The 115,343-nt window shown below is 44.6% G+C and carries 88 protein-coding genes and 3 pseudogenes (1 of these 91 only partly in view); 45 read left to right on the forward strand and 46 right to left on the reverse strand.

What is annotated here, in order from left to right; genetic code table 11:
- The 4 genes from R3P39_RS01360 to R3P39_RS01375 form a co-directional block, all read left to right on the forward strand.
- Window positions 1–985, forward strand: the 3' portion of a protein-coding gene (locus R3P39_RS01360; RefSeq protein WP_336565216.1) for a TonB-dependent receptor. The gene continues 1,415 nt to the left of window position 1, outside the view; the window shows 985 of its 2,400 coding nt (coding positions 1,416–2,400); its start codon lies off the left edge, out of view; its stop codon occupies window positions 983–985.
- 16 nt (window positions 986–1,001) lie between these two features.
- A complete protein-coding gene (locus tag R3P39_RS01365) occupies window positions 1,002–1,970 on the forward strand; it encodes a carbohydrate kinase family protein (protein WP_336565217.1) in 969 nt (322 codons plus the stop codon).
- Window positions 1,971–2,424: 454 nt separating this feature from the next.
- Entirely contained in the window at window positions 2,425–4,533 is a 2,109-nt protein-coding gene (locus R3P39_RS01370) for a TonB-dependent siderophore receptor (protein WP_336565218.1), read from the forward strand.
- A gap of 113 nt (window positions 4,534–4,646) precedes the next feature.
- Window positions 4,647–5,813, forward strand: coding sequence for a DUF1624 domain-containing protein (locus R3P39_RS01375; protein WP_336565219.1), 1,167 nt, complete (start codon window positions 4,647–4,649; stop codon window positions 5,811–5,813).
- Between the two features lie 182 nt (window positions 5,814–5,995).
- Here R3P39_RS01375 and R3P39_RS01380 read toward each other — a convergent pair.
- Window positions 5,996–6,208 (reverse strand): annotated as a pseudogene (locus R3P39_RS01380) (integrase core domain-containing protein); the annotation flags it as partial.
- A gap of 203 nt (window positions 6,209–6,411) precedes the next feature.
- Window positions 6,412–6,783, reverse strand: a complete 372-nt coding sequence (locus R3P39_RS01385) for a winged helix-turn-helix transcriptional regulator (RefSeq protein WP_336565220.1) — start codon at window positions 6,781–6,783, stop codon at window positions 6,412–6,414.
- A 119-nt stretch (window positions 6,784–6,902) separates the two neighbouring features.
- Here R3P39_RS01385 and R3P39_RS01390 point away from each other — a divergent pair, with 119 nt between their 5' ends.
- Genes R3P39_RS01390 through R3P39_RS01420 form a run of 7 tightly spaced genes read left to right on the forward strand, consistent with a single transcriptional unit; the run spans window position 6,903 to window position 11,847 of the window.
- A complete protein-coding gene (locus R3P39_RS01390; protein WP_336565221.1) occupies window positions 6,903–7,484 on the forward strand; it encodes an NAD(P)H-dependent oxidoreductase in 582 nt (193 codons plus the stop codon).
- Window positions 7,485–7,493: 9 nt separating this feature from the next.
- Complete coding sequence (locus R3P39_RS01395; protein WP_336565222.1) at window positions 7,494–8,036, forward strand: peroxiredoxin-like family protein; 543 nt, start codon at window positions 7,494–7,496, stop codon at window positions 8,034–8,036.
- An 8-nt stretch (window positions 8,037–8,044) separates the two neighbouring features.
- A complete protein-coding gene (locus R3P39_RS01400; RefSeq protein WP_336565223.1) occupies window positions 8,045–8,407 on the forward strand; it encodes a hypothetical protein in 363 nt (120 codons plus the stop codon).
- 2 nt (window positions 8,408–8,409) lie between these two features.
- A complete protein-coding gene (locus R3P39_RS01405) occupies window positions 8,410–9,051 on the forward strand; it encodes a DsbA family oxidoreductase (protein ID WP_336565224.1) in 642 nt (213 codons plus the stop codon).
- A gap of 12 nt (window positions 9,052–9,063) precedes the next feature.
- On the forward strand, window positions 9,064–9,618 hold the full coding sequence (locus R3P39_RS01410) for a carboxymuconolactone decarboxylase family protein (RefSeq protein WP_336565225.1): 555 nt from the start codon (window positions 9,064–9,066) through the stop codon (window positions 9,616–9,618).
- Window position 9,619: 1 nt separating this feature from the next.
- Window positions 9,620–10,825 (forward strand): low temperature requirement protein A, encoded by a 1,206-nt coding sequence (locus R3P39_RS01415; RefSeq protein ID WP_336565226.1) that lies wholly within the window; start codon window positions 9,620–9,622, stop codon window positions 10,823–10,825.
- Window positions 10,826–10,869: 44 nt separating this feature from the next.
- On the forward strand, window positions 10,870–11,847 hold the full coding sequence (locus R3P39_RS01420) for an ion transporter (protein ID WP_336565227.1): 978 nt from the start codon (window positions 10,870–10,872) through the stop codon (window positions 11,845–11,847).
- A gap of 1 nt (window position 11,848) precedes the next feature.
- Here the strand turns inward: R3P39_RS01420 and R3P39_RS01425 are convergent, their stop codons facing one another.
- Complete coding sequence (locus tag R3P39_RS01425) at window positions 11,849–13,606, reverse strand: sensor domain-containing diguanylate cyclase (protein ID WP_336565228.1); 1,758 nt, start codon at window positions 13,604–13,606, stop codon at window positions 11,849–11,851.
- Window positions 13,607–13,978: 372 nt separating this feature from the next.
- On the opposite strand from R3P39_RS01425, the gene R3P39_RS01430 reads away from it, so the two are divergent.
- Window positions 13,979–14,848 (forward strand): DMT family transporter, encoded by an 870-nt coding sequence (locus R3P39_RS01430; RefSeq protein WP_336565229.1) that lies wholly within the window; start codon window positions 13,979–13,981, stop codon window positions 14,846–14,848.
- Here R3P39_RS01430 and R3P39_RS01435 read toward each other — a convergent pair.
- The 3 genes from R3P39_RS01435 to R3P39_RS01445 form a co-directional block, all read right to left on the reverse strand.
- Complete coding sequence (locus R3P39_RS01435; protein WP_336565230.1) at window positions 14,845–15,279, reverse strand: GNAT family N-acetyltransferase; 435 nt, start codon at window positions 15,277–15,279, stop codon at window positions 14,845–14,847. The genes R3P39_RS01430 and R3P39_RS01435 overlap by 4 nt on opposite strands.
- Entirely contained in the window at window positions 15,276–16,304 is a 1,029-nt protein-coding gene (locus R3P39_RS01440; protein ID WP_336565231.1) for a S66 family peptidase, read from the reverse strand. Before R3P39_RS01440 ends, R3P39_RS01435 begins: the two co-directional genes overlap by 4 nt.
- A 63-nt stretch (window positions 16,305–16,367) precedes the next feature.
- Window positions 16,368–17,000, reverse strand: coding sequence for a hypothetical protein (locus R3P39_RS01445; protein ID WP_336565232.1), 633 nt, complete (start codon window positions 16,998–17,000; stop codon window positions 16,368–16,370).
- Between the two features lie 276 nt (window positions 17,001–17,276).
- Between R3P39_RS01445 and R3P39_RS01450 the strand changes: the two genes are divergently transcribed.
- The gene (locus tag R3P39_RS01450; protein ID WP_336565233.1) at window positions 17,277–17,891 is read left to right on the forward strand and encodes a hypothetical protein; all 615 of its coding nucleotides are present in this window, start codon (window positions 17,277–17,279) and stop codon (window positions 17,889–17,891) included.
- On the opposite strand, the gene R3P39_RS01455 is transcribed toward R3P39_RS01450, so the two are convergent.
- The 3 genes from R3P39_RS01455 to R3P39_RS01465 are packed head-to-tail and all read right to left on the reverse strand — an operon-like array spanning window position 17,886 to window position 20,520.
- Window positions 17,886–18,512 carry a LysE family translocator gene (locus R3P39_RS01455; protein WP_336565234.1) on the reverse strand — a complete coding sequence of 209 codons (627 nt, stop codon included), beginning with the start codon at window positions 18,510–18,512 and terminating at the stop codon, window positions 17,886–17,888. The genes R3P39_RS01450 and R3P39_RS01455 overlap by 6 nt on opposite strands.
- A 50-nt stretch (window positions 18,513–18,562) precedes the next feature.
- Window positions 18,563–20,203, reverse strand: a complete 1,641-nt coding sequence (locus tag R3P39_RS01460) for a PepSY-associated TM helix domain-containing protein (protein WP_336565235.1) — start codon at window positions 20,201–20,203, stop codon at window positions 18,563–18,565.
- On the reverse strand, window positions 20,200–20,520 hold the full coding sequence (locus R3P39_RS01465) for a hypothetical protein (protein ID WP_336565236.1): 321 nt from the start codon (window positions 20,518–20,520) through the stop codon (window positions 20,200–20,202). Before R3P39_RS01465 ends, R3P39_RS01460 begins: the two co-directional genes overlap by 4 nt.
- A gap of 487 nt (window positions 20,521–21,007) precedes the next feature.
- Between R3P39_RS01465 and R3P39_RS01470 the strand changes: the two genes are divergently transcribed.
- Window positions 21,008–21,757, forward strand: coding sequence for a substrate-binding periplasmic protein (locus R3P39_RS01470; protein WP_336565237.1), 750 nt, complete (start codon window positions 21,008–21,010; stop codon window positions 21,755–21,757).
- Window positions 21,758–21,863: 106 nt separating this feature from the next.
- On the forward strand, window positions 21,864–24,002 hold the full coding sequence (locus tag R3P39_RS01475; RefSeq protein WP_336565238.1) for a DUF6351 family protein: 2,139 nt from the start codon (window positions 21,864–21,866) through the stop codon (window positions 24,000–24,002).
- Window positions 24,003–24,526: 524 nt separating this feature from the next.
- Here the strand turns inward: R3P39_RS01475 and R3P39_RS01480 are convergent.
- Window positions 24,527–25,435, reverse strand: a complete 909-nt coding sequence (locus R3P39_RS01480; RefSeq protein WP_336565239.1) for a LysR family transcriptional regulator — start codon at window positions 25,433–25,435, stop codon at window positions 24,527–24,529.
- Between the two features lie 100 nt (window positions 25,436–25,535).
- Here R3P39_RS01480 and R3P39_RS01485 point away from each other — a divergent pair, with 100 nt between their 5' ends.
- Complete coding sequence (locus R3P39_RS01485) at window positions 25,536–26,261, forward strand: CPBP family intramembrane glutamic endopeptidase (protein ID WP_336565240.1); 726 nt, start codon at window positions 25,536–25,538, stop codon at window positions 26,259–26,261.
- A gap of 568 nt (window positions 26,262–26,829) precedes the next feature.
- Here the strand turns inward: R3P39_RS01485 and R3P39_RS01490 are convergent.
- The 7 genes and pseudogenes from R3P39_RS01490 to R3P39_RS01520 all read right to left on the reverse strand — a co-directional run bounded on the left by R3P39_RS01490 (window position 26,830) and on the right by R3P39_RS01520 (window position 47,320).
- Window positions 26,830–42,102 carry an Ig-like domain-containing protein gene (locus R3P39_RS01490; RefSeq protein WP_336565241.1) on the reverse strand — a complete coding sequence of 5,091 codons (15,273 nt, stop codon included), beginning with the start codon at window positions 42,100–42,102 and terminating at the stop codon, window positions 26,830–26,832.
- Window positions 42,103–42,315: 213 nt separating this feature from the next.
- Window positions 42,316–42,921 (reverse strand): phage tail protein, encoded by a 606-nt coding sequence (locus R3P39_RS01495; RefSeq protein ID WP_336565242.1) that lies wholly within the window; start codon window positions 42,919–42,921, stop codon window positions 42,316–42,318.
- Between the two features lie 135 nt (window positions 42,922–43,056).
- Entirely contained in the window at window positions 43,057–43,560 is a 504-nt protein-coding gene (locus tag R3P39_RS01500; protein WP_336565243.1) for a hypothetical protein, read from the reverse strand.
- A gap of 157 nt (window positions 43,561–43,717) precedes the next feature.
- Window positions 43,718–44,662 carry a formyltransferase family protein gene (locus R3P39_RS01505; RefSeq protein ID WP_336565244.1) on the reverse strand — a complete coding sequence of 315 codons (945 nt, stop codon included), beginning with the start codon at window positions 44,660–44,662 and terminating at the stop codon, window positions 43,718–43,720.
- The gene (locus R3P39_RS01510; protein ID WP_336565245.1) at window positions 44,659–45,912 is read right to left on the reverse strand and encodes a hypothetical protein; all 1,254 of its coding nucleotides are present in this window, start codon (window positions 45,910–45,912) and stop codon (window positions 44,659–44,661) included. The genes R3P39_RS01505 and R3P39_RS01510 overlap by 4 nt, the downstream gene beginning before the upstream one ends.
- 375 nt (window positions 45,913–46,287) lie before the next feature.
- Window positions 46,288–46,953 (reverse strand): annotated as a pseudogene (locus R3P39_RS01515) (phytanoyl-CoA dioxygenase family protein).
- On the reverse strand, window positions 46,877–47,320 hold the full coding sequence (locus tag R3P39_RS01520; RefSeq protein WP_336565246.1) for a hypothetical protein: 444 nt from the start codon (window positions 47,318–47,320) through the stop codon (window positions 46,877–46,879). Before R3P39_RS01520 ends, R3P39_RS01515 begins: the two are co-directional and overlap by 77 nt.
- A 388-nt stretch (window positions 47,321–47,708) precedes the next feature.
- On the opposite strand from R3P39_RS01520, the gene R3P39_RS01525 reads away from it, so the two are divergent.
- The 3 genes from R3P39_RS01525 to R3P39_RS01535 are packed head-to-tail and all read left to right on the forward strand — an operon-like array spanning window position 47,709 to window position 52,692.
- On the forward strand, window positions 47,709–51,575 hold the full coding sequence (locus R3P39_RS01525; protein ID WP_336565247.1) for a TOMM system kinase/cyclase fusion protein: 3,867 nt from the start codon (window positions 47,709–47,711) through the stop codon (window positions 51,573–51,575).
- Window positions 51,565–52,221 (forward strand): hypothetical protein, encoded by a 657-nt coding sequence (locus R3P39_RS01530; RefSeq protein WP_336565248.1) that lies wholly within the window; start codon window positions 51,565–51,567, stop codon window positions 52,219–52,221. Before R3P39_RS01525 ends, R3P39_RS01530 begins: the two co-directional genes overlap by 11 nt.
- Before the next feature lie 9 nt (window positions 52,222–52,230).
- Window positions 52,231–52,692: a hypothetical protein gene (locus tag R3P39_RS01535; RefSeq protein ID WP_336565249.1), complete on the forward strand. Its 462-nt coding sequence runs from the start codon at window positions 52,231–52,233 to the stop codon at window positions 52,690–52,692.
- A 267-nt stretch (window positions 52,693–52,959) separates the two neighbouring features.
- Here R3P39_RS01535 and R3P39_RS01540 read toward each other — a convergent pair whose 3' ends face one another.
- The 7 genes from R3P39_RS01540 to R3P39_RS01570 all read right to left on the reverse strand — a co-directional run bounded on the left by R3P39_RS01540 (window position 52,960) and on the right by R3P39_RS01570 (window position 63,230).
- The gene (locus tag R3P39_RS01540; RefSeq protein ID WP_336565250.1) at window positions 52,960–55,137 is read right to left on the reverse strand and encodes an OsmC domain/YcaO domain-containing protein; all 2,178 of its coding nucleotides are present in this window, start codon (window positions 55,135–55,137) and stop codon (window positions 52,960–52,962) included.
- A gap of 180 nt (window positions 55,138–55,317) precedes the next feature.
- Entirely contained in the window at window positions 55,318–55,965 is a 648-nt protein-coding gene (locus R3P39_RS01545; RefSeq protein ID WP_336565251.1) for a hypothetical protein, read from the reverse strand.
- 146 nt (window positions 55,966–56,111) lie between these two features.
- Window positions 56,112–59,228, reverse strand: a complete 3,117-nt coding sequence (locus R3P39_RS01550; RefSeq protein WP_336565252.1) for an efflux RND transporter permease subunit — start codon at window positions 59,226–59,228, stop codon at window positions 56,112–56,114.
- Between the two features lie 10 nt (window positions 59,229–59,238).
- Window positions 59,239–60,969, reverse strand: a complete 1,731-nt coding sequence (locus R3P39_RS01555) for an efflux RND transporter periplasmic adaptor subunit (protein WP_336565253.1) — start codon at window positions 60,967–60,969, stop codon at window positions 59,239–59,241.
- Window positions 60,962–62,278: a TolC family protein gene (locus R3P39_RS01560; RefSeq protein ID WP_336565254.1), complete on the reverse strand. Its 1,317-nt coding sequence runs from the start codon at window positions 62,276–62,278 to the stop codon at window positions 60,962–60,964. The genes R3P39_RS01555 and R3P39_RS01560 overlap by 8 nt, the downstream gene beginning before the upstream one ends.
- Window positions 62,278–62,751 carry a DUF411 domain-containing protein gene (locus R3P39_RS01565; protein ID WP_336565255.1) on the reverse strand — a complete coding sequence of 158 codons (474 nt, stop codon included), beginning with the start codon at window positions 62,749–62,751 and terminating at the stop codon, window positions 62,278–62,280. Before R3P39_RS01565 ends, R3P39_RS01560 begins: the two co-directional genes overlap by 1 nt.
- A 119-nt stretch (window positions 62,752–62,870) precedes the next feature.
- Window positions 62,871–63,230: a hypothetical protein gene (locus tag R3P39_RS01570; protein ID WP_336565256.1), complete on the reverse strand. Its 360-nt coding sequence runs from the start codon at window positions 63,228–63,230 to the stop codon at window positions 62,871–62,873.
- A gap of 146 nt (window positions 63,231–63,376) precedes the next feature.
- On the opposite strand from R3P39_RS01570, the gene R3P39_RS01575 reads away from it, so the two are divergent.
- The 8 genes from R3P39_RS01575 to cspE all read left to right on the forward strand — a co-directional run bounded on the left by R3P39_RS01575 (window position 63,377) and on the right by cspE (window position 71,938).
- Entirely contained in the window at window positions 63,377–63,979 is a 603-nt protein-coding gene (locus R3P39_RS01575; protein WP_336565257.1) for a hypothetical protein, read from the forward strand.
- A gap of 284 nt (window positions 63,980–64,263) precedes the next feature.
- The gene (locus R3P39_RS01580; protein ID WP_336565258.1) at window positions 64,264–65,634 is read left to right on the forward strand and encodes a HAMP domain-containing sensor histidine kinase; all 1,371 of its coding nucleotides are present in this window, start codon (window positions 64,264–64,266) and stop codon (window positions 65,632–65,634) included.
- Window positions 65,631–66,134 (forward strand): hypothetical protein, encoded by a 504-nt coding sequence (locus R3P39_RS01585; protein WP_336565259.1) that lies wholly within the window; start codon window positions 65,631–65,633, stop codon window positions 66,132–66,134. Before R3P39_RS01580 ends, R3P39_RS01585 begins: the two co-directional genes overlap by 4 nt.
- A 13-nt stretch (window positions 66,135–66,147) precedes the next feature.
- Complete coding sequence (locus tag R3P39_RS01590) at window positions 66,148–67,476, forward strand: sigma-54-dependent transcriptional regulator (RefSeq protein WP_336565260.1); 1,329 nt, start codon at window positions 66,148–66,150, stop codon at window positions 67,474–67,476.
- A gap of 139 nt (window positions 67,477–67,615) precedes the next feature.
- Window positions 67,616–69,568, forward strand: a complete 1,953-nt coding sequence (locus R3P39_RS01595; protein WP_336565261.1) for a methyl-accepting chemotaxis protein — start codon at window positions 67,616–67,618, stop codon at window positions 69,566–69,568.
- Between the two features lie 136 nt (window positions 69,569–69,704).
- Entirely contained in the window at window positions 69,705–70,499 is a 795-nt protein-coding gene (locus R3P39_RS01600; RefSeq protein WP_336565262.1) for a substrate-binding periplasmic protein, read from the forward strand.
- A 33-nt stretch (window positions 70,500–70,532) separates the two neighbouring features.
- On the forward strand, window positions 70,533–71,402 hold the full coding sequence (locus R3P39_RS01605) for an MBL fold metallo-hydrolase (RefSeq protein WP_336565263.1): 870 nt from the start codon (window positions 70,533–70,535) through the stop codon (window positions 71,400–71,402).
- A gap of 323 nt (window positions 71,403–71,725) precedes the next feature.
- Window positions 71,726–71,938 (forward strand): transcription antiterminator/RNA stability regulator CspE, encoded by a 213-nt coding sequence (gene cspE, locus R3P39_RS01610; RefSeq protein ID WP_336565264.1) that lies wholly within the window; start codon window positions 71,726–71,728, stop codon window positions 71,936–71,938.
- 62 nt (window positions 71,939–72,000) lie between these two features.
- Here cspE and R3P39_RS01615 read toward each other — a convergent pair whose 3' ends face one another.
- From R3P39_RS01615 to R3P39_RS01630, 4 genes are all read right to left on the reverse strand, one after another.
- Complete coding sequence (locus tag R3P39_RS01615; protein WP_336565265.1) at window positions 72,001–72,462, reverse strand: pyridoxamine 5'-phosphate oxidase family protein; 462 nt, start codon at window positions 72,460–72,462, stop codon at window positions 72,001–72,003.
- Between the two features lie 8 nt (window positions 72,463–72,470).
- On the reverse strand, window positions 72,471–73,013 hold the full coding sequence (locus R3P39_RS01620) for a type 1 glutamine amidotransferase domain-containing protein (protein WP_336565266.1): 543 nt from the start codon (window positions 73,011–73,013) through the stop codon (window positions 72,471–72,473).
- Between the two features lie 195 nt (window positions 73,014–73,208).
- Window positions 73,209–75,206 carry an alpha-amylase gene (locus R3P39_RS01625; protein ID WP_336565267.1) on the reverse strand — a complete coding sequence of 666 codons (1,998 nt, stop codon included), beginning with the start codon at window positions 75,204–75,206 and terminating at the stop codon, window positions 73,209–73,211.
- A gap of 86 nt (window positions 75,207–75,292) precedes the next feature.
- A complete protein-coding gene (locus tag R3P39_RS01630; RefSeq protein ID WP_336565268.1) occupies window positions 75,293–76,048 on the reverse strand; it encodes a substrate-binding periplasmic protein in 756 nt (251 codons plus the stop codon).
- 224 nt (window positions 76,049–76,272) lie between these two features.
- On the opposite strand from R3P39_RS01630, the gene R3P39_RS01635 reads away from it, so the two are divergent.
- Window positions 76,273–78,879, forward strand: a complete 2,607-nt coding sequence (locus tag R3P39_RS01635; protein WP_336565269.1) for an ExeM/NucH family extracellular endonuclease — start codon at window positions 76,273–76,275, stop codon at window positions 78,877–78,879.
- Here the strand turns inward: R3P39_RS01635 and R3P39_RS01640 are convergent.
- Together R3P39_RS01640 and R3P39_RS01645 are read right to left on the reverse strand one after the other, a co-directional pair.
- A complete protein-coding gene (locus R3P39_RS01640) occupies window positions 78,876–79,430 on the reverse strand; it encodes a GNAT family N-acetyltransferase (protein ID WP_336565270.1) in 555 nt (184 codons plus the stop codon). The genes R3P39_RS01635 and R3P39_RS01640 overlap by 4 nt on opposite strands.
- A gap of 5 nt (window positions 79,431–79,435) precedes the next feature.
- A complete protein-coding gene (locus R3P39_RS01645) occupies window positions 79,436–80,605 on the reverse strand; it encodes an MFS transporter (RefSeq protein WP_442962075.1) in 1,170 nt (389 codons plus the stop codon).
- Window positions 80,606–80,703: 98 nt separating this feature from the next.
- Between R3P39_RS01645 and R3P39_RS01650 the strand changes: the two genes are divergently transcribed.
- From R3P39_RS01650 to R3P39_RS01660, 3 genes are all read left to right on the forward strand, one after another.
- Window positions 80,704–81,585, forward strand: coding sequence for a LysR family transcriptional regulator (locus R3P39_RS01650; protein ID WP_336565272.1), 882 nt, complete (start codon window positions 80,704–80,706; stop codon window positions 81,583–81,585).
- 417 nt (window positions 81,586–82,002) lie between these two features.
- Window positions 82,003–83,145 carry a S8 family serine peptidase gene (locus R3P39_RS01655; RefSeq protein ID WP_336565273.1) on the forward strand — a complete coding sequence of 381 codons (1,143 nt, stop codon included), beginning with the start codon at window positions 82,003–82,005 and terminating at the stop codon, window positions 83,143–83,145.
- A 289-nt stretch (window positions 83,146–83,434) separates the two neighbouring features.
- Window positions 83,435–84,109 (forward strand): DUF4386 family protein, encoded by a 675-nt coding sequence (locus tag R3P39_RS01660; RefSeq protein WP_336565274.1) that lies wholly within the window; start codon window positions 83,435–83,437, stop codon window positions 84,107–84,109.
- An 11-nt stretch (window positions 84,110–84,120) separates the two neighbouring features.
- Here the strand turns inward: R3P39_RS01660 and R3P39_RS01665 are convergent, their stop codons facing one another.
- Window positions 84,121–84,456 carry a hypothetical protein gene (locus R3P39_RS01665; protein WP_336565275.1) on the reverse strand — a complete coding sequence of 112 codons (336 nt, stop codon included), beginning with the start codon at window positions 84,454–84,456 and terminating at the stop codon, window positions 84,121–84,123.
- A gap of 5 nt (window positions 84,457–84,461) precedes the next feature.
- Window positions 84,462–86,849, reverse strand: coding sequence for a heavy metal translocating P-type ATPase (locus tag R3P39_RS01670; protein ID WP_336565276.1), 2,388 nt, complete (start codon window positions 86,847–86,849; stop codon window positions 84,462–84,464).
- Window positions 86,850–87,712: 863 nt separating this feature from the next.
- Between R3P39_RS01670 and R3P39_RS01675 the strand changes: the two genes are divergently transcribed.
- The 5 genes from R3P39_RS01675 to R3P39_RS01695 all read left to right on the forward strand — a co-directional run bounded on the left by R3P39_RS01675 (window position 87,713) and on the right by R3P39_RS01695 (window position 94,867).
- The gene (locus R3P39_RS01675; protein WP_336565277.1) at window positions 87,713–89,581 is read left to right on the forward strand and encodes a S8 family peptidase; all 1,869 of its coding nucleotides are present in this window, start codon (window positions 87,713–87,715) and stop codon (window positions 89,579–89,581) included.
- A 91-nt stretch (window positions 89,582–89,672) separates the two neighbouring features.
- Entirely contained in the window at window positions 89,673–90,515 is an 843-nt protein-coding gene (locus tag R3P39_RS01680) for a helix-turn-helix transcriptional regulator (RefSeq protein ID WP_336565278.1), read from the forward strand.
- Window positions 90,516–90,580: 65 nt separating this feature from the next.
- Complete coding sequence (locus R3P39_RS01685) at window positions 90,581–92,680, forward strand: TonB-dependent siderophore receptor (RefSeq protein ID WP_336565279.1); 2,100 nt, start codon at window positions 90,581–90,583, stop codon at window positions 92,678–92,680.
- A gap of 251 nt (window positions 92,681–92,931) precedes the next feature.
- Entirely contained in the window at window positions 92,932–94,071 is a 1,140-nt protein-coding gene (locus R3P39_RS01690) for a PepSY-associated TM helix domain-containing protein (protein WP_336565280.1), read from the forward strand.
- 79 nt (window positions 94,072–94,150) lie between these two features.
- Entirely contained in the window at window positions 94,151–94,867 is a 717-nt protein-coding gene (locus R3P39_RS01695; protein ID WP_336565281.1) for an aspartate/glutamate racemase family protein, read from the forward strand.
- Window positions 94,868–94,933: 66 nt separating this feature from the next.
- Here the strand turns inward: R3P39_RS01695 and R3P39_RS01700 are convergent, their stop codons facing one another.
- Window positions 94,934–95,365 (reverse strand): hypothetical protein, encoded by a 432-nt coding sequence (locus R3P39_RS01700; RefSeq protein ID WP_336565282.1) that lies wholly within the window; start codon window positions 95,363–95,365, stop codon window positions 94,934–94,936.
- A gap of 193 nt (window positions 95,366–95,558) precedes the next feature.
- Here R3P39_RS01700 and R3P39_RS01705 point away from each other — a divergent pair, with 193 nt between their 5' ends.
- Genes R3P39_RS01705 through R3P39_RS01715 form a run of 3 tightly spaced genes read left to right on the forward strand, consistent with a single transcriptional unit; the run spans window position 95,559 to window position 96,404 of the window.
- Window positions 95,559–95,786, forward strand: a complete 228-nt coding sequence (locus R3P39_RS01705) for a DUF4177 domain-containing protein (RefSeq protein ID WP_336565283.1) — start codon at window positions 95,559–95,561, stop codon at window positions 95,784–95,786.
- Window positions 95,779–96,003, forward strand: a complete 225-nt coding sequence (gene yidD, locus R3P39_RS01710; protein ID WP_336565284.1) for a membrane protein insertion efficiency factor YidD — start codon at window positions 95,779–95,781, stop codon at window positions 96,001–96,003. Before R3P39_RS01705 ends, yidD begins: the two co-directional genes overlap by 8 nt.
- 8 nt (window positions 96,004–96,011) lie before the next feature.
- A complete protein-coding gene (locus R3P39_RS01715) occupies window positions 96,012–96,404 on the forward strand; it encodes a TM2 domain-containing protein (RefSeq protein ID WP_336565285.1) in 393 nt (130 codons plus the stop codon).
- A 53-nt stretch (window positions 96,405–96,457) separates the two neighbouring features.
- Here R3P39_RS01715 and R3P39_RS01720 read toward each other — a convergent pair whose 3' ends face one another.
- Window positions 96,458–97,612: an iron-containing alcohol dehydrogenase gene (locus R3P39_RS01720; RefSeq protein WP_336565286.1), complete on the reverse strand. Its 1,155-nt coding sequence runs from the start codon at window positions 97,610–97,612 to the stop codon at window positions 96,458–96,460.
- Between the two features lie 168 nt (window positions 97,613–97,780).
- On the opposite strand from R3P39_RS01720, the gene R3P39_RS01725 reads away from it, so the two are divergent.
- Window positions 97,781–98,680: a LysR family transcriptional regulator gene (locus R3P39_RS01725; RefSeq protein ID WP_336565287.1), complete on the forward strand. Its 900-nt coding sequence runs from the start codon at window positions 97,781–97,783 to the stop codon at window positions 98,678–98,680.
- A 54-nt stretch (window positions 98,681–98,734) separates the two neighbouring features.
- Here the strand turns inward: R3P39_RS01725 and R3P39_RS01730 are convergent, their stop codons facing one another.
- The 4 genes from R3P39_RS01730 to R3P39_RS01745 are packed head-to-tail and all read right to left on the reverse strand — an operon-like array spanning window position 98,735 to window position 105,679.
- A complete protein-coding gene (locus R3P39_RS01730; protein WP_336565288.1) occupies window positions 98,735–99,895 on the reverse strand; it encodes a cytochrome-c peroxidase in 1,161 nt (386 codons plus the stop codon).
- An 8-nt stretch (window positions 99,896–99,903) separates the two neighbouring features.
- The gene (locus tag R3P39_RS01735) at window positions 99,904–100,140 is read right to left on the reverse strand and encodes a hypothetical protein (protein WP_336565289.1); all 237 of its coding nucleotides are present in this window, start codon (window positions 100,138–100,140) and stop codon (window positions 99,904–99,906) included.
- Between the two features lie 6 nt (window positions 100,141–100,146).
- Complete coding sequence (locus tag R3P39_RS01740) at window positions 100,147–102,840, reverse strand: TonB-dependent receptor plug domain-containing protein (protein WP_336565290.1); 2,694 nt, start codon at window positions 102,838–102,840, stop codon at window positions 100,147–100,149.
- Window positions 102,841–102,877: 37 nt separating this feature from the next.
- A complete protein-coding gene (locus R3P39_RS01745; RefSeq protein ID WP_336565291.1) occupies window positions 102,878–105,679 on the reverse strand; it encodes a cadherin-like domain-containing protein in 2,802 nt (933 codons plus the stop codon).
- Between the two features lie 186 nt (window positions 105,680–105,865).
- On the opposite strand from R3P39_RS01745, the gene R3P39_RS01750 reads away from it, so the two are divergent.
- Window positions 105,866–106,051 (forward strand): hypothetical protein, encoded by a 186-nt coding sequence (locus R3P39_RS01750; RefSeq protein WP_336565292.1) that lies wholly within the window; start codon window positions 105,866–105,868, stop codon window positions 106,049–106,051.
- 293 nt (window positions 106,052–106,344) lie between these two features.
- Here the strand turns inward: R3P39_RS01750 and R3P39_RS01755 are convergent, their stop codons facing one another.
- A complete protein-coding gene (locus tag R3P39_RS01755) occupies window positions 106,345–106,965 on the reverse strand; it encodes a hypothetical protein (RefSeq protein ID WP_336565293.1) in 621 nt (206 codons plus the stop codon).
- A 169-nt stretch (window positions 106,966–107,134) separates the two neighbouring features.
- A pseudogene (locus R3P39_RS01760) lies at window positions 107,135–107,398 on the reverse strand (helix-turn-helix domain-containing protein); the annotation flags it as partial.
- A 207-nt stretch (window positions 107,399–107,605) separates the two neighbouring features.
- On the opposite strand from R3P39_RS01760, the gene R3P39_RS01765 reads away from it, so the two are divergent.
- Genes R3P39_RS01765 through R3P39_RS01775 form a run of 3 tightly spaced genes read left to right on the forward strand, consistent with a single transcriptional unit; the run spans window position 107,606 to window position 109,577 of the window.
- Entirely contained in the window at window positions 107,606–108,466 is an 861-nt protein-coding gene (locus R3P39_RS01765; protein WP_336565294.1) for an alpha/beta fold hydrolase, read from the forward strand.
- 2 nt (window positions 108,467–108,468) lie between these two features.
- Window positions 108,469–109,092 (forward strand): TetR/AcrR family transcriptional regulator, encoded by a 624-nt coding sequence (locus tag R3P39_RS01770; RefSeq protein ID WP_336565295.1) that lies wholly within the window; start codon window positions 108,469–108,471, stop codon window positions 109,090–109,092.
- Window positions 109,089–109,577 (forward strand): GNAT family N-acetyltransferase, encoded by a 489-nt coding sequence (locus R3P39_RS01775; RefSeq protein ID WP_336565296.1) that lies wholly within the window; start codon window positions 109,089–109,091, stop codon window positions 109,575–109,577. Before R3P39_RS01770 ends, R3P39_RS01775 begins: the two co-directional genes overlap by 4 nt.
- A 17-nt stretch (window positions 109,578–109,594) precedes the next feature.
- On the opposite strand, the gene R3P39_RS01780 is transcribed toward R3P39_RS01775, so the two are convergent.
- The 4 genes from R3P39_RS01780 to R3P39_RS01795 all read right to left on the reverse strand — a co-directional run bounded on the left by R3P39_RS01780 (window position 109,595) and on the right by R3P39_RS01795 (window position 113,153).
- A complete protein-coding gene (locus R3P39_RS01780) occupies window positions 109,595–110,047 on the reverse strand; it encodes a GNAT family N-acetyltransferase (protein ID WP_336565297.1) in 453 nt (150 codons plus the stop codon).
- Window positions 110,048–110,138: 91 nt separating this feature from the next.
- Window positions 110,139–111,506, reverse strand: coding sequence for a hypothetical protein (locus R3P39_RS01785; RefSeq protein ID WP_336565298.1), 1,368 nt, complete (start codon window positions 111,504–111,506; stop codon window positions 110,139–110,141).
- Window positions 111,507–111,776: 270 nt separating this feature from the next.
- Complete coding sequence (locus R3P39_RS01790; protein ID WP_336565299.1) at window positions 111,777–112,421, reverse strand: DsbA family oxidoreductase; 645 nt, start codon at window positions 112,419–112,421, stop codon at window positions 111,777–111,779.
- Between the two features lie 135 nt (window positions 112,422–112,556).
- Entirely contained in the window at window positions 112,557–113,153 is a 597-nt protein-coding gene (locus R3P39_RS01795; protein ID WP_336565300.1) for an NAD(P)H-dependent oxidoreductase, read from the reverse strand.
- Between the two features lie 144 nt (window positions 113,154–113,297).
- Here R3P39_RS01795 and R3P39_RS01800 point away from each other — a divergent pair, with 144 nt between their 5' ends.
- Window positions 113,298–113,669, forward strand: a complete 372-nt coding sequence (locus tag R3P39_RS01800; protein WP_336565301.1) for a winged helix-turn-helix transcriptional regulator — start codon at window positions 113,298–113,300, stop codon at window positions 113,667–113,669.
- A 119-nt stretch (window positions 113,670–113,788) separates the two neighbouring features.
- On the opposite strand, the gene R3P39_RS01805 is transcribed toward R3P39_RS01800, so the two are convergent.
- Window positions 113,789–114,730, reverse strand: a complete 942-nt coding sequence (locus R3P39_RS01805; RefSeq protein ID WP_336565302.1) for a phosphotransferase family protein — start codon at window positions 114,728–114,730, stop codon at window positions 113,789–113,791.
- 105 nt (window positions 114,731–114,835) lie between these two features.
- Window positions 114,836–114,994: a YqaE/Pmp3 family membrane protein gene (locus R3P39_RS01810; RefSeq protein ID WP_336565303.1), complete on the reverse strand. Its 159-nt coding sequence runs from the start codon at window positions 114,992–114,994 to the stop codon at window positions 114,836–114,838.
- Window positions 114,995–115,343: the final 349 nt, after the last annotated feature.

Consider the following 115,343-nt stretch of genomic DNA (forward strand, 5'->3'; position numbering starts at 1 on the left):
AAATTGTTGCCAACGTAATTACGACACTGAGTATCAAACTCAAGCCCCATATTTAGCCCTGAACACTAAACTCGGTAATGTTTCAATTGATGCCAGTGTGCGCCATGACTCTGGCGAAGCGACTGGCACGTATGCCGGAGCGACCACAGCAACCGTCGATATCAATGGCGATGGCGTGATCTCAAAGCCCGAAGAGCAAGTTGCCGGAATTGACTTAGCTAACCCCAATCCGGTGAATTATGATTGGAGTTACAGCAGCTACTCTGTTGGTGCCAACTACCAAATGAATAATCAGCGAGCCATTTTTGCTCGGGTAAGTGAAGGAGGCAGAGCCAACGCAGACCGCTTATTGTTTGGCAAAATTAACGCTGACGGCAGTGTTGCCAAAGAAGATGCAGTCGACAAAGTAACGCAACTTGAATTTGGTATTAAACAAAAATTTGAGCAGGGCCGCGTATTTGCCACGGCATTTTACGCTGAGACCGAAGAGCAAAACTTTGAGGCCACCAGTCAAACCTTCTTTGACCGCAAATACGAGGCACAAGGGATAGAGCTTGAAGGGGTCTATTATCTTGGTTCGTTTGACTTACGCGGTGGCTTTACCTGGACAGACGCCGAAATTGCCGCTGATGCACTAGCGCCAGAACTGGTTGGCAACACCCCTAGACGCCAAGCTGACTTTATTTACTCGTTAATGGCAAAATACAATTTCGCTAATGGCGCTGCCGGCGTCACTATGATTGGTACCACGGATGCTTACGCGCAAGATAACAATGATCTTAAATTTGACGGCTACACCCAGGTTAATGCCTTTGTAAGTTACGACCTCTCCGACAACTTTAATGTCGCATTGAATGTCAATAATCTCTTTGACACCGAAGGCTTAACGGAAGCAGAAGAAGGCAGTATACCGGCAAATAGCATTATCCGAGCGCGCAGCATTAACGGCCGCACGACATCACTGACGTTAAAATACACTTTTTAAATAGAGGCTGGCACTGATGCAATTAACCAGTTTTGGTGAAATGTTAATGGATCTCCTGCCTACCACACAGGGTGCCCTACTGCCAGTGGCGGGTGGGGCTCCGGCAAACGTGGCAGTAGGATTTGCAAAGCTGGGCGGCCAGGCCGCTTTTATCGGAGGCTTTGCCGAAGATGCTTTTGCCCATCAGCTTAAAACCACGCTGCAAAGCTATGATGTAAATACCTCGTGGTGCGTAACCGTCCCAGGCACAAAAACCGCGCTTGCGATAGTGCAACTGGATGCTCAGGGCGAGCGCAGCTTTTCTTTTTATCGTGACAACACGGCTGATATTGCCCTGGATTACGCACAGCTTAAACAGCTGCAATGGCCAACAGCGGGCCTGTTTCATTTTTGCTCGAACACGTTAACCTCAGAAAAAGCGTTTGCAACCACCCAAGCCTTGGTGGCAGCTGCCGCCAAACAGCAACAGTTGGTGTCATTCGATGTAAATCTACGCCTTAACTTATGGCCCGATCAGAGCCTAGTATCTCAGCGCGTAGAAGCCTGTTTTGCTTTGCTTGATATTATTAAGCTCAGTGTTGAGGAGCTAGACTATTTAGCTGACGCTCAAGGGGTAACTCCAGACGACTATTCAGCTTGGTTATTACAGCAAGGTATACAAGTGATAGTGTTGAGCGATGGCCCAAGACCAAGCAAAGTTATCACGAACAATGATTGTATGTCTGTTACTCCACCGCAGATCCAAGCCATAGACACCACAGGAGCAGGTGACAGCTTAATATCCGCTTTTTTGTTTTACCTCAGCCGTAGCGATATTGATAAAAAACGGTTGTCACAACACCCTAGTGTCCTTCGTCAGGCATTGGTATTTGCCCTCCATTGCGGCGCTTATACTTGTTTAGATAAGGGCGTTATGCCGCAATTGCCTACGCTTGCGGCGTTACAACAACAGTTCCCTTCCTTCGACCCTAACTTGGGCAAGTGATCGTATGCGGGGAAGGAATATCCCGCTTTTTTCTAAGCAAAAAAAAGGCCGCAGCGGGCGGCCAATGCATCATGGGTAAAACAATAGAAGGGATGTAAGTGTGAAAACAAGGCCATTTTAACCCAGAGACTGTAAATTAAAATCACATTATAAAGACTGTTAGCATCGATAAAAGCGAACAATAATAAACGGGCCGCCGCAGAGTAAGTGTTCAATGCTGATGTCAACATTTACCAATCGCTAGCCACTTACATAACTGCCTTACTCTGGTAATCGTAACGCTAAGGAAGTATTCGACACTCACTGCTAAGCACCATTTATGACCCCAAAGCAAATGAGATCTTTTCGACCAATGACACAAAAAAAGCGTCAACTGACAATGGATCAAGTAACCGGTGCCAGAATAGATATGTTATAGTGTAACAAATCAAAACTCCCTGAAATAGAGATATCTGTGAACAATAAAATACTCTTCTCACTCCTTTTCGTAGCCAATGGCACTGTGGCGCAAGAAGCGATTAAATCGAACTCAGCCGAAGACATAGAACACATTGAAATTAAACGTGTATGGCAACCTTACCGAGGCAATGTGCCTTTAGTGCAAACTCCTCAAGCAGTCGATACGATAAGCTCAGACGTACTGGACAGTGAAAGCATTACGCGTTTTATGGCAGCTCTTGAGCTTTCGCCGAGTATTGTCAGGCAAAATAACTCTGGCGGTATGTTTGATAGCTTTGCCATCCGTGGTTTCTCCGGCGATGAAAATAATCCATCAGGCTACCTTGTCAATGGCTTTAATTCTCGCGGCTATAACGGCAATAGAAGTACCGCCAATATCGCCAGCATTGAAGTCATGAAAGGCCCAGGCTCTGCGCTTTATGGCCAAGGCGAGCCCGGTGGTACCATAAATATCATTACCAAAAAGCCGCAATTCGACGAGCAAGGGTATATTCAGGCGACACTGGGGAACTACAGTAAAAAACAGTTTGAATTTGATTACACAAAGGCAATGAATAAAGAGGCTGCATATCGACTTAATGGTTCATATGAAGACTCAGACACACACAGAGATCATGTCTTTGTCGAAAGCTTGCATTTATCGCCGTCGGTATTGTGGAATATATCAGCGGACACCAGTCTAAGTTATGAAATGGAAGTGTTAGATCAGAAAAAGCCCCTAGATAGAGGCGTCTATGTTCTCAATAATGACTTTGATGGTGTTGAAGCGAACGCTTTTTACGGTGATATTCGTGATGGTGCTCACCAAGTTGAAGCACTTGGCCATCAGTTAGTATTAAATCATAAGCTCAATGACGATTGGCACATACTTACTGGATTTGCTTATCGAGACTCTTCTTTTAAAGGAGTATCTTCTGATACTGAGTTATCTGCCGGTAGGCAACTGCTGTTTACAAATGAGAACCTGCTTTCTCGGCAACGACGTGCCCGCGATTATCAAGCACTGGATGTCTCTGCACGCTTTGAATTAAGTGGTGAAGTTGAGCTCGGTAACGTTAAGCACAACATACTTATTGGTGTTGATCATTATAACTTTGATCTTGATACTAATTACAAAGTATGGCGCACAGCATGGGGTTCTGGTGATACCACTTACACTATTGACCCTAATAACCCAGACTACAGCCAAGCCCAACCTGAGCCGCTACAAAAAACACTGACCGCAGAAAATCAAAAAGGCTTAGGTGTTTATGCTCAAAACTTGATCGAACTGACTGATAACACAAAAGTTTTAGTGGGTGCTCGAGTGGATAAATTTGAGCAAGATATTCTCAACCTCCGTAGTAATGAAGCACAAAGCCAAGATCAAACTGAGTTTACACCTCGCTTAGGGTTTATTTATAACACCAGCGATAAGGTTAACCTGTACACCAGTTACGCCGAAGGATTTCGACCAAATCCAGGCCTCGATTCTAATCGTAATGCGTTTGCACCAGAAGAAACAAAATCATTTGAAATTGGCGCTAAATGGCAAGGTATCGCGAGTCGTTTCTCAGGTAGCATTGCACTTTTTGATGCCCAAAAAACCAATATGCTGACTGCTGAGCCGGATTCAGGTTTATCAGCAACTTTAGGGGAGGTAGAAAGCCAAGGTATTGAATTGCAATTAACGACTGAGCTGACAGCAGATACGGTACTGGCGTTTGCTTATGCTTATACCGATGCAAAAACAGCCAATGATGTGGTTAATGCAGATTGGGGCGTGCCAATCCCCAAAGGCTCTCGTTTGATCAATATTGCCGATCATATTGGCCATGTTTCACTCAAGCATTACACCACCTTTATAGGCAAAGAGTCTTATTTTGGGGCAACCGTGAATTATGTCGGTGATCGCTTAGGCGAAACCACTGACGCCAACTTCATTTTGCCATCATATACACTCGTTAATTTGTCAGCTTCAGTTGAATTAAATGACCAGGTAAGCGTAAAACTGGACATCAACAACCTGTTTGATAGGGCTTATTTTGAAAACTCCTATCACAAACTGTGGACCATGCCAGGATCGCCGACAACCTACAGCGCCAGTGTGAAGTATCAGTTTTAAGCCAGAATGGAGTATAAAGTCATAATTTATTCTGGGTAATCTGATTGTCGAGAGTAACAGTCTGAGTAATTTTACTTGGACTGTTTTTCGTTTTGAATACGAGAAAGAGTGTAATGAAAAACCTTCAAAACAGTAAAACGCGGTTGCCTTCAATCGACATACTGCGTGGCTTGGTGATGTTATTTATGTTAGTGGATCATGTGAGAGAACGGTTTTTCTTACATGTACCTGTGCTTGATCCGATGGACATTCATACCACCAGTCAAGATCTGTATTTTACCCGTTTAAGTGCTCACTTTTGTGCGCCCATTTTTGTCTTTTTGACCGGTTTATCGGCTTGGTTATATGAAAACCCCGCAAACGGCGCAAGACGTTCCGTCCAGTCATTTCTGTTAAAGCGTGGCTTATTTTTAATTTTACTTGAAATGACTCTGGTTAATTTTTCTTGGTTTGGTACGTATCAAACTCTTTACTTACAAGTGATTTGGGCCATTGGCGTCAGTATGGTGGTATTAGCACTGCTGGTCGCTTTACCCCGCAGTGTGATTGCCATCTTGGGTGTCAGTATTGTGGTTGGCCATAATATGTTGTCGCCCATCGAGTTTGCAGCGAATGAAGTAGGCTATAGCGTTTGGACGGTTCTGCATGATCGAGGTTACTTAGTCGCTGACGCCTTAATTAACGTCAAAGCGTCTTATCCGGTTCTACCTTGGATTGGCGTTATCTTGTGCGGCTATGCAGTAGGACCTTTATTCGCAAGCTCAATATCTTCGCAGCAACGCAAAACCATTTTGTTGCAAAGCGGAGCAGCGCTTTTAGTCGGGTTACTTGTTTTAAGAGGATTAAATCTTTACGGAGAAACGCTGCCATGGTCTCAACAGGCAACAGTACTTCTGACTGTGATGGACTTTTTCAACTTCACTAAGTATCCACCGTCTCTTGACTTTATTTTACTAACATTGGGTGTAGGTGCATTGGTATTAGCGTTTTTAGAAACTCATGGGGGTAGAGTATTAGAACCCGTTCGAATATTAGGGTCAGCGCCAATGTTTTTCTACATTACCCACCTACACGCATTACTTGTCTTGAGCATAGTAGCGCAGTGGTTATTTGGAACCAACCTACATTATGGCAGCAGTCAAACTGCATATTTTGGCTTTTACCATGTCTGGCAAGTGTGGCTTTTTGCCCTCTGTTTGAGCGTGCTTTTATACCCAGTATGTAAATGGTTTGCAGGTTATAAACGCCGCACGTCAGCGCGATGGGTTAAGTACTTTTAAACATTAATGCTCCTTATTCTATTTGACCCACGTACAGTGGCAAACTAAGTTTTGCCACTGTACGGCTTTGATAGCTTTACTCAAACAGGTGCCTTAGTTTGACGATTTGGGTACATTCAATGTGAATTTCCACTGTAACCCCCCATTTTAAGCAATAGTTATTGGTAGAATTAGTTAGCCGGTTACGTTAAATATTTGGGTAGGATCTCGTCAATGGCCGTATTTGGTCTTTCGTTGTTGTAAATCCAAAGCTAATCAGTAGCAAGTTTCTGTGCCTGCTCAACGCTAACGAACATGTGTAAATCCAGCCATTCATGACGAGCTGTTCGGTTAAAACGTTCAGTATAAGCATTCTGAGCTGGCTTACCAGGCTGGATATGTAGCAGCGTTATTTTCTACTTTTAATAGAGTAGAAACTGGATTAACAAATGTGGCTTTCTTCATTCAAAAGTCACAGTGCCCGTCTGTTATAGCAGAACAAGTAGCTATGCTATATAAAGGCTTAACTGTTAACTATAGCTTTCCTAAAACAATACAAAGTGCCGTTTTATGGCTTCAATCACTCAAAGTGAATATCAACAAAGAACGAGTCAACGAGTTACTTTGAGTTTAACTCTATCCCATGAGCCTCTGACCATTGCCGCAAATCTTCTAAAATTGAAAGTGCTGATTTTCCAAAGTCAGTAAGTTCATACGTAACAGCTATGGGTCTATCGCTTATAACTTTTCTAATTACCAGACCTTCGTCTTCAAGCTCCTTGAGACGCTGATCAACCATTTTTTTTGTTGCGCCACCAAGCATTCGAGTCAAATCATTAAATCGAACTGGCTCATCTTTTAAATGATAAATGATTGATCCTTTCCATTTTCCGCCGATTAAACGCATGCCTTTTTCAATTGCACAAGGTTCCATACATGCGTTATAAACTTTTTTTCTTCCCTTACTATCTGTTTCTATTGAACTTTCCATAATAATTCACTTATTTACTCTAGGTTACTAAAAGTATACTAATTGATTGTTGTTAAAAGGTACCTAGAATATACCACAAGTAACCGTTCAAAATAAATTTAAATTTTGGAGAAACACAGATGAGCAACATTTTAATTATCAATGGTCACCAATATTACCCTTTTTCTGAAGGTAAGCTTAACAGTACCTTAGTAGATAAAGCTGCAAGCTTATTGAACGCAAAAGGTCACAATACACGCATAGTAACAATGTCTGAAACGATAGATGTTGAAAAAGAGCTAGAGAACCATCAATGGGCGGATTTCGTTATTTTCCAATCGCCAATTAATTGGATGGGGGTTACTTGGTCTTTTAAAAAGTATATGGATGAAGTGTATACGGCAGGCATGGGAGGTGCGTTATGTGTTGGTGACGGCCGAACAGCAGAAGCGCCTAAAAAGAATTATGGTATGGGCGGTACGTTAACCAATACTAAATACATGATGTCATTGACTTTCAATGCTCCAGAAGAGTCATTTAATGACGAAAATGAGTTCTTTGATGGCAAATCTGTTGATGATCTTCTGTTCCCTATGCATATGAACTTCAAATTCTTTGGTATGAAACCAATGGAAACATTTGCGTGTTTTGATGTGATGAAAAATGCCGATGTTGAAAATGACTTAAAACGTTTTGAAGCGCACATTAACAAACATTTTTAAGGAACAGTCATGAGTATTGAATACACGAACAAGTTACACCCAGGTGCCGATTTTCCAGCTATTAAGGCAAAGTTACTAAACGGTGATATTAAAACGCTATCAACACCCGAAAATGGGTTGGATTGGAAAATGGTCGTTGTATATAGAGGGCAACACTGCCCCCTTTGTACACGGTACCTGAATGAGCTGGAGAAAGTAAAAGGTTTACTTGCTGATACCGGCGTAGATTTGATTGCCGTTTCAGGCGACAGCAAAGAACAGTTAGAAAGTCATATTGATAGGCTCGATGCTAGTTTTCCAATTGCCTATGGCCTTACTGTTGAACAAATGGAAGAGCTTGGCTTGTATATATCAGATCCAAGATCATCTGAAGAAACGGATCATCCATTTGCTGAGCCGGGGCTGTTTATTGTTAATGATGAGGGAAAAGTTCATGTAGCAGATATTTCTAACAACCCATTTGTTAGACCAGAATTTCAGTCATTAATTAGTGGCTTAGGCTGGATACGAAACCCTGCTAACAACTATCCTATTCGTGGTATGCGTAAATAGGAGCTGCAATGAGCAAAATTGTTTTGACTGCTGTTATTTCAGTCCTAATGTTTGGCAGTGCGTTTGCAGAAGACACGAAAGTCGAGCCAGCACACATCGCATCTCCAAATCAATATGAGCTGCTACTTGAGAACGAGGCAGTTACCGTACTCAAGATGATACTCAAACCGGGTGAACAGGATAATTGGCACAAACACAATGCTGAGACTGTTTATTTTGAAAAAGGTGGCAAGGCGACAATAACGACAAGTGAAAAAGACATGACTTTGGAGATCCCAGATGGCTATGTGATGTGGCATGACCAATGGGAGCACCAAGTTAAAAATGTTGGTGAAACAACAATCACTGCAATTATTGTTGAAAAGAAATAATGATGTCAGAGACACAACTTAACATTGATATCATTTCTGATGTGGTTTGTCCTTGGTGTGTCATTGGCTATGGCCGCTTAAAAGCGGCATTAGCCAATGTTGACACTAAATTCGACGTTAATATTGTCTGGCATCCCTTCGAGCTAAACCCCAGTATGCCAAAAGAAGGTGAAAACCTAAGACAGCATTTGTCGAAAAAGTACGGTACTACATTAGAGGACAGCATTCGGGCCAGAGCTATGTTGACCGAAGAAGGCAAAAAAGTTGGCTTCAAGTTTAACTACTTTGACGAAATGAAAATGCTTAACACGCATCAATGTCATCAACTGCTTCACTGGGCGAAAGAAAGTGATTTGCAAACCCCATTAGCAGAGGCATTTTTTGAGCATTTCTTTAGTAATAGAGGCACTTTCACAGAGCCAGAACTTATCCAAGTGGTGGAAAAGGTAGGACTAAACGTCACTCAAGCAACGTCTATTTTGGTTAACGACTTATACAGTGAAGAAGTGAAGTTAATTGAAGAGCACTGGCATCAAAAGGGTATACATGGCGTACCATTATTTATTTTTAATGGCGAGCAAGCCCTATCAGGTGCACAAGAGGTAACAACTTTCGAACGTGTACTCAATCAATATTTAAAATAGAGACAACTTATTATGTTTACTTATTATGAACCAGACACTGCTCCAGAAGAGTCGAAACCACTGATGGAGCAATCTTTAGCAGGTTTTGGCATGCTGCCAAACCTCCACAAAATTTTAGCTGAAGCGCCAGCAACTTATAAAGCGTACAACCAAACCTTTACAAGCTTCATGAAAGAAACAACGTTTAGCCCAGTTGAGCAACAAGTTGTTTTTATGACGTCAAATTATGAGAATAATTGCCACTATTGTGTTCCGGGCCATACATGGATGATGAAGTCATCTAAAATGCCAGATGATGTTATCGAAGCTTTGAGAAATGGCACTAATCTGCCAGACGCAAAACTTCAAGCGCTTCATGATTTCACAAAAGCCTTATTAGACAACCGAGGTCATATTGGTGACGATAAGTTAAATGAGTTTTTGAATGCGGGATATACTAAGCGCCAAGCTTTGGAAGTATTAACCGGGCTGGCAGCAAAACTAATCTCAAACTTCACAAACGCATTAACACACACAGAAGTGGACGATGCAATGAAGCCTTATGCTTGGGAAAAGCCGGAGAAGTAGTATGTCACTAGAAAACCATCCAATGTGGCGATTGCCAAAGCACCATTTAGATCATGAAGATGCCCATGACCATGTGCATTGGGTCGAGTTATTTTATGATCTGATCCATGTGGTCATTATTTTCTTACTTGGAAACTTTTTAAGCGACCACTTAAGTGTGGATGGTTTTCTAGCGTTTGCGGGACTATTTATCGCTGTATGGTTTGCATGGGCAGACTCTAGCGTTTTTAACTCACTCTATGTCAGCACAGACGTAAAACACCGACTCATTATGTCTTGCCAAATTGTAACCGCAATGGTTATGGCAGCGTCAATTCCTCATGTTTTAGATAAGGGCTGGATGTATTTTGCCCTTGCCTACGCAGCGAATAGAATGATCACCGCCTATTTGTACCATAGAACGAATAGGCTTGGTGTTGAAGCAACCGTGCTTTCACGAACAGTCAGCCGCAACTTCTTTGTTCTTGCTATCGTATTCGCAATAAGTGCTTTTCTACCTAAACCGTATAACTTTGCGGTATTTGCACTTGCCATACTTTCGATCCAACTTCTGTATATGCTGCCCAAAATTGGCGTTTTAGACTGTAAGCGCTTTTTACCTCGATTAGGGCATATGTCTGAGAGGTTTGCTTTATTACTCCTCATCGTTGTTGGTGAAGGATTCTTTAAGCTAGTGATCACTCTATCCGAAAAGGGCGTGTATAAAGTCACTCCAGAAGTACTGTTTAACTTTATGTTTGGGGGTATAGCGGTATTTATTCAATGCTGGATTTATTTCGACTTTGTAGGCAATGGAAAGCCTAAAAATCAAGAAAAATGGACACTCGTTAACTGGTGGTTAGCGCATTTATTCCTAATGCTATCTGCTGTGATGGTGGGTGTTGCACTGGCAGGTGAAGTAAAAGTAGGATTTTGGGACCCATATCCGCTCAAATATGGTGCTATAGGTTGTATTGGCCTTGCCTCATATTTACTGTGTCTACTTTGGATTCAATTCAATATCGAAGAACGCATTGCTCATCGATTCGCTACCGCAAAAGTACGTATGTTTGGTGTTGTTTTGGCTTTAGCAACATTATTGGTCTTGCCCTATGTGCCAGCTTTAATAGGTAATCTTTTATGGGGGGCGGCGTTAATTTCTCAAATAGCCATTCCAGTAACAAGAGCCTATCTTACCTTTTCCAAAGAAGAACAAGATAAAGCTTAAAAATTACGCACTAACAGTTAATTCAATAATTAGCGGAAAAATTGATGGGCAAGAAACTAACAACAAGAAAGCATGTATACGATATTCTTGAACACGGATTCGAAGGTTCGAGAGCTAGTCGATTATTTAGCGGCTTTATCGTAGTACTTATCATTTTAAATGTAAGTGCCATCATTCTTGAGTCTTATCAACCAATAGCCGAAATGTACCATCAAGAATTTCTCTTGTTTAACAGCTTTTCTGTTGTTGTGTTTACGCTAGAGTATTTCGCGAGAGTCTGGGTTTCAGTTGAATCACCGCATAGTGATAGTTCTTCGCCAATAAAATCAAGAATTAGATATTCATTAAGCCCTGTTTCACTTATAGACTTGTTAGCAATAGCACCTTTTTACTTATCATTCATATTTACCATAGATTTAAGATATCTGCGCATGCTAAGAATGCTTAGGCTACTGAAACTAACACACTATTTCAAAGGCCTACGATTATTCATGGACGTCTTGAGAAAGGAATTACCCAGTATAGGCGCTGCAATTATAATCATGAGTGTTTTAGTTATAATGTCAGCCAGTATTATGTATGGCGTTGAACACGAGGCCCAACCTGATGTGTTTGATAGTATCCCTAGCGCCATTTGGTGGTCAGTGGTAACCATGACGACTGTTGGTTACGGCGATGTGACGCCTGTAACTTTTTTAGGTAAATTCATATCTATTTTTATCATGTTGTTAGGTGTTGGTATTGTCGCGTTGCCTGCTGCAATGCTTGCGGCCAAGTTCGGTGATGAGTTGAGAATGCGCAAGCAACTACTAGAACGCGAAATAGCAACCGCTCTTCAGGACGGTGTAATAATTTCAGAAGAGCAAACTGCTATTAAAAAGTTGTCTGAATCAATGGGGATATCTTCTCAAGAACTTGAGCATGTAATATTAACTTATACTAGGAATACTCCTCCATCAGTGACCTGTAATAACTGTGGTAAAGAAGTATTAGTCAGTGCTCGAATAATGGACATGAACTGAATTAGCTATGGAAAGCTTGCCTAACGCAGTTCCTTCCATCCGATTTAGCTTTATATAGTGCTTCATCGGCAAGTTTTACAACGGTTTCAATTGTTATGCCTTCACTTAGTTCAGAAATACCAAAGGAACTTGTCACTGCAGGTAAAAACTCTAACCCTGAATCTCTTGATTCAACTTCAATTGAATTGCGTATGCGTTCAGCTAAATTGATCGCATCCGCCAGAATAGTATCAGTAAGTAATATTGCGAACTCCTCACCACCAAAACGAGCACAGACGTCCGTTTCTCTAATCAAGCTTTTAAGTAAGCTTGCAATAAATTGTAGTACTTTATCGCCAACTTGATGGCCGTAATTGTCATTGACCGACTTAAAATGATCAATATCCATTAAGATCAAAGCTGCTTTTCTTTCATACCTAATACACCGCGACATTTCACTTGCTAGACGTTCATCAAAACAACGTCTATTCATTATTCCTGTTAGTCCATCCGTATTGGCTTGCTTGTGCAGTTCATGATTTGCTTGTTCTAACTCTTTGGTGACAGTCGATATAAAATGCATTAAACGCTTCAGAACTCTTGTACTCTCCTGCAGCTTTCTATTTTCTATGTGATTTGTATTATTATTTTGTTGTAATACATTCCCTTCCCTAATCGCCAAAGCAACGAGCTCTGCATTCAACACATTCGTTTTACTCACCGCATTTGAAAATTCACCTAAAGTGAAAAAACCCGCTGTTGGGGCTAAATCCTGAAAGGGACTCAACTCTTGCTTCACTTCTTTTTGTAGAAAAAGTCTTCGACAACCACAGGAAAACAGATAAATAGCTTCAGGGTGAAAGCTTCCCAAACGCTCAATTGCTACGTTTACAGCGTTTAATATTGAGTTTAGATCGCCATATCCAAAGCGAACTTTTGCACCCTCAGCAACATTTGAGGTGAACTTTATAGCGCCATCGTCTCCGAATGCAATTGGAACTTTAGCAAGAAAGTTTTGCTCTTGTTTGATAATGAGTGGAAACCCTACTAATTCATCAACGCATCCATTTTCAATTCGCCCAATATAGTGTTGATAAAGGTCTGCTGCATTTTGATTATCAATTTCTAAAATAGAGTTGCGATCTGTCTTAGTTACCACCATTTCTTTTCCGAACGGTTGCCAACCTAAGATATTTTCCACCTTTAAGCTTACTCCCTCGCCGCATATTGCGACTGCTAAGAAAGCTGACGAGGAAACGAAATCGTTATGTAAAACCAATGTTTTAACAAGTTTCAAATGATCACCAGCCCCTCCACCGACAATGGGTACATCATCTACTTCTGAGGCAAATCCAGATAAAAAATCTTCACTTACTAAGCTATGTGTCGTTCCCAATAAAATAGTGGCTTTAACTTCTTTTCCACATTTGCGCTTTACGTTCCTACCGAGCAGTTTTCCAGAAAGCACCTCTTTGTGAGGAGCACATTCTAGATGGAAAGAGAAAACCTTCGCTTCATTAAATACGGTTATTGAAATTATCGAACCGCTATCAAGCTTGTCACCATTTATAATTTCTCCGATCGTTGTGCATCCTATTACATCAATAACGGGTATTACTTTTCGCAAACAGCTTGATACTTCAAGCATAAATTCATCGTCTACATAGGAAGTATAGAATTGAGCCAATACAGCACTGGCATTTTCGAATTTATAATCGATGCGCTCTAACTGTGAATGTAGGTCCTCTACATTGTCAAACTTAAATACAAAGTGCTTCATAGCTATGTGTTTTCGGTTAGAAAAGTTTATGTTGCTTAAAGTTTAGACAACCCAGTGAAATTCTCTAACAAAACAGATTTATAGATACAAACAAAGTCAACTGAGTTCTGTTGAAAGTAAACACGCCTATTTAAAGCTATGCAATTTAGAAAGTAATCATTAGCTGAGCTAGGGATTAAAGAATAAGAGCTTTTCATTAAGTTGAAGCTAATGGCTAGCAATAACCCCTATTTAACGATACAGCAAGAGCTGCCAAAACAACTCCAAGTTAGAGGGATAGTGCGTTTTTTGGCGAATGTGCGCTACAGTAGTGAATTAAAGCGATTCATATTACACTAGCGCCACTTCGGCAACTAATTAATAAATCGACTTATGCCATTACTTTGGATAGTTACCGCCTTATGGGCATTTTCATTTTCTCTGATTGGGGTTTATCTTGCGGGCCAGGTAGACACTTGGTTTAGTGCGCTGTCACGCACTGTGTTGGCGGCATTGGTGTTTGTGCCATTTCTTAAGCCTAGGCAAATCAACGCGCAATTGGCACTAAAACTGATGGCCATTGGCGCGATACAAATTGGTCTAATGTACAGCTTTTATTACCATTCATTTTTATATCTAAGCGTTCCCGAAGTCCTGCTGTTTACGGTGATGACGCCGGTGTATATTACCCTGATCAACGACCTGCTTGAGCGCAAAACCAACTACCACTTTTTGTTTTCAGCTTTACTTGCCATTGTCGGTGCCATTACCATGCGCTACACCGAGCTCACCAGTGATTACCTGTTTGGTTTGCTGTTAGTGCAAGGGGCAAACCTGTGCTTTGCCCTTGGTCAAGTAGGCTATAAAAAGCTCAGTGAGCAGCAAACGCTGGTGCATCATCAAAGCTTTGGCTATTTCTTTATTGGTGCCTCGGTTGTCTTAGGCTTAGGCTTTATGCTGTTCGGCAACGCCCAACAATTACCCTCCACTGAGTTGCAATGGGGCATTGTTATCTACCTTGGTTTAGTGGCCTCTGGAATTGGCTATTTTGTTTGGAATCTGGGCCTAACGCGAGTCTCTGTAGGTGAGCTGGCGGTGATGAACAATGCCTTAATTCCCGCGGGGATCATGGTCAACTTGCTGATTTGGAATCGCGAAGCGGATCTGCTACGCCTTGGCGCTGGCAGCCTGATTATCTTTTGCGCGCTCATTTACAGTCAGCGCAGTGCAAAACTCAACTCAGCAAACAAGGGCGCGATTTAAAGCGCCTTGTAGAAGTGAATTTTATAATCGAGCGGGGTTGTTACGGGCTCACACTTCACTATGTGATAACCATGGCTTATGAGCATCAACAGCATGGTGTTAAATTGGTTGCGAGACTTCACACGGATAGCAGCAAAACCTTGCTGCCGGCACCACTGCTCTTGTTTTAACAATAATTGCTTCGCAATACCATGACCACGGTATTGCGGAATAACTGCCCCCAACCAACTATAGAATTCCTGATCATCAAGTGCATAGCCAAGTTTGTAGCCCACAGGTTGCTCCCCAGCATACGCCACCAGCAACAAATGCGGTTTGCCCGTTAACCTTTGTGCTATCTGAGCTCGCTGTCGCGGCTGGCTGAACTCTGGAATTTGCAGCTCTACCTGCAACAAATCATCAATGCCTGCGGGTTTAATCTCTATTTTCATCGCAACTCCTGCTCAATAACAAAATGAGCACCATAATTTACCCGAGCTAAAGCGCCATTGATTAAGGTTAAATTGGGGGCTTGATGGCCGATATCGACATCGTAAATTACCGGCAAATTGAACCCTGCAAAGGCTTTTTGTAAGGCATCAATATGAGTCCAGTCGCTGTCCTCGGCTACGGTTACTGGGTTGCGGCCTATTAATAATCCCGACAGCTGCGAAAACCAACCTCGTAACTTAAGACTTTGCAATGCACGGTAATACGCCGGCGGTGACAGCTCTGCGTTTTCTAAGTACAAAATAATGTCCTGCTGCGGATACAGCTTGGCAAATGCTTCAAGATCAAAGTACTCCGTGCCAGCGAGCAACATATGAATATCCAAACAGCCGCCTAATAACCTTCCTGAAAACGCCCCTTCTGGTGCCTTGGAGTTTAATACCCGCCACTGAGTGGGCTCACTGAGGTTAAATCCAGTATTGGGGTGGGCAGCAAAATCTAACGACTGCGGCTCAAAAGAGGATGAAGGATACTGCCTAAAACCGCCGCCAGGCGCAGTGCCTAAATGGCTAAACAGTGACGTAGTAAGGGGATCGGTTTGTTTGTCTGTGAGTTGCATCAGGTTGGTTGCGTGAACACTCGCCCAGCCCAATTTACAAGTCAATGCCGTTAATAGCGTGCTGACATCCGAAAAGCCTATTAACCACTTTGGCCTTGCCTGCTGTAGACGCTGCCAATCCAATAAAGGCAATATATCCATCGCCACAGCTCCGCCCCAAGGCGGCATAATGGCATCGACCTGGTCATCTAACAGCAGCTGCATAAGCTCATTTGCTCTGTCATCAGCACTGGCACTGACATAATGGTGATTCTCACGCAGACACTGCCCTTGCAACACTTCAAACCCTTGGCTGTGTAAATAGGCTAAGGCATTATCTAAACGTGCATGCATGGCTTGGGGCACGCCTGCAGAAAAGGCACTCACCGCTATTTTACTGCCCAGTTGCAAAGGGCTAGGATACTTCATGGCTAAACCTAAAACGCATAACAAAGCTTTATGCTACACCAGTGCAAAGTAAAATACATCGGATTATGAAATGGCCACCACAGGAGTGTCGGAATCAAAGCCAACATCAGTAAATAAGCTGTCTATTTCCAGCTCCATCTCTTTACGGTTTAAATCCAATGACTTTAATGTACTGCCCCCTAATAAGGCTTCTTGGCCGCGCTCTAAACGCGCATGAAGACTAGCAATAACACTGCGGATGCGCTGTTTATCTTGTTGCTCTATGCCTTTTTGCTGCTCAGTGTGACGGTCGAGCTGAGCTAACATCTCCAGCCGCTGCGCCAGCTCTTTGTAACTCAAAAAGTCCAGATTTAAACTGCTAAATAACTGCAATTGCGCCTGATCTTTTGCCGTTGCTTTAGGCTGTAATGGTTGAGTCATAATCTCGGCAACTAACGCCCGCAACTGCTCAATGGCCTTAGCTCTGTCGCGAGAAAAAGCACTGAGGTCTAGGTTGGTTGCTAATGGTTCTTGTGGCACCGATGCACTCATCTGATTTGCCGGTAACTGTGCTGTTGTAGCATGGGTTTGCTTAGCCGATAAGACACCCTGATAGTGACTTTGAAAACCACTGGGTTGGGTGTTTTCTTGCGTTTCACTGGCCTGCAATGAGGCGTTTGACGCAGTAACAAAATGGGATAAAAACTGTGTTTGCATGACCAACCTATTGCAACAATAAAACACAGTAGCACTGCAAGCATTATTCCACGTAAACCTTTAAGCAAAACTGCCGATAATTTAACCAAACCCTGCGCCTAAACGCCTTTTTGTCAGCTAAAACGGCAAGGCTTAGCCTTTGCCGCATCAGTAGCGGGGCAGTTTTTAGCCGCACTGCAATGTCACGGCAACCATGGTTACTGCCACACTTGCGTTTAGTTATTTGGTACAAAGTTTGCTGTGTAAAAATCAACCTAATAATGGATGTGCTTCACCATGAGACTAACAAAGGAAGAGTTGCAATTCATTCACACCACATTGAGTGCCAAAGAGTCGCCGCACTTTGCCGAGCTTGCAACCCATGCACCACTGCAGCAGCAACTTAGCAATGAGATACGCAGCTTACTCAATGGTATGGCCGACAGTGCTCAATTTAGCTTAGTAGCCAGAGGCGGCAGAGAAGAAGTCGAGTTTCCAATCAAAAACCTGAGCACCATCATTGATATACTGCAAAGCAACCTCGCCGCACCGAACATTGTCGACGCCAACCACCAGGGTTTACCCAGAAGCTGGCGTACTTGCCCCCAAACACCGGTACTTACGCGGCTAAGCGCGAATCTTATGCCCTTTCCCTTAGTATCCATTTCTCAAACTGGGGGGCTTATCAATACGTTTCCCTATTTAGCCGCACCATTGCAACAGCGCCTTTGTAAGCGCCTTGCTAAGCTGTACCTAGGTAACATGCCCCCGTTACTGCTCAGTATCAATGCCCTGGTCCTGAGTGGCCGGCATCAGTTGGCTATTTCATTCAATTTAAACGCCGCCGACAGCGAAACCTTAAAGGCTTTTATTCTCCATCATTATGTGGCTGGTAAGGGGATAAACCTATAAACCGAGCGCTTCATAAACTACACGAATGGCCAATAGTATAAAGGCAACACCAAGCAACTTGTCGATACCTGAGCGCTTAGCGGTGAGATCAAATTTATCGCGGGCTGTGGCACTAATAACCGACACCACAAAATACCACATGGCATCAATCGTCAGTACCGTCACGCACATAATAAGACCGACTGAGAGTGTCATTTTCTCAGGTTCGATAAACTGCGAAAACAGCGCGACAAAAAAGATCGCCAGCTTGGGGTTTAAAAAGGCAATGGCAAAGCCGTCTTTTGCAGCCTGCCAGTAACTGGTGGTCGCCAAATCGTTCACGACCTGCAAACCTTGGCTTTGACTGCGCAGTATTTTGATGCCCATCCATGCCAAATAAGCCGCCCCACCATAGACGAGAACTTGGTATAACAGTGGTGATTGCTGAATTAACCCAGATAACCCCAACAGCGCCAGACAAGCGTAAATGCCAACCCCAAAACCATGAGATAAGCTGGCAACAATCCCGTGTTTCGCGCTTTGAAATAGGCTATAGCGTAATACCACAGCCAGACTTGGTCCTGGCGACATTGCCCCCATTGCGCAAATAGCCGCTAAGCTTAGCCATGCAGTTAGTTCCATAATAATTCCATGCAAAATAACAAAGTCATAGGATAGCAAATTTTGCTACCCTAACGCAGCTCTTGGCTCTCAGCTGGGTGTATGCCGTTGCTATAAGAGGTTTGTTCAGACAACGCCTTTGACTGGCTAAGCGCCCAAATGCTACCGCTTTTACTAGCGTTGTGCTTAGTCTTGTTGGCCAAACGCCAAAAAACCACTGCAATCACCCCAGCAACAAGCTCCAGCGCCCAGGTCGCAGCCGAGTTAGCTGGCCAAATTGCCAGGTTAGGTAACCAGTAAGCCAGCAAGGAAGTCAGTGGCAACGAGATACATAACACAGCTATTAAGCGCTGAACGTACACAGCGGTGCGCGACAGCTCAAACCGCAATGCCGCCAAAAGAACAGCAAAGAGACAAAGATAATATAACCACATATACGCTAGGTTGACATTCAATGACGTGAGCGCAAACCACTTTGTAACAGCAAACGCCATTGCAACTCCAAGCAGTGAGCCCAAGGCTACGCCAATGGTAAGCTTGGCCATCACACGTGGAGCACGGGACTGCTCAGCCGCATTTGATTTGTGGCGTTTTTGCAACCACAGTAAATTTCCGGTGTAGAACAGCACAGCCCCTAAAATACCCATAATAAAGTAACCAAAACGCCCAAGCTCGCCGCCAAAGCTACCAAAATGCAGTCCGAATAAGGTGGTGACCACCCTCCCCCAAACTCCCTGATCGCCATTCATTATGCTGCTGCTCGACACTTCAAAGGTATAAGGGTGCATAAACAAAAAGTCTGTTTTGGGGCCCCGCATTAAGTGCTGCTCACTCACTAACTGAATTGACGCCCGGGGCGAGCTGCTATTTAAACCACTGAGGCTGATTTGCTTAACCTGATGCTCTGGCGCGTATTCGTTGGCTTTAGCAATAAGTGTAGTGATACTGGGCAACGCTTGACTGTTGAAAGTTGTTTCAGAGGCAACCGGGCGTGGAAACAAGGGTTTATCACCGTATATTTTTCCTAGGCCATCGTACAGCACATCATGAAAAGCAAACACTATTACGGTAATGGCAATGATAATATGAAATGGCAAACTGGCAATACCGATTAGATTGTGCGTATCAAGCCAAAAACGCTTGCTGTCTTTATCTTTCCTTAAAGCTAAAAAGTGCTTTGCTAGAGTCGGCAATAAAAAGATAAGCCCAGACAGCAACGCCAAAAAGTACAAGATGGCGGCCACACCAAGCACATACACACCGGCTTGTTCGTGACCCACCTCTCCTGCTATCCCGGCGCTACGATGAAGATAATCGACCAGCGCAGACAGTTCATTTTTACTACTGGTATGAGCCACCAGCTCGCCATTACTATCGAGGCTTGCATGCCAAAGCTGGTCGTCTAGGCGCAGTCCTCGAGGGCTCCCTTGCTGATACCAGGTGACCGGAGAGGTGTTTTCGGTCAAACTCAAGGTGATTTGTTTGCTCGATTCAGGGTGGCCAGAAAAGACTTGCTGTAGTAACTCATCGTACTGGTTTATTTCTACTTGAGGTAAGTGCTGTGTCGGTGGCGTTGACCATTCATCAATCACTCCGGCATACATGGTGATGGCACCGGCGAAAAAGCCAATAAACAGTAATAACCCGGTGGTGATCCCAGTCCAGGTATGAATTGTTTGATAGGTGCGTAACACATCGGCGCGTATCTTCATAAGCCCCCCTGAACCATATACAGAGCGGCATAAGCTATAATGTTTGCGCCACCTAGCCAAATAAATGCTTGTTTTGCGGTTGGAAATAGATAAACCAAGCTCAATATCAGCAACCAAATGGGGGTGATCATCCACATCAGAAACTGACTACGCCAGAGTAATCGTTCAGCGCTAATTTGTTGCTGCAAACCGTCGCTGCCAATCCAAGCAAATAAGCCAACTAAGGCAAAACTTAACGCCAGTCCAAGCACCCCACCCGCGACGGATTTCCCCCACCAGTGCGGCTTTATAGTGTGTTTTTTTGATAAGGCACTCATGAGGACTTGTTAAATAACCATAAAATTGTAAAAGGGATCAGCGCAGTAAATAACATGACCGCCAGTAACCAGCTGAAAACCACAGCGGCACCGACAAACATGTCAATGGCGATAAGCAAAGCAAGCAAAGATAGTCCAGCGCTTACAAGTCGCCACGACTTGGCTATTGGAGAGTTAAGGAGACGTTGATGTTTCGTACTGAGGTATAACAGCAAGATGGCTGTTAACAGGGTGAATAAGAAGACAGTGCCAAGCACAGCAAACTCCATTTTACGAGCGGTTAAAAATAACTGGTTACAGGATTATAACCTTTGTGTCATATACAGCAACAGCAAAACAAAAATATATGAGAATCATTTTTATTACATAACCTTGAGAGTCGGGCTTGATGAAGCACTCTCTGTTTGTGTGTCTTACCGTTACTGAGTATTTGCACTTTTGCCATTCTCTTCTTAAGCTTTTAGAAGTGACTATAAGGCTTGGCTTCATGTTAAGAGTACTGTTTCTACTTAGTTTTTTTTGCTGCTTTTCCACGCAAGCAAATACCGATAAGCGTATTGTGAATATCTGCTTTGAACGCTGGTGGCCATACAGCTTCACCAACGACTCAGGCTTCGCTGCCGGTATTGAGGTGGAGATAATTCGCCATGCCCTGCGTGGCAGCGGCTTTCGCGCCACTTTTCATGAGCTTCCCTACCGCAGGTGCCTAGCGGGCGTAAGACAAAGAGTATTTGATTTCACCTTATATGTTGATAGCTCAGATGGCTTACCAATTGTTGACGTCTCTTTCACCACGTGGAAACTGGCTCTAGCGGTAAAACAAGGTCAGTTCACGAATTATGCAGAACTCCTCAAGCTACCTGCGCCAAAAATCATGATCTCTGATGAATACACTTACCCCGACGCAGTAAATCAGCGCTTAGGCGCCATCAATGCCGCCATTATTAAACGCTCTTACTATGAACAAAACCATGCCGATGGCAGCAGATTTTTCTCTGTGTTGCAAAGTAACCGCGTCGATGCCGTGCTTGTAGATAAAGTCTGGGCCATGGAAATCATTCGCCACCACAAGCTGCCCGTTTACCTGTTGCCTCAAACATTCCATTTTGAACAGCAATACATGGGCTACCATAAAGAGAATCAAGCTCTGGCAACGCAGATTGAAACCTTACTCAAGCAAGTTTCAAAAGAAACCATTAACCGCCTTGAAATTAAGTATTTAGGTAGTACGCCATAGCCCTCTAACCCTCACACAATAGTTTAATTATTATCTAACAACCCCATAACCACCATTCAACACTGTGCAGCTACACTTATAAATGAAGTGGTTGTTAGGGGGTTTTATGATCTTAAAAAGAGGGCTAATAGTAGCTTTGATCACTGCGCTTAGCTGCAGTGCGTGGTGGCTGTGGTATAGCATGAAACGCTATGAGCATATTGCTACGGTGGTAAGCGCTCCACCAGCCAAAGCACAATTTAGGTTAGGTTTTTACCCTCATATTGCACAAGTTGAACGCCCCAGCGATCCCTTTCCTTTTCCCATTGCTGTAGGAGGCTTTGGCCCTGATACCAACCTCTACTCTGGCCCCAATCAATATCCATTTTACTGTATGACTATGGATTCAGGATTAGGCCAGCCTAGCGTGGATAATCAGCAGCAATATGGCGTGCCTGTTTATAAGGCCGGGCAGCTGGCCGGATACAGTAAAGACTGTATGATCCCTACGCGAATTAATTACTATGCCATTAATAACAATGATCAAGTAGAAGCACTAACCGACATCGATTCCCCTTTTCAGCATCCAGTGTTGCTGCGGGTTGAACAAGGCACTATTAATCGCTTTATTTACACCATTGTGATGCCCATAACGGCAGTCGAAGTCGGTGATAGGTTGGCAAAATCACAATGGAACCAGCGCCTTATTTATCAATTTAATGGTGGCTCAGGTATTGGTTACCGCCAAGGTCGGCAGCGCGCAAGCCGAGTGATAGAGCGCCAGCTAGAGCAGCTTAAGCTAGGGTATGCGGTGATCAGTTCCAGCGGTAATAAAACCAGCTATACCTACAACATGCTGTTGGCAGAAGATACCGCCAGAAGAGTAAAAAAACAATTTACCAGCCTCTATGGTGAGCCTCTTTATACGGTTGGTGTTGGCGGCTCAGGAGGCGGGTTGGCGCAATACTTAATTGCGCAAAACAGCGAGGGCATTTTGGATGGCTTAATTCCGCTTTATAGCTACCCAGATATGATCACCCAAACCACCTATGCATTGGATTGCGACTTACTTAATAACTACTTTACCTTTAGAGCAGACGACAAAAAAGCGTGGCGAGATTGGCAGCGACGCCGCCATATTGAAGGCATGAATGCCCTCAATGACTTTCCACAAAAAGGCGGTTTTTTACAGCCCCTTAACCAGCTCATGGCAGGCTTCGTGCCTTCTTTTCCTGATGGCAGTAGTGAATGCATTAATGGCTACTTTGGGCTTTCGGCCTTTATTAATAACCCTAGGCAAGGATTTTTGCGGCCGTTATTCAGTGAGCAACTGAATGCCACAACACATTGGAGCTACTGGCAAGATATGCAGCATATTCTGGGCACCGATGAGCATGGCTTAGGTCTGAGTACCTGGGATAATGTTGGCGTACAATATGGTTTAGAGGCACTGAAAGCCAACGACATCAGCTTAGCTGAGTTTATCGACATCAATCAAAAAGTGGGGGCATGGAAACCGCAATCACACATGCGCCAAGAGCAAATAGCCTTACCACTGGGTCATAAAATCCCAATTTGGCTCACGCTCTGGGGCAACCACAATATTACCACCCCAAAAGACGATGGCGTTGCACCGCGTCACCACGGCGATCTCAAGGCCATGCAAAACGCCTATCGCTCCGGCCAAGTATTCATTGGCCGCGTTAACTTGCCTATTATCGATGCTCGTCATTACTTAGAAAACGAGCTCGATATGCACCACATGTCCGCCTCTTTTTATTCTCGCCTGCGTATTCAGCAAGCCAATGGCCATGCTAAAAACCAACTGATTTGGGTGGCCGATAAAGCGTTTAACCCGACCGCTTTAGCTTTTAAAGAAATGGACAAATGGCTATTAAATATTAACAACAACCCAGGCATTGGAGTGTTTGAGGCCAAACCAAAAACACTTAAAGATACGTGTTTTGCCGCAAACGGCGACATTATTGCTCAAGGTAACCACGTTTTCGATGGCCTTTGGAATAACCAAGCTCCGGGCAAATGCACTAAACAATACCCCATGTACTCCACCAGCCGTATCCAAGCTGGTGGTTCGTGGCATGGCGACACCTTTAAATGTCATCTAATTCCCGTAGCGGAAGCCGCCAACATCGGCCTTTATGGTGAGGTGGAGATTGCAGCGGCCATTCCTAAACTACAACAAATATTTCCCATGGGCGTGTGTGATTATCGCCAACCAGATGTTGGGCGACCGCAAGATTTGTAATAGTTATAGAATCTTATGAGTTTTAAGCGAGCTACTTTAGGAGAGCAATGCCCGTTCATGAAAGCATGTTTTGCTCCAGCTGGCTCACGCTCGAGCCAGCTCCCTCTGATTTTGTCTAATGCTTGATTCTGTTTTAATACAAAACCATAAATCGTCCATAGTTACTCCATATTGATGCAATAGGATTTAGTTGTTTTTTAGAGAACATGGATGTTCCCTTTCACCTTACTTACTTTTTATATGCCAAGATCAGGACAACATTAACAAAACATCCACTAAGTAGACTTTACAGCCAATCTTTGCCATGAGCAGTCGTTTTCTAAAATCAATTATTTTATCCAAGTTATTACTAAGCATGTACAATTTTTTGTAGTATCCCTCTCCACACCTCCTCTAGCTGACTACTCAATAATAAAGCCCCCCATCAAAATAATTACAATCGTAAAAGGAATATAGTTTTTATATTATGGGTGTTGATACCACTCTTATCACCGACTGCTGTTGGCCCTTAAACTGGGAGCACATTAAAAACTCCATTGGTTCCGTTTTTTTACAAAAAAATCGAGAAACGCTCGGATCTTAGGCTGAACTGGACGGGATGGGTGGTAATAAACATAAACTTCTGCATCTTCCCACCAATAGTCTTGCAATACAGGCTCTAGACGATTATTTTGTATAAGCTCTTTCACTGCTTTGGTATCTGCCGGCGCGTTTATAATACCAAGACCGGCCTCTGCCAACTGTAACATGCCGGTAACGGTTTTAATTCGGCATTGGGGCATGATGTAGTTCGGCTCACCACTGCCGTCACAAGTTATCAGCACATTACTTGGTTGATTATGCAAGTACCCAACAACTTTGTGAGCTTCTAAATCCTCAATTTTTTTTGGGTAACCCATCGTTTGCAAGTAGCTAGGCGAAGCAAATAATCCGTATACTGATTTCCATAAGGGCTTACGCTTTAGCCCTGAGTATCTATCGCCAAGATAAGACCCTACGGCCCAAAAAATATCGAAGTCGTCCTTCAAAATATCAATAACCTGCTCTCTCACATCAAGCGTAATATTTAAGCTTGGATACTGTTCAGTAAACTCAGCTAACCACGGTATGAGTGTTTCATTAATGATTTCGTTTGACTGACAAACGACCCGAAGTTCACCCGTCACCTTACTTTCTTTTGCACGAGCCCAATGCTCAAAAGCGTCGTGTTGCTCTAATAGCTTCTCAGCTTTTGTTTTTAACTCGCTCCCAAACTGGGTTAGAACTAACGAGCGGCGAGTTCGAATGAACAGCGCTTGGTTGAGGTTCTCTTCCAGCCGACTGATCTGTTTACTTATTGCCATGACCGACTTTGCTTCTGCCTCAGCAACTCTGGACATGTTGCCAGTCTCTGCCACTTTGCAAAATATTTTCAAATCCCTAGGGTGCAGCATGATTAAACCAAATGTTTATCTTTTCTAAGTATTTAATACATTTATTTATATCAAGTAAACCTTTAACGTTAGTTCAATGAATAAAATGTGGAGAATTATTATGCAACTGCAAACCGGTGAGTGGGTTATTCTTTTCTCTATACTGGCCATGGTGCTATTTAGTGTATGGGAAGCCGATAAGGGAAAAATAGCATTATTTGAGGGTCGAAAATCCAAGATAAGAGTCTACCAAGAAGCAATGTTATTTATGTGGCTACCCACTTTTTTATTATTGGCGCTATTACTTTTTAAATCGATAGACTCAAAAGCATTGGGCGTTTCGTGGCAAGGCACTATGGCTAACTGGGTAGGGATTGCTGTTGTCTGCCTTGTTATTGGCTACTTTGCCTACTCACTCTACTCGCTATATGTAAGTGCAGAGCAAAGAAATGCGTTTCGTCAAGCGCTGAGCGATAACTATGCCTGGATGATACCATACACGCGCCAAGAGCTGCTCTGGTTTACTTTAGGCCTTTCACTGTCTGCCGGGTTATGCGAAGAGCTTCTATTTCGTGCTTTTCTAATAGGTGTTTTGAGTGAGCAACTTGGTACATTACCCAGCCTGTTGCTCAGCAGTGCGGCCTTCGGCATATGTCACTGTTATCAAGGCTGGAAAAATATTATAAGAACTGCATTAATCGGGTTATTGCTTGGTGTCGTATTTATTTTTACTGAGCTGTTATGGGTGGTAGTGATCATACATACTGCGGTTGATGCTTATGGTGGCTTAGTGGGATATATGATCAACAAGACAGAGATTGACAAACCATTTAAGACAACAGTGTGAGAACTGGTAGCCTAATTGGAAGCTTAAATGTTGGCTTGTGTTCGTATTACGACCAAAAATCGAAGTCATATTACATATTCTTAAATGTATAACAAATTGTTTATTAAGGTTTATTTTAATCTAAACGTTCATTCCTTCAGGCTTTCTCAATATAGCGTTGCAACTAAACCATAGCTTACAGCAATAAAGTTGTTTTAAATTGTAAAACACCATTTTAGCAACACAGATTCAGTAGTAGACTGTGAATTATTGTTTAGTCTATTGATATAATTGAAAAATAAATTTTATCTCAATACAGCCTAGCGCTTATTCAATGCCACGTTAGCATCAATGGCAGCGCTCGTGCATCAGCCCTTTTAATAGGAAACATAGGTAAGGTTATCGGTCACCATTGCCTTAACGGAGTCCGAAGTAACTCTTGAGACAACTGTAACTGCTAGTAGTCTTTACACTAAACTGTGACCACCTCCCCTCGGCACGTTGCAGTGTAAAACGGTTCAGTTAATCAAGGATTACCATAGCCCAAAGCCCTCTTGCGAGGGCTTTTTATTACAACATATAGGCTAGGTTAGAATTGCACACTCAAGCTCAACGAAACGTCATCAACGTCATTGGCAGAAATAAAATACTTGCTGTATTCCACCCCGAGTGACAATGAACTCGTTACTTGATACGCAAGCCCAGCCCCAACATAACCACTGGTGCCGCTGTCTTCATAACGCGTAGAAAAACGCCCGTCACGAACACTGTTTACCCGGTAATCCCAATTAAAGGCACCCAAAAAGGCTTTGCCACTGAGCTTACCCGTTAAGGTGTTAATGTAGTTGAACTGTAATGCAGGTCCTTCTGGCAGCACTGGAGCCACCCTTGAAAGCTGCTGCTGGGTTTGCTCTGGGTTCTCGCTTAGCCCGCTAAACTCAACACTGCCTTGACCTAAGTCGATGTAACGTAAACCCACTTGCCAACTTGGCAACAGCTCATAAAACGCGCCAATTGACCAGCTGTTACTTTTGTCGTCTACCGCCGTGATATCAAGCCCAGCACTGGCAATCTGGCTATCCGCCTCAGACTGACCTGCCGTTGCCGTCAGTTGCCAATCAGCCGCATTGGCTTGAGAGCTTAATAAACAACTCGTGGTTACCAAGGCAAAGGCCGGCAACACTGCTTTGCGGCGACGAATAACCAGCGCACTCATTAATAACAACACCATACCTCCCATGCTCCCCGAGGAGCTATTTTCAACCTGGGTTACCTGCTTGAGGGTCACCGTCACAGATACAAGTCCCTCAGAAGTGGCACCAAATTCATCTTTGACGGTATACACTATGGTATCAACACCCTCAAAGCCTGAGTTTGGTTTATAGCTTAAGGTGCCATCCATATTCACTTTCGCTGTACCTTGCTCTGCCGTCGCAGCCACCAAGCTCAATGCGCCACCCTCTGGGTCGCTATCATTGGCTAAGACATCAATAACCAGCTCAGAGCCATTGCTAGAAGCCGTATCATTCACCGTTTGCGGCGGCTGATTGACCACGATACTCACTACAGCGGTGCTATTTGCTGAGCCGCCTTGGCTATCGGTGACACTGTATTGAATCGTCGCATCACCAATAAAGTTTGCGGGTGGAAGATAACGGAGCTGATTGTTTTCAATGGTAACGTCACCAAAGTCAACCGTGGCCCCCGTTATGGTGAGGGTGTCATTATCAGCATCGCTGTCGTTTTCAAGGACATCAATCACCACTTCTTGACCCGATACTATGGTGACGGAATCTGGGCTGGCTTCAGGCTGCGTATTGTCACTCACCGCAACCGCAATGCCACCGGGGTCGACAATACTGCCATTGGCTACACCATCATCGTCGTTCGGGCCACCATCTACAATTCGTAGTTGCACACACCAATCCCCTTCAGCTAACCCTGCCGTCCATTGATTGCTGCCTGGAGGTGGACAGAAGCCAGGCTCACCTGTGGTAGACAGCAACTCATTACCATCTCCAGTGACAAAGTCACGCCATTCCCCAGAGATTAACTTACGATACACGGCATTAAGCGGAATTGGCTGACGCTGTGGCAGCACAATACTGTAAACGTCACCCGGCTGTGGTAGGCCAGTTGCTATAAAGTCAAATATACCACCGGCGTTACTCGCACTAGGATCTGACGGTAACTCTTCTTCAAGTAACTGCAACCCACCAGTATTGTTTTGTGGAACGGTTGCCCCTTTGCGTAGACAAACACCAGGATCCCCCTCAACTAAGAACTGATTGGATTCGAGCGCTTGCTCCTGAATGACATTACAATCAGTGATAGCATCCATAAAATCAGGAATACCATCTTCATCGTCATCAGAGTACCCTTCTTGATCATCTGGAATTAAATCTCCATCGCTGTCTTCACCTGTGAGGGGGGCTAGTGACGGCACGACTTCAACAAACACATTACGAGATGTCGACAAGCTAGGCTGAGCATTATCTGTGGCAGTTACTCTTACCTTATAGATCCCAGCTGGGATATTGGCAGGATTAAACTCAAATACAAATGGATCGTTTGACACATTAACCAACTCGGCATCGGGCTGCCAAGTCACGCTTACTAAATCATTTGGATTAGGGTCACTAACCTGCGCTTCTATTGTTACTTGCTCATCTGAGGCAGTAATTAAGCTACGCTCCTCGTTATTCTGTAAAATGGCTGTTGTCAGGTTCGGTGCCACATTTTCTTCAACAATCGTGATAGTAGAAGAAAATGTGGCGCCCCTGTTCAGCGTGTCATCTAAGCTAACAACTATGGTTTCATTGCCTTCTGAAACGCCATCAGCAAATATATTGAAACTGATAGTCGCACTGGTTCCAGAGTTTATGATGACCTCACCTGACTGCAAGTCGTGATCTGTACTATCAGCAGTACCTGATACCGTATATGGTACAGTCACCGGATAGCTTGGCGCAGGTCCATTGAGGTATACCTGAATGGAGTGGCTGCGATCTTCAGCTACTCGACTATCCTTTTGCAACGATACCAACGGATTGACATTAAGATTTTGGCTCGCTGTTGCTTGCAGTCCTTCGTTGTCAGACGTTTGCCAGTAAACAATGTGGCTTCCTGGCGCGAAAATAGGAGTTCCCCTTACTAGTGAAACCGGTAATGAATTACCAGAGCTATCAACGGCGACGGCCGTGCCTAAGTTAACCTTAGTGAATAGTCCGGTGGCATCAACGGTTAAGTCACTCGGTGCTGTTATCGTTGGCGCGCTACCTGCCCCCGTCTCATTAATTGTAATATTGGCATTCGCTTTAGCTCTGGCTTTGCCCTCATCCTCAATTAAATAAGTAACAACAATAGGCCCTTGAGTATTCTGCACCGCTTCGTAAGTTAACGTATTGTTTGCTATGAATGCGGAACCAATAGAGGCTTTAGCGCCAATAATTCTAAGCTCTGTGCCATCAGGGTCAACATCATTATCTAACACAGGAAGTATGTATTGATTCGAAGGCACCGCATCAAAGGTAAAGCTGTCGTCTACGGCAGTTGGAACATCATTTACAGACGTCACCGTCATCGTCACAGAAGCAGTGTTTGACTTAAACTCATTGTCTGACACCGTATACGTAAACACGTCTGTGCCATTGAAGTTCGGCAATGGGGTATAAGTAAACACCGTACCTTGAATTTGCACCACACCACTTTGCGGCTGCGACACTAGCTCCATTGTCAATGTGTCGCCATCAGCATCACGAACATCAGCAGTAAAGCTCGTTGTACCATCTTCGAGTACGCTTCTTTGCATGTTGTTGGCAATAGGTGCCGCGTTAACGGGCGCCACGACAATTTCAAATGCCGGTAAGCTTGCTTCGAGTTCACCGTCACTCACACTGATTATAATGTTGCTATAGGTGCCAACGTCTTCTCTCACTGGTGTACCTGAAAGGCTACCCGTTGTGCTGTCAAAACTTGCCCAAACTGGGGCATTTTCGATAGCAAAGACTAAGTTTTCGGAGTCCACATCAGATGCTGTAGGCGTGAAACTGTAATCTTCATCTTGATTGACGTTTGCTGATGGAGTTCCCGAAATCGAAGGTGCGTCATTAACAGGACTCACTGTTATAGCAAACGCTGGCAACGAAGCATCAACTTGCCCGTCAGAGACTGTAATAACAATATCTGAGTAGGTGCCATCCTGACCTTCAATAGGCGTTCCTGAGATTGTTCCAGTTATATCATCAAAAGTGGCCCAAATAGGCAGGCTCGATACACTGAAGATGAGTGGATCATTATCAGTATCTGTAGCGGTAGGCGTGAAACTATATGCTTCATCTTCACTTGCACTGGTTAATGGTGTTCCAGAAATAACCGGCGCATCATTCACCGAGGTCACCGTGATATTTACTGTGGCAAGGTTAGAAACTAATCCTTCAGCATCTTGCACTGTATAAGTAAAGGCATCATTACCGAAGAAGTTTGCAATTGGTGTATAAACAATATTACCTGATGCCAGTAACTGTAACGTGCCTCCTTGTGGTTGACTCACAATAGCCACACTTGATGCATTTAATTGGCTATCAACATCAGAGTCGTTACCCAACACGTTAATTTCAATATTGCCATCTTCAAGTAATTGCGCAGTATTATCTTCTGCAACAGGGGCATCGTTAACAGCTGTAATATTCACCGTGACCATTGCAGGTTCAGAACGTAACCCTTCGCTATCATCAACTGTATAGGTAAAGGTTAACATACCGTTTTGGTCTTGCTTTGGTGTGATATTCAATAAGCCATCGGCACCAACAGTAACATCAGCCAGTTCATAATTACCCGCACCATCTCCTTTATCTTCGAGTACAATCGCGGAGCTTTCGAAGCCTTGATCCTCAACATCCGAGTCATTCGCCAGAATGGCAAGGGTAGTTTCGGTATCTTCTTCTGTCGTCACCTCATCATTAGCTGCGATAGGTCTATCGTTTACTGCACCTATGTTTACGGAAATGGTCGCAATATTCGACTTTCCACCTTCACTATCTAGAATCGAATAAGTAAAGCTGTCACTACCGGTTTCGTTCGCATTTGGCGTGTAAGTAATGGTGCCATTGTCAAGGTCAACTTCTGCCTGACCAATTGTAGGTTGTGACTCTAGAGTTATGGTACCTGTAGGGTTTATATCCTCTACATCTGTTGCACTTGCTCGTACTGCCAACGCTGATTTTGCGGTATCTTCATCAATATTTGGCGTAAAGTTTGCCGCTACTGGTAAGTCATTTACCGGTGTAATATTGATGCTGACTGTTGCCTCATTCGACTCAGCCTGCGTTGAATCCTTCACCGTATAAGTGAATGAATCTTCACCATTGGCATTTGCAGTTGGAGTAAAGGTAACCACACCGTTAGTTACACTCAATTGCCCTTTCGTTGGCTGAGTTTTGATTGTGACAGACGATGCAACCATGTTGTTTTCAGGGTCACTGTCATTTAATAGCACATTGACTGAATTAGACGCATCTTCCAACGTTGTTAGCGTATCATTTACCGCGGTTGGGGCGTCTTCAATCGCAGTGGTGTTGATAGTCACGGTGTAGATTGGTGAGCTTGCATTCTCACTGTCTTCAACACGATACGTGAAACTATCTGTACTATCCTCACCGCCACTATGAATGTATTCAAAGCTACCATCAGCATTGAGCGTCAATGTACCGTATTGCGGGTCTGTATCTTTTACAACAGTGAGACTGTCGTTAGAGTCGAGATCATCATCACTTGCAAGAGAGAGTAATCCATTTTCAGAATCTTTGGATAAGGATCCCCCTTCATCAATAGTAAAGCTGACATCTTGTCCTATTGGCGCATCATTAGTATTGATTACCTCAATACTAAATGCTGCTAGGGTGTCACTATCCGTTCCATCAGTAACTGATATCTCAATATCAGAAGTCGTTCCGACATCCGAGTCTTCAGGCGTACCTGTCAGTTGACCTGTTTGTGTATCAAATTCAGCCCAGTCAGGTTTGTTCACGATACTATAAGTGTGAGTATCATCGCTATCCGGATCGGTTAATGTTGGCGTGAAGTCATAAACACTATCTTCATCTACACTCGTATCAGGAGAGCCAGACAATACCGGAGCGACATTATATTGCTTAGTCACTGTATCAGTTACCGTGTCGCTATTATTACCAACATCGTCACTAACTATAACCGAAAGTGTAAGTGTTCCTTCGCCTAAAGAGGTAACATCAATATCCGTTTCTTGCTGTGTTGTGCTCGTGATTTCAATGGCACTTGAATTCGTTACTGAAGTATTTCCGTCAGATATCTCGTAAGTGAAACTCCCTGTTGACTCTAATCCAGTTAATGTGAAACTAAATGACGTTTCATTGTCTGCGTTAATCAACTCTTGATCGATTGAGGCTGTTATACCCTCTGGTGCTGAATTATCTAGTGTGACAGTCGTATTGGCTGAACTAGATGTATTACCGGATGCGTCACTTTGTGACGCAGTGACCGTTAAGGTGCCATTAGTAAAGGTGCTAACATCAAACTCGCTGCCACTAATGGTCCACGCACCGTTGTTATCCGCAGTGACCGTTCGACTTAAGCTATTCACACCATCATCAATTGTGACTGTTACACTGTTTTGCGCTTCTGCACCGCTTCCTTCAATCAATACATCGCTATCTTCAGTTTCATTTATTAAGTCGTCGCCTTCAATTGGAGTCGTGATACTTAATGCACTTGGAGCTGAATTGTCTAGGGTGATGGTGGTTGAGCCTGCGCTAGAGGTGTTCCCCGCACTATCGGTTTGAGTTGCAGACACCGTCAACGTGCCGTTGTTAAAGGCGCTAACATCAAACTCACTGCCGCTGATGCTCCACTCACCGGTGTTATCCGCGGTAACCGTGCGGCTTAGGCTATTGGCACCATCATCAATGGTGACCGTGACGCTATTCCCCGCCTCTGCGCCGATGCCGGTGATCAACACATCCGCGTCTTCCGCAGCGTTAACCAGTCCATCGCCTGCAATCGGGGTGGTGATAGACGGCGCACTTGGCGCGGCATTATCTAGCGTAATGGTGGTGTTGGCGGCACTGGAGGTGTTCCCCGCACTATCGGTTTGAGTAGCAGTGACCGTCAAGGTGCCGTTATTAAAGGTGCTAACATCAAACTCATTGCCGCTGATGGTCCAGGCGCCCGTATTATCTGCGGTAACCGTGCGGCTTAGGCTATTGGCGCCATCGTGGATGGTTACCGTGACCCTCGCATCCGCTTCCGCGCCAGTTCCGGCGATCAACACATCCGCGTCTTCTGCAGCATTAATCAGTCCATCGCCCTCAATCGGGGTGGTAATAGACGGCGCACTTGGTGCGGCGTTATCTAATGTGATGGAAGTGCTGGCTGCACTGGAGGTGTTACCTGCCGAATCACTTTGGCTAGCAGACACCGTCAATGTGCCGTTATTAAAGGTACTAACATCAAACTCGCTGCCGCTGATGGTCCACGCACCGGTGTTATCCGCGGTAACCGTGCGGCTTACGCTATTGGCACCATCATCAATAGTTACCGTGACGCTCGCACCCGCTTCCGCACTGGTTCCGGCGATCAACACATCCGCGTCTTCTGCGGCATTAACAACATCGTCACCTTCAATTGGCGTGGTGATGGACGGTGCACTTGGCGCGGCGTTATCTAATGTGATGGTAGTGCTGGCTGCACTGGAGGTGTTATCCGCGCTATCGCTCTGGCTAACAGACACCGTCAAGGTGCCGTTATTGAAGGTACTAACATCAAATTCGCTGCCACTGATGGTCCAGACGCCCGTATTATCCGCGGTGACCGTACGGCTTAAGCTATTGGCGCCATCATCAATGGTCACGGTGACGCTTGCGTCCGCTTCAGCGCCAGTTCCGGCGATCAAGACATCGGCGTCTTCTGCGGCATTAACAACATCGTCATCTTCAATTGGCGTGGTGATGGACGGTGCACTTGGCGCGGCGTTATCTAATGTGATGGTAGTGCTGGCTGCACTGGAGGTGTTACCCGCGCTATCGCTCTGGCTAACAGACACCGTCAAGGTGCCGTTATTAAAGGTGCTAACATCAAACTCACTGCCACTGATGGTCCACGCACCGGTATTATCTGCAGTAACCGTGCGGCTTAAGCTATTGGCGCCATCATCAATGGTTACCGTGACGCTTGCGTCCGCTTCCGCGGCAGTCCCGGCGATCAAGACATCGGCGTCTTCTGCAGCATTAACAACATCGTCACCTTCAATCGGGGTGGTAATAGACGGCGCACTTGGCGCGGCATTATCTAACGTAATCGTAGTGCTGGCTGCACTGGAAGTGTTCCCTGCCGAATCACTTTGGCTAGCAGACACCGTCAAGGTGCCGTTATTAAAGGTACTAACATCAAACTCGCTGCCGCTGATGGTCCACGCACCGGTGTTATCCGCGGTGACGGTGCGGCTTAAGCTATTGGCACCATCGTGGATGGTTACCGTGACGCTGTTCCCCGCTTCCGCGCCAGTTCCAGCGATCAACACATCCGCGTCTTCCGCAGCATTTACCAGTCCATCTCCCTCAATCGGGGTGGTAATAGATGGTGCACTTGGCGCGGCATTATCTAACGTAATCGTGGTGCTGGCTGCACTGGAGGTGTTACCCGCGCTATCGCTTTGGCTAGCAGACACCGTCAAGGTGCCGTTATTAAAGGTGCTTACATCAAACTCGCTGCCGCTGATGGTCCACGCACCGGTATTATCCGCGGTAACCGTGCGGCTTGAGCTATTGGCACCATCATCAACAGTTACCGTGACGCTGTTACCCGCCTCTGCGCCAGTTCCGGCGATCAACACATCCGCGTCTTCCGCAGCATTTACCAGTCCATCTCCCTCAATCGGGGTGGTGATAGACGGTGCACTTGGCGCGGTGTTATCTAGTGTGATGGTGGTGCTAGCAGCACTGGAGGTGTTACCTGCCGAATCACTTTGGCTAGTAGAGACCGTTAACGTGCCGTTATTAAAGGTGCTAACATCAAACTCGCTGCCACTGATGGTCCACGCACCGGTGTTGTCGGCTGTGACGGTGCGGTTTACGCTATTGGCGCCATCATCAATGGTTACCGTGACGCTGTTACCCGCTTCCGCGCCAGTTCCGGCGATCAACACATCCGCGTCTTCTGCGGCGTTCACCAGTCCATCTCCCTCAATCGGAGTGGTGATAGACGGTGCACTTGGCGCGGTGTTATCTAGTGTGATGGTGGTGCTAGCAGCACTGGAGGTGTTACCCGCGCTATCGCTTTGGCTAGCAGACACCGTCAAGGTGCCGTTATTAAAGGTACTAACATCAAACTCGCTGCCGCTGATGGTCCACGCACCGGTGTTATCCGCGGTAACCGTGCGGCTTACGCTATTGGCACCATCATCAATAATTACCGTGACGCTCGCACCCGCTTCCGCACTGGTTCCAGCGATCAACACATCCGCGTCTTCTGCGGCATTAACAACATCGTCACCTTCAATTGGCGTGGTGATGGACGGTGCACTTGGCACGGCGTTATCTAACGTAATCGTAGTGCTGGCTGCACTGGAGGTGTTACCCGCGCTATCGCTCTGGCTAACAGACACCGTCAAGGTGCCGTTATTGAAGGTGCTAACATCAAATTCGCTGCCACTGATGGTCCATGCACCGGTGTTATCCGCAGTAATGGTACGACTCAAGCTATTAGCGCCATCGTGGATGGTGACCGTGACGTTATTACCTGCTTCGGCGCCCGTGCCAGCGATCAACACATCCGCGTCTTCTGCAGCATTAATCAGTCCATCGCCCTCAATCGGGGTGGTAATAGACGGCGCACTTGGCGCAGCGTTATCTAACGTAACCGTGGTGCTGGCAGCATTGGAGGTGTTCCCCACACTATCACTTTGGCTAGCAGACACCGTCAAGGTGCCGTTATTAAAGGTACTAACATCAAACTCACTGCCAATGATGGTCCACGCACCGGTGTTATCCGCGGTAACCGTGCGGCTTAAGCTATTGGCGCCATCGTGGATGGTGACCGTGACGTTATTACCTGCTTCGGCGCCCGTGCCAGCGATCAACACATCCGCGTCTTCTGCAGCATTAACAACACCATCGCCTTCAATCGGGGTGGTAATAGACGGTGCACTTGGCGCAGCGTTATCTAACGTGATGGTGGTGCTGGCAGCACTGGAGGTGTTACCTGCCGAATCACTTTGGCTAACAGAGACCGTCAAGGTGCCGTTATTAAAGGTGCTAACATCAAACTCGCTGCCACTGATGGTCCACGCACCGGTATTATCTGCAGTAACCGTGCGGCTTAAGCTATTGGCGCCATCATGAATGGTTACCGTGACGCTGTTCCCCGCTTCCGCGCCGGTTCCAGCGATCAACACATCCGCGTCTTCTGCTGCATTAACCAGTCCATCGCCTTCAATCGGGGTGGTGATAGACGGTGCACTTGGCGCGGCATTATCTAACGTGATGGTGGTGCTGGCTGCACTGGAGGTGTTCCCAGCATTGTCGGTTTGGCTAGCAGAGATCGTTAAATCACCATTTGTAAAACCACTGACATTAAATTCACTGCCACTGATAGTCCAGTTGCCACTACCATCAGAAGTTACATTTTGGCTCAGTGTTGCTGACCCATCAGTTATACTGACACTGACAGTAACATTAGCATCAGCACCAGATCCGGTGATTAATACATCATTGTCTTCCGCAGCATTAACTTTGCCATCACCTTCGATTGGTGTGGTTATAGTTGGAGCACTGACATTAGTATCAATAGTGACCGATAACCCAGCACTGTCTACTGTGTTACCAGCGGTATCCATCGCCCGAGCAGAAATTGTTTGAGCACCTGAGGTTAGCTCTGAGCTAGTAATTGTCCATGTTCCACCGCTTACCACTGCACTACCTACAGTGCCATCTACATTTGAAATAAGTGTTACCGTGTCACCGGTAGTACCAGTACCTGTAAATGTAGGGGTCGTATCGTTGGTGATATTATCAGTGTTTGATGAACCGGTATCACTACTTGCACTAAGGTCTGGAGTAGAAGGTGCACTCGGTGCTGTTGTGTCAATAGTGACACTTAGGCTACCTGAAGACGTACTTTCATTGCTATCCGCATCGGTCGCCTTAGCAGAAATCCCATGTACCAGACCTGCGGTCAATGCACTGGTTGTGATCTGCCAGTTACCGCCAGTAGCAGTTCCAGTGCCAATGACTGTGGCTCCACCACCAACCTGATCACTGTAAAGTGTAACTGTTGCGCCGCTTTCGGCCGTACCACTAAGGGTCGGTGTTGTGTCGTTGGTAATATTATCAGAGTTAGAAGGCCCAGTATCAGAACCAGCGTCTAAATTAGGAGTCGATGGTGCATCTGGTGCAACATCATCATTCACTGTTATTGTAAAAGCTTTTTGGAATGTCGTGGTGGCATCATTTGTCTGCAAACATACCACATAAGTTCCGCCATTCAGAGCCGCCTGAGTTTCTAAAATAGAGCCATTGATTTGGAAACTGGCATTATCGGTATCAGCACTACACGTACCACTTGCACTTGAACCAGCGCTTACCAAAGAATACGTATGACTATCACTGGTATCAACATCACTAGTTGATAATATGCCAATATTTGCACCGGCCCCTGTTGCCGATTGATTCACTGTAGTATTGGATAAACTGATGTCTGTTGGCGCATCGTTTTGCGCTGTGATATTGATAGTTGCCTGATTAGTGCCTGTGCTGTTGGCAGTACCGTCATTGAAGGTGAAATCTAACGTGACAGAGGCAGGAGGAGCTTCCGAGCTATTTTGATAAGTGATATTCTGTAACACAGAGTCTACAATTGCAGACGTTGCACTAGAATTGAAAGTCAGTACTAAAGTGCCCGACGAATTCGTTGTTACCGTACCAACTGTTGCTGCATTGTAGGTAAATGTATTTCCTTCTGTTAATGTGCCGAGCGAACCATTATTGCCAAACACATCTTGGCTATTTGCACCGCCATTTCTCGTGATGGTTAAAGAGGCACCATCATAATTACCCGCACCGGTATTTAACGCGTCTAATTCTGTATCAGCGACAAGTACGTTAGAATCAATAACTACAGCCGAGCCATTTTCTACAAATGTCCCACCACCATTGAGATTGCTAAATACAGGGACATCATTAGGAGTGATGAAAGTAATTTCGGTGTTGCCATTATTATCTGCTACCGAAAAACCTAAGTTATTGCCCGGTGCATTAGTCAGGCTAAGTGAAATTTCAACCGCGCTGAAATCGGTGGCATTAGTGTCTATTTGAAGTACACTCGTGCCATTAAAGCGTACATTACTTGTTGTCAGCCCAGTTACACCAGTTACGGTAACTATATCGCCAATACTTAGGTCGGCAATGGTATCTCCGTTAAGATCTGTGGCACTACCAACAAAATTATCGTTGCCTGCATTACCTGTCATCGAGTCGGTACCGCCACCAGGGCGAATAGTATCGGCACCACTACCACCGCTGATGGTGTCGTTGCCATTAAAATCGGTGGCGGTCATATTAATGGTATCACCGCTTAGTGCGCTGGCATTGAGTGTAATAGCATTAGTAATTGCACTACCGAATGCATTAGAAATCGTAACCGCGTTACCATTGGAATCAAAGTTATCGGTCAATGAAATATTGAAGATACTGTTGGTTCCAATCGCCAAGTTTTCGACTTCAGAGACACTGGTGTTGGCGAAGTTAAATGTGCCGCCATCCACTAGTTTTAGCGTTTCAGATCCCGCAGCACCGGTGATCGCCGAGGTGAAGTTATTTGCAACATTAGCAGCATCAATCGTCACAGTTGCCCCGCTGACCAGCGATAACGTGCCGATATTAGTAAAGCCACCACCGCTTACATCCGCGCCATCTGATGCACTCACAGTATCGCCCGTTATAGGATCGCCTACCAACGAGCCATTAAAAGCACTGCCAGCAATATCAAACGTAATTGCATCAGTTCCAGAGGTTGCAGCTATGGTAGCCGATGCATTAGTGACCGTGATGGTTCTAGTATTGGTATTGTCATCACCTACTGAATAATTTTCTATGCCATTGAGCGTTGTAAAGTCGCCATCACCACTGATGTTTATGGTCTCTGATCCAGTTGCAGTAATAGTGCCGGTAAATGCAGCGTTCTGTACTGGCGTCATTGTGACCGAAGCACCACTGACTACTGTCAAATTAACGATATTCGCTATTGACCCGCCAGATATATTTGCTCCAGAAGACATTGATAGCGTATCAGCTGTTGTACCATCACCAGTAAGTGTACCAGTGTATGTAAGCGTCCCAACGTTAAATGTGACGGCATCTGTTGAAGACGCAGCTGTTACTGAGGTGCCCGCATCCCCAACTGTAACCGTTCTGCTGTTAGTCGATGAGTTTCCAACCGAGAAGCTCTCGACATTAGCAAGCGTAGTAAAGTCACCGTTGCCGGTGATATTAATGGTTTCAGTGCCTGCTGCTACGATGGTGCCGCCAAATAGAGCAGGCTGAGAGGCCGTCATTGACACGGTTGCACCACTGGCCAATGTCAGATTCTCAAAATTAGAGACTGTAGCACCTGCGATACTGGCTCCAGAGCTCATTGACAATGTGTCTGTGCCACTCGAGCCGTTTAGCGTGCCCGCTGTGGTGAAAGCTCCAACATCTATGGTGTCATTGCCACTACTACCCACAATCGTCTGACCCGCAGCCCCCAAAGTGACCGTATTGGCCTGACCTAAGTAGTACACTTCAATCGCACTGGATGCGGTAAACCCATCGTTGGCAACGGCAATTAAAATGCTCTCAGTACCACTACCTGTGATTGAGCTAAAGGTGTCGTGTTGAACCTCCGTAATGGTAATTGTGGAATTATTTTCAACTGTAAGTGTTTCAAACCCACTTATAGTGGCATTGGAGATATTAGAGCCGTTTGCCATTTGCAGCACATCAGTACCGCTACCACCTGAGAGTGTCCCGGTCGCGGTTATTGCCCCGGTAATAACCGTGTCATTGCCACTACTACCGGTAATGTTCTGTCCGGAGCTCCCCATAGTGATCGAAAATGCCGCGTCGAGTACGTATGTTTCAATGTCACTGTCAGCTGAAATAACCCCGTTTCCATCAGCGCTACTGAGCGTGAATTGATTGGTGCCTGCACCATTTATGGTGGTAAATGATTCGTGTTGAGACTCCGTCAATGTGATTGATGCGCCACTGTCGGGTGTAAGTGTCTCAAAGTTGGTTAATGAAGTAAGGTTTGCAAGATTAGTACCCGTTGGTACTGACAATATATCTGTGCCGCCACCACCATCTGCCGTAGAGCCTGTGGTATGGCTGGCATCTACAATAGTAAGTGTTTCATCTTCGCTGGAAAAGGTAATAGCGGGTGTAAGATTAGTGCCATTGGTGGTATCAAATGCAGCTGCACTCGATGATGCCGCTGTGGTGTTGCTTACACTCACAGTTGCAGTTCGAGTTGCACTATTGGTCGAGCCATCATTGATCACAACCGTCACTGTACGCGTCGTTTCATTTGGCGTACTGGATGTGTTGTTATAGGTGACGGCTTGCAAGAAGGTAGCAACTTCGGCAGCCGTTGCAGTGGCTCCGGTAATAGAAATTGTATCTTGAAGTGTAATGTCCGACGCGCCAGACACACCCGTCAGTGCGTTTTGCGCTGCCGCTGTTACGTTTAGCCCTTCAGATGACCCATCTTGGTCATTGGTCAGTGTAATTGTTATGGTTTTTAGTGTATCACTGTCCGCTTCAGTGACCGATGCACTGCTGGCGATATTAACTACACCATTCCCCTCTGAAAAACTCACGCTGTTATCATTATCACCGGTGCCAGAGTTCAGATCAACTTCAGGTGCGGTATTGGACGTACTAAAGTTATAAGTGGTGTCGTCACTGATCCCTGTAAAGTCATTGGTAGCGGTAGCGGTATCTGTTACCGCGCCCGAGTCAATTCGTATTGCGTAAGTTCGATTACCTGTTAGGTCACTGGCTGGGTTTAAATAGACTTTATCACCTGTGTAACTTACCAAGCCCGGAGCCGGTGAAGTGGTTTCACCACCACTGTTTGCTGTAACACTAAATACGGCAAAATCGCTATTGTCTGTGACGTTGCGAATGGTGATATTACCGCTACCAAGTGCAATATTTTCATTGAAGTCAATAACGATGTCATTACTAACAGACACATTGGTTGCGTTATCCAGTGGTGTTGAGTTTGTGCTATCGAACGTAGGGGCGGTATTGTCGACTACAGCCGCTGTAAAAACAACATTTTGCAGACCGATTGAATGACCATCAGTCGAATTAGCAAAACTCATGGTAAAAGAGTTTATTACATCCCAGTCAGCTGGACTTAACGTGGTTGTTTGGTCAGATAACTCTGGATCATTTGATGCGATGCTCACAGACGTACCGTCATCTGGAGTAAATATATAATTACCGTGATCTGCTGGAGGACTAAAGTTTCCTATGTCAAACTGTGTGATGCTTACTGGGGCACTAAAACTAACTGTCCAAGTGTCTGTATTTGTGGATGAGCCAAAATTAAGATAATTGGAGTCCATCTGGATATTGTTACCCGTGCTTTGTGTCGCAGTTAAGGTAATATCATCAACGGTTAAGGTGACAGTCGGTGTTCCACTGCCCGAAATATTGGAATTTGTAAATGTATAAGTTCCTGCCATGACACCTGAGCTAAACAGCGATGTTCCGATAAGTAATAATTTAGTACAATCACTTACGCTTTTAGCGCTAGTCAAAAACTGTTTATGATTAAAATACATTGCCATTCCCTACTAAAAACCAATTATTACTAATTTCTACAGCCGCTTTTATAACGTTACCCCAGAAATTCTGTTCTTTAGTCAGATATTGCTTATTTAACAAATCATTAAGCTAAGTAAGCAATATTTGTCTTGTAGTTTGCGGCCATTAGGCCAAACTACTACCAATTATCTGATTCACAACTGTGAATAAATCTCTATCATGAGCTGACCTTAAGATCTGGGAGGATACGCTCCTTGCAATGCAATCAACCAGTTTACTGGTAAAACCGGGTTCACGATATTTACTGGGGCGCTTGAACCAGCGGTTCCGACTACCACATTCCCACTAATCGTCCCCCCCTGAATATCAAGTCCTTGGATGTCCACAGTGTTAAAGCCCAACCCTTCCTTTACAAAAGCGGGACTCGGATTCGCACCAAAATAAGAGCTATCATCTGGCGTGCCTATGTTGGCCGTATTTGTAGCGACTTTAAAAGAACCACTGGCAGGTTGGCTTGCTGTCTGTACAAACTGAGCGGGATGATCATGTGTTGGTAATTGCGAAAAGCTCAAGATGACATACTCTCTACCCTGCTTAATGCCTTGTCGGTATTCTTGTCCGCCAATCATAGTGCCTTGCCCCACCGGGCTACGGCCGCGTAAGTCTGGTATGCCAAAAGTAGTGCGAGCGTCACCACCATATGTAGTCCCTACTAACGAAAAGAGTGCTTGATTTTGTGCAATTGAATAAAGCTGGCCTAAACACATCGCCCAGTTTTCAATAGTAAAAGTGCCGGCAAATGTAGACAAAGAGCCAATATACGGTTCAGTAGCCATGTTAATTCCTTATCATTCTTTAATCGTATTGTGTTGCGGCAAACCTGACTGATAAGCGCAAATAACGCTGTTACCGCAGCTTAGCGAACTATCGCCATTACTACTTAAAACTTCATACCACTTAGTCGTTCAATCTTACGAATCTATGTCTGGATCTGAAATTGCTTCCACTACCCCCTCGGGCCCATGGGGACAAAACACCGGGGGAATAAAAAATTCAGGCAATGACACTTTACGCGCTTCACCAGATAAGACTTTATCCAAACACACCGTACCTAATTCATTTATACTCAATTGCAATTCAGCGTCGTCCTCAGTGCTAGGGAAGCGCCAATACAGTTCAGTCGTCTTGTAGCGTAATAAGGCCATCTGTTCGAACGTGTCAAAATCAGTTGGCGTATCGCAATGCCTATCATGAATATTTTCCAATCGCTGTTGGCCCATAAACTGCACCAACAAGTCGCCCATACCAGGGATCGCAATAACACCACATTCTCCGCTGGCTAAAGTAAGCTCACCACTCCCTTCCTTTTGAGCAACTCGAGTGGCTTTATCTGCTTCTGGGTAACAACCACCATTAAAAGGGTAGATAAGCAACTCATAATCATATCGATTAGTAAGTTTGATCTTTATGTTCATATCTGTCTCGCTTCTCCAGTTATAATCGAGCATAGTTGAACAACAGGATTGAAAAATATCTGGGTATGAATACATCGCTACCGCTATCGTATCCTTCGCACTAAGCTAGTTAAAAAATAGTTTGCATTACCATTTATTCAATTGATCTCAAACAAGCTTAAACAACATTGTTGTAATTGGTTAAATCCAATCCAGGGTCCAGTGCAAACAAGATTGCTACCCTATAACCGTCAAATGCACCTTGTTGACACGCAACTAAATCCAATCGAACAGCACCATCGATTGTTTTTACTACCAGGCCCGCTTTTTGCTCCAACTCAATAATTGTGCCTGCACGAATGCCTCTCAATTGACTTTGGACTTTGGTAGCTTGCAACACTTGAAAAACATCTTGTCTAAACTCAAAATACGCACTATATGACTCTGTATTTCCAGCTCTAGCCATATTCACAATATCGGTCGCGCTATGCTCTGCCCAGTTAATCATTAGATCAGACTGCTGCAGGTTTGGCGCCCGATTGATTCCCTTCCCTACTTGCTCTTGCCACCTTAAGTTCCCTTCCAGTATCCCTTGATAATATTGTGATACTAAGCTAGGCAGGGCCTGAGAAACTTTTTGAAACAAACATTTGCTGGTGTCAAAGGGGTGGATATCTATCGCAATGTCGAGGCCAACATCTCCACTATCCAGCTCCTCAACTACCTTATGAAGCGTAAGTTTCGTTGTTATCTCACCATTTCGTAGTTGCCAATAAATTGGCTGAGGGCCTCGGTACTCAGGTAAGGGGCTTGGGTGGATATTAACCAAATCACCATTGAAGTAGTTAATGAGTTGCGACTGTATTTTATGCCTGAAAAAATACACGAGCCCATGATTTATTTGGAGTTTATCAAACTCAGCAAGCATCGAGTCACTTGCCTGGTGACTATAGCTTAGCGTGGTAATATTATTTTGCTCCAACCAAAGTTGAAGTTGCTGCAAGTCTGGGTTAGGTTGAGCATCAACAAGTACCACACAGCCAAGCGCGTCTTCTTGTTGTAAAAAGTGTATAGCAGGAAGGCTCAGACAGCTCCCCGTAAACACGGCAAACTTAGGTATCATCGTTCTGCTCCCGCAACTTTAACGGGCACAAAACCAGGCAGGCCACTCAGTTGATAATAAAACTGTACTGTATCGCCGCTACTGGCAACAAAGTGGGTGTGTTCAATGTCTTTTGGTTTTAAATCAATATAGATACTGGTATCTGGCTTTGGATGGGTAATGCCGGAGTCATACTGGCCTACTTTTTCTTGCGCAAACGTCTCCACATCGGCATAGATGGCAAAAATACGCTGACTCATATCGGCAATGCCAGTGGGCAATACAATTTGATTTGCTGGGATCACTTTAACACCATCTTGTAATTCCAGCTCTTGCATGTTTAACAGTGTCGACTTATTGATGCTTAAGATTTCACCAAGCTCCACTCTGTCTTGCAAAGCGTCTTGCAACATATGCTCAGAATGACTGTATTCAGCTTGTTTCCACTGTTGGTTAAACTCGGTTTCACCTAGCACCATCATTCCTTTTACAGAGACATTTTGTGGGATCAACCAACCGTCTAATGCCAAAAATTGCACTAAATGCTTGGCAATACTGAGCTGCCCTTCTTTGGTAAAGCCATGTTGCATGGCTTCTAGCACCAAAAGGTCGATGGCATCTTCAGGCTTATATTCTGTGGCATCGGCCTCTTCAATGTGCACCACAAATGAGTCCAGGTTGAGGTCGCTAACTAACTGGCGCAAAGACATGACAGCGCCAGGGTGGGCATCCACTAACACCACTTGGATCTGCTGCTTGGTGAACAATTGATGATGTAGGTAATAACTCAGTAACGGCAATAATAGCGGTGCAAATGGGCCACAGGCTGGATAAACAATGTTTATTTGTTTTTTATTCTTGAGCATGCCACGAATAGCCTGATCTATCCCTCTTGCATAACCTTGAATGCGGTAAACATCTTTGATGGTGTGTTTGCAGTTATTTGGAGACATAATCAGCCCGGTGGCCGAAATATACTGTTTGGTTAGTAGCTCTTGTGATAACTCTGCAAACGCCATTGACTGCACTGCGTGATCATACATGCACTCAAAGGCCGTCACTAACTGCGAGTGAGTTGCTTTAGTCTCAGACAAAACCAACGACATTGTCGCAACAAAGCTCTTCTGTAGTAATTGTTGTCGTTGTGATACCGAAAGCTTAGCTTGAAGCATTGACTGCAGCTGAGTGCGAATTGAATGTTTAAGTAGGTCATCTACTTGCGGATCGATAAACTCAGGCGCAAGTGCACCTGACTGCTTTTGTTGTTCCACGATGGTAAGCCCCTCAAATCCTTGACAACAAGCAAAATGTTAACTCGCTTGTTAATAACAAATAAACGCTGTAAGTACAGCTTAACCTGTAACAACATCTAGCTTATTAGTTCAGATCAATTTAAATCATAAAAAAACAAAAGATAAACAAATAAAAATCATTTTATACAAAAATGTAAAATCTTGAATTGAACAAAAACAGAGCGCTTGCTCTCACGGTTAAACCCACTCACCTTAAAGCTTGGGCGCTAAAAAGTGCAGTATCTTACAGTGACTATAACTGGAACGCGCTAACTTGAATATTATGGTTTGTTTTCTTAAAAAAGCTATTACAGCCAATTACACTGAATGGTATCGAAATTGAGCCTAAACCGCTTATGCAGCAGGATACATGTTTATATACTGCACGACTCTGGGCTCGTCGGCGTGATTAGGGCTACTGCCATGAGGCAAAAACTGATGCCAAACAATTAAGCTACCAGCCTTTGCCACAGTGGGCTTTACCGGCCATTTAGACCAGTTTTGATCCTGAGGGTTGCAGCCCTCGGGCAAACCTTGATACTAAGATTCGAGTTGGTGATGAAACCCTGGCACACAACTGAAAGCGCCGCCATCGGCAGTAACGTCATTAAGGTAAATCAAACCCTGAGTTGCAAATCTCAACGGCTTATTAAAATTGATATCCCAGTGCAGGTGAGGCCCGGGAAAGTGCCAGGTATTGGTTTCGGGTGGGTTAAAGCCCATTCTGTCGCTACTGCATTGGAGATTATGGTTTTGCCAAAGCGCTGCAAACACTGCACGGACTTTAAGGGATTGTTTTATCTGAGTTTGGATGGCATGTTCAAAGCTTTGCACCATTATCCCTCGCCGTTTTTCACCACCCTGATACCAAGTTTCCGGCCGTTTAGGATCAGCGTTAATCTCTTCAAATGCCAGTTCTCTGGCGGCTTGGCAAAGAGTACTATCAATGACATTGGAGACAACGAGATAGCCAAAGTCTTGCCAATGTTGCCATTGTGACTGCGTGAGCGTTGCTGGCAATTTTTTTTACGCTACCTTCGTTACTGCTTAGCGCTTCTTTAAAGTGTGACTCCACCGCTCGATTAATGCTTTGCTTAACCGTCGCGCTTTTTGTTGTTGGCACGCAGTGAGTAACCCACTTCTCAAACTCACTAAAGCTTTCACACGAATACAACTTACTAATAGTCGCTTCCAGGCCAACACCAAGCAGATCAGAAACCAATACAATAAGTGACCATTCCCGATTAGACTTGACGATGTTCGCACCTTGGCCTTTGTTCAGCTGAGCGCTGACAAACATCCGCTTTAGAAAATAGATCCCTGTTTCACCCACGTCATCAAAACTGGGTAAGTTTTCCACATTTATGGGGTCAACCTCAGTATTCAAATTAAAGCTCCTTTTAGCAGACTTTTTTACGTTTATTTTGCACGCTTAGGCATATTCTCCGGTTGTCAAAATCGATTATTAGTGATTATTTAATTCGCAACTTGAGACCAAAAGACCACACTCATTATCAGATAAAAACCGCTAATCTACTGGGTTAGAAGATGACACAAGCCTGAAACAGCGGGTATTACACTGCATTACAAGCAGCTGTCACGAAATATTCACCAAATGAGCTTTTGTACCTTTTTCAATAAATTAGCCGCTAATTTGTACAAATAAAAAACAGACACTGTTTATTTTTTGTTAATATTAAAAATTCTCATACTAGACAACTATTTACAATCCAATTACCCTATACTGTTAACAAAAAGTAAGAATTAGTGATCGTATGTCTCTGACGCATTTCTCGGACCAGTATATCCTTGAGTCTTTTCAATCTGACAAGTACCAACTCCTTGAAAAGGTTGGTGAAGGTGGATTTGGTAAAGTATTTAAAGCGCGCCAAATAAATACCGGGCAAGCGGTGGCTCTGAAATTTTTAGCGTTAGAACCACAGCTAGAAGCGACCAAAAAACAGCGTTATGTTGAGCGATTTAACAGAGAAACCCTACTTTGTAGCCAGCTTAATCACCCCAATATCGTACGATTATTAGATAAAGGACAATTAACCGATGAGCTAATGTATGGGGTATTTGAGTTCGTTGAAGGTCAAACTCTCAGAGACGTATTGAGTCAAGACAGTGCCATGGATGCCGTTCAAGCCACCGATATCATGCTGCAAGTGCTCGATGCCCTGATCCACGCGCATCAACGAGGGGTGATCCACCGCGACATAAAACCCACTAACATCATGCTAAGTCGCTCAGGCGCCAAAACCTATGCCAAAATTCTCGACTTTGGTATTGGCACCTTTGCCCAAGAAAGTCGCCAACATGACTTTGAAACCCTAACGCTTACCCAAGAAACCCTAGGAACCCCCTCGTACAGTGCACCAGAGCAGTTACGCGGAGAGCCCGCTTCCGCTAAATCCGATTTATATGTCTGGGGCTTAGTGTTTTTAGAATGTTTAACAGGCGTGCCAGCGGTTACCGGCTCAAGTGTGGCGTCGATTTATCACCAGCAATTAAGCGATGTGCATATTGCGATCCCAAGCGCCCTGCTTGGCCATCCACTGGCGGGGTTACTGCGCAGGGTACTTAACAAAAGTGCTTTAGAGCGTGTTATTAGTGCACCAGAAGTGTTTGCCGAACTGGCTAAAATGAATGTCGCAAACTTAGTTGGTGTACTTAAGGATGTTAAGGCTCAGCATGGCTATGATGAAACCACAGTGATGCTGCGTGATGACGACCCTGAGCACCGAGCTATTTCGGAATACACCGCCCTCACAGAGCGCAAACAGCTCACCGTGTTGGCGTTACGACTCAGTGTAAAAACACTAGACAATAGTGACAAAGATTTCGATGTTATCGATACCATTTACAAGTCACAACGCAATCACTTTATTGATATTGCCACTCGCTATGGCGCTTATCATGTGGGTAACCTTGCCGATAGCAGCTTATTTTACTTTGGTTATCCGCTTAGCAGCGAAAACGATGCCCGGCTGTCGGCGCGAACCGCTCTGGAAATGGTCAGCGAACTGGCCAAACGCAACGCCCTCATGCAAGAAGCGCACGGCGTGACAATAAACGCCCACATTGGTATTCATACCGGCGTCTTTATTACCTATGCTAACGCGGTTCCGGAGGGATACCATGCCAATATTGCCACTGCACTGGCGAGAGAAGCTGGCGAGCGGCAAATCTTATGTAGTGCAGAGTCACGCTCATTACTCGACCCCTACTCCGAGTTTAACCTCTATGGCCAACTGCAGATCCCGCCTATGTTCGCACTAACGCCAGTATATAACTTAAAAGGGGAGCGCCGCGTTGAGGCCTTTGGCTTTATGCGTGGCACCAAAAGCCACAACAAGCTCATTGGCCGCCAAAATGAGCTCGAGCGTACGCTTTCATTAGTAAATACGCAAGTGACCGACACCACAAGCATTGCGCACATTCATGGTGAAGCCGGCATAGGAAAATCAAGGTTGTTGCAAGAAATACGGGCCCATGCTTCGCACTATCAGCATTTGGTTGCGCAGTGTTTACCTGAACATCAAAACAACGCGCTCTACCCTATGTTGACGTTGGTAAAATACCTGTTTAATACCGAATCACTTGATGCGCACTCGTCAAGCACCTTATTTGGTGAGATACTCCAGAGTCACGCACACTCTATCGATACTGCCAAAGTCCTCCCAGTGCTGCTGATATGGCTTAATATAGAGCTGAATGAAGACATCGAGCCGTCATCGTTGCCCCCAGAAGAGCAAAAGCAAGCCTTATTTCAGGGCCTTACTGCGTTACTCTTATCGGATCGCCACGGCTTAAGCCAGTTCAAACTCTGTATTATTGAAGACATCCACTGGGCAGACAGCACCACATTAGACTTTTTAAAGTATTTCGCAGCAGAGTTAAGCTGCGGCAATGTGCTGCTAAGCACATCGAGGCAAGCCGTACCCAGTCAGCTGCAAGACCTCACTCTAGTGGATGTCTGCTTAAAAAAACTCACAGAGCAAGCCACCGAAGAGTTTATTATTAACTTGTTTGACGGCCACCAACTATCATCGCAATTACTCCAGGTGCTGCTCAGTCGCACCGATGGCATACCGCTGTTTATCGAAGAGCTGGTCAACATGCTGAAACAAAAAGCACTAGTGGGAGATAAAGGTGGCATCGTTGACTTTTTAACGCCAGACAAACTTGACCAAGTGCCGAGCAGCTTGCGCGAATCATTGCAACAAAAGTTAGACAACTTAACTCACGCCAAAGAAACCGCCCAGCTTGCTGCAACCATAGGTCGCGAGTTTGAATACGACTTGCTGGTAGCCGCTTCACCGTTAAGCGAAAGCCAAATCCAAAATGATTTGCATGAGTTGATGGCCAATGACCTTATCGTTCACCAACGTCGTGTTGATAATGACAGTTATATTTTTAAGCACGCTTTAGTAAGGGATGCCGCTTACAATTCATTGGCAAAAAAAGAGCAAGTTCAGACTCACGCTCATATCGCCGAAAAGCTCATTGCTTTGTATGACACTGATGAATATATATCTGAGCTTTACAACCATTATAGTTCATCTGAACAATATGTTCAGAGCGCTGAATATGGGTATAAAATTGCCCAGTCATATTCAAGTATCGGCTCTTACAAACTCGCTTATGAACTATTGCTGAGGTGTAAAGTAAAAGTTTCTCAAAAAGACATTGAGGCTAACTTTTTACTGTTTATAAAAATCAACTGTCTTAAAATCAGTTGTCTTGTTGCACTTGAAGGTTCAGGTAGCGCCGAAATATTATCATTATCTTCTTATAATCAAGCGCTTTTATCTAATTTTAATGAGGGAGCGATACCCAGTGAGCTAACTCATTACATCCACCACATTAACTGGTCAATAATGACTTACTACCATATGACCTCTAATCGGGAAAAAGCATTGAGCCTTGCTTTATCAGAGGGAAATAATGCAAACGTCTTAAATTATTCAGATGACCAAAAACTAGTCTCATATGTTCAGGTTGCAAACTGTTTCCTGCTTGATGGCAAAATAAAAGAGTGCGAGCAATTTATCAACAAAGCACTCTCTATTTTTCAGTACGATGGTGGTCACTTTGTCGACCAGTCACCGCTTGAGTATGGTTTTTCAAGCAAAACCTTTCTCTATATGATAAAGGCTGCGCTAGAAGCTGCCACTATCAACCCTATGGCAAAGACATCAATAGAAATAGCAATAGCTATTAGTAAAAATGCTCAAAGCCCAATTAGTGAACTCATGTCGCTAGGTTACGGTGCAATCTGCGGATATCTATTAAATGATAAAAGCTTTATTTCAAACTGTACGGAGCAAATGTCAACACTACTTAGTAACCACCCTGACTTGGCCCACTTTTCCATGTACCTAGATATACCGCATGCTTTTATTTCTCAAGATGAAGAAAGCCTAGAAAAGTCTATCAATGTATTATTAGACACAGGACAAACTCAATGGTTGAGTCTTTATATGTGTATGTATGTGGATATTTTAGCTAACCGTAACAAGCGAATAAAAGCGAAAGAGATTTTAAATAAGGCATTAACTTGGTGTCATGAGTCTAATGAAAAAGTGATGCAAGGAAAGTTAAGCTGCTTTGAAAAGGAGTTAGATCATGAGGCATAACTATGTAAAGAACGGTTATATACATATTAAAAACTTCTTTAATGACGATGAATTCGATGAATTAAAAGTAATCGCAAAAAATGTCATTAAAAAGAGTGAGGGTTTAATTTATAACATTGAAGAGTTAGCTAAACTGCATGAAGTTGATAATGCAAAATTTAACTCCTACAGCCCAAGAGGGTATAAATCCGACGACCTGTTGAACTATATAGAAGATAAAATAAAAACTAAAATAGATCATATTATTAGAGAGATCTATCGTAATGACTACATAATAGAAAAAGATGCAACCCTATTAGCTTGGTATCCAGAGCGTCTGATCAAGGGCTTTACGGGCTTTCATCAGGATGGTCCAGCACAAGAAATCCCCCATGGCTACCCTCATTGCTGGCTCCCTATCACCGAAGATCGAGCCTGCAATTTTGAACTGATCCCTAATACTCATGAACTTGGTAATTTTCCTCATAGCCATATGGGCCACTTTATAAAAGTGAAAACAAATATCGTTGAAAGATATATTGAAAACAAACAGTCTCTACTAGTAGAGCCAAAAGATTTATTTATTTTTAATACACGACTTATGCACTGTCTAACCATAAACCACACAAATTCAATAGCTTGGTCTATTGAATTCATTCTCAGATAAGGAAAAAAGATGAGTAACTTACTTAAACTGCTTAGTGAAATTACGAGCAATAAAGCAATGTTAAATAGCTTTGTTAACAATGAAAATGTACTGTTCAAAGCGTTTAACATCAGTGAGCAAACACAGGATGCTTTTAGAAAAAGTGATGACGGCCAATCTCTTTTGGCTGCAATCAAACTTGAGCTTGATGCTCATGCAGCTCCATCAAAAGTCGTTGTGAACCCAGATCACCATAGCCCAGCTCCAGTTTTACACCTACTAGATGCCCTAGTACAAAACGAAGCGCTGAGAAGTGTATTTGTATCAAACGAAAATGGTATTCGTGATGGCGCGGCAAAAGCTTATGGCGTAAGCGATGAGCAAGCAAATACGATTGCTTCGCTAATTGAGAAAAAAGACGGCTACGAAAATGCGCTTGAGTCGGTCCTTGCTGATATCAAAGAAGAGATCGTAAAGCTTAAGACTAAGTGATCAGAACTCGGTATAACAACTTGCTCTCTAGCAGCTGTTATACCCTACTACTGCGTTAAATTTGCATGCTGAGGCCGGCTATTGACGCACTAACTTGCTTTTTCTTAGGCAATAACTTCTAGCTAGATTGACAATATAATTTTGAGCTTATGGATTTTAGTTGATTGATTAACTTTTTACCCCATGCTCAGGTTAAATAATAAAGATAGGGCCTATATTAGGCCCTATTTTCACTTTAAGACTATGCTTAATGTTTGTAGAGGCTTTTTAGGCTAACTTTCCTCGCGCCGCATGAAGCTTCTTATAGCTATCAATCAAGCGTAGGTGTTTATCCAACCCTTCAAGTTGCATATTGGTTGGAGTCAGGCCATAAAAACGCACATCGCCATTAATGGAGCCAATCACGGCATCCATCACCTCTTGTCCAAACATACGCGTAAAATTATGGATATAGTCTTCTATTTCAAGCTCTTCATCCAAAGCCACTTCCAACGTGGCGTGCATGGCTTGATAGAATAGGCCACGTTCAACCGTGTTATCGTTAAACTGTAAGAAGGTTTCCACCAGTTCAATGGCCGCTTCAATGTCGCCTAGTGCCAAATAGATTAAGATCTTAAGCTCTAGAATGGTAAGCTGACCCCACACGGTGTTTTCATCAAACTCCACACCGATTAGGGTAATAATATCGATGTAGTTATCGAGCTGACTTTCTTCCAAACGCTCCACTAAATTAAACAGCGCTTCGTCATCGAGGGAGTGAATATTGAGAATGTCTTCACGGTATTGCAATGCTTTATTGGTGTTATCCCAAATTAAGTCTTCCGCAGGGTACACTTCTGAGTAGCCCGGCACTAAAATTCTGCACGCCACCCCTAAACCGGTAAATTCGGCCACATAGGCTTCTTTTCCTAAGTCTTTTAGAATGCCAAAGAGCTTGTCACACTCTTCTTCGTTGCTGCCGCTAAAGTCCCACTCAACAAAATCATAGTCGTGTTTAGCACTGAAAAAGCGCCATGAGATCACCCCGGTTGAATCAATAAAGTGTTCAACAAAGTTCTCTGGTTCCGATACCGCCATGCTGTTAAACGTGGGCTTAGGCACATCGTTTAAGCCTTCGAAGCTGCGGCCTTGTAACAACTCGGTTAGACTGCGCTCCAGTGCTACCTCAAAGCTTGGGTGAGCACCAAATGAGGCAAACACGCCACCGGTTTTCGGGTTCATTAACGTCACACACATCACAGGGAATTGACCGCCCAATGAGGCATCTTTCACTACCACAGGAAAGCCTTGTTCTTCTAAGCCCTTAATGCCTTCAACAATGCCCGGGAATTTCGCCAACACCGACTCAGGTACATCTGGCAGCACAATTTCTTGTTCGATAATTTGCTTTTTCACCGCCCGCTCAAAGATCTCAGATAAACACTGTACTTTCGCTTCAAACAAATTATTACCGGCACTCATACCATTACTTAGGAACAAGTTTTCAATGAGGTTGGATGGGAAATACACGGTTTCACCGTCGGAGTGGCGAGTGTAAGGAATGGAGCAAATACCACGCTCAATATTACCTGAGTTAGTATCAATCAGGTGTGAGCCGCGTAACTCGCCTTCTGGGTCGTAAATTTCACGGGTGTACTCATCTAAAATTCCAGACGGTAAGGCATCGTCTGCGCCTGGCTTAAACCACTTTTCATTGGGGTAATGCACAAACTCTGCGTTAGCGATTTCTTCGCCAAAGAACTGATCGTTGTAAAAGAAGTTACAGTTTAAGCGCTCGATAAATTCGCCCAATGCCGAGCACAGTGCACTTTCCTTGGTTGCGCCCTTGCCATTGGTAAAGCACATTGGCGAAGCAGCATCACGAATATGTAACGACCAAACGTGAGGCACTATGTTACGCCACGAAGCCACTTCGATTTTCATGCCTAAATCGGCCAAGATCTGGGTCATGTTGGCAATGGTTTGCTCGAGCGGTAAATCTTTACCTAAAATAAAGGTGTTATCGTTCTCGTTGGTGTCGACCATCAGCATCGCTTGAGCGTCGTCATCAATGCTCTCTACCGCTTCTACCTGAAATTCAGGGCCGGTTTGGACCACTTTTTTAACGGTACAGCGGTCGATGGAACGCAAAATTCCCTGACGGTCTTTATCAGAGATACTTTCCGGGAGCTCTACCTGAATTTTGAAGATTTGATTGTAACGGTTTTCCGGATCAACAATGTTGTTCTGCGCCACGCGAATACCGTCGGTTGGAATATCGCGGGCATTACAGTACACCTTTACAAAGTAAGCTGCGCAAAGTGCTGAAGAAGCTAAGAAATAGTCAAACGGGCTTGGCGCTGAGCCGTCGCCTTTATAGCGAATTGGCTGATCTGCAATGACAGAAAAGTCGTCAAATTTGGCATCAATTCTGAGATTGTCGAGGTAATTTACTTTGATTTCCATTGGAAAAGTCCGGTGTGTTGCAATCGAAAACGCTAATTGTACTTGAGGATGGATGGCCACGCCAATGCTAGTTTCGATAATGCTAGTTTACAGTTAAGTAATGGCGCAAGCTGGCCACAATATAAGAGCCCCTCGCGCCAAATAACATGCGCAAACACAAAAAGCCATAAAGGGAGTCACTTACATCGAAGCAATCCTATCTCTGGGGTGCACTTTGCCAAGTCCTAACTGTTCGAAGCCATCGTTAATTGCTCGGCGGCTTTGCTGCATGTACTCGGTAATGTCTTCGCCTGCTAAGAGCGCTTCTTGCGCCTTTTCAAGACGCTTTTGGGCGTCTGCAATCAGTGATTCTAATTTGTCTTTGTCTGAGCGCAGTAACTTGCCATCTTCCATTATTTCTTGTTTTAGCATCCCCAATAGCTCAGAGCGCGCCTGTAAGGTTTTATATTCCTTAAAGTCTAAGCCAAGGTGGTTAAATAACACCGCTTGGTTCATTTCATCGGCTGTGATTTCAACGTCGATGGGTATTTCCATTATGTTGCCCATCATTTCTCGATATAGTTCAATATTATACTCCCGAGTACCCACGGTCTTGCCAGAGCCCACCATAGATTGGTGAGCGAGCTTTTTTGCCTCTTCGTAATATGGCATTAAATAGGAATTGATATGACTTTCGGGCGTATCGCCTTGAGCTGCTTTTGCGGCTTTCATGTAAGCGCCTTCGCTTGATGTTATGGCCAATGAGAAGTCTTTGTTGTTAATGCTCTTTTCAGGCGCCAAGGCGTTATCATTGATAAATGCTGAGGGGGAAGTAGGTGCTATATTCATACTGGTTCCTTGTTGTTTCACCAGTATTTTTGTAGCAATAAGTGGGCCAAAGGTAGAGTATACCTTTGGCCCATTTACAGATAAAACGCCAACCCTTGCCCCAATGACTTTCGACATTGGGGCAAGGGTTTACCAATATAGCTGCATTAGCTTGCCGCTTTATGCCGCCAACGACTAATTAGACTATAAAGTGCAGGTAACACAATTAAGGTGAGCACGAGTGCACTGGCCATGCCACCAACCATAGGTGCGGCAATTCGGCTCATGACCTCAGAGCCGGTGCCGGTGCCGTAGAGGATGGGCAGCAAGCCAATAATAATGGTGGCAACGGTCATCATTACCGGACGAATACGTTTGCCAGCGCCAGTCAAGATAGCGCCATTCAGTGCCGCCACGGTTAGACTTTGCTGCTTTTGCTTGAGCTCATCAATGGCTTGATTTAAATACACCAACATGATCACGCCTATCTCTACCGCCACGCCGGCAAGAGCAATAAAGCCAACCCCCACTGCAACGGAGAAGTTGAAGCCTTCTAAATACAGCAACCACAAACCACCAATCATCGCCATTGGTAAGGTCAGCATGATCACCGCCACTTCGGTAAAGCTTCTAAAGCTCATGTATAGCAGCACGATGATGATGCCAAGGGTGAGTGGTACTACGTAGCTGAGCTTGGCTTTGGCCCGCTCCATGTATTCGTACTGGCCCGCCCAAGTAATGGAGTACCCTGCTGGTAACTCCAGCTGCTCAGCCAATACTTGCTTGGCGTTATCGACGTAGCTGCCAACATCGACGCCGTCCAAATCAATAAAGGTCCAACCGTTGATGCGGGCGTTCTCACTTTTGATCCCTGGCGGGCCATTTTCAATGTACACGGATGCCACATCACCAAGGGTAATATTCAACCCCTGCTCGGTGACAATCGGCAGCGCTTTTAAGGCTTCTGGCGAGTCACGAAGATCTTGTGGATAGCGCAAACTCACCGGATACCGCTCTTGTCCTTCAATGGTTTGTGTGACGTCCATCCCTCCAATTGCAGTGGCAACCACCTGCTGCACGTCGGCAATGTTGAGACCAAAACGAGCCGCTTGGGCGCGATTAATGTCAACTTTAATGTAGCGCCCCCCTGCGACTCGCTCAGAATACACCGACGCGGTGCCTTCAACGTCCGCTAAGATTTGCTCCAGTTGCTGGCCAATCTCTTGAATGGTATCTAAGTTGGGACCCGCCACCTTAATCCCTACAGGGGTTTTTATCCCCGTCGCTAACATATCAATACGGGTTTTAATTGGCATCACCCAAGCATTGGTTAAACCGGGGAATTGCACTAGCTCATCTAGCTCGGCTTTTAATTTTGCCGTGGTCATGCCCTCACGCCACTGTGATTTTGGCTTTAACTGAATAAAGGTTTCTATCATGGTCAGCGGTGCCGGATCCGTTGCGGTTTCCGCTCGACCAATTTTACCAAAGACGTTTTTTACCTCGGGAACCGTGGCAATCAGTTTATCGGTTTGCTGCAATAGCTCCCGCGCCTTACCGATGGAAATGCTCGGGTAAGTCGTGGGCATATACATTAAGTCGCCCTCATCTAAAGGTGGAATAAACTCACTGCCAATTTTATCAACCGGATAAAAGCCCACCACCGTTACTACCACAGCGCCGAGCAAAGTAAATTTCGGGAAGCGCAGTACTTGCCTAAGAATAGGCGTGTATATGGCAACCAGCAGTCGATTCACTGGGTTTTTGTGTTCAGGCAGCACTTTACCGCGAATAAAATAGCCCATCAGGACTGGGATCAAGGTAATGGCCAATCCAGCCGACGCCGCCATGGCGTAGGTTTTGGTGTAGGCTAATGGCGCAAACATGCGGCCTTCTTGCGCTTCTAAAATAAACACAGGTAGAAAGCTGACGGTAATGATCAATAAACTAAAGAACAATGCCGGGCCCACTTCAGAGGCGGACTTGGCCACCAGCTGCCAGCGGTTTTCATTATTCAGCGGCGTTTTTTCCATGTGTTTGTGCATGTTTTCGATCATCACAATAGCGCCGTCAGTCATCGCGCCAATGGCAATAGCGATACCGCCTAACGACATGATATTGGCATTAACGCCTTGAAAATACATGATAATAAAAGCGACCAAAATCCCCAGCGGCAAAGTCACCACAGCCACAATGGAAGAGCGAATATGGAATAAGAACACCACGCATACCAGCGCGACTACGGCCAGCTCCTCTAAGAGTTTTGACCACAAATTATCGATTGCATTGCTGATCAGCTCAGAGCGGTCGTAAACGGTGACCACTTCAACGCCATCAGGCAGTCCTTTTTCCAGCTCGTTAAGCTTTTGCTTCACACCATCAATGGTTTTTTGGGCATTTTCACCAAAGCGCATCACCACAACGCCACCGACCACTTCGCCTTCGCCGTTTAGCTCAGCAATACCACGGCGCATTTGCGGGCCTATATTGACGCTGGCAACATCGGCGATGGTAAGTGGCGTACCTTGAATGGCTTGGCCTAATGGAATGGCTTTGATGTCAGCAACACTTTGAATGTAACCTGTGCTGGTGACCATGTATTCGGCCTCCGCCATTTCAATCACAGAGGCACCAGACTCTTGGTTACCACGCTGCAGCGCTTGTTGTACATGGGCAAGAGGAATGCCATAGGCTCGCAGCTTGTTAGGGTCGACCTGCACCTGATACTGCTTAACCATGCCACCAATGGGGGCCACTTCTGATACCCCAGGTACCGATTGCAGTTCAAACTTTAAAAACCAATCTTGTAGGCTGCGCAGCTGGCTGATGTCGTGCTGACCGGTTTTATCCACCAGCGCATATAAATACACCCAGCCCACCCCAGTGGCATCAGGTCCAAGCTGAGGCTTAGCAGCATCAGGCAGCTGCGGTGCCACTTGGCTTAGGTACTCTAATACTCGGCTCCGTGCCCAATATAAATCGGTGTCGTCATCAAAAATCACATACACATACGAGTCACCAAAAAAGGAGTAGCCTCTCACCGTTTTCGCCCCAGGTACGGATAACATCGCCGTAGTTAGCGGAAAGGTGACTTGATCTTGCACCACTTGAGGTGCTTGTCCGGGATACGGTGTTTTCACGATGACCTGCACATCCGATAGGTCGGGAATGGCATCCACTGGGGTGTTCTTTAATGTGAATAGCCCCGCTCCAACCAGCATCAAGGTCAGTAGCACCACAAAGAAGCGGTTGTATACTGACCAGCGTATAATTGCTTGGATCATTACTTTACTCCTAGTGGCCTGAATGCATATCGTGGTTCATCTGCGCTTGTGGTGTTATTTCTGTGACGATGAATTCATCGCCAACCACAAAAGTGAAGGTGACGGCCATGTCTTTATGTAAGGCACTGAGGTCCAGCTCATCCGCCGCCACAAAGTCCATGGTTGTTGCTGGGCGATCCCACTTAGGAATGGCTTCACGCGAAATATTAAGCACACGAGTTTCGCTATCAATGGCATTAATGACCCCACCCACAGTAGCCGAAGGAAGCTCATCAAAAGGAGTCGGCTCAGACATAATATGAATACCGGTCAACACTATGCCGCCGTCGTCTTGTTTGGTGGTTTCAAAGTGCAAGGTTTGCCCCGGTTTAAGAGCTTCAATGTCAACCTCATCGGCTACAGCAAAGTCCATTACCATCTCTGGCCATTGCCATTCAGGCACCGGTTTATGGTCAATGGTGGCAGTGCGACTGTCATAATCCATGCTGGTGATTTCCCCCTCAATCCACACTGAGTTAGGCTCTGTGTCGGCAGCCATGCGCATAAAGTCAGACGAAATGCTCGATTGCGAATCAATTAAGAAATGCGCCGAGGTAACAATGGTATCTCCGGCATTAATACCGTTTAAGATCTCAACGCGATCTTCGCTGATCTGCCCAAGCTCCACAGCCACAGATTTAAACAACCCAGGTTCCAGTTCGACCACCACACGGTTTTGCTTGGCAGTTCGGATCACCGCTTGCGTTGGTACCTGCAGTACATTTTCGCGGGGCTGGGTTGCAATGGAAACTTGCGCAAACATATTGGGCTTAAGCTTGCCATCGCTATTGCTAAACCTAAGGCGAACACGCAACGTGCGTGTTTTTTCATTTAATGACGGATAAATGTAATCCACCTTGCCCTGCCACTTTCTACCTGGTAAAAAGTCCAGTTGCATGGTCACAGGCAAACCTTCAGTAATGGCCATGGCATCGCGCTCAAATACGTCTGCTTCAACCCAAATTTCATCGAGTTGCGCGATACTCATTAAGGTTGTGCCTGGTTTGACGTAAAAGCCCTCACGAACTTGCAAGGCATCAATGACGCCAGATTGCCGTGCATAAAAAGTAATGGTTTGATTCACCTCGCCACTTTGCTTTAATTTCTCGATAAAGCTCTCGCTCAGTTGCAATGCCACTAAGCGCTCTTTGGCTGCATTAATCAAGGCTTGGTTTTGGCGCTTGCGAGCAATTAAGTACTCTTCTTGCGCGTTGACAAGTTGCGGAGAATACAGAGTATACAGGGGTTCTCCTTGCTGAACCGGATCTCCAGCTGCTTTGACGTAGAGCTTTTCTATCCAACCTTCAACACGCGGGTGAATGTGCACTAAGCTGTCTTCGTTGTATTGCACGTAGCCCACGGTACGAATACGCTTTTCCATGTCAGCTAATTCTGCGGTGGTGGTGCGCACCCCCATGTTGTTTTCAACCGCAGGGTTTATCTCCACTACCCCTTGGCCGTAGTCATCGCCTTTACTTTGCTCTTCATAGACTGGGACTAAGTCCATTCCCATGGGTGACTTGCCGGGCTTATCTCGACGATAATTTGGATCCATTGGGGCAACCCAGTACAGCGGTTCCTGGGCATCCGCGCTCTCGTCACTTGCAGCACCAGCAGAGCTGCTCGATAAATTCATGCCAATGATCACCCCAGCAATCAAGGTACTCACGGCAACTAACATTAATACTAAACGGTTATTCATGGTGGCTGTCCTTTTTAACTTGAGCTAGGTAATAGTTGCTGCGAGCAACGGCTTTAAGTAAGGCGATATCGATAGCCAGGGCTGATAGCTCAGCATTTAACTTGGCAATGCGCGCTCTCACCACTTCAGCAAAGTCGCCATCGTCGTTGGTGTAAGCGCTGAGGGCGGCCTCTGCTTGCTCAGCGCTTTGCGCTATAATGTTATCGCGATATAGGGTTTGGCGTTGTTGCAATCGCTTTACCGTTTGTATTTCACTGTTTAGGCCAGAAAATAATTGCTTTAACACCAAAAAGCGCTGGGTTTTACTGGCTTCAAGCTCGGCAACGGCAGCGGCTTTTAAAGGGTCTTGCCTTTTCTCTAAGAAAAGCGGCATGTCAAAGGTGACACCCACACTAAAAAAGTCCGCTCTGGAGCCGGTTACAGGTGCATCATCACGATAGGCATAACTGGCATTAACAGCAAACTGAGGTTGGTAAGCCTGCTCTTTCATTGCCACTTCTTGCTTGGCTTTTTTGCTATCCACATCGGCTAATAACACCGCAGGGTGCTGGTTAATTTGTGCCGTGAGGGCTTGCTTATCGATAGGGTAGGTTTGCATTAATTTAGGTGCAGCTGAGCGCAGCATAGGTAATGCCATTAGGGCATTGTCATCGATGGTGGCCTGTTGCAGATTGAGGTTATCGTCCATTAACCATTGCCCAAGCTTGGCTTTTGCCGTATTCAGCTTTTGATAAGCAAGGGCTTTTTTATCATCAAGCTGCACTACCTCCAGCTGGGCACGAATAACATCTTGCTGCCGTGTTGTGCCCACCGCACTGGAGTAACTGGCATTGGCAATGTCCACCATTTGCTCGAACAACACACTGTCACGCTCTATCAGCGCTAAGGTGTTATTGGCATGCACAATATCCAACCACAATAGCGATACTTCACGCTCAATTTGCGCCACACGTTGTTGCTGCAGCAGCGGCTGCTTGCTGGCTTCCAGTCGCAACTGCTCGCTTTTTATTGCTAAGCTGTCGCCACGAGGCAGCATTTGTGTGACACCCACTTTAAGTTGCGTCATTGGCTCTTGGTTAAGCTCCCAGCTATCTACTGGCAAGTTCATGACTGCTAATGACATTTTCGGATCTGAGTAGCTCAGCGCCGCTTTGCTTTTTGCCGTGAATGCCGATTCACGGTGCTGACTTGAACGCAACCAAGGATCGTTTGCTATTGCCGTGGCGATTGCTTGCTCTAAAGAGGTGACTTTAGCCTGCGCAGTGGCAGCCATTACAGCAGCCATAACAAATAAAGACTTTACCTGCATCAAAACTGCTCCTCGTAGCGGTTAATTTCAGCAAACACTTGGTGGCTGCCGTCTTTTTTCAGTAATAAAATTTGGTATGGCATAAAGCGATCACCGATTTCCATACCGGGCGTACCCACTGGCATGGCAGGGACACTTAACCCCAATATGTCTTTATTGGCGGTGAGACTTTCGTTCGCTAAAAACTGTTTAATGAATTTTGCGGGTACGTGACCTTCAAAGATAAAACCGCCTTTAGAGACGGCGGTGTGGCACGACTGATAATTATGGCGAATGCCATATTTGTTTTTTAGCGAACCCAAATAGTCGAGGTCGGTGGCTTGATACTGAATTTTCTGTGCCTGTAAATGGTTTAGCCACAGCTCACAGCAGCCACAGGTAGGAGATTTGTACACTTGCAAAGTAATTTCTTGGTTTGCTTGCGCCATGAGGCTTACAAGCCACAACAAAGTAAATAGAACGAGTTTTTTCACAGTAACCTCATCAGTGCTGCTCAATATCACTAAGAGCAGCTAAATCATTGATTATCAATAAAAACGTACACATGAAATGTGTAGTAAAACCAAATTGAATGGACGGATCTATCCTGAGATTAGCTGTGTATAGGGGGTCTGAATAATGAGTCTGGACGCTGAGCTAGTTGCCCTGAAGCGAAATTTGATTGTTCGCTTTGCTGGTTTAATGCCATTATGCCGTTACCAGGTGAAAATGCCGCCACACTGGAGGAGCACATGTGAGTTGGGCAAGTGCAATCAGCACATTGGCTAGGGTTATCGGGATCGCAACAATCCATATTCATCATCTCAGTAGTCACGGTTTCGTGCATTTGCTGACTGGATGCTTGATGAGCCTCACCATGAGTGTCACAGGCAGCCATAGACGCAGCGGCACTCGGTCCACTCATCAGCGCTACAATCAGTACTGTGATAACAAGGTGAATAATGGCTTTCAAGGTTCAATTCCTAACGATAACACTATTAATGATAAAAAGCTCATGCCGTAAATGCAAGCACGTAAAGGTCTTTGAGGGATTATTTTCAACGTCAACCTTGTTACAATAGCCGCGTTATAGCATTTGACGACTTAAGGAAAAGATTTATGAAACGTTTCATCCTACCTGCGATAGCGGTTGCGTTGACACTCTCTCAGCCAGCATCTGCTGACGAGTATGGCCTCTCTATTTATGGTGGCACCATGGGCAGTAGCGACATTGAAACCAGTCGCAAGCAAACCTATGCACTGGATAATGACAGTCACCTTGGACTAAGCATTGATAAATACGTGCCTGAAGGCCGTTATGGCTTGTATTACTCCAAAACTGAAACGGCGTTGAGCGACTACCCAACCCGCAAGGTGGAAATGGAATACCTGCTGTTTCAAAGCGCAGCCATGAGCCCTATCACAGAGAACCTTACTGGCTATTTTGGCGCCCAGCTGGGTATTAACCGCCTATCACCTAACTTTATTGAGTCCGATACCTTTTTCGCTTCAGGCTTATATGCTGGGCTGGAGTATAATCTTGGCGCCGGGTTCCACATAGGCACAGAGGCGCGCTGGATTGCCACCATCTTAAAAAATAATTCCAAGGTGACCTGCGATCTCGACCCCGAGACCGATAACACCTGTAGCTGGCATTTTGATAACGAAATAATGAGCCAGTACCAAGCCAGCCTAACCTTGAGTTATCAATTTTCACTGTAAAGTATTAGTTATCAAAAGCTTGGGTTAACCAAGCTTTTGCTTCGCCATTTCAATTGAGTCAAACATTCACTCTGTGCAGCGAGCAGCTCAAGCGTTTTCACAGGGCTGCCTTCCATTCTAAAACGAGAAAAACCTTTAAAAACAGAACTCTATTATTAAGGTTGCCTATTAAGCGGCAGCCCGGTTAAGGGCCGATTAAGCCATGCTGTTGCTAAATAGCGACATTAGGTTAAACGCCAACAGCGCTGCGCCTCAAAGGTCGTTAAGGATAGGAAAAGAGTGCAATGAACAAGATTTTCTCACAGTCATTACAAAAACAAGCACTGATTGCCATGTTCATTGGCGTGTTGCCTATCCTGACCTTAACCCTATGGTACGCTCAAGCATTGTCGCAAAACCAACAACAAACCCAAGCAGTCTACAACCATAATCAACGGCTGATCTTGGAGTTTAATGCCATTAAAGGGGATGTTATTGCCATCGAAAAAGCCCTTCAGAACAATGAATTGTTACAAAGCGAAGCGCTTGAGCAAAGCATTGAACAAAAATGGCAAAATACCCAAACTCGCTTACGCTCTTTACAACAAAGCCTGCCAAGTTCCAGCGTTGTTGCCAAGTTACAGCAATCCATAACACAGGATCTCACCAAACCAGCAACAGCCACAAACTTGCAGCAGCTCATTTCTTTGCTCAATCAACAAGAGCCTAATTTCCAGCAAAGTCTTAAAACGCGCTTGGCTCAGCAGGAAAGCCGCTTCTCAGAGCTGCAAACCGTGTTTGTGTTTGGCTTAGTACTACTACTCCCCACTTTGGTGGCCATCAGTGTTTTTCTTATTCACCGTATTTGCCAACAACTTAATCAAGTCGGTGCTGCGGTGGCTGAAGTGGGAAAAGGCAATCTAGATAAAACCGTAGAGCTCAAGGGCAGTTTTGAGCTGGGGCAATTGAATGACCGACTCAATTGGTTACGCCTTGAATTGAAACGGGTGCAACAGCAAAAAGAGACCTTTTTACGCCATGTTACCCATGAATTAAAAACCCCGCTGGCGTCCTTAAACGAAGGCAGTAGTTTGCTTGGTAGTAGCTTATTGGGGCCCGTAAATCAAAAGCAGCAGCGTATTATCACCATTATGGCCGATGCCGTGACTAAACTAGGCAGTTTAATTGACGACTTACTCAGTTACAGTGCCGCCAGTCACCCAGACAGCTTGCATCACCAGGCACAGTTAAGCGAGATTAAAGCCGAGTTACTCAGCCACCTCGAAGATAAAATCCAACAACGTCAAGTGCATCTTAATTGGCATATTGATGATCATTGCAAGCTGCCCTATCTGCCTTGCAAATTAGTGTTAACTCAGCTTATTAATAATGCGATTGAGCACGCCAACAGCAAAATTGATGTTGAAATAAAACAATCGCAGCAACAGTTTTCCATGCTAGTGCATGATGATGGTGCGGGTATCGACAGCAGTCAAGCGCAAGCCATGTTTCAGCCCTTTGTACGTGGCAGCAATAACAAAACCGTTAACGGCAGTGGCCTAGGTTTAGCCATCGTATCTGAGTGCGTAAAACAATTAAAAGGAACCGTAACTTGGCTCAACGTGCGCCATGGTGCTTGTATTCAAGTTACTTTCCCAACGAGGAAAACGTCATGAAATTACTGATTTTAGGTCTATTGATAACGGCATTATTGGGTTGCCAATCCAGCCCTAAACAGGCTCACCTAAGTGGCGAGTTTGTCGGTCCCATCAAATCCCATCAAGGAACTTATTATGCCCCGCTGGCAACTGTGATTAACGCGCAGTTAGAGCGTTGTGAGGACAGCAACGAAGCTATTATCGGCGCCCACTTTAAAGGCGCTCAACAACTGCAACAATTTATTCGTCGCTACTGCGGTACCGACTCAACCACCGCTCAGCTTAAGCTCATCGCAAACACCAAGCAACAACATACTTGGCCAGATGAGTACCTGGTGTGGTTCGATGCACTTGCTTGGCACACAGAGCAATTGCGTGCACAAAAAATCGACAACTACTATTCCAATAATGCGGCAAAGCAACATCAGCAACAGTTACTGCAAACCCAAAAACAGCTCAGTGAATTAAAACAAAAGTTGGCAAATATTGAAAAACAACGCCTAGAAAGCGATCTCTAAGGTGGAGGAAAGAATGACGCACAACAGCCCAAAAGCCCGTTTGTTATTGGTGGATGACGATACCGCATTAACCGAACTGCTTGCGATACGCTTAGAAAGTCATGATTATGAGGTTGAGGTCGCCCACCGTGGCACTCAGGCGCTCAATATATTACAACAAATGGCCATCGACTTAGTGATCACTGACTTAAAAATGGCGCACATGGATGGCTTTGAACTGAATGAAAAAATAAAACAGTCATACACCGGTATGCCTGTGATCATGATGACCGCGCACGGTTCCATTCCCGATGCTGTTGATGCCATGCAGCAAGGTTTTGTCAGCTTTTTAACCAAGCCAATCGACAGCCAAAAAATGCTCGACGTCATCAATGAAGCCTTAGCTGGCAAAAGCGCGGCGAGCCAGCAGTCCGATCCCAACAACTTCCATGGCCTGTTATTCCAAAGTAGCGCCATGCGTCAGTTAGTACAGCAAATCCAAGCCCTGGCTAGTAGCAATGCCAATATTCTAATCCAAGGTGAAAGCGGCACGGGTAAAGAAGTTACCGCCAAGGCAATCCACTTGGCCAGTAACCAAGCGCAAGGCCCTTTCATCGCAATAAACTGCGGAGCGATGCCCGCTCAACTGCTGGAATCTGAACTATTTGGCCATAAAAAAGGGGCGTTCACAGGCGCCGTGAGCGATAAGGAGGGACTGGTAAAAGCAGCCGATGGCGGCACCTTATTCCTAGATGAAATCGGCGATATGCCCCTTGACCTACAAGTTAAGTTATTACGCGTGCTACAAGAAAAAACCGTAAGGCCGGTAGGCAGCCAAAACGAAGAAAAAGTAAATGTTCGCTTTGTTTCTGCCAGTCATAAGGATATTCAAACGGCCGTAGCAGATAAGTTATTTCGCGAAGATTTATTTTATCGGTTAAATGTTGTCTCAGTGACCATCCCCAGTTTACGCGAGCGAGTTGAAGACATTCCCCTATTAGCAAGCCGCTTCCTTGCTTCCCTCAGTGAAGGAGAAAAGCAGTTTAATCAACAAAGCATTACGGCGCTGCTCAACTACCATTGGCCGGGTAATATTCGTCAACTTCATAATGTGGTAGAGCATTGTATTGCTATCACCCCCGGCAAGGTAATTACCGCCGACATTGCACAAAAAGCCCTGCCTAACGATGGCTCAAGCAATGCCTTTACCGGGCTCAATGAAGCCAAGCGGCAATTTGAGTACGATTATATTCAAAAAGTGTTAGCACTTTGTCAGGGAAATGTCTCTGAAGCAGCGAAGCTGGCGCAAAGAAATCGCTCTGATTTTTATAAATTACTTAAAAAACACGAGATTCAGTGCTAAAACTAACAAGTGACCAGTATTTGTTACAATAACTTTGTGGTGGCTAATACTGGTTAATTTCTCTGCATTGCCGCATTGCGGCGCGCAGCAATTAAAAAATAATATCAATAATAAAAGCACTGGCTAGGGGTTTAACTATATGAAAATGCGCAAAAAGCTCATTATCAGCTTTGTTCTTACGGTCATTATTCCCATTATTGCGATCTCCTTTGTGAGCATCTCACAGACCAAAAGCGATTCCTTAGCCAAGTTTTTAGAGGCCTCTGGGAATGAAATAAGGCAAGCTGAACGGTCTTTTGTGTTGTTTTTTGATCAAATGCAAAAAAATGCCCGCTTTTTAGCCCAAAGCCAAGCCGTGGTTAATGTCGCAGACAATACAACCACCTATTTTGGCAGCGAAAAGCCCATGACCCCACTCAGTAATGGGCCATCAGAGACCAGCATTTTCGAACTTTACAGCGCCTTTGGTAAAACCCATGAAGAGCTGTTATTTGTCTACTTGGGCACAGAAAATGGCGGGTTTATTCAGTATCCTGCAGAACCATTAGGAGGCTATGACCCAAGAAAGCGGCCTTGGTACCAAAAAGCCTCGAAGCAGCCTAATGAAGTTATTTTAACCGAACCTTATCAAGGCGTTACAGGACAAGCCATGGTCTCTGTGGCCACCGGCATCAAACGCAATGGCCAATTCATTGGCGTACAATCATTAGACGTTACCCTGTCGACACTCACCGACATCGTTAGCAGCATTAAGCTTGGCGAGTCCGGTTATCTGATCTTACTGGATGGCGATGGCACCGTGTTGGCCGACCCTAAAAACAAAAATAATAACTTTAAAAATATAAACAAGTTAACCAGCCCTCTTTACCAAGCCATTAAGAGCTACAATAACGAGCCTTACTTAACCATAGAAACCGATGATAAAACTTATGACGCTAAAATCTATGAATCTAAAGAGCTTGGCTGGAGATTTATTGCGGTTATTGATGAAGAAGAAATATTAGCTTCAGCCTACGACATGACCATTAGCATCGTCGTTATTGCTATTGTCATGTTATTGCTGTTTGTGGTGATTGCTGTGGTACTGGCTAACAAAATAGTCGAGCCCATAGAAATGGTATCGGAAGGCTTAAAAGAAATCGCTCAAGGGGAAGGCAATTTATCCAAGCGCTTGCAAGTGGTGACCAAAGACGAAATTGGTGAATTAGCAACTTGGTTTAATAAATTTCTTGATTCCATCAATGTCTTGGTTAAAGATATCCAGAACAACGCCGTCACCCTCAATGGTGCCGCGTTGGATTCGCAGCGCAGCATCAGTGATATTCAAGCTCAGTGCGCAACGCAAGCGGACAACTCCAACAATGCCGCCTCCACAACCGCTACGGTAGAGCAACTCGCCGTTGAAATTAGCGACAGCTGTAAACAAACCTTAGAAGATGTGATGAGCGCCGATGATCACGCTAAACGCGGCAACAGCACCATAGAAAGTACCGTTGAGCAAGTCGCCAGGTTGAATAATTCTTTGGCGGAGTCGGCCAGTGCTATGAGTCAGCTAGAAACAGAAAGCCAAGATATCACCAATATACTCGGTGTCATCCGTGCCATTGCAGAGCAAACCAATTTGCTCGCTTTAAATGCGGCCATTGAGGCGGCTCGAGCTGGTGAGCAAGGGCGTGGTTTCGCGGTAGTAGCCGACGAAGTCAGAACTTTAGCCCAGCGCTCTCATGACGCCACTCAAGAAATTGAGCAAGTACTGACCAATTTAATTTCACAAACACGCAAAGTATCGGAACAAATGACGTCCAGCGTCACGGAATCCGAATCCACCATTACAGAGTCGCAAAGTGCACAGCAAGCCTTTGCGGATATTGCCGATGCCGTGTCTCGCATTAAGTCAGCAATATCTAATATTGCTGATCAAGCTTCACTGCAAGGTGATAATGCCGGCCAAACACGAGAACTAATTGCCTCGGTAGACAGCTCGGCGCAACAAGTAGGCGATGAAACCGCTGCCTTAAACGCCGGCGCAGAGCAACTGGTGAGCTTAGCTAAAGATTTAGAAAGATTAGTTGGCCGCTTTGATATTGAATAATCACCTGAGCGCTCTGTAGCGGTGCTTAGCAAATAACAGCGAGTCATTCGCTGTTATTTGCTCGATGTTGCCGCCATTAGATATTTGCCAGTAACCAGCTATAGTAAATGTAAGGTCAACTAGCGGGTTTCATTTCATGCTCTTAGTGCGCTTGGTATCACTCACCATTCTGTTTGTTGCCGCAGTGGCAAACTCTAGTCCGCATAAGCCACAATTAGAAAGCCCAACTCGCGTGACCATTTTGGTGGATGACAGCTACCCACCTTACTCCTATCAAGCCAATGGTGAACTCTATGGCATTTACGTTGATATAGTAAGGCAAGCGGCTCGGCTATTAGAACCAGATTACGCCATTAGCTTACAAGCCGTACCTTGGAAACGCGGGCTTTCATCCTTAGAGTCCGGTGAAGCATTTGCGCTGATGCCCCCCTATATTCACATCAAAAAACGCCCTTATATCTGGCCCTACTCTGTAGCACTACAAGAGGAGGTAGTCGTGGCTTTTTGCAATCAAGGGGTAAGCTTAAAAAGCTTGCCCCATATCAAACCAGAGCGCAGCTACAATATTGGCATTAATGCTGGCTACATGATCTTAGACGAAGAACTGATGCAGTCACAAAAACTGGGTTACATAAAAGTCTGGGAAAACAAAAGTACACGCTCAAACATAGAAAAGTTGGCTATGGGCAGAATCGATTGCTACGTTAATGATCGGCTCTCCACCTTGTTAGGTATTAATAAACCGGCGCGCTTAGCGCCAGAGCTCGACACGAGCAAATTTGTGGAGGACAAAGTCCTTATGCGGCGCACTGCTCACATTGGCTACTTAAAGGGGTATGACGAGCGCTACCCATTTAAGCATGATTTTATAAAAAAAATGGACGAGGCACTGACTCAAGTGATCAATAGAAAAGAAAACAGCACTGAGTAAAGCTTCATAATTTTAATTAAAAAAGGCAAAAACATGCGTAAATTCATTAACAAAGTACTCCTCTTCTCAGTCATCACTGTCGTTTCATCGGTCACGCCCTCATGGGCTGATGAGGTAGACTTCGAGCTTGTAAAGGTCGCGGATGGTCTTCATGTTTTGTATGGCCGTGGCGGTAATATTGCCATAAGCTCTGGGCAAGACGGCGTTTACTTGGTCGATGACCAGTTTGCCAAACTAAGCAAACAAATAAAAAACAAAATAAGTGAGATCCAACCCGGTACACCTGAGTTTGTTATCAATACTCACCATCATGGCGACCACACCGGTGGCAACGAAAACTTTTCCCAAGCTGGTAGCCATGTCATAGCTCACCACAATGTCTATCAGCGTCTTGAGCAGAAACATGGTGAGGGGTCTGATTTTCTACCAACCTTATCGTTTGGCAGCGATATGAAATTGCATTTCAACAATGAACATGCCCACTTATGGCACTATCACCATGCCCATACTGACGGTGATGCAGTCATATTTTATAGCAACGCCAATGCCGTCCATATGGGAGACATTTATTTCAACCTTGGCAGTTTGCCGTTCATTGATGTAGACAGTGGTGGCTCTTTAGATGGCGTTATTGCTGCAGTAGAAGATGTGTTAAGCCGCATAGACGATAAAACGATTGTGATACCAGGCCATGGTAAGGTCACTGATAAACAAGGGTTAACTCAATACTTAGCGCTGCTTAATGAGGCAAGAGCGATTATGCTAGCAGTAATGAAGGGAGGCGTTGATTTAGAAACGGTTGTTGCCGCCAAGCCGTTAGATAAGTTGGCACTTAAGTACGCAAATTGGCTACCGCAAGAGCGTGTAACTACACTGTTTTATCGCAGTTTAAGCCAAAAGTAACCGTGTTTTTAGTCCGGGTAACGGCGAGGCGCTATTGCCCGGCATCATCCATGAAATACTTGAGTTCGTAGCCTGCTGATTTTAATCAACTTAAAAGCAAACTCGTAAAATAAACTAAATCATTGATAGACAAGGCACTACAACCAAGCTACTATGTACACGCTTTAGATATTAAAGCTCTTACTACTGCTGCACTGTTACTCTTTACACACCTTTTTTTAAAGTCGTTTATAGATATACACCTGCGTTACTAGCTAAGTTTTATCTATCGCTTTACCGGTGGTTTTCCACCTCATATATTATTTTTTAAAAAGGTTTCAATTATGTCTAATACAGTTACTGGCGTAGTAAAATGGTTTAACGAAGAAAAAGGTTTTGGTTTCATCACTCAGGAAAATGGCGGCAAAGACGTATTCGTACACTTCCGTTCAATCGTTTCTGATGGTTTCAAAACGCTTACAGAAGGTCAAACTGTATCGTTTACCGTTGAAGAAGGTCAAAAAGGCCCTCAAGCGAGCAACGTAGTAGTTAGCTAATAACTAATACGCAAGAGCTAGAGTCTTCTCTAGCTCTTACAAATCCTGTTAAATACGCTTTTCTAAAACTCTACTTTACTGTGTTCACCCATTTCCTCGGGGCTCACATTTTTACCCATCGCTAATTTCACTAACCCTTTTACCTCAGGGTCAACGTGCCATAATTCGATGTCTTCTAGTTCAAAGCGCAACATAATGAGCTCTGGATCGTCTTTGCCTTTTTCATACCAGCTTTCAACTTGCCGCGACCAATGTTGATCAATTAATTCTTGCCGCGTTTCTTCAACCAGTTGTCCGTGGAGACTTGCAAACACCTTATGATCCTTACTAGAAAATTGTGCTGAGGCCTTACCACACTTAGCAATACGGTTACTTTTAGTGGTGAAAAACCAGAACTCGCCATTGGCTCCTTTATCAAGATGTGCTCGCATTGGCTCATGATGGTGATTATCTCCATGAAGACCAATCATCACGTTAGGACTATCACTCAGTGCCAACCAAAAATTTTTCTTAATGTCTGCCATGTTTCCTCCTATGCACTTATTGCTTGGATTAATCTGTTGTTGAAGGCTTCTAAGTCTGCGGGCGTGCGACTGGTGATCACGTTATCGTCTTGTACCACCTGCTCATCAACCCACTGAGCCCCTGCGTTTTTTAAGTCCGTTTGAATACTGGCAAAGGAAGTCAGACGTTTACCTTCAACAATGTTGGCTTCGGCTAATAACCAAGGGCCATGACATATGGCAGCGATTGGACGCTTATCGCCATACTCAGAAAAGGCGCGAACAAACTCAATCGCGGCTTTATGTTGGCGCAGAGTATCTGGATTGATTAAGCCACCGGGTAACACAAGTGCTTGATATTGACTGGCGTATGCATTGTCTAGGGTCAGATCAACGCTCACCTGCTCGCCCCAGTCGTTTTTATCCCAGCCGATGATTTTACCGGCTTGCAATGAAATTACGTCAACGTTAAATCCGGCCTGCTCTAGTGCGCGTTTTGGTTCTAACAGTTCACTTTGTTCAAAACCATCAGTGGCCAAAATAGCCACCGACTTTTGATTGCTGTGTGACATAAATAGCACTCCTCTCATCAATTTCGCTGTAAGAGTTAAAGCACTATTGATGCCACCAGTAACCCATTGTTTTTATTGTGTTTAATTTTTAATCCGTGTTTACAATGTAAAGATTACATGAAGACCTGTGTAACTTTGCCAATATCACTTTTACTTAGCGCCTAGCTGCAAGTCATGCAGCTAGGCGCACAAGGCTTAAAGTGGCTGATGTATATAACTGTTTTCACCAAACTCAAAGACGTTCACTTTGCCACACTGAGCAAAATGGTTATTGCTGTTATAGGGTCGACCCGCTTGTGCTATGTCGCCCTCCCAGCCAACGCCATTTTCAATAAAGGCTTTCACTTCGAACCAGCCCTGATGGGTTTGGCTACAGTCCATGTCCACTTCAAGTAACCAGTAATGTGGTCCCCAAGTATTCAGCGCCATCACACCAAAGCCGTCTGTGGCATAACTTTTTACTTCCCCCCAACTACTGGGCCATTGGTCGGTTGTCCAATCTAATGCACTGCCCATAGCTTCACTCGATTGATTCGGCTCAGCTCCCAACCAGTCTAAGTAGTTATCTCCTTGCTTCCAATCACGGGTGGTCGCATTACGATGATTCAAATGTTTAATTGCAATACGACAGGCTTGCGGTTGGCTGTAACAGTCAACACCACGTGCTAATGCCGCATCATAATCCAATCCACCACGGATAAATAGGTCTTCACCCGCTTGCGTTGCAGCCTTAATAAATACCAAGGTTCTTTGCCAGTCCGCATTGTCTGAACCACTGTCTATTTTAGCCTTATGATGAATGGCAATGGCGTCCATCGCCTCAATTTGAACAGCAGCAAAGCCATTAGCGTCCACTTCAACGATGCGTCCAGTGCAGTGCGCATTCCTTAACTCGCCAGTTAAGACATCGCAATAGCGTCCAGAAGCAAGACCGGTTTGTAGTGTGTTATCCATTGCTGTGTTTTCACGGTTTATCGCCACAAAGCCTAACTCACCTCGCGAAAATGCAATTTGGTTATTGCCGTTATCCCACCAATGGCGCACGCTCCAATCTCCATTGGTGTGATTGCGAAACTGCATCGCGCCTGCGATCATCGCTCTGCGATGCTCACATTGCCATAAAGCCGCAGTACAATTTACGTTATTGCCATCGTGTACAGCAACGCCAGGGCCTCCGGCATCAGTATCGCTATTAAACTCATAGCTCGACATCACCTTAGGATAGCCATAGGGGTATGCCAGCATAAACACATTGGCTAAGTCATAGAGTTTACCATCATGAAAAGTAACGATATTTCCAGCGCCACCGTGACCGCGCTGGTTGTCATGGTTATCGGTGAACACCACGGCCTTATAGCTTGGCATCATGCCCCAAGCTTCACCAAAATTACGTAACCATGCCAACTTTCCTTGTTTGAATGTTTCTCCTAATTTCACACTGTATTTGAACTCTGTCACCAAACCATTACCTTGATATTCTGCTGCAGATACGGCTTCGCCACCTTGATCTATCACTTCCTGAAACACCAAGGGTGTGTACTGTAACTTAGCTAAGATATCGCCAATATCACTGGCCGGCATATGTTTACTGGCATCAAGACGAAAACCTGCCACGCCCAGACTTAATAAATCATTGAGGTAGTTTGCCAAGGTTGTTTGGACATAGTGGGCGTCGGTATCGAGGTCGTGTAGGCCCACCAACTCACAATGCTGAACCCGCCACGGATCGTTGCCATAGTCTTCAGGGTTAATGGCACAGCTTGGATGGAAATCTTGCGCGGAGTAATTCGGGTACTCTTTGTTGCCATAGCTGTTACCTGCCACACCTTGACCACTGCCATGAGCCATATGGTTAATCACCGCATAGACATCGACACCGGCGGCGTTGCAGCGGCTGACCATATCAGCAAATTCAGCGCGACTACCGCCGCGACTCACCAGTTCATAGCTCACGGGCTGATATCGTGTCCACCAAGTGTCTCCTGTAATATGCTCATTCGGCGGCGATACTTGCACCGCGGCATAGCCCTTAGGCCCCAGAAAGGTTTCACATTCAGTGGCAACATCAGACCAAGACCATTCGAATAAATGGACGAATGTGGTTGCCTCCCCTTGAGGTTGAGCAGCAGCAGGCAAGAAACAACTGGCTAGTAACAGCCCAGCGACAGTGTGGTTAAATCTGTGTTTTATCATTATTGCGTCTCTTATTCATACAGATTTCACAATATAGACACAATAATTAAACAATCTATTGAATACGTATGCACAAGTGGTAAAACTTAAGGGTGCACTGGTGCGGCCAAGCCTTCAAGGAGGTACTTTTGTAAAACTAACTCAAATTCACCGTTGCTTTTAATCTTTGCAAACCCTTGATTAAAGGCAGTTAAAATCGTTTCAGCATGAGGGTGAGATTTGTTCACGCCTATATGAAGCGGCCACTTGGCAATGGTTACGTCGCGCATTTGCAGTTTAGCAAAATGACCATATTGATTTTGCAGATATAAAAACACTAACTCGTCGATCACCACAGCATCCACTCGGCCTCGGTACAGCTGCGATAAACAGGCTTTTGGGGTGGTTAATTTCTCGATGTGCAAATGCGCTACAGCACTCAAGACTTGCTCTGAGCGATAGCCACGAATAACACAGGTTCGCGACCCGCTTAATTCACTAATTTGTTTTAAGTGCAAAAAACGGTTGTTTTTGGTTACCAAAATTAAGCGGTTTATATAGTAGGGTTCGCTGAACAAGAATTGCTCAGCACGGGATTCAGACCACCATAACGCCGGTATAATATCCACTTTGCCAGCCAGAGCTAAGCGCATTGCCCGACTAAATGGTGTCGCTAAAAAGCGAAACGAGTGTCCTTGCTGCTTTAACGCTAGGCTCACCACCTCATTAGCAAACCCCCTTTGCTTATCAATAAGATATGGCGGCCATAAATTATGCGCCCCAGTTACCTCAGGCTTAGCATTCAGTCCAAAGCTTGCTGCAAACAAGATGACATAAGCCGTTAATGCTTTAGTTGACCACACCTTTGTCCCCTCTGCCTCACCTTGTAATAACTATAGCCGGCTTTTCGCGCCTTTCCCGAGAAAATAATCATGGCAGAAATTTCAACGATATTTGTCCCCTCTCCCCAATGAACTGTAAACCAATGTAAATAGAAAGTAACCTTTAATTGAATTGTCATCAACAAAGTCTAAAATACCGCGACCGAGCAAAGACTCGGGCATTTTAAATACACGGGAATAAAAAAATGATTAAAAAATCTATATTATCTTCAGCAATTGCATTGGTGTGCCTAAATGCCAGCGCTGAAGTAATAATCTCAGAGTACGTTGAGGGCAGTAGCTATAACAAAGCCATTGAGCTTTATAATGGCTCTGACTCAGCCATTAACCTTGATGGCTATGCCCTAAACTTATTTTTCAATGGCGAAACACAAGCAGGTCGCAACATTGCACTCAGTGGTGAACTGGCTGCAAAGTCAACGTATGTGATCGCTCATGGTCGTGCAGCAGCCGAACTGCAAGAAAAAGCACAGCTCATCAGTAACAGTACTTCATTTAATGGTAACGATGCCATTACCCTGACCCTGAACGACACCATTGTTGACAGCTTTGGACAGCTTGGTGTTGAAGTAGACTCAGAGTGGATTGATGGTGAAATCAGAACAAAAGACAGAACCCTTGTTAGAGATCCCGCAATTACTACTGGTCGAGTTGATGCAACAGCCCCTTTTGTTGGCGAAGGGCAGTGGCAAGTATTTGCGAGGGACGATTTCAGCAATCTAGGTAGTCATATGAATGGCGCTGATGTGCCCGAGCCAGAGCCGCTTGTTTGTGGTCAAAACAACACCTTAATTAGTGCCATTCAAGGTGCAGCTCAAGCCAGCCCACTGACAGGAGAAGTCGTAGAGGTCGAAGCGGTTGTCACCGCCAGTATGCAACAAAGCGGTGGCCTAAAAGGTTTCTTTATTCAAGAAGAGTTAAGCGATAAAGATAACAATAATGCCACCTCTGAAGGCCTCTTTGTTTATTATACCGATACTCAGGTACGCCCAGGTGATGTGGTAAAAGTGCGTGGTACAGTTGAAGAGAAGTATGGCCAAACACAGTTAAACCGCATCGACGACCTAACCCTGTGCGGCACTGCAAGCGTTGCGGCCATCAACGTAAGCCTGCCTGCTGATAATGGCTTGGAAGCGTACGAAGGCATGTATATTGCCATTAATAATGATCTGGTTGTTAACGACACCTACGGCCTAAAACGCTATGGTGAAGTGCGCCTTGCAACAGAACGTTTATATCAAGCCACGCAAATTGCACAACCTGGTGATGCCGCTAACGCACTGGAAGCTGCAAACAAAGACAAAGAAATACTACTCGATGATGGCTCTTCGGCACAAAACCCTGAGGTGATCCCATACCCGGCGCCCACTTTGGATGCCTACAACACCTTACGATTGGGCGATACCGTCACTGGTGTAGAAGGCGTGCTGGCTTATGGCTACGGCCAATACCGCGTGCACCCTAGCACTAAACCAAACTTTATCAACACCAACATGCGTACTGACGCGCCTCAATTAGAGCAGCGTGGCGACTTACGTATTGCCAGCTTTAACGTCTTAAACTACTTTAATGGCGACGGTCAAGGTAGCGGTTTCCCAACCCCTCGTGGTGCCGATAATCTAGAAGAGTTTGCGCGTCAAAAAGCCAAAACACTGGCGGCGATCACAGCCCTAGATGCCGATATTATTGGCTTATTAGAAGTTGAAAATGATGGATTTGGTGAATTCAGTGCCATTGCCGACTTGGTAAACGCCCTTAATGCCCAAGACAGTAATAATACCTATGCTTTTGTTAACCTCAATACTGAGCAAGTGGGCGGCGATGCCATTACTTCTGGCATTATTTATCGCAGCAATAAAGTCAGTGAAATCGGCACAGCGGCATTCACTGAGCAAGTACCATTTGATTACGGCAACCGTCCACCTGTGGTGCAAACATTCAAAGACCTTCACAGTGAAGAGACTTTCACCGTAGTAATGGCGCACCTTCGTTCAAAAGGCAGCTGCAGTCGCGCTGAAGGCTTAGATCAAGATCAAAACGATGGCCAAGGCTGTTGGAACCAAACTCGAGTTACTGCGGTAAATACATTATCCCAATGGTTAGGTAGTAACCCAACTGGCGTCGCCGATGAGGATGTTATTATTCTTGGTGATATGAATGCCTATGCCCAAGAAGATCCCATCAAGACTTTCGTCAGCAACGGTTTTGACAATATCAAACAAACCCTTAATGGCAATAGCTTCGATTACTCCTATGTCTACAAAGGCCGCATTGGTAGCCTAGATCATGCCTTTGCCTCAAGCAGCATGATGGCAAAAATACAGTCAGTAACAGACTGGCACATTAATGCCGATGAACCTGTAGCGCTTGACTACAATACCGAGTATAAATCAGACACCCACCAAGCGAGCTTGTACGCCGAGCATGCGTACCGTGCTTCCGATCACGACCCGGTGGTCATTGATTTAACACTGGCTAGAGAGCCAACTGTTATCGAAGGTGAGTTTAGCGGTCTTGCTGGTTGGTTCTGGTGGCAACAACGTGCAATTACGCTACCTGAAGGCTTTGATACCCTTGAAGTGTCTATTTCTGGCCAAGGTGAAGCTGACTTATATGTGCGCCATAAAAAGATGCCTAACTTCTTCAGGTACGATTGTCGCCCATACCTTTGGGGCAGTGAAGAAAGCTGTACTTTTACGCAGCCTGCCGCCGGTAAATGGAACTTCCGCCTACGCGGAATTTTGCCTTACTACAACGTCACGTTGAAGTATAAAGCAACTAAAGCAAACTAAGCTGATGCTGGGGAGGCATTGTTCGCCTCCCCTCTTTTTAGGTTATAAACCAAAGCATCATGAAGCTTGCCATTTAATGACAACTTGCTTCTTTGCAAGTCATGACAAACCATTCCAAGTCGACACATTAACTGCTGAGACTTTACGTTCTCTTTGGCACATACGGCACTGATCACCTGGATCGGGGTGTGGTTAAACAGCCATTGGATAAGCGCATCGGCAGCCTCAAACCCATAACCCTTACCAATCTGCTCTGCGGCTAAGCGAAAGCCAATTTCTCCACATTTCTTATCTTCACTTGTATACTTAAACACCAACTCACCAATTAGCAGCTGACTGTGCTTTAGCTCGATGGCCAGAATACGCTTTTCATCTACTCTGCCTTGCCAGTTTTGACAGGCCTGCTCTAACCGAGCCTTGGCCGTTGCCCTGGTGGCGGGAGGGCCGATATATTTTGCGGTATCAGGGTTTTTGCGATGCTGATAGACCGCCTCAAGATCCGTCATCTTCATAGGACGAATACGTAGCCGAGGGGTTTCAAATAGCATCATGACTCCTATTCACAGGTCGCGCCAAAGGCGGTTACGCGCAGATGTCGCCAAGTCATAAACAACAGCGCTGCACAAATGAGCACTAACAATGCCAACGACTCAGTGCCACTTAGTAACCACTTGTTCATAAGCCATGCCAATGCTGAGAAAAATAATAATTCAATGGCGCCAACCAGGGCATTGGCAGTGCCGGCTTTTTCTGGGTGCATAATACCTATTAAGTGCATGTAACTGGGAAAGTAAGCACCAAACACCAACATAATTGCAGCATAAGCCATTAGCACAGCATAGGCACTGTCACTGCCACTAAATAGCAGAACCACACTGACAGCCAGCGCCGGCCAAGTCCAAATCACGATATCCAAGTAGCTATGACGTTTTTGTAGTAGCTTGGTTAGGCTGGAGCCGAACAGTAATCCCAGCATGGGTAGCATCATCGCTTGGCCTATTTCTTTGGCATTAAAACCAAACTGTTGTGATAACAAAAAAGGCAGATAAAGCTGTATGGTTAAATACAAAAACGTTGGTAACCATTTCAGCGCAGCCAAAGAAATAAATGAGCGATTGCACAGCAAAGTTTGATATTGGAAAAATAATGCACTGGGCCTTAAGGATACGCTCGCCGTGCTACTTTGCGGCAATACTTTGAGGCCATAAATAACAATCACAACATAGTAGGCAGCCGCAAACCAAGACATGCCGTGCCACCCCACCCAGCTGGATAACAACCCTGCCAAGAATGGACTGCAAATGGCCGTCACACTTACTGACATGGCTAAGGTTGCCATGGCACTTTTCAATTGTGCTCCAGATAAATTTGCCGCCAGCATAGTACGGCCAATTAACACCGGTGCTGCCGCCCCCATCCCTTGCAATACCCGACCAATAAAAAAGGTCTGGGCATTATAGGCCAATGAGCACAACACCGTACCCATAGCCAAAGTGCCCAGGCCGACCAGAAACAGCGGTCTATCGCCGTATTTATCTCGTAATGGCCCAACCAACAGTTGTGTCGCACCCAACGTGGTAAAGTAACTGATCACTGCAGCTTGTGCGAGGCTTGGTGAAAGCGATAAGGAGTGAGTAATGTCAGGCAATACTGGCACGTATATTTGACTCGCCAGTTGCGAGCACGACATTAACAATACCGCTAAAAATACAACCTGAAACACCATCACCTCCTAAGCATCAACAATAAGTTGATCATACTGCCCTTTTAATGTCTGAAAAACAGGGTAATATTTAAAACACTTATTCCTTTTAGGAAACAATAATGGACTGGCTAACGGCAGTAAGAAGTTTTAATACCCTAGTAGAACAAGGGAGCTTTACTAGAGCAGCAGAGGTTGAATCAGTCTCGGCTTCGGCAATGAGCAAACGCATTGACTGGTTGGAAAAGCAATTAGGGCTGAGCTTATTTATTCGTACCACACGTCAGCTAAGTCTTACTGAGGCCGGACAGGCCTTTTTACCCAAAGCGGCATTGTGGTTACAGCAGTTTGATAGTTTGCAAGATCAAGCACAAACATTAAACCAAACGCCAACAGGTAACTTGCGCATTGCCTCTACGCTTGCTGTTGGGAGTACGTTATTAATGCCAATCATTAAAACGTTTTTACAGCAATATCAGCAACTTAATATCCATCTAAATGTGTTAGCTCCTGGCGAGCACCCCGATCTTAACCATGACTTAGTGATCACCCGTTATTATGAGGCGTTTGATTCTGCAGCACATAAAGGCAGTCGGCTCATTGATTATCAAATGCAAGTTTTTGGCGCCCCCCATTATCTTCGCCAACACCCTGCCATTACCACCGTTGCCGACTTAAAACAGCATAAGATGTTGTTAAGTAGTTATTACCATAAATTGGGAGGCATTATTTTGGAAAATAGCGAGGTATTTCAATTTGATAATTACAACTTTGTCTCCGATCAGCTCGATGCCATGCTGAGCGCCGCAGTTCAGGGGTTAGGGCTTATTTTTATTTCACCAGCCTATATTCAAAAAGAGTTGCAACAAGCACTGCTGGTACCTGTACTGCCTCAGTTAAAGTCTGAAACCAAGCAACTCTGGGCCTACTACCCCAAAGCAACTTATACCCCTTATAAAACACAGTTATTTATCGACCACTTAAAGGCCTCATTAAGAGAGTAATAAGCAGTTAAGATGCTGTGGTATTTATTTACTGTTGATGGCGTCTGTTTGGGTAAGACTCACTTGGTGCAAACAGTACATTGATTGACTCCTCCCTTGGCTCATTTACGCTTGGGCACATCGACTTCCAGAGCTCCAAAACAAACAAAAATGAAACACTTAATAAACAAAAACACCAAACACTACCCTCGCGAAAAAAGCTCAATCTAGCCACCTTAAAAATCACTTAAGCAAATAATAAATAAAGAAATAAATCTAAAAAATTGGGCTGTTCCTCGTACTGATTTATGCACCTAAAATGGAAAACCCAGATCTTTTTTCTATTATAACTTTGAGAATTGTTAACTATTGGCCAATTTTGTTTCAAAACCGTTTACAAGGTTAATTATTAACTATAAATATAATAGGAACAACAAGATGAAAAAATCGATTCTAACTTTATCTGTCCTTACAGCATTGAGTATGTCTAACGCTTTTGCACAAGATGCAACGTATCAAGGGGCAGCAGTTGATGCAGAAATCGCAAACACCTGTATTGTTCGATTTAATGATGACATTTCAAAGTTTGATGTCACCGGTAAAGCCAGAGGCATGGTTGCCAGAGCCAATGCCCAAGCTAAACACATTTATAAAAATACCATCAAAGGCATGGCTGTGAACATGAGTTGTGATAAAGCCAAACAAGCATTTGCAGGCGATGATGGCATTATGCGCTTTACCCCAGATGGTAAGGTTTACGCTAACCCAGCCGCCAAAAAAGGCAAGCCTGGTGGCGGCGGCAGTGGACCTCAAGAAACGCCATGGAGTGTAACCCGCGTGGGTGGTCCAGTGGATGGCAGCGGCTACACAGCTTGGGTATTAGACACGGGTATTGATGTCGATCATGCTGATCTGAACGTCGATAGCGGCCGTGGCTTTTCAGCATTTACTAAGGGCAAAGACGCAGGTGTTGATGATGGCAATGGCCATGGCACACACGTTGCCGGTACCATCGGTGCGCTAAATAATGGCATTGACGTAGTAGGTGTCGCCGCAGGTGCCACAGTTGTCCCAGTAAAAGTATTAGACTCGCGCGGTTCTGGCAGCTGGTCAGGGGTGATTGCAGGTATCGATCATGTTGCTGTCAATGCCAACCCGGGTGACTGCGCCAACATGAGTTTGGGTGGTGGGTTTAACCAAGAACTCAATGATGCAGTTGAAAGTGCCGCGCAACAATCAGGTGCATTTTTTGTCGTAGCAGCAGGTAATGAGAGTCAGCATGCGTCGAATGTGTCGCCTGCAAGTGCGTCGCATAATAACGTATATACGATTTCAGCAACTGACTCGAATGATACTTTTGCCAGCTTTTCTAACTATGGCAATCCACCAGTGGACTATGCAGCTCCTGGCGTAAGCATTTTATCTACCCGTAACGGCGGTGGCACCACAACGATGTCGGGTACTTCAATGCCATCACCAGCGGCCTGTGCCGTTATCATGATGCGTAATGGCAACCCGGGCACGGACGGTAAAGCCATCAATGACCCAGATGGCAACGCCGACAGTATTGTTCATCTATAACTTTCGTCCCCCCAAGTGAGGCACCGTTTTGGTGCCTTTTTTCATACTCAAAGACTTAAACACTTCTTTATCGCTAAGAGTCGTTGCTTACAAACAGCATGTTATTGTTCACTATTTATAAAAGGTATTAGGCAACCTAGCGCTTGCCAACTTAACACTGCACTTTACATGTCACATTGTTACTCACTGACAACTTTGGTTACAAATAGCGCTAAAAATCGCTAGGGCTTTTAAGTGGTTATGCTAAGGTAATGGCCAAATAGTAGACACTTCTAAGAAAACCATTACCATGAAGATACAAAGCTATGGCGGCGTCGCTGCTGTTACTCTGGCAATAACCTATTTATTTGGGTTTGTGTTATTTTTTGCGGTATTAGACAGCAGTCAATACGATACACCTGAAGGCTACTTAAGCTACTTTATCGCGCAACGTGACACCTTTTTTATGGGTTATATCGTTATTGGCATTATTTTCAGCTTTGCTTTACTGCTGCTAGTTCAAGCAATATATCGAAGGTTTCAAAGTTTAACCCCAAATTTAAGTCATTACACTGCTGCGGTAGGTTATATATGGGCTGCAATAGTATTATCCAGCACCATGATTTTCCTTAGCAGCATTAGCGCTATTGCCAAATTTCATGGCAGCGATCCGGAACAGGCTCTGGTTATCAACCGCACCATATCGATTGTGGTAGACGCCCTTGGTGGTGGAATTGAGTTGGTTGGGGCGGTGTGGGTTCTGGCAATTAGCTATGCCGGGATCAAGCACCGGGTTTGGCCTAAACTGCTGCATTTTTGGGGTGTATTAGTTGGCGTCGCAGGCGTACTAACCTTGTTTTCTGGATTATCCTTTCTCACCGATAACCCTTTCTTTGGCGTCACCACGGCCATTTTTGGCCTTGGCCAAATTGTTTGGTTTATTGCTCTTGGGATCGCGATGCTAAAAGAGCAAAAGCAAGCTTAAAATAACCCGTTTCAGGCCTTAACCCGCTTGCTGTTAAGCGGGCTAAGTGGCCAACAGTTCGAGCATTTTAGCAACAGAATCTGCATCAACTCCTCATTATTAAGTGCATATATGTAGTCTTCTACTGCTGAGCAATCGATTTCATCTCTCATATCCACAAAACTCGCCCACAAGGTTAACTCATCGGCATCAATCACACCTTGTTGATACTTTTGCAGCACCTGAGCCAAGTCTACTTTAGTCAATGTCAGAGCCACAAGCTCTGGGTCACTCAATAAAACAGTTAATGCTTGCTCTTTGTGAGAACCAAAAGTGACATACTCAACTAGCGCCCGTTGTTTATTCATAGTGCTTAGCCCACATTACCATCTTTAGTTGGTGTAAATCGCTGCAACAATAGCGCGTTACTGATCACCAGTAAACTACTGGCAGCCATGGCGGCGCCGGCAAAAATTGGGTTTAAATACCCCATTGCCGCTAGTGGTAAGCCAATAATATTAAAAATAAACGCCCAAAATAGATTTTGTTTAATTTTGCGATAGGTTAGCTTTGCCATATTTAAAGCGGCAGGAACTAGGCTTGGCTCTCCTCGCATTAATGTCAGGGCAGCGGCATTAACTGCCACTTCCGTTCCTGTCGCCATCGCGATACCGAGATCCGCTTGCGCTAGTGCCGGCGCATCATTAATACCATCCCCCACCATGGCAACACGAAAGCCTTGGCGCTGGGCCTGTGAAATGTAATCTGACTTATCTTTAGGTAATACCTGAGCTTGAAAATCATCTAATGCTAATTGTTCAGCGCAATACTCAGCACTGTCTTGGCTATCGCCGGTTAACATGGCGACTTTAATGTTTTGTTGTTGCAGTCTCTTAACTGCACTCTTGGCATTAGGCTTTAACGCATCAGTAAAACAAAATAACGCCAACAATTGGTAATCGTCCTCGGTTTCGCTTAAGAGCCAAGACACTGAAGCGCCACGATGAGACGATTTATACTCCGGCAGTGTTTGACCCAAAGACTGCATCCAATGACTACTGCCAAGGTAATATCTAACCCCGGCATAGTCTGCAGTCACTCCCTTACCTGCAACCACCTTGAAGTTGTCAACCGTTAGGGTATCTAAACCTTGTTGCTGTGCTTTTTCCATCACCGCTTTAGCCAAGGGGTGCTCACTGTCTTTTTGAATAGCAGCAGCAAGCTGCAAAACGCGATCTTGCGAAGTCGCATAAGTCTGGATATCTGTGAGCTTGGGCTTTCCTTCAGTTAGGGTGCCGGTTTTATCAAAAATCACCATATCAATGTGGGTTGCTTGTTCAAGTGCTTCGGCATCTTTGACCAAAATTCCAAAGCGAGCTGCAGTGCCGGTTCCTGCCATAATAGCAGCCGGTGTTGCTAATCCAAGCGCACAAGGACAGGCGATCACCAACACAGCGACAGCATTAAGCACCCCTTGCGTCCAATCTTGGTAACCTAGCCCCCAAGCAAGTAGGGTTAAAAGTGCAATCACCAGTACCGCTGGTACAAATATCGCACTGACCTTATCAACCAGCGCTTGCACCGGTGCTTTTGCCCCTTGCGCTTGCTCTACTAAGCGAATGATTTTTGCAAGTGTGGACTCTGCCCCTATCCCCGTAGCTTCGATTTCAATCACCCCATCTAGATTCACTGAACCACCAGTGACTGTGTCTGCCGCGCTTTTTTCAACCGGAATGCTTTCTCCGCTGATCAAGGCCTCATCGACATGGGACTGGCCACTGGTTATTTTGCCATCAACCGCTATTCTGTCGCCAGGTTTAACTCTTAAGCGCTCACCTTGCTTGACCGAAGCTGCTGATACACTTTGCCACTGCTCATTTCGCCACACGGTTGCCGTGGTAGGTCTTAGGCTTTCTAATGCTTTGAGTGCACTGGTGGTTCGTTTTTTTGCGCGCTGCTCAAGGTACTTGCCCAATAACACTAAGCTCAATACTGCGGCACTGCTTTCAAAATAAAGGTGCGGCGTAGCTTGGCTGCTAGAAGCCGCCCACCAAGCATAAAGCGATAGACCATACGCAGCAGTGGTACCAATAGCAACCAACAAATCCATGTTACCCGTTCTCGCTTTTACAGCACCCCAAGCACCACGATAAAAACGCGCACCAAAGTAAAATTGCACAGGAGTTGCTAAGGCCCATTGCAACCAAGGTGGTAACATCCACTGGTATCCCAATACCATTGCCAACATCGGCACCACCATAGGCAGTGTTAACAGTAACGAGGCAGCAGCCGGGAAAGCGTTGTGCTGATAAAAAGCCCTGTTTACTGGAGTAGAATTATTTTCAGTAGGGTCTGGCTGGTTGCCTAGCTGGTAGCCGGCTTGCTTGAGTACCTCGGCCACTTGCTGCTCACTGATATCACTTACTTGAGTGATAAATAACATTTCGGTGGCTAGGTTTACTTGTGCATTTAGTACTTCTGGCAAGGTAATTACCACCGCTTCGATACGATCAACGCACGAACTGCAGCTTAACCCTCGTAGTTGATAACTGACTTGTTGCGTCCTAATTTGGTAGCCGGCATCGGCCATTGCATCTACTACACTTGCCGTGTCCACATCGCCGCACACCATGACCGATTCGAGGGCTAAATTCGCACTGACAGAGTCAACGCCTGCTACCTGCGTTAACGCTGTTTCTATCCGTCCTACGCAAGAGGCACAGGACATCCCCTCCACACTCAAAGTTAACCTACTGGTCATGATTATTATCCTTCGCACTTGCTCTTGATATCACTTTAGTACTTAACAGCATGAAAAAGCTACCTAAAAAGCTAGCCTTCGCCCCTTTCATAAGGAGCGAATAATATACTCTTCGCGTTTGGGTTGTAGTTTTTCAGCACACGAATAAAGGGCTCAAACCAAGCATACAATTAATGGAAATATGTGAATAAATAGGTTAAAGCAGCTATGGCAATAACCCCAACTAGGGTTACTAAACCCAAATATCATTGAGTAAGTACTCAAGGCTAATCCCCACTGCAATGAAAATTACGGATACCTCAATGTATTGTGCCACCATTAATCCAGTCAAGAAATCGGTGCGTTTGCAATATGGGCCATGATTGCAAGCATAGTTTAGTGCTTACCAATCAGTATAAATAGTGCAAAAATCAACTAACCGATTCTTAATATGCCCTGATATTTACCACCGTTCAAAGTTTGAACCATATTTTCTTGAACAGGGCTTTTAACAAGGTAAAAAAACACTAAAAATTTACATACAAGAAACAAAGAACACAATTACTTAAGCAGTTTAAAAATTATCTTGCCTGAAGATCACACCACAAAAAATACAAGCAACTGTTTTATATTGATAAAAAAAATATCACAACCAACATCCATAGAATAAACACACTTTTTGTAAATTTTTTTTGTATTTTTTGTTTATTTTTTACACTTTCGTTCTATGCTATTTGTTACCAACTGCAATTATGCACCATGCTCTCAGTCTGCTTTCACCAATAACAGTAAACAAACTCGGTGAAGCATCTACTACAGTGACTGAGGTGCAAATTAACGTTGGTGGATGCAACTAAATAACACAACATGTAAAGGAAACTAACATGCGAAAACTAAGTGCAATTAGCTTTGCTGTAATGGCGGGCATAGGCGCAACTAACGTAAGTGCTGCCGAAGTTTTAATGGCAAATGATCAAAGTAAAGCAATTAAAGACCAATATATTGTCGTTTTTGATACTCCTGCAGTATTGAACGCAGGAGATGGTAATGCCATTGCAAACTACGCTTCAACTCAAGCTAGAACACTGCAGTCGCAATATAATATAGCAGTTACCAAAGGGTTTAACGGCGTACTTAATGGCGTTGTAATCAAGGCAGATGCGACACAATTAAAGCAGTTAAGTAAGAACTCAAACATCAAATACATTGAGCAAGACCAAGTAGTAACGGTTACGCCACCAATGACAACTGCAGGCGATCAAGCCAGTCCTACCTGGGGCATCGACCGCGTCGATCAGCGTAGTTTACCACTGGACTCAAATTACCATTATGACTTCGATGGCTCAGGTGTCACCGCTTATGTTATTGATACCGGTGTACGTATTACCCACAGTGAGTTTGGTAACCGTGCTAGTCATGGCTATGACTTTGTCGACAACGACAATGATGCCACTGACTGTAATGGTCATGGCACACACGTAGCAGGTACTATCGGTGGCAGCGCCTATGGTGTAGCTAAAAACGTTAACATTGTTGGTGTCAGAGTATTGGGTTGCAATGGCTCTGGTTCATTTTCCGGCGTTATCTCTGGTATAGACTGGGTGAAAAACAACGCTTCAGGCCCATCGGTTGCCAATATGAGCTTAGGTGGTGGTGCTTCACAGTCTGTGGATGATGCTGTAAATAATGCAGTTGCTGCCGGTGTGAGCTTTGTTGTGGCTGCTGGTAATGATAATAGCAATGCCTGTAACTATTCACCTGCGCGTGCAGCCGATGCCATTACGGTAGGCTCAACCACCAGCAGCGACTCTCGCTCAAGCTTCTCTAACTATGGTAGTTGTCTTGATATCTATGCACCAGGCTCAAGCATTACCTCTGCATGGTACAATTCTGACAGTTCAACCAATACCATCAGTGGCACATCGATGGCGGCACCACACGTTGCAGGCGCTGTAGCACTGTACCTTGATGAAGATCCAAGCTTAAGTCCTGCACAAGTTGACGTTCTTTTAGGCAACCGTGCATCGAGCGGTAAAGTGTCGGATGCTAAAAGTGGCTCACCGAACGAGTTACTCTTTACTCTTGCCGACGGCAGCGATCCAGGCCCAGATCCTGATCCAGTAGAGGAGCTAACTAATGGTCAGGGCGTGAGTGCATCAGGCGCTAATGGCGAGCAGTCTTTTTACAAACTTGCCGTTCCTCAAGGCGCGGCGTCACTGAACTTCTCTATTGCCGGCGGAACGGGTGATGCAGACCTGTATGTTAAGCAAGGAAGCCAACCTACGCTAAACAGCTATGACTGTAGACCATTCGTTAGCGGCAATAATGAGTCTTGTGACTTTAGCAACCCTGCAGCAGGAGACTGGTATGTGATGCTCAATGGCTATTCAGCCTACTCAGGCACTACCTTAACAGGCACTTACAGCACCGATCCTGGCGGCTGTGGTAGTAACTGTTTAGAAAATGGTGTACCGGTAGATAACCTAGCTGGTAACACTGGCGATGAGCTGGTTTATACCATTGATGTGCCAGCGAACAGTAATCTGAGTGTGTCTATTTCTGGCGGTTCGGGTGATGCTGATTTATACGTGAGAGCAGGTGCAGAGCCAACCACTTCAACCTATGATTGCCGTCCGTTCCTTAACGGTAATAATGAAAGCTGTAGTTTAAGCGTGAGCCAAAATGCAACTTATTACATCAAGCTACGCGGATATTCTAGCTTCTCAGGTGTTAGCTTGGTAGCAAGTTATTAATCGCACACAATTACAAATAAATCTCATTTAGCTTGGGGTTTGTTGCAAAACACAGTAAAGTGGTGGCCAGTTATTGGCAACCACTTTTTTTATGAGCATTGTCTTAGACCTACACAGTCAGTTACTACGTCAGGACTTTTACAACCACACAGGGGCAGATGAGCAACATACAGAAATACCTTTGGTGGCTACCAGTGTATCTATGGTGCAGCTTAACGGCATTATTTACCATAGAGATCAACAAGGTGCAAAGCAGCTGCCTGATGATTATGGCAGTCTTATTTTACTCAACCAAGGCAGTGGTTGGTGGCTCACGGAACAAACAACGGTCCCCGCATCAAACGCCCAACTGGTTTTTATTGCCGCAGGTAAGCCTCATGTGTTTCACCATCCTAGCCAATATCAAGCGATAAGCTTTAACTTTCCAATTAACTGGTTACAACGTCACACTGGTGTGTGCCTGCAGCACGGTCAAACTCTACCTAGCAATAAGGAGCTAATCTCTCTGTTGTTAAAGGTGATCCACGCCAACAGCCTAGGCAAGACAACTCGTGTTATGCTCGAGCAACAAATAGTGCAGTGTTTAACACCCCAACTGTTGCTCTCTATACAACCAAAACCGTTGTTAGAACTGCAACTTATCATGCAACAACATGGGTGTAATGAGGAATTTACTATTGCCGCCTTAGCCGACTATTCAGGTTGGTCGAAACGCTATATTCATAAGTTATTTGGTAACGCTGAAACAAGCGCCGCTGAATACCTTATTCGCGTTAGGTTAAGCCATGCATACTTTGAATTATTAACAGGCACAGCGTCTTTAAACCAAGTCGCCATCAATGCTGGATTTAAAACCCAAGCACACTTCAGCCGCCGCTTTAAGCAACTGTTTCAACTTTCACCTAAAGAAATATCACGTCGAGTGCACGCTTAGACAAAACTGAATAGATAATAAACCCTATAATGCGAATCAATCGTATTAACTTTAACGGGATGATTATGAAACTGAATGCGCTCTACGCTGCAATAGGCTTGGCACTGTTTGCTCAATCCACGCAAGCGAATGAAAACGATAACTTAGAACATATTGAAGTACAGGGTTCAGATTACCGTAGTACCGGTACTAAGTCTTCACTGCCGCCAATGGCAGCGCCGTTTTCTATTTCTCATATCGACCAAGAAATGCTGCAGCTTCGTCAAGCCGACAGCGTGAATGCAGCACTGCGTTATGTTTCTGGTATTACTCCCGAAAGCCGCAGTACTGTGACCATCTTTGATCAGTACACCATTCGTGGCTTTGAATCGTATCGTAATTACTATGATGGCCTAGAGTTGCAATCCAATGGCTTATGGAATTTATACCCGCAAGTGGACGCCTTCGCCACGCAAAGTGTTGAAGTATTAAAAGGCCCAGCTTCAGTGCTGTATGGCTCTACCCCTCCAGGTGGCATGGTCAATCAAATAGCTAAGCTTGCTAATGGTGAAGAACAAACCCATCTGCGCTTACGAGTGGGTAGCCGTTCATTGCAAGAGCTTGGCATTGATCATGGTGGTAACCTGAGCGACTCCCTAAGCTATCGAGCCATAGCCTTAACGCGCAGCAGCGACGGTCAACAACACACCACCGAGGAAGAGCGAACGCTTTTCGCCCCTTCTGTGCGCTGGCAACCAAGCGCGGCAACGTCCCTTACCGCAAACATTTACTATCAAGACGATCCGAAATCCATTCCTTCAACACCGCTTCACAGCATTGGCACACTCACTGAAGCCAGCTATGGCTACCTAGACGCCGATGCTTTTGCCGGCGATAGTAAGTGGGCTAATTTTGATAAAACAGTATTGATGACCGGCATTAAGCTCGAACACCAATTAAACCAACATATGTCATTTTACAGTAATTGGCGTTATACCGATGCTGAAGGACTGCAGCGCAATACTTACAATCAAAACTTACTGCCAGACAGTGAGTCAGTGCTAGCTCGCTCAGCTTACATGACCGATGAATCGCAACACGGCTATGTGCTTGATAACCAATTTACCAGTCAGTTTAGTCTTGGTGCCAGTGAACATCGTCTTCTGTTTGGCTTTGAATACAAAACTCTCAGCTCAGATGTTCGCTATGGCGACACCTTAGGCACGAATACACCGACCATTGATCTTGCAGCACCTAACTTTGATGCATTCGATATTGCTGCACTGCCACTGGATTTTTATACTGAAGTCCATGATATTGAACAAAGTAACCGTGCTTTATATATCCAAGATGAGATCCAGTTAGCAAACTTAACGGTGCTAGCGGGTCTGCGATACGATAACTTCAACAGTGATGTGACGACTGATAATAATTACGCTGGCACTGAGTACGGTAGCCAATCAGAAATAGACGATAGCCAAGTAAGTGGCCGCATAGCCGCTTTATATCAGTTTAGCTCAGGCTGGCGTCCATACGTAAGTTACAGTGAGTCTTTTGAGCCCGTTGCCGGCCAAGACAGTGAAACACAACAAGCGTTTGAGCCTACCGAAGCACAGCAGTGGGAGCTGGGGGTGAAATATCAATCCAACGACACTCGCCTTACGGTGGCGCTGTTCGATCTCACCAAAAAGAATGAGATCATTAACTCGGCAGACTTTATTAGCAAAACCCAAGCAGGCGAAATTCAGTCCAAAGGGATTGAACTTGAAGCCGCTCATACACTCAATAGCCAAGTTGAAGTACTGTTTAACGCCACGCACCTTGATCAAGAGGTGACAAAGCAAAAGCTTGATCCTGCCTTAGTGGGTAAACGCTTAGTGTGGGTGGCAGACAACACCGCTTCATTTTGGCTCAGCTACTTACCTGAACAGCTTGATGCCTTACAGCTAAGTTTTGGAGCCCGTTATGTTGGTGAAAGTTATGTTGGCAAATACAACAGCGATATTGTGCCTTCCTACACCCTGCTTGATGTTGCGGTTGATTACCAACTAAACGCCAACGCTAACATCACCTTTAGTGTCAGTAACGTCACCGATAAGCGCTATGTCGGTGCTTGTTATGATGCCAGTAACTGCTGGATGGGTGCTGAGCGTAAAGCAGACCTGGGTTTGCAATACCGCTTTTAATCTCTCATACCAATTCGCTTAATTAAGTGGTCTATTTGAGGCAAGAAAATTCTATCGATAACAAGGCGAAAATTTTGCTATTTAGTTGTTCTAAATGAGAAATTTTTAACGCAGTTAGCGTCGAATTTGCTCCCTTAAATTGATCAAGTATTAATGCGGATTGGTATCACTTTCAGGTGGCAAACCTGCCACCTCATTTTGCATATTGAGGCTGCCAGCCATGGCGCCTCTTTTGTACTTTAGGGGAAGTCATGCGTAAAACAATTTTTAAATGGCACAGTGTCATGGCGCTCATCGCCTTGTTACCGCTGGCGATTATGTCAGTCACCGGAAGCATGCTGGTGTTCAAGTTTGAAATCGACAGCCTATTGATGCCCGAGCAAGCAACGTTAAGCTACCAAACTTTACCCGAGCGGAAGCCGATGACCACCTTAGTCGATTATGTTGCTACCTCCCACCCAAATTATGAGATCGGCAGCTGGGAAATCTTCGATGATGGCTACGAAGCCGATCGAGTCTATTTGCTAAAGCATGGCACCGATACGTGGTACAAAACTTACTTGGACCCATACGCAGGCAAGATGCTCAGCGAACCTGTTGGTATTCATTCTGATTTTACTGACTTTATACTGCACTTACACTACACCCTGTTACTCGATGATATCAGTGACACCTTTCCACATTTAGGCTTAGTGATTGGCTTAGTTGTGGCTATTTTATTTACCCTTTTAGGCATCTCAGGGCTTATCATTTATCGTCGTTTTTGGCGTCGACTTTTTAGCTTCAGACGCGCCGCGCCAAGGCTGATAGTAATGAGTGAACTGCATAAGTTGGTGGGAGTTTGGAGCTCACCAGTATTGCTCGCACTGGGGATCACCGGGGTCTACTTCAATGCGGTTGAGTATTATCATGAAGCCTTCGAGCACCACGAGGAGGAACATCATATTGTTCGCACAGCGATGTTCAATCATCAACTGAATTTTGATGCCATGATGACGCAAAGCCATGAGGCAATTACTGGCTTTAAACCTACCTATTGGTTATTCCCGTTTGAGCCAGAGCAAAGCAATATCACCATTTTTGGTAGTGTTGATGACGCCAACCCCTTTATCAGTAACTATGCAGCCACGGTGAGCTTTGATGCCCAAACTGGCGCTCACACCTACAGTTATGATATCCGCGAAGCGTCAACACTCGATAGAGTGATAGACAGCTTTAGAAAGCTGCACTTCGGTCATTTTGCCGGGCTTACCAGTAAAGTAATTTGGTGCATTATGGGCCTAGCTCCAGTGCTACTGGGCTTAACTGGGCTTTATATGTGGTGGCAACGACGCCGTAAAAAACGCCGCAGTAGAGCCAATCGCAGCCAAAGAGTTCAGGCTTATACATAGCGATTCCGATTACTAGTTGCACATTGACCACCCAACTCGTTATCCTCAACAGTGAGACACTTGGTCAAAAGGACAGCAAATGAAACAACTTGGATTAATTGGGGGCATGAGCTGGGAGTCAACACAGTGTTACTACCAGCTGTTAAATCAAACGGTTAAAAATGAGCTTGGCGGTCTACACAGCGCCAAGCTCTGTTTGTACAGCGTTGACTTTGCCGAGATAGCCAAGCTTCAAGCCGAAGGTGACTGGCAAGCAATGACGGTGATACTCACTGAAGCAGCAAACGCCTTAAAACGTGCCGGCGCCGAAGCATTAGTTATCTGTACTAATACCATGCACAAAATCGCCCCTGCTATTAGCGCTAACACCGGGTTGCCGATCCTTCATATTGCCGATGCCACCGCCCAGCAACTAAAGCGCGATGGAGTGGACCAAGTGGCATTGTTGGGTACTCAATTTACCATGCAACAGGATTTTTATAAGGCACGGCTGAAAAATCTGCACGGTATTGAGGTGATCACACCTTACGCCAACCAGCAAAAACACATTCATGAGATCATTTATCAAGAGCTTTGCCAAGGTGAAATGAAAGCCAGCTCCAGAGACATCTATCTGAATATAATCGACGACCTGACTCATCGAGGGGCTAAGGGGATTATTTTAGGCTGCACAGAAATTGGCTTGCTAGTACAACCACAGCACACCACTGCGCCATTGTATGATACGGCAGCACTTCATGCCAAAGCGGCAGTAAAATGGGCATTAGGTGATACTTCTGGTTTTATTTTTAACTAAAGGCTAGAGCCCGCTCTGTTTGTAGATTAACAAGGAGAAAGGGCTGTGCTCTTTCACCTCTAATTGCTAAAACTGATAGCCGAAATGTATGCCAAATAGGGCTTTGGTCTTAATTTCATCTCGTCTTCCAAATAAACCGGCATCATCTTCCCTTCTAACCCCCGCACTTGCTCCCCAAGTCCAACTTGGGCTATCAACCCCCTGCGTATAGTAATTATAAGTTAATGCCGCAAAGCCATCTTCACTAGTAAGTACTTCGGAGCCAGCTGTTACACCTACTAAGTGCTTTTTATCAGTACTTAGTGCATATTGATAGCCTACAGCCCCACCCACAACGCCTAGCGAAGCAAAGGTGACATGGTTTTCAGAAACATGAGCATACTTCACGCCCACCATTCCGCCATACTGATACCCCGACCCTACACTGATATCCGCATAACTTGTATTTGCCGCCAACAAGGTCATTACAATTGCCAATAATTTAATATGCTTATGCAAAATTGATCCCTTAAAAACTCATCAACAGAATAGGAACAAACATACTAAGTTAACCTTAAATTCATTGCTAGATTTAAACTTCGTTATTTTTGATAAACTAAAGTTCCATATATAGCCACATTGAAGTATTGAGAAATTGTTGCCGATGTCCTAGGATAAATTGAACTAATTTATTAATGAACAAAGGATTTCCATGCTACAACAGTATGATGAATATAAAGTGATCCATGTGGTCGAAGGTGGCTGTGGTACGTTGTTGCTGGGTTCCAGTGGCTTGCCGCTAAAAAAGCTTGAAGCAACGCTCAATATGGAAGCCCAAGACGGATGGCAGCTGGTATTTCAAGTGATCGAAAACAAACGTTTTTGGCTATTTTGGAATCGCGAAGCGGTGATCTTAACTCTAGGACGCAAGCGTGGTTAAAACCTGGGTACTTAAGGCAATTCGCCGCTACCAGCGCCGTGGTGGCGCTGCAGCTCACTTTAATTTAAGCTGTAATTTTACTCCTTCATGTTCAGAATACACCTTTCAGGCGATAGCCAAGTATGGCCTGTTTAAAGGAGTTAAACTTAGCTTTGAACGTATTAAACGCTGTAATGATCCTGACTGCATTACGATAAAATCGGATCCTCTGCCTTAGGAGTGGATATGGATGAGCACACCTTAAGCCAGCAAGAAGAAGCAATTCGCGAAGAAGTGGCGCGGCTGTCACCAACCCTACGTAAACAATATTACCAGCTGGAAACTGAGTTACTCAAAGATCCAGATACCTACGCGGTGCTGAACTATTTTTTTGCCGCAGGACTGCATCACTTTTACTTAGGTAAAACCATGCGGGGGATGTTCAATTTGCTGTTGATGTTGGTTGGTTTGGCGTTACTGCCTTTTTATGGCTGGGTATTAATCGTATTAGTATTGTTAATTGAATTACCTCAACTCTTTCAAAGCCAAGCCATTGTTAGGCAACACAATATTGATGCCATGCGCCAAGTGTTAAGGGAAATGAATACACGGCAGAGCGAAAAGCATCAGCGGCTTTAGCTCGTTGCGAAATGAAATAGAGCAAGCCCTTAAGCTTGCTCTTTACGCTCTATTTAACGTGCTAAAGCAAGAATTTCTTTTACTTTTGCCAAGTCGATGTCGCCATGCTCACCTAAGGCCGTTAAGCCATTCTTTTCAAGGTTTGCCACCACTTCAACAATGGCTTGCTCACCGAGGTCATAATCCGCTAAACGAGTTTTCACTGCCATGGACTCAAAGAAGTCCTGTACTGCTTTAATCGTTTTATCGATTTGCTCGGCTTGATCAGCCAGGCTTAAGTCAAATACGCGCTCACCAAGCTGGACGATTTTCTTAGCTTTTTGCTCTTTTTGCACATACATCAGCGCGGGCAAAACAATGGCGAGCGTTTGCGCGTGGTCAAGGTTATACAAAGCAGTGAGCTCATGACCAATCATATGCGTAGACCAATCTTGTGGTACGCCTTTACCAATTAAGCCATTAAGAGCCATCGTGGCTGACCACATGACATTGGCTCGCACATCGTAGTTTTCTGGCTCGGCTAACGCTTTTGGCCCTTCTACGATCAAGGTTTGCAAGATACCCTCGGCAAATCTATCTTGTAGGGGCGCATTCACGGGATAGGTTAAGTACTGTTCAATCACATGAACAAACGCATCAACCACCCCATTACTAATTTGTTTTTCTGGTAATGAGTATGTGTATTCAGGGTCGAGGACTGCAAACTGTGGCTGTACCGTCTCGCTAGAAAAGGCGCGCTTTTGCGCTGTTTCTTTCTTGGTGACTACTGAGTTACCGTTACTTTCAGAGCCTGTCGCAGGAAGCGTTAACACCGCACCAATTGGCAGAGGATCGCTGAACTCAGCCTCGTTGACCAAAATATCCCAAGGTTCGCCGGCAAAGTTATAGGCAGACGCAACAAACTTGGCGCCATCAATAACGCTGCCACCGCCCACTGCTAAAATAAAGTTCACGCCATTGTCTTTAGCACTTGTGACAGCTTGCATCAGTGTTTCGTAGGTTGGATTTGGTTCAACTCCGCCAAATTCAATCACTTCTACGTCCGCCAATGCCGTCATCGCTTGGTCGTAAACGCCGTTCTTTTTAATAGAACCACCACCGTAAAGTAATAGCACTTTTGCGTTTTGCGGTAAGCGTGATGAGATCTCGCTGATTTGACCCTTACCAAATAAAATTTCGGTTTGGTTTTTAAATGTAAAATTGAGCATCTGCTTTCCTTTTTCGGTTCGGTCGATAGGGATTTAATTTAATGGCTTAGTATGCACTGTAGCCGCTGCAAACTAAGTAACTGCAGCGCATACTAAGTGATTTGCTCGTATAAGAGAATTCGGATAAATTAGGTGGAGCAATCAGAATATTTATGGCTTAAGCTTGTTATGTCGCATCTCACTCAACTCAAAACTTTTGTTGAAGTCTATCGTAGTAAAAATATCACCAAAGCAGCCGCCAACCTTGGCATGTCGCAACCCGCCGTAACCTCTCATATTCAGACCATGGAGAGTGTGGTGGGCAAACCCTTATTTGAGCGCCAAGCACGAGGAGTAAAGCCCACAGCCACAGCGCACGATTTGGCATTACAGGTGTCGAGCCATATCGATATTTTAGAACAAAAGGTTGCTTCTATTCGTGCTCGCTCCAATGCCGTATTCGGCACACTGAATATTGCTGGCCCCGCCGAATACTTAAGCCTAGTGTCGGGTCCACAGATCGCCAACTTATTGCAAGCAGGCAACATTAATGTTGTCCTGCATGTGGGTAATAAAGTCGATATTTATCAAGCATTACATACTGATACCGCAGATATTGCGATTGCGGCTTCAGCACCAGATCCTGCTCTTTTTGACTACCTAGTGTTAGACAAAGAGCAGCTATGGTTGGTAATGAACCGTTTAGAAGGGAGAGAAATACAAGATGTAGAGATCACCGCAGAGCTACTCTCCAGCTACAATGTGGTCACTTATGACCAAGAGCTACCACTGGTAAGGCAATACTTTGAGCGAGTATTTAATAGCCATTGCCGTTCCAATGTCGTCGCTATTTGCCCCGATATTCGCGCTATTGCCAGCGTCATTCGTGCTGGTGTTGGCTACTCCGTATTACCCGACTACCTTTGCCGTGACTTAATAAAAACCGGTGAGCTAGTGCAACTAGGGCCAGCCGGGCCTGAGAATAATATTTATTTGGTATGGAAAAAAGGCGCGCTTAGACACCCTCGCATCGCCTTTGCCAAAGATATACTCTCCGCCTTTGCTAACCTTAACTATTTGGCGAGTTAGGTATTCAGAAATACGTAGCCTAGCACAACTTTAACTACCTAATTTGCATTGGTGTTATTGGGTAAATTTGGGAGAGGGTCCCACAGCAGGAGAGGCAGTTATAGCCTGCAAAAATGCTGCTAAGGCATCCAATTCTTTTTTACTTAAGTTTAGAGGGTGCAGTAATTTAGACGTTTCTGGAGATAAAGGATCCTCTTCCTTTTTAGTAAATTTTGCACCACCAGCATTATAAAAATTAAGTAAACCTTCCATATCTGCAAATACACCATTATGCATCCAAGGCTTTGTATTCATTACTCCTCGAAGGCTTGGCGTTTTAAATTTACCAACATCAGACGGGTCTTGGGTAAACAGATAGCGCCCTAAATCTTGTAACTTTCTTTGGTAGTATGTCAGGCCGAGACTATGAAACTGATTATCAGAGAATGTTGGCCCATGATGACAATTCATGCATCGTGCTTTGGTACGAAAAAGGTGCATTCCCCATATTGCCTGATCCGACATGGCGTTACTGTAAATTGCCCTGAGCTTCTCAGTTTTTTGCTTGCCAGCCATTAAAAACATATCAAAATCACTGCGTCTCGACACGATTGTGCGCTGAAAGGTGGCCAGTGCTTGCCCAACTCGCAGTGCCGTAATGGCGTTATCACCAAATGCTGCGGAAAATGCAGTTTTATACTCAGGCTTTTGCTTTAACCTGCTCACCATATCTGTGAGTGATAAATTCATCTCAATCGGATCCTGAATAGGGAGTAATGCCTGCTGCTCAAGCGTTTTGGCCCGGCCATCCCAAAAAAACGATGTGCTAAATGCGACATTTTCAATCGACGGCGCATTTCTTTTACCACGCTGGCGATTATGACCAAAGGATGTTTTTTTGCCATCCGCCCAGCCAAGCTCTGGTTCATGACAGCTGGCACAAGCAATCTGCTTAGAGTGAGACAATAAAGGGTCGTGAAACAGTTTCTCACCTAAAAACAGCTTTGCAACATTAAAAGGATTTTGCTTTGGAAATGAGACATCAGGTAACAGACCAATCTCTTCAGCAACAACCCCTTCATCCACATGTGCTTTCGGCCAAAATTCACTCGATTGACTATAAATTTCTCGTAACTCGAGATCACCATTGGCCGCAGCTTGCAAGGCAAGCAAGCTGCACCATATCATAAAGCAAATCCGCCATGGGAAAGATGTATAGCTTTGATTACTTAACACTCACCAACCTATTTAATGATAAATGTTTCAGTTGTCGCATCTGCAGCCTCAATTTTTAATGCCTCTTGGTACTGCTGTTGATTATCAATATCCCAACATGCTGAAGCATTTTGTTGTTTGGCATGACTTATTTTGTCGTGGAAATAACTGCTTACCTCAAGTACGGCATTGTCGTTAATATCTTTATCTGCGTGGTAACACAATTGCCCAAGAGTCGCAGCGGTGAGTAATAATATGTTCATCATTTACCTCTAATAGTCATAACTAATCCCTAACCAGAACCGACGCCCCAGTTCAAGCCCGGTGGTAAAGGGGCTCACTTGATAAGTACGTTTATTTAATAAATTCTCCCCGTCAAAGCTCAAAGTAAGCTGGCTATTGTTGGGTAACTGCCAAAGATAGCTAATACTGCCACTTAAGAGCCAAAAGCTTGGCCGCTCAGCTTTACGATAAACAGGGTATTCTCTTCGTGTTGATACACAACCGTCACAAATGCTAATTGCTTCTTTAATTGACTCTGTTTGACTGGTGGGATAAATGGCATCCTGACGACCGTTATATCGTGCATAAGCAGAAAGTCGCCAATTGCCGAAATGACCAGCCCAACTTAAGTTCGCAACGATAGGGCGATTAGCATCTTGCCGCTCGAGGTTGATATCGTGGCGGGTCACCAGATTGTACTTAGTTTTCAGCTTGCCTTTATTGTTAAAATACTCACTGCGTAAAAATACTAGCTCATCGTCGTTATAGCTATAATTCAATGTTGATGCTACTTGATTATTACTTTCAATGGTCGTGGCACCATCAAAACTTTTGCGGTTGGTTTTATTACTTGATTTGGAAATATTAAACTCGATATGTTGATTACTAAATTGTGCCATCCACGACAATGACCAACGCTGATAATCACTCCGACCGTCATTACCTGCATAAAGGACCGCTTCTCCCAATTCATTGTACCCTTTAATGCGATTAATCCCTTGTTTGTTCGCCCTTTCTACCCACTTAAGCTCAACCACGCCAGCAAATAAAGGCTGACGATATGCAGCAACTAATTCGTCACTGAATGGAGTTTGAGTATTGCGGTATTGGTATTTGTATCCTGTTTGCAATAACGCAGCCTGCCATTGTTGTGGACGGTTTTGATATGTAGCTCGCACCTCATTCTGCACAGGTTGCATAGCTTGGTTCAGTTTATAGTTTGCTATGTCAGCTTGATAATAACGGTTTGCTCCTAGGACTACTTGGTAACTATCAATAAGTTCATAACTTAATCGCAAGCGGGGGGCAAAATTGTGATTTCTAAAAAAGTCATTGTAGTCATACCGCAATCCAGCTGTGACCAGTAAGTCATTAAATGTTACCGAGTCCTCCACGTAGGCGGATAAATAGGCAATATCTGCTGTGGCTCTGGCTTTAGGGGATACTTGCCGGGTTTGAAAAAATTGCCCTGTTGTCTTGATGTTGTTTTGATACAACAAAAAATCATCGGGATTATTTAAATTTAATGGCCTCCCCAATTCCGACTCTAACTCAGCCAGTGGTCGTTTGAACTGGGTTTCAACACAATCATTTTTGTAGCCATTGCAATTGATACTAGGTGAGATAACCGCACCATTATAAATGATGGAATCTTCTAGGCGGTCAAACACCGATTGCTGATATTCCAGTTGATAGCCCAGAGCAAGGGCATGCTCTCCAAACCCACCCCAACGAAAATCGCTCTCAAAGTCCTGTTTAAAACTATAGCTATCTTGGCGCTTTTTAATATCGCCATAACCGCCTGCTAGACTGTTATTTGAACCATCGTAGCTGCCCCACGCTTTACCCGGTAAATTTGCCCAAACATACCAAGCTTCAGCGGTATTTTTACTATTTTGGCTTTGCCGCCAACTAAACTGAGTATCAACTTGACCCCATTGTCGCAATGCACGCCACTTAGTCATAAAAGATTGTCCGCCACCTTTTACGTCAAAGTCACTGTTTATTGCATTGACATTAAAGTAATTGCCAGTATACGGAGCATATAAATAACGAACTTGTAATTCGTCATTTTCCGTGAGGTTATAATGATACTTCAGCAGGCCATTGTAGTTAGACTGCTTTTGCAATCTAAGCTCACCTAGTTGGTTAAGCGACTCTTTAGAGTTAAGAACTTGTATTTGCGCAACAATACCGCTTTTATTATTGATTGGTGTCGACAGATAAGCGTTGAAATCTTTTTTCTCAAAAGTGGCTCTATCAAGTACATCATCACCGCTAAAATCGGGGGCATAGAATTGATGATAGTCAACATAGTCGCTTGCGGTTTGACGGTAACTAAAACCAAACCGCGGTTTATTATCCGCGTTTTGCGTCGTTGCCAGCACCAAACCACCAGAAAATTGACCATACTTAGCGGGGATATTGCTATCGTAAACTTCAACTTGATCCAGAATTTTTAGATTAACAAAGGCCTCTTGACTATGACCGGAAACATTTTGGGCTAAATTACGATCTATATTACCACTGCCTATGTTTAGCTTTGAATTATTGCTAACGCCATCAATCTGATAACCCGACTGATAACCTTTCGCTCCTGATATCGATACCTCACTAGGCTTAATATTCGTAACCTGGTTCGCTGCATAGGCTGCTTCACCGAACTGTACTCCTGGTAAGATCCCCAGAACTTCGTTCAAGTTACCATTACCGAATAAGTACTCGTTTAGCATTTGCTTATCAAGCGTATAAACGCCATCTGTAGAATACGATATAGGGGTAAGTTTGCGGCCAACAACTTCAATGTGTTCAACCTGCTGTTTGCAGTTTTGCTTATCATCAGGGCACTCGAACTCAGATAATTGCTTTGCTTGATTGGCCTCCGGCTGTAATGACTTGTCATTATGATTTTTTGGCTTAGCATGCTCTGCCTCCTGAGCCACAGATGGAAGCAGGGTCAGCATTAAGCTGACCGCCAATATTGTTCGAAGATAACTCATACTATTGTTTTGATTTATCTAATGGGAAGGCATCTTCTGCATCGTTCACACCGTCGTTATCGCTGTCTTCGTCAAGCTCCAGACCCGACTGCAATATTGACTCTGGTGTTGCCGAGTCGATGAAGAAGTTAGGACGACCATCACCGTCAGTATCAACCGAGGCGATAGCAGTGTGTTTGAAATCATCTTTAATGCTCATGCCGGTGGCAACCTGAGTAATAATAGATTCCTTTTCTACAACTCCCAGAGCAGCATCATTACTCAAAGCTAACGCCTCATCAAATGCATTTAAGCGAATATACTGGTTTGCATATTGAGGTAAAAAAGTGAGTTTTTGCTGATTACCAGCTTGCGATAATGTTGATAAGCGACTTTCAATTACCGTCATCCACGCCTTAACAGCGGCATCTCGAATGCTAGCATAGCCCTCAATCAAGCCCGCTTGCTGCTCAATCACGGCTAAGTAATTACTATAATCACTCGATGATGAGCTAGCACTGAAAAAGTCAGCCGTTTGTTTGCCTAACTCCTCCATTACGACATTCGTCTCATAATGTGCTAACTCAGTAATAGCGCGATCATAATAGCTTTGCGCTTGGCTGAATAAGCCGCCTTTAGCCAATGCAACCCCCACACCTTGTAGCCTTGAAATGAGCTCTATATGATCATTTGTATCGATTTTTGCAACATTAGCTTCAATTATTGCCAACGAACCTGCAATGCTATCAGATATATCCAACCACTTAGCATATGGGAAATATCGAGCATTTGCTTTCACAGCATCTTCAATCTCAACATCGCTGCCATCAATGCCATCTGAATAATGCTGGCTTGCGATATTAATACAAGTTTCTACCGCAGACTGCGCTTGCGTTTTGTAGCTTTGCTCAGCAGTAATTGAATAAATATCGCTAAGTAGATCAATTACCATTTCGCATCCCGTTTGACCCGTTACAAAAGCTTCACTGGATATATTTTGTGAGATGTAGTCATCTGTTGAAAGAACAGACATGGCCTCAGCCAAGAACTGAGCGGCGGCATCGTAATGACCTTGGTTAATTAGGTATAATGCGCCACCTGGACGAGAACTATTAAAGGCAACCAAATTCGTGAAGTGATTTCTTAATTTCTCTGGATCTTTTTCAGCAATCACTAGCTCTAATGCCGCGGACTTATCTTCCATACTGCGAACTTTCGCCATTAAACGCGCATCAGCGGCATCTTCTTCAGCCAGACCAGCCCAAAAGCTGTCTTCAGGGAAACCAGTTAAGAAAGCGTCTAAGGTTGCATCAGGGTATAGCACCACAAACTCATCTAATACACCGTATAATCCAAATTGATACTCCACTTTAGTCACTTGATAGTATTGATCTCGAGTACGTGGATAGTTTTCATCCACGCCAATTACACCATATAACGCAAATACGTCATGTAAGGCTTCCTTGGCGTTATTGTAATCATTGAGCTCTAAAAATGCGTGAATTACATCGCTCAGAGCAACTTGACGAGTGCTAAAGTAAGGCTTGCCTTCGTTACCGTTACGGTCATTGCTGACATACCTATGACTGATCATGTTCGCGTAACGATACAATCTTGCGGCCATCGAATGAGCTAAGTCATAGTCTGCCTGTGAGCGTGTTGCTTGCCATTTATCAACCGCATCATCAACCAAGTTTCTAAAACCAAAAAAGGTACGTAAAGCAGCTGTGGTAGGGTTGTCATCTAAAGCGGTTACAAACAAGTTATCTAAAATACTTAATGCTTCACTTGCTTGCTTAGTAAAGCCCACTTGATTATAGGCAATAGATAAGTCGGTAAAAAAACTGGCATCTTTAGCATCAAATGCATTTATACCTTTTGATGCGACATATGCACTATAAAGTGCTTTAGCCTCTGAGCGGTAATGGTTTGCTTGGTCAATCAAATCCAATCGGTTATAAACAAAACTAACCTGCAAAAGTGCTCGAGCACGAGCCTCATCTCTAACAATTTGCTCTTCGCTTAACAGACGCGCCACTTGCTCAGTTAGGCCTGCTTCCGCATAGCCCTTTGCTAAATCAGCAAATATCAAACCTTGATTGATATCGTTATCTAACGCGCCAATAAGCTCCTCAGCTTGTTTTAAATGCGACTCTTCGCTGGCGTAATAATAATATGCTCGGTCAGTATTACTCGCTAGACTCATTTTCACTGACAAAAGCTTCTCTAACCTACCGCCATTACCATCATCTATTACTACACTAAAGCTATCATTTACGTCGATTAAGCCTGTTGGAGTGTAAGTTAATTCACCAGAATTACTGTCGAGAGTTAAGTCACCATTTTTTGTTGTTTCACTGATTGTATAGTTTAAGGTATCGTCATCAATATCTGTTGCTTGAATACGGCCTTGTTTAACTTCACCACCGGTAACAAAAACCTCACTTGCGATAAGCTCTGGAAGGTCATTAACTGAGTTAACCGTAACGTTCACAGTTGTTTTTACTGCCGTTTCGCCATCGCTCACCTGCACTTCAAAGCTATCATTTCCATTAAAGTTTGGATCCGGTGTAAAAGTAAGCTCTCCGCTCGATTCACCTATATTAACTGTGCCATTTCTCGGTGCATTGGCTAAACTGTAGGCTAACTGATCGTTATTATCATCATCCGATGCTTTTACCGTTAGGCTCCCGGCTATGTCTTCATCTGTGCTTAACTGATAACTTGTTGAATCAAATACCGGCGATGAATTGCCTTGAGAACTACCACCACAACCAGCCAGCGTGGCTGCAATAACTAATGCTAATAACCTTTGTTTATTCATAACTACCTCTCCGACTTTTGTGGGAGGGGATAATAATAACAACAATTATCATTTGCAATTACTTTTAGATAAGTTGCGACCAATGTCTCTCTATTTACAATTAGAAATGCTTCAGAAACAGGGCAACGCTTGCTTAAAGAATAGCTATGGCTGAGGATAAGCTGATAACAGCGAGGAATACAAGATGTGGAGATCACCGCAGAGCGACTCTCCAGCTACAATGTGGTCACTTATGACCAAGAGCTACCACTGATAAGGCAATACTTTGAGCGAGTATTTAATAGCCATTGCCGTTCCAATGTCGTCGCTATTTGCCCGGATATTCGTGCTATTGCCAGCGTCATTTGTGCTGGTGTTGGCTACTCCGTGTAGCCCGACTACCTTTGCCGAGATGTAATAAAAACCGGTGAACTAGTGCAGTTAGGGCCAGCTGGGCCTGAGAATAATATTTATTCGGTATGGAAAAAAGGCGCGCTTAGGCACCCTCGCATCGCCTTTGCCAAAGATATACTCTCCGCCTTTGCTAACCTTAACTATTTGGCGAGTTAGATCAAAGTAAAGACTAAAGCTCTATGTATCAATGCTTTGTCAAAGCGCGTTTTGTGGCCTGTAAAGGTATAAAATCGCAGAATCTAGTAACATTCTGCGATTTTGTTTTAGCTGTATTAACTTTGTAGTTGATGGCTTTTAGTTCTTACTATTAAACCGACGTACAGCATCATTACACATAGCAACATAGGCACAGCTTTTAGATACTCAAAATAGTCAAAAAAGAAAGTGAGTTCCCAAAATGCTTTGGCAAGCTCTTCCTTTATTCCAAACACTTCGAGGTTTCTTATCAGGGTTTCAGCTAACGCACAAAAGTCAATAAAGACCATTAGTAATACAAGAAACAGTAAAGGGCCTTCTGCATGATTCTTCTCAAAAACAGGTGCTGACTTTCCTCGAGTAATAAGTACTGAAACTGTCATTCTGGACCTTAGCAGCAATAAGAGACTCAAACTTACGATTAACTGCGTACCGAATAAATAAATATTTTCTTCAAAGTAACTATCTGTTGCAGGCAAAACCATATATTTCAGAACGATAACCAAACATGTTTCAGCAACAAAAATAGAAGCAAATATCAAGGTTAGAAGCTGGCTATTGACATCTTTTTTAGACAAAAAAAGTAACAAAATAAGACTTGATAGAACTATAACCTGAATTATTGTAGCTTGTGTAACCGTAGCAAGTAGCATAGCTATAATAATTGTAAAAAGAGCAAATTTAAATAAGCTATTCATACTGGTTACCTAACTATTCATTAACGGAGGAGTAGAATTTTCCTCTTTTTCTTTTTCTTTTTCTTTGGTACCACCGCCCTTGAAAGCACCGGACCCAAATACTGATTTACACAACGAACGACTAAGGGCGATTTTTACTGGTTTCTTCTGAGTAGTCTTCATTGTTAATTTCCTCGCTTTTATTTTCGTAAAGACTTGATAACTTTTCTGTATCATCCAAGATATCTGATAACTTTACTTTACATAGTTCTGCAAAGCGAAGCAATGTCCCTAACTTAAATGAACTCACTCCACTTAAATAATCATCAAGTGTTGTTGCTCCAACTCCTAAGCGGCGACTCACTTCCTTCTTGGTAATACCTTTCCTTCGCTTAAGCCCACGTATTAGCTTACCGATACGTTGACTCACCTCATACTCTTCTGGCGTCTGCATCGCTCCACCGTTCTAGTAGTCTACTATCTAAATTTTATTTTAACGTAAATATTACATTTAGTTTAAATTATAAGCAACACTTTGAAATACATTTGTACCTAAAAATATTTTACCTAACCGATCACTCAAAAGTCTTTCTTTACAAAAAAGTACAAACGTACTATTTTAATAAAAGTACAAGTGTTCTTTTTTATATCGAGGTTAAGGATGAAGTTCAGCTACTTTACTAGTAAACAGGGGAGCCTACTCACCCGCATAAGTCGCGGTGCCACAGCGGGGTTATGCACTGTAGCGCCTTGGGTAACAGCTCGGCTGGGTCAGGTGTTGCTAATGAGTCCACATGGTAAGCGCGATTATCAATTCAGCAATAAAAAGCCCAATAACGAGATTAATATTCTTACTTCCCTTGGACGAGTGCATGCCAATGTTTTTGGCTTGGGAAGCAAAACGGTCATTTTAAGCCATGGTTGGGCCGATAACAGCAGTTGTTTTGACCACTTAATTCCTGAGTTAGTGGCTTCTGGCTACTGTGTGGTTGCGTTAGACCACGTTGGCCATGGCCGCTCTTGTGGCAAACAGGCTCATTTGCTGGCCTTTATAGAAGCACTCGATACCTTAATTGAAAAACTAGAGTCTGAACGCTACGATATTAGCGCTTTAATTGGTCATTCAATGGGGGCCGTGGCAATGATGAATCTTCCAGACTATCGGTTGGCGCAACGTACTGTTATTAACATTGCCACCCCGGTACAGTTTTTTGAATTGATGTTTGAACGTGTTACTCGCGCCGGTATTTCCGACAAAATGCTGCATCAGGTATTGCACCGTATTACCGCTCAACATGGTACACACTGGCACTTAATCCGCGATCGCTTTCATCAGACTTGTCAGCAGTTTGCTCCGCTTTTTATTCACGACACCGATGACCGCTTTGCTCCTTTTGAGCACTTACAGCCTTTGGTAAATCACGCGCCAGAACGGCTGATCCAGACCTCAGGTCTTGGCCATCGTCGTATTTTAGGCGATACTGGGGTGATTAAAGATATTACAGCAAGATTAACCGCTTAACGATGAATAAAGGTGAGAGAACTCGACAAGCTATTTTAGAGCAAGGCATGCGCTTTAGTAGTCAATATGGCTTAATCGAAGTGACCATTGGCTCTATGGCCAAGCTCTGTGGCTTGTCGCGAACAGGCTTAATTTCACACTTTGACAATAAAGAAGACATGCAGCTGGCCATTTTAGACTATTGTGAAGCCCAGTTTATGGAGCATGTGGTAGCGCCATCTCGTCATGCCGACCCATTAATACAACTTAAGCAACTGTTTTCTATTTGGGCTGATTGGACCCGAGAGTTATTTAATCAACCGCACTTAACCTGTCCATTTATTAAAGCCTTAGTTGAATTTAACGGCCATGTCGACAGCCCCATTTATGCCAAAGTGACTGAACAACATAACCGCCTATTTAGCTACATTAAACACAAAATAGAGGCAGGTGTCGCTTCTGGTGCCTTTCACAACGAGCTCGACTCACAGTGTGCGGCTTATGAGATTTATAATTTGTATTTAGGCCATGCCATTGCTAAAAATACCGTGTTAACCGAGCATGCCAGTGAGTTGTTTAAACGCAATATCGAGCACTTATTATTAAGCTTTCAACACCCTATCAGCAAAGGTAACACACCATTATGATTGAAATTATTACCACGCCCAATGCAGACATTGTTACTAAGCTTACCGATTTGTATATTGAGACTTTTTCCGCCCCACCCAGAAATGAAAACATTGATCGTGATGAGATGGTGTCGCTCATGGAAAAAGAGATAACAGAAGGCCAGGTACGAGTTGTTTTTGATGCCGAGGGCAAATTAATTGGCAGCTTGTCACTGGTTCCGATAGCCCACTTTAAAGACAGAGAGCGCTTTGCTCTTAACCAAGGCTTATACATCTCTAACTTTATGGTTGACCCAACTATAAGGGGAAAAGGGATTGGTAAGCAGTTACTTACAGACACGCTAAGTGCTGTCAAGGAGCCAATACACACGCGCTGCCGCGTAGATGCCTTAGCCGTCAACCACTTATTCAGCAGTCATGGCTTTACGCTGGTTGCTAATTACACCACCACCATGAATGGCTCGGTTGCTGAGCGAAATATCTATACCTTTAATCAAGCTTAGTGGTGCATTCAAACATGCTATAAATGCAACTTCATTTCCAGAAGGCAGGGCGTAAACCCTGCTTTTTCATAAGCCCGAATCGCGGCTTCATTAGCGCTGTATACATCCAGATAAAAGTCATTGATATTTTGTCCTTTGCACCACTCGATAAGATGCTCCATGACTTGCTGATTCAATCCCTGTCCGCGGTATTCTGGCAGTACCAACATAAAGCCCAAATAGCCATGGTGTTCATGGACTAGTTGTGCTTTAGATGGGCGAATTTGCGCGTATCCGGTTGCCACTATCTGGTTGTCTTTTTCACCCACGATTAAGTGGGTATTAGTATCGCTGAGCATGGCGTCCAGATCATAATAAATGGCATCAACGGTTTTAATGGCCTCATTAAATGGCCTTTCTGCTGCAACTACTTGTTGCTCAAGTGCTCTAAGTGTATCGATATCGGCACTGGTGGCGGCTCTAATTTTCATTTTACACCTCAAAATAAAAAAGCCACCTTAGCGAAACTAAGGTGGCAAAACCACTATCTACAGTGATATTACAAGCTATTTAACATCAGGGTTAATGGTCGTGATCGTGCTCCTCTGCTTCTGCAATACCAAGCCACACCAGTTTGGCTGGCACGTAATCCAGCTCAATGGTATCAACCAACGCAGCTTGTTCTAGGTCAAACTTTTTAATTTGCTTAGCAATGGGATCGGAAACATAAACGGCTTGCTCCGTTTGTGAATAGGTCAGCTGGAAGCCATGATCTTCTGGCATACCCGCAAGATCTTCCGTGCTCACTTGCACTTCACCTGCCATTTCCCAGTGCTGCTCGCCATCGTGGTCATGCGCTTCAAAAACGCTGAGCTTACCTGCGGTATCTAGGATCACCACATGCTCACCGCCATGGCTAAAGCCAAAACTTGCCAAGCGATAGTTTTCTGTTGCTTGCCACTCTAGCTTTTCTATGTGGCCTGATTGTGGCTCGATAGTCAGTACATCATTGCGGGCTGAGGCAAGCAGTTGTTCCACTTCGTGGTGGCCTTTTAATGTTCCGACTCGCTGTCCCTCAGCAAAAAAATCTGGGTTGGCAAGCTTAGTTGCAGTAAAGCTTTCACCTTGCTGGGTGATCAATGCCACGCCATCGCCACAACCAAAGGCTACAACCGCTTCATTCTGGGCACTGCCGTGAAGTGCTGGACAAGTGATATCAAATACTTGCTCTTGATGGAAATGATCGCCATGGGCATGATAAAGGCCAATTTCACTCGGCAAAGTTGATTCAGTTTCAGGGTCTCTAATGGTGCTAATTAAAAACTCACCTCGCGCTTGCGCTGCGCCATGCATGTAGGTGTCGTAGTGTAGCTGCGCTACTTCGGTTTTTTCACCGCTAATGTGGGCTTCACTGAACATCGCAACACCCGCACTTTGTGCGCTGTCTTTATCGCCATCAGAGAAAATAGCAATGCCCGACTCTGCCACCGTAACATGGGTTGGTTTTACTGTTTCAAGATGAAAATCGGTTAGCGTTGGTGCTTGTTCATGAGCATGGAAGTGATCGCCATGGGGCTCTTGGTATAAGCCACTATCAACAAATTCCACTAAGCCTAGATCACGCTGAACCAAAATAGCATAACGATGGTTCTCAGAACCATATACGTACTGTGGGTAGCTGGTTGTGCCAATCGCATCAAGCAATGACTTATCTGCCGTTGAGTAAAGGTTGACAACGTTACTTTGTGCGCTTGTAACCAGTAGTCGACCATTAACATCGGTCACACCTTCATCATGATGATCATCGTGGTCGTCATGATGGTCGTGATCGTCTTCACCTGTTTCTTGACTAGGGGGATCCAATTTAACGATGGTGTGCTCGGTGCCGCCACAGGCACTCAGTAAAAGCGCAGAAATGGTCGCTGCTAATAATTGACCTTTAAAATGCATGAATAAGTCCTACCTTTTGATTTGTTATATTATAACTTTAAAGTATGTTATCTCATAACAAATCAACACACAAGCTCGCGATGCTTTTCTATACGCCTAAAATCATGTTTATACCAATTCGCTTAATTAAGTGGTCTATTTGAGGCAAGAAAATTCTGTCGATAACCAGGCAAAAATTTTGCTATTTAGTTGTTCTAAATGAGAAATTTTTAACGCAGTTAGCGTCGAATTTGCTCCCTCAAATTGAGCAGGTATTAATGCGGATTGGTATTACTCATTACAATGTTGTTTCAACACCTGTTCAAACGTAGCAACTTCTTGCGCTCCAGATAACACGTTTTCACCGTTAAAAATGAACAAAGGCACGCCCTGCACTCCTTTTGTTCGCCACTCTTGTTCATATTGCTTTACCGTGTCGCTGTATCGGTTGTGGGTCAATATATTGCTGGCCTCGGAGGCATCTAATCCAACTTGAGTAGCTACCGCCACTAATTCATCATGACTAAATTCACCGCGGTCACTAAAGAAGTGTGCAAAAAGAGCTTCTGCCAATTGAGTTTGTAACCCTACTTCTTTGGCCCAATGCAGTAATTGATGGCATGGGTGGGTATTGAGCATTTTCATTTCATCAAAGTAGTTAAATGTAAAACCTACTTTTTTACCTTCTGCCGTTAACATAGCCCGAGCACGAATACTGCCCTCAAGGGTGGTGCCATACTTTTGCGCCAAATGTGCTCTGAGGTTTTCACCCGACTCTGCCATGTTAGGGTTCAGCTCAAAAGGATGCCAAACGACGTTTACAAGGTGTTCAACAGCACACGTTGCTATCGCCTTTTTTAAACGCCAGTAGCCAATGGCGCACCAAGGACAAACCACATCTGAAACAATGTCTATAGGTATTTTTTCCTGTGTCATCACTATTCCTTACTATTTCTGTTCACATTGATTGTGGTGATAGTTTTATCACCAAGGTTTTTACTGATTGTTTCAAGTAGTTATGCGGCATCGTATAACCACCTGCTTTGCTAACGGGAGCTGCAGCCTCTGGCCTTAAAAGTGCTGGTTTATGTGCGCAGTAAAACGATTAAAATCACGCTCCACATCTGCGTTTTTCATCACATCAAAGCTGGCGAACGTCGTCATTGCGGTCATACCAAAAAACTTAAAATTCATGTGCATCGGGAACAGCAAATCATCAACCGACTTACCGGCAAAAAACTCACTGTTATCGTTAAACGCTTCAGCAGGGGCATTAAAGGTCAGAGATAACATGTATTTGGTGTTCGTTAGACTGCCGCCTGTGCCATAGTTTTGCTTTGGTGCGGCCTCTTTGCGACCATCGCCATCACATAAGGCCCCAGCCATGCCAGCGGTATACACTTCATCCATATACTTTTTGAATGACCAGGGCATCCCCATCCAGTTTACTGGTGACTGCAGTAAGATAATATCGGCCCACTGATGATGAGCTAGCTGTTCATCAACGTCATAGTCATCTTTCATTGTGACTACGCGAGTGTTATATCCTTTACCCTGCAATAGAGTGACCGCTTTATCTACAAATGCAGCATTTAATTTGCCCTCTGAGAATGGGTAATACTGGTGAGCATTAATGATAAGTACATTTTTCGAGTCGCTTATGTTCATTGGAAAATCCTATAATAAAATCACTACTACTTGATGCCGAGAAGCATTTTCTAGCTCACCTCGACTGTGGTATATTTTAGATACCTTTTAACAGTATTCAATTAGTATACTTTTAGTAACCTTGTAGACATAAGCGAGTTTTTTATGGAAAGTTCAATAAAAACAGACAGTAAAGGCAGAAAAAAAGTCTATAACGCGTGTATGGAACCTTGCGCCATTGAAAAAGGCATGCGACTCATTGGCGGCAAGTGGAAAGGCTCTATTATTTACCATTTAAAAGATGAGCCAGTGCGGTTCAATGACTTAACCAGAATGCTAGGTGGTGCCACCAAAAAAATGGTGGATCAACGTTTAAAAGAGTTGGAAGAAGAAGGTATGGTGATCCGTAAAGTGATTAGCGACAGGCCCATTGCCGTTACCTATGAGTTAACGGAATTTGGTCGCTCAGCCTTACACATTTTGGAGCAGCTAAGACTCTGGTCAGAATCAAACCATGTGCAGCTCAGGGATAAATAAGGTAACAATTAAAAAGCACTATGGCATTTACGCTAACAGCCACTGTGGTAAATTAATCACGGCGCTCTGCCGCTATAACCATGTGGTTTCGCCAGCTAGCAGTATCAGTTAAGTCGATATTAGCAAAAGCCATTTATATGCTCTGTAATTTCAGCAAAAAACTGTTCACGCTTGTGCGGCAGTAACTGATGTTGAGATAGAAATAGATAGTCCGTTAACAAGCGAAATAAGCCCCAACAGTTAGCGCGCAATTGCAGTTCAGCTTGGGTCGCTAGATCATTGCTATAACAGTTGATCAACTGCTGATGTACCTCTTTGTCAATAATATTTCCGCTGGCATGCCAGTTAATGGCCACTAAATCAAAAGCAGGGTCGCCAAAATGAGCTCGCTCCCAATCAATCAGCTGCAAGGCATTGTCAGAGTTTAAGATCAAATTATTCGGATGAACATCACCATGAACCATTGAAAATGGTGAGATAACAGCAAAATGCTTTTGATGTTGCGACAATATGGCGGCAATGCGAGCTTTGATATTGAGAAGCTGCTTGTCTTGTAGCGCATTAGAGCGAGAAAAATAACGCCAGCTTTTTTCCAGTGTTAGCGCCGGATTTAGTTGAATATCTCTGGGGTGAAGGAGGCTTCCAGCAGTACCGGCCATCACACCATGCACCAATTTTAGCGCTTTTGTAAGCGCTGACAGTGGAACTTGCTGCCACTGATTAAGTGTCTGACCGCTAACGTGCTGAAGCAATAATGCCCCTGAGTGACCAACAAGCGATTTTTCCTCAAAACGTGCATCCAGCCCTAGGCTGGTATTAGCCAGTAATTTATAGGCTTGCGCCTCCTTTTGTAAGCCGTGACTAACATACCCTTTGGATAACTTTACTACCCATTGTGCGCTGTTTTTCAGGATAATTAGAAAGTTATTGTTACTCACTCCACCTGACATTGATCTGACGACCAAGTGCTGAACATCCGCTTCAGACAAACCAAGCAAGCTTTTTATTGCATCAATGGCCAAGCCTTGGGTATCACACTTTACTTTATTGGCCTCAAACACTAAAAAGCCTCGTACAAAACGTTACTGCTAATCGCATCATCTGAGCACTCAAAATAGCCAATCTTTTGGTTTTAGGCCAGACTTGTTATGGCTAAACCCACCTTGTTAACGCTTAGCAATAATCCAAACGGCATGGACTATTCCAGGTATATACCCTAATAAAGTCAATAAGATATTGAGCCAAAATGCACCGCCCAAGCCAACTTGAAGAAATACACCCAAAGGCGGCAACAGAATTGCAATGATGATTCTCAGTAAATCCATATTCGTCTCCAGCAAATCCTCACATCCATTAGATATAAGCTCTTGCATGTAACAATAAAGTGTACTTGTTAGTGTAGACAACAAATAGTCATCTGGTGGAACTTCTAACGCTGAATTTGGCTTTACTGGTCTCAAGCTCTCAACCTGAACGTTTCTTTCTAAGCCTTCCACGGCGTTTAAGAGTAGGCTTAGAAACAAAAAAGTATTGTTCTATCAGTACCAAAATAAACGAGTAAAAACCAATCACACTCAGAGATATCAGTAATTTTCCAAGATGAAATGGATCAGAGAAAAGCAGGTATTTGAATCCGACGACGTCAAATGTAAGAGCACTTAACAACAAGGCTAA

This window comes from Pseudoalteromonas sp. UG3-2, assembly GCF_037120705.1.
In the GTDB taxonomy this organism is placed as follows: domain Bacteria; phylum Pseudomonadota; class Gammaproteobacteria; order Enterobacterales; family Alteromonadaceae; genus Pseudoalteromonas.

What these genes read in the sequence shown, in the direction of transcription:
- R3P39_RS01365 (WP_336565217.1), top strand. Translation starts at nt 1,002, where the DNA reads ATGCAATTAACCAGTTTTGGTGAAATGTTAATGGATCTCCTGCCTACC.
- R3P39_RS01375 (WP_336565219.1), top strand. Translation starts at nt 4,647, where the DNA reads ATGAAAAACCTTCAAAACAGTAAAACGCGGTTGCCTTCAATCGACATA.
- R3P39_RS01385 (WP_336565220.1), bottom strand. Translation starts at nt 6,783, where the DNA reads ATGGAAAGTTCAATAGAAACAGATAGTAAGGGAAGAAAAAAAGTTTAT.
- R3P39_RS01390 (WP_336565221.1), top strand. Translation starts at nt 6,903, where the DNA reads ATGAGCAACATTTTAATTATCAATGGTCACCAATATTACCCTTTTTCT.
- R3P39_RS01395 (WP_336565222.1), top strand. Translation starts at nt 7,494, where the DNA reads ATGAGTATTGAATACACGAACAAGTTACACCCAGGTGCCGATTTTCCA.
- R3P39_RS01400 (WP_336565223.1), top strand. Translation starts at nt 8,045, where the DNA reads ATGAGCAAAATTGTTTTGACTGCTGTTATTTCAGTCCTAATGTTTGGC.
- R3P39_RS01405 (WP_336565224.1), top strand. Translation starts at nt 8,410, where the DNA reads ATGTCAGAGACACAACTTAACATTGATATCATTTCTGATGTGGTTTGT.
- R3P39_RS01410 (WP_336565225.1), top strand. Translation starts at nt 9,064, where the DNA reads ATGTTTACTTATTATGAACCAGACACTGCTCCAGAAGAGTCGAAACCA.
- R3P39_RS01415 (WP_336565226.1), top strand. Translation starts at nt 9,620, where the DNA reads ATGTCACTAGAAAACCATCCAATGTGGCGATTGCCAAAGCACCATTTA.
- R3P39_RS01420 (WP_336565227.1), top strand. Translation starts at nt 10,870, where the DNA reads ATGGGCAAGAAACTAACAACAAGAAAGCATGTATACGATATTCTTGAA.
- R3P39_RS01425 (WP_336565228.1), bottom strand. Translation starts at nt 13,606, where the DNA reads ATGAAGCACTTTGTATTTAAGTTTGACAATGTAGAGGACCTACATTCA.
- R3P39_RS01430 (WP_336565229.1), top strand. Translation starts at nt 13,979, where the DNA reads ATGCCATTACTTTGGATAGTTACCGCCTTATGGGCATTTTCATTTTCT.
- R3P39_RS01435 (WP_336565230.1), bottom strand. Translation starts at nt 15,279, where the DNA reads ATGAAAATAGAGATTAAACCCGCAGGCATTGATGATTTGTTGCAGGTA.
- R3P39_RS01440 (WP_336565231.1), bottom strand. Translation starts at nt 16,304, where the DNA reads ATGAAGTATCCTAGCCCTTTGCAACTGGGCAGTAAAATAGCGGTGAGT.
- R3P39_RS01445 (WP_336565232.1), bottom strand. Translation starts at nt 17,000, where the DNA reads ATGCAAACACAGTTTTTATCCCATTTTGTTACTGCGTCAAACGCCTCA.
- R3P39_RS01450 (WP_336565233.1), top strand. Translation starts at nt 17,277, where the DNA reads ATGAGACTAACAAAGGAAGAGTTGCAATTCATTCACACCACATTGAGT.
- R3P39_RS01455 (WP_336565234.1), bottom strand. Translation starts at nt 18,512, where the DNA reads ATGGAACTAACTGCATGGCTAAGCTTAGCGGCTATTTGCGCAATGGGG.
- R3P39_RS01460 (WP_336565235.1), bottom strand. Translation starts at nt 20,203, where the DNA reads ATGAAGATACGCGCCGATGTGTTACGCACCTATCAAACAATTCATACC.
- R3P39_RS01465 (WP_336565236.1), bottom strand. Translation starts at nt 20,520, where the DNA reads ATGAGTGCCTTATCAAAAAAACACACTATAAAGCCGCACTGGTGGGGG.
- R3P39_RS01470 (WP_336565237.1), top strand. Translation starts at nt 21,008, where the DNA reads ATGTTAAGAGTACTGTTTCTACTTAGTTTTTTTTGCTGCTTTTCCACG.
- R3P39_RS01475 (WP_336565238.1), top strand. Translation starts at nt 21,864, where the DNA reads ATGATCTTAAAAAGAGGGCTAATAGTAGCTTTGATCACTGCGCTTAGC.
- R3P39_RS01480 (WP_336565239.1), bottom strand. Translation starts at nt 25,435, where the DNA reads ATGCTGCACCCTAGGGATTTGAAAATATTTTGCAAAGTGGCAGAGACT.
- R3P39_RS01485 (WP_336565240.1), top strand. Translation starts at nt 25,536, where the DNA reads ATGCAACTGCAAACCGGTGAGTGGGTTATTCTTTTCTCTATACTGGCC.
- R3P39_RS01490 (WP_336565241.1), bottom strand. Translation starts at nt 42,102, where the DNA reads ATGTATTTTAATCATAAACAGTTTTTGACTAGCGCTAAAAGCGTAAGT.
- R3P39_RS01495 (WP_336565242.1), bottom strand. Translation starts at nt 42,921, where the DNA reads ATGGCTACTGAACCGTATATTGGCTCTTTGTCTACATTTGCCGGCACT.
- R3P39_RS01500 (WP_336565243.1), bottom strand. Translation starts at nt 43,560, where the DNA reads ATGAACATAAAGATCAAACTTACTAATCGATATGATTATGAGTTGCTT.
- R3P39_RS01505 (WP_336565244.1), bottom strand. Translation starts at nt 44,662, where the DNA reads ATGATACCTAAGTTTGCCGTGTTTACGGGGAGCTGTCTGAGCCTTCCT.
- R3P39_RS01525 (WP_336565247.1), top strand. Translation starts at nt 47,709, where the DNA reads ATGTCTCTGACGCATTTCTCGGACCAGTATATCCTTGAGTCTTTTCAA.
- R3P39_RS01530 (WP_336565248.1), top strand. Translation starts at nt 51,565, where the DNA reads ATGAGGCATAACTATGTAAAGAACGGTTATATACATATTAAAAACTTC.
- R3P39_RS01535 (WP_336565249.1), top strand. Translation starts at nt 52,231, where the DNA reads ATGAGTAACTTACTTAAACTGCTTAGTGAAATTACGAGCAATAAAGCA.
- R3P39_RS01540 (WP_336565250.1), bottom strand. Translation starts at nt 55,137, where the DNA reads ATGGAAATCAAAGTAAATTACCTCGACAATCTCAGAATTGATGCCAAA.
- R3P39_RS01545 (WP_336565251.1), bottom strand. Translation starts at nt 55,965, where the DNA reads ATGAATATAGCACCTACTTCCCCCTCAGCATTTATCAATGATAACGCC.
- R3P39_RS01550 (WP_336565252.1), bottom strand. Translation starts at nt 59,228, where the DNA reads ATGATCCAAGCAATTATACGCTGGTCAGTATACAACCGCTTCTTTGTG.
- R3P39_RS01555 (WP_336565253.1), bottom strand. Translation starts at nt 60,969, where the DNA reads ATGAATAACCGTTTAGTATTAATGTTAGTTGCCGTGAGTACCTTGATT.
- R3P39_RS01560 (WP_336565254.1), bottom strand. Translation starts at nt 62,278, where the DNA reads ATGCAGGTAAAGTCTTTATTTGTTATGGCTGCTGTAATGGCTGCCACT.
- R3P39_RS01575 (WP_336565257.1), top strand. Translation starts at nt 63,377, where the DNA reads ATGAAACGTTTCATCCTACCTGCGATAGCGGTTGCGTTGACACTCTCT.
- R3P39_RS01580 (WP_336565258.1), top strand. Translation starts at nt 64,264, where the DNA reads ATGAACAAGATTTTCTCACAGTCATTACAAAAACAAGCACTGATTGCC.
- R3P39_RS01585 (WP_336565259.1), top strand. Translation starts at nt 65,631, where the DNA reads ATGAAATTACTGATTTTAGGTCTATTGATAACGGCATTATTGGGTTGC.
- R3P39_RS01590 (WP_336565260.1), top strand. Translation starts at nt 66,148, where the DNA reads ATGACGCACAACAGCCCAAAAGCCCGTTTGTTATTGGTGGATGACGAT.
- R3P39_RS01595 (WP_336565261.1), top strand. Translation starts at nt 67,616, where the DNA reads ATGAAAATGCGCAAAAAGCTCATTATCAGCTTTGTTCTTACGGTCATT.
- R3P39_RS01600 (WP_336565262.1), top strand. Translation starts at nt 69,705, where the DNA reads ATGCTCTTAGTGCGCTTGGTATCACTCACCATTCTGTTTGTTGCCGCA.
- R3P39_RS01605 (WP_336565263.1), top strand. Translation starts at nt 70,533, where the DNA reads ATGCGTAAATTCATTAACAAAGTACTCCTCTTCTCAGTCATCACTGTC.
- cspE (WP_336565264.1), top strand. Translation starts at nt 71,726, where the DNA reads ATGTCTAATACAGTTACTGGCGTAGTAAAATGGTTTAACGAAGAAAAA.
- R3P39_RS01615 (WP_336565265.1), bottom strand. Translation starts at nt 72,462, where the DNA reads ATGGCAGACATTAAGAAAAATTTTTGGTTGGCACTGAGTGATAGTCCT.
- R3P39_RS01620 (WP_336565266.1), bottom strand. Translation starts at nt 73,013, where the DNA reads ATGTCACACAGCAATCAAAAGTCGGTGGCTATTTTGGCCACTGATGGT.
- R3P39_RS01625 (WP_336565267.1), bottom strand. Translation starts at nt 75,206, where the DNA reads ATGATAAAACACAGATTTAACCACACTGTCGCTGGGCTGTTACTAGCC.
- R3P39_RS01635 (WP_336565269.1), top strand. Translation starts at nt 76,273, where the DNA reads ATGATTAAAAAATCTATATTATCTTCAGCAATTGCATTGGTGTGCCTA.
- R3P39_RS01640 (WP_336565270.1), bottom strand. Translation starts at nt 79,430, where the DNA reads ATGATGCTATTTGAAACCCCTCGGCTACGTATTCGTCCTATGAAGATG.
- R3P39_RS01645 (WP_442962075.1), bottom strand. Translation starts at nt 80,605, where the DNA reads ATGGTGTTTCAGGTTGTATTTTTAGCGGTATTGTTAATGTCGTGCTCG.
- R3P39_RS01650 (WP_336565272.1), top strand. Translation starts at nt 80,704, where the DNA reads ATGGACTGGCTAACGGCAGTAAGAAGTTTTAATACCCTAGTAGAACAA.
- R3P39_RS01655 (WP_336565273.1), top strand. Translation starts at nt 82,003, where the DNA reads ATGAAAAAATCGATTCTAACTTTATCTGTCCTTACAGCATTGAGTATG.
- R3P39_RS01660 (WP_336565274.1), top strand. Translation starts at nt 83,435, where the DNA reads ATGAAGATACAAAGCTATGGCGGCGTCGCTGCTGTTACTCTGGCAATA.
- R3P39_RS01665 (WP_336565275.1), bottom strand. Translation starts at nt 84,456, where the DNA reads ATGAATAAACAACGGGCGCTAGTTGAGTATGTCACTTTTGGTTCTCAC.
- R3P39_RS01670 (WP_336565276.1), bottom strand. Translation starts at nt 86,849, where the DNA reads ATGACCAGTAGGTTAACTTTGAGTGTGGAGGGGATGTCCTGTGCCTCT.
- R3P39_RS01675 (WP_336565277.1), top strand. Translation starts at nt 87,713, where the DNA reads ATGCGAAAACTAAGTGCAATTAGCTTTGCTGTAATGGCGGGCATAGGC.
- R3P39_RS01680 (WP_336565278.1), top strand. Translation starts at nt 89,673, where the DNA reads ATGAGCATTGTCTTAGACCTACACAGTCAGTTACTACGTCAGGACTTT.
- R3P39_RS01685 (WP_336565279.1), top strand. Translation starts at nt 90,581, where the DNA reads ATGAAACTGAATGCGCTCTACGCTGCAATAGGCTTGGCACTGTTTGCT.
- R3P39_RS01690 (WP_336565280.1), top strand. Translation starts at nt 92,932, where the DNA reads ATGCGTAAAACAATTTTTAAATGGCACAGTGTCATGGCGCTCATCGCC.
- R3P39_RS01695 (WP_336565281.1), top strand. Translation starts at nt 94,151, where the DNA reads ATGAAACAACTTGGATTAATTGGGGGCATGAGCTGGGAGTCAACACAG.
- R3P39_RS01705 (WP_336565283.1), top strand. Translation starts at nt 95,559, where the DNA reads ATGCTACAACAGTATGATGAATATAAAGTGATCCATGTGGTCGAAGGT.
- R3P39_RS01715 (WP_336565285.1), top strand. Translation starts at nt 96,012, where the DNA reads ATGGATGAGCACACCTTAAGCCAGCAAGAAGAAGCAATTCGCGAAGAA.
- R3P39_RS01720 (WP_336565286.1), bottom strand. Translation starts at nt 97,612, where the DNA reads ATGCTCAATTTTACATTTAAAAACCAAACCGAAATTTTATTTGGTAAG.
- R3P39_RS01725 (WP_336565287.1), top strand. Translation starts at nt 97,781, where the DNA reads ATGTCGCATCTCACTCAACTCAAAACTTTTGTTGAAGTCTATCGTAGT.
- R3P39_RS01735 (WP_336565289.1), bottom strand. Translation starts at nt 100,140, where the DNA reads ATGATGAACATATTATTACTCACCGCTGCGACTCTTGGGCAATTGTGT.
- R3P39_RS01740 (WP_336565290.1), bottom strand. Translation starts at nt 102,840, where the DNA reads ATGCTGACCCTGCTTCCATCTGTGGCTCAGGAGGCAGAGCATGCTAAG.
- R3P39_RS01745 (WP_336565291.1), bottom strand. Translation starts at nt 105,679, where the DNA reads ATGAATAAACAAAGGTTATTAGCATTAGTTATTGCAGCCACGCTGGCT.
- R3P39_RS01755 (WP_336565293.1), bottom strand. Translation starts at nt 106,965, where the DNA reads ATGAATAGCTTATTTAAATTTGCTCTTTTTACAATTATTATAGCTATG.
- R3P39_RS01765 (WP_336565294.1), top strand. Translation starts at nt 107,606, where the DNA reads ATGAAGTTCAGCTACTTTACTAGTAAACAGGGGAGCCTACTCACCCGC.
- R3P39_RS01770 (WP_336565295.1), top strand. Translation starts at nt 108,469, where the DNA reads ATGAATAAAGGTGAGAGAACTCGACAAGCTATTTTAGAGCAAGGCATG.
- R3P39_RS01775 (WP_336565296.1), top strand. Translation starts at nt 109,089, where the DNA reads ATGATTGAAATTATTACCACGCCCAATGCAGACATTGTTACTAAGCTT.
- R3P39_RS01780 (WP_336565297.1), bottom strand. Translation starts at nt 110,047, where the DNA reads ATGAAAATTAGAGCCGCCACCAGTGCCGATATCGATACACTTAGAGCA.
- R3P39_RS01785 (WP_336565298.1), bottom strand. Translation starts at nt 111,506, where the DNA reads ATGCATTTTAAAGGTCAATTATTAGCAGCGACCATTTCTGCGCTTTTA.
- R3P39_RS01790 (WP_336565299.1), bottom strand. Translation starts at nt 112,421, where the DNA reads ATGACACAGGAAAAAATACCTATAGACATTGTTTCAGATGTGGTTTGT.
- R3P39_RS01795 (WP_336565300.1), bottom strand. Translation starts at nt 113,153, where the DNA reads ATGAACATAAGCGACTCGAAAAATGTACTTATCATTAATGCTCACCAG.
- R3P39_RS01800 (WP_336565301.1), top strand. Translation starts at nt 113,298, where the DNA reads ATGGAAAGTTCAATAAAAACAGACAGTAAAGGCAGAAAAAAAGTCTAT.
- R3P39_RS01810 (WP_336565303.1), bottom strand. Translation starts at nt 114,994, where the DNA reads ATGGATTTACTGAGAATCATCATTGCAATTCTGTTGCCGCCTTTGGGT.